Here is a 114,360-nt window from a genome sequence, read left to right as displayed (position 1 = left end):
ACCTCTACACCCGTGGCCAGCCCGATCCGGACCTGGTCATCCGCACCAGCGGCGAGCAGCGGCTGTCGGGCTTCATGCTCTGGCAGAGCGCCCACTCGGAGTACTACTTCTGCGAGGTTTTCTGGCCGGCCTTCCGCAAGGTCGATTTCCTGCGTGCCCTGCGTGATTACGCGGCACGCCACCGGCGCTACGGGAACTGACCCGAGCCCCTCCGAGCATCGGTGCGCCAGGCCCCGGAGAGGCCCGTCTCCCGGCACTGGAGCGCGTTCCGGCCCGTGAGCAGGGCCAGGTCCCCGGCAGGGGTTGTCGAGGTCACCCTGGCGGGGCGCTCCGCATATGCCATTGCATGCTTGCGCTCACCCGGGGGAATATCCCCTCATGGCTGGTGCCCTCCACAGGCTCCGGCCGCCGGGAGGCCCGATTGCAGACCACGGACCGCCGCAGGAGTTCTGCGGCGACTGGGATGTCGCGGAGGGCCGGTGCACGGCCCGCTCCGCGCGGGTCCGGACCGGTCTCTTCCCTTGCGACGCCGTCGCACCCCGACCTCTTCCGAGGGGGTTCGTCCACCCGTGGTGACAAGCAAAAAGCGCAACGAAGCCGACCGGCGCACGTATGTCATCGACACCAGCGTGCTGCTCGCAGACCCGATGGCGATGGACCGATTCGAGGAGCACGAAGTCGTGCTGCCCGTCGTCGTCGTGACCGAGTTGGAGGCAAAGCGGCATCACCCGGAACTGGGCTATTTCGCCCGGCAGGCGCTGAGGAGGCTGGATGAATACCGCGTCAAGTACGGCCGCCTGGACGCCCCCCTTCCGATCGGCGACGTGGGCGGTTCGCTCCGCGTCGAGCTGAACCATTCGGACCCGGGTGTCCTCCCCGCCGGCTTCCGGCTGGAGGACAACGACTCGCGGATCCTCGCCGTGGCGAGGAACCTCCAGGCAGAGGGGTTCGACGTCACTGTCGTCTCCAAGGATCTGCCGCTGCGCATCAAGGCGTCGTCCGTCGGGCTTCACGCGGAGGAGTACCGCGCGGAGCTCGCCATCACCGAGTCCGGCTGGACCGGCATGTCCGAGCTGACACTGCCGGGGGAGGAGATCGACGAACTCTTCGCCGCCGAGAGCGTGTTCGTGGCGGAGGCCGCCGAACTCCCCGTCCACACGGGCCTGGTGCTCCACTCGGAGAAGGGGAAGGCGCTGGGGCGGGTCACGCCGCAGGGCCGTATCAAGCTCGTACGGGGCGACCGCGAGGCGTTCGGAATCAAGGGCCGCAGCGCCGAGCAGCGCATCGCTCTGGACATGCTGCTGGACCCCGAGGTGGGCATCATCTCCATGGGAGGCCGAGCCGGTACGGGCAAGAGTGCGCTCGCGCTCTGCGCCGGGCTGGAGGCGGTGCTGGAGCGCCGTCAGCACCGGAAGGTGATGGTCTTCCGTCCGCTGTACGCGGTCGGCGGCCAGGATCTCGGCTATCTGCCGGGCACCGAGGCCGAGAAGATGAACCCGTGGGCGCAGGCCGTCTTCGACACGCTCTCCGCGGTCACGAGCCGCGAGGTGATCGAGGAGGTCGTCGAGCGGGGCATGCTCGAGGTGCTGCCGCTCACGCACATCCGCGGCCGGTCGCTGCACGACGCGTTCGTGATCGTCGACGAGGCGCAGTCGCTGGAGCGGAACGTGCTGCTGACGGTTCTCTCCCGGATCGGCGCCGGATCACGGGTCGTTCTCACCCATGACGTGGCACAGCGGGACAATCTGCGCGTGGGAAGGTACGACGGAGTCGTCGCCGTGGTGGAGAAGTTGAAGGGGCACCCCCTCTTCTCGCACATCACGCTCAGCAGGTCCGAAAGGTCGCCGATCGCGGCGCTTGTGACGGAGATGCTCGAAGAGACACACATCTGAGGGGAGTCATCCCGTTTGCCGGGTGTCAGGCGCCGGCCGTCCTCAAGGGCGGCCGGCGTCAACGCTGTTCAACGGCTTTTCCGCCCTCGTTCCCTCGTTCGGGGGACCGTTGGGCCGCGGCACTTTAGACCCTGGAACCGCCGCGCGCGCGTGTTTCCGGGCAATGTGACAGCCAAACCAGGTGTGACCTATCCCACTCAACACAGAATTGCCTCAGCCCACTCGCTTCCGGCAGGGTGTGGTTCCTGTCAGGCCCCGCATACGGCACACCGGTACCAGCAATGGTGCTGCACCACAGAGCAATACAGAACTGAAAAGCAGTCACGCCGTATGCCGCCCGAAGAACCACGCGGCCCTCCCAGCCCAAGGAGGGTCCTACGGGCCCGTATCTCCGGTGACGAGTTCCAGGAGGTCAGCGCCAGGGGCACGATCGGCGCCCGCGCGGTCATCGAGCGGGCACGTTGGAAGGAAACCGTGTGACTCGGATCTCCGTCCGGGGATTCGCAGTGGCGTCCGCCACCGCGGTCACCACCGTCGGCGCTGTCGTCGGTGTGGCCTCCGGAAGTCAGCAGGGTCAGACGACGAACGATGTCGAGGCCACCGCTGCTGACTCGACGCTCCTCGAAGACATACCGGCGGGTCAGCAGGCCCGGGTACAGACCGCTTCCCTGACGCAGCAGGCGGACACCGCCCACGCCGAGGCGAAGAAGGCCGCAGCGGAAGAAGCGCGCAAGAAGGCAGCCGAGAAGGCCGCGGCCAAGAAGGCGGCCGAGGAGAAGGCGGCCAAGGAGCGCGAGGCCGCCGAAGCGAGCCGTTCCGCCGCTCGCGCGGACGCAGGCGACTTCCCCGCGCAGTCCTCGTACACGGTTGCCGAAGTCAAGTCGATGGCCCAGAAGATCGTCGGCGGGTCCAACTTCCAGTGCTTCTCGGAGATCGTGGAGCGCGAGTCGGGCTGGAACTACCGGGCGAGCAACGCCAGTTCGGGTGCCTACGGGCTCGTGCAGGCGCTCCCGGGTTCCAAGATGGCTTCCGCCGGGGCCGACTGGCGGACCAACCCCGCCACCCAGATCAAGTGGGGCCTGAACTACATGAACGACCGGTACGGCAGCGCTTGCGGTGCCTGGGACTTCTGGCAGGCCAACAACTGGTACTGACCAGGGCGGCCGTTGCGGCCCGGCCCTGAGCCGTACAACTTCACAAGCTTCGACGCTCACCCCCGTTCCGAGCCAGGGCCGGGGGTGAGCGTTTGCCGTGACCGGGTCGTGAACATCATCGTGCCCCCGTCCCGGAAGCAACCTTTACGCCGGTAACGTCGTCACTCAACGGCAGCGGGTCATGTGCCCGGGGGCGGAGGAAGCTGGATGACGAGCAGGGTGGACAGGCTCCGGGACAGCGTGGCGCGCATGGCGGCACGCGTCGCGAAACGGCGCGAGGAGCAGCTGGCGAAGGAGCAGGCGATCACCAGGCCCGGGGGCGGGTCGGGTTCGCAGCCGGACGCTCCCTCTGCTTCAGCGCCCGCCGGACCGCCCGCCACACCCGCCGAACGCCCGACGGGCACCGGGGGCGGCAGGCCCGCGCCGGCCGCGGCGGTGCCCTGGGGGGTGCGGGTCGCGGCCGAGGCAGGGTGGCGGCTGCTGATCCTCGCGGGTGTCGTGTGGGTGCTGATACAGGTCATCAGCTCGATCAGCTTGCTCGTGCTCTCGTTCTCCGCAGGGCTGCTCGTGACCGCGCTGCTGCAGCCGACGGTCGCCCGGCTCAAGCGTCACCGCGTCGCACGCGGATTCGCCACCGCCATCACCTTCATCACCGGCTTCGTCGTGATGGGCCTGGTCGGCTGGTTCGTGGTCTGGCAGGTGACGGAGAACCTGCCGACCCTCACCGAGCGGGTGCAGGACGCCATCGAGGAGGGGAAGCGCTGGGCGATCCAGGGCCCCTTCCACGTGTCGGAGAACCAGGTCAACGATGTCGCCAAGAACCTCAGCCAGTGGCTGGGTGACAACAGCCAGGAGGTCACCTCCGCCGGGCTCGAAGGCGTCACCGTCCTGCTGGAGTTCCTCTCCGGTGCGGTGCTGACGATGTTCATCACCCTCTTCCTGCTCTACGACGGGCCCCGCATCTGGGACTGGTTCCTCAAGCTGGTGCCGCGCGGTGCACGCGAGGGCGTCGCGGGCGCCGGACCGAGGGCGTGGGTCACGCTGACCGGGTACGTACGGGGGACCGTGATAGTCGCCATGATCGACGCGATCTTCATCGGCGTCGGCATCTACATCCTCGAGGTGCCGCTGGCGGTGCCGCTCGCCGTCCTCATCTTCATCTTCGCGTTCGTGCCGATCGTCGGTGCCGTCGTCTCCGGCGCGCTGGCCGTGCTCGTCGCGCTCGTCACCAACGGGCCTTTGACGGGGCTGCTCGTACTCGGTGTGGTGCTTCTCGTGCAGCAGATCGAGAGCCACATCCTCCAGCCGTTCATCCTGGGCCGGCTGGTGCGGGTGCATCCGCTGGCCGTGGTGCTGGCGGTCACCGGCGGCAGCCTCATCGCGGGGATTCCCGGAGCGGTCGTCGCGGTGCCTCTCGTCGCGGTGCTCAACACGGTGACGAGCTATCTGCGGGCGTACTCCGAGGGGCAGGCCATGGGCGTACCGCTTCCGGCGGGACCGGCCATCGCGGGCGGTGCCGGACCTGGCGACGCCGCAGCCGCCGGCGCCGGAACGGGCAAGCCCGGCAAGGGCCATGGGGGCAGGACGGGCCGTGGCACGGGTGTCTCGACGGAGCCGGGCGCGCCCCCGACGGAGTCCGCGGACGGGCCGCCGCCTCCGGAGGACGGTCCTGGCACGGGTGAGCCGAAGGGGCCCGACGGCCCGCGGAAGTAGCGCGCGGGCCCGCCCCTGGCCCTGCCGTGCGGTAGCGGTGCGGGCCCCGGCGTGGCCGGCTGAAGTGCCCTCGTCCGGACGGCAGCTCGGGTTCGTGCCGGGTGCTGTGTCCGGAACGGGCCGGGCTCGGCGGTCCCTTGGGCGTCGGGCCGGGTCAGTAGGGCGCTTTCCGCCGCTCCATGTACCGCTTGAGGCGGTGGTGGTCCGCTGCGCTCCAGCCGTCGGGCGGTGCGACCGCGGTCCATGCCTCGACCGAGCCGGTCCCGTAGCGGTGTCCGTGCGGGGCGTCGACGTCGTAGGAGACGGCGAGGTCCACCGTCGTCTGCCAGAAGGTGACGAAGGGGAACCAGCCGACCTCCTCCGTGATGTCCGGCCCGAGCGGTTCACGCAGCCAACGCGGCCGCTCTATCGCCAGGCTCCACGACCACCACGCGATCGGGTCTGAGGCGTTCTGGAGATGGACCACCCGCGGTTCTTGCCACGGCCCTCGGGGGCGGGCCAGGTCCTTCGCCGGCCACTGCGCGAAGCGGAAGTGCCTGCCGCGCTCGTACTGCGGGCGCCACACCGGGCTGCCGGCGTCGCGGTGAGCGGTGATCTCCCTGCGGATCGGTGAGTAGCCGGGCGTGCCGGCCAGGAAGGCGCCGTCCACCTTCGAGAGCAGATCGCCCGGGCCGTCGAAGGCCGCCTCTATCCCGTACGCGCCGAGGCTCTCGCCGAAGACGAGCAGCCGGGGACGGCCGTTCACCGGCTCCTCCAGCCAGCGCTCCCGAACGGCCTTCACCAGCGCCCGGTTGGCCCGCCCGGCCTGTTCCTTGTCGACGACGAAGGAGAGCCAACTGGGCAGGAACGAGTACTGCATCGCGACGATGGCCGTGTCGCCGCCGTGCAGGTACTCCAGCGGCTCGGCGTCCGTCGAGTTGACCCAGCCCATGCCGGTCGTGCCCGCGATCGCCAGCACCTCGCGGTCGAACCCGCCCGTGCGCTCCAGTTCCGCCACGGCCAACTCGGCGCCGGCCTCGTAGGCTTCGGCCTCGTTCGCGCCCCCGCCCTCGAACGCGCGTCTGCCCACGTACACCCGCACCGGCTCCTTGGCCGTGCGGTGCGTGACCTGGCTGATCCGGCGGGCGGTGGGCGTGGAGCCGGTGAAGTTGCGGCCCTGATAACCCAGTTCACGCCAGGTGACCAGGGAGTGAGGGCTTCCCGAGACGAAGCGGGAGCCCGACTGGACGACGCCGTCCTTGGTGCCGCGGTCCGTGCTCTCCGCCACCTGAGCCACCACGTCGACGACCCCGCGGTCGAAGACCACGTCCCGCGTGCCCACGACCACCGCCGTCGCGCTGATCAGCAGTCCGGCGACGACGGCGACCGGACGCGGCACGAAGCGGCACAGGCCCCGTATCAGCGTGCGGGTGCCCAGCCGTACGGCGCGGGCCAGGAACAGCAGCAGACCGCAGAGGGTCAGCGCCATCAGGGTGATCATCATGGAGTGCCACGTCAGCGTCTCGGGGAGATCCTGCAGAGCCCTCAACTCCCGCTGCATGCGGGCGCTTTCGGACAGGGCGAGGACGGTGAGTCCGAGAGCGGCCACGTAGTACGCCTGCCAGGCGCGGGCCCGGGCGCGCTCGCTCACGAGCCGGGGGAGGCGCCGTCGGCAGGCCGGCAGAAGGGCGAGGCGTACGAGCCGGCCGAGCAGGGCGCCGATCGCATAGCCGATCGCGGCGGTGATGCCGCCGATGACGCCCTGAAGCAGCCAGGGGCGCGGCACCAGGGACGGCGTCAGGGAGAGCCAGAAGAAGACGGTGGCGAGGCACGTACCGCAAAGGTCCGGCCAGCGTCGTACGAGCCAGGCCGGGTCGGGGCGCTGCCAGTACGGGCGACGGGCCACGGCAACAAGCCGGGAGGCGACGGGGCCCAGCCCCCGGCCGAGGCGGGGCGGGGGGCCCGTGGGTTGCGGCTCGCCCTGCGGGCGGTGTTCCGGGGCCGGCTCCGGGTGGGCTTCCGGGTGCCCGGGGCCGGGCGGATGCGCCGGCTGCGGCTTCCCGCCGACGCCGGGACCGGGCCGTGCGATCGGGGCGGTGCCGGTCGCCTGCGCGGTGCTCGTGCCACTGCCCGGGCCCGCCTCCGTGCCCTCGTCCGTGCCCTGGCCCGGGGAGTCGTCCGTGTCTGTTCCCGTCCCCGTGTCGGCGACCGTGACCGCGCCCGCCCGGTCGGGACGAGGTCTCTCCTCCGTCCTGTACGCCATTGTCCGCCCCCACCCCATACCGGAACTTGGTCACCGTTACGGCTGACGCAGTGAGAGGCGAGCGGGTTGAGCGCATATCCGTCCCGAAAACGGGTTGTTCGCACGCAGGCCCGCCCGATAGGGCTGAAGTGGAAGCACGTCACGCAGCGGATCAGGGGGAGTCGCCAATGCCCGCACGCAGGTCCGGTCAGGGGGGCAGGCCGTCGGCCCGGCTCGTACTGGCGGCGGAGGCGGCACGCCTGAGGCAGCGCTCGGGAAGGTCGCTCGGGGAGCTGGCGGCCGCCACGGCGTACGGAACCGCATATCTGCGTCAGCTGGAGCGAGGCGAACTGCTCGGCACGTCCGTGGTGTTCGCGGCCCTTGACGAGGTCTACGGCTCCGGCGGGCACCTGGGCGAGCTGTGGGAGCTGGCCCGGGACGCGGTCTTCCGCGACCGGTTCAGGCGCTTCATGGAGCTGGAGCGACGGGCCACCGTGCGCCACGAGTACGCGGCGGCCACGGTGCCCGGGCTGTTCCAGACCGAGGAGTACGCGCGCGAGCAGCTCCGTACGGCGCGGCTCGGCAACGAGGAGGAGCTGGAGGAGCAGGCCGCCGCCCGGGTCGGCCGTCAGGGCCTGCTCGTCGGCGACGGTGCGCCGCGCTTCGTGGTGGTACTGGACGAGGCCGTGCTGCGGCGGCAGTTGAGGGATCCGGCCGCCTGGAGGAGGCAGCTGGAGCGACTGCTCGAGATCTCGCGCCTGCCCGTGGTCACGTTGCAGGTGCTGCCGTTCGCGTCCGGTCTGCAGCATCTGCTCGGCAGTTCGCTGACGGTGCTGTGGATGCCGGACGGCTCGACCGTGGCCTACACCGAGGGTGCCTGGTCGGGGGAGCTGGTCGAGGGCTGCGAGGACGTGGACAGGCTCCGCCTCTCCTGCGACGTGCTGCGCGACTCGGCGCTTCCGCCGGACCGCTCCGCGGCCTTCATCCGGCGGCTGATGGACGGAACGGAGGGATCGGGTCGAGCGGACGGAGCCTTCGGAACGGAAGGAGACGCATCATGACCGCACGTGCCACCGCACGACTCGCCGCACGCGGGGCCGCGCACGCGGCCGCACACACGGCCCCGCGAGCCACGGAACGCCCTTCCGCGCTCGCGCCTGGCGGCGCCGGAGGCGCGGGCTGGCAGACCTCCAGCCACAGCAACGCGGAGGGCGGCAACTGCGTCGAGGTCGCTCACGGCACCCGGGGCGGCTGCGTCGGCGTCGTTCCCGTCCGGGACAGCAAGCGCCCGCGCGGGCCCGCGCTGGTCTTCGGGCCCGGTGCCTGGTCGTCCTTCGTCGATGCGCTGAAGGGGCGCAACCGGGCCCCGGGGCCCGGGGGTTCCGTGAGCGGTCAGTAGTCGGCAATCGGACCTACTGCGCGAGCGTGCCGAGTGACTGCCATTCCTTTGACGGGGCACAGGGTTGGACCTGGTCCAAGTCGCTCGGCCGCGGTGGACGAGGCCGTGCGGGCGGGGCCTGGGCACCGAACCCGTTCACGGGAGGAAACTCCATGTCGGACCGCACGACCACCAACAACGCCGGCATCCCGGTCGAGAGCGACGAGCACTCGCTCACCGTGGGCCGGGACGGCCGGACCCTGCTCCAGGACCACTACGTGATCGAGAAGATGGCCCAGTTCAACCGGGAACGGGTTCCCGAACGTGTGGTTCACGCCAAGGGTGCCGGAGCCTGCGGGGCCTTCGAAGTCACGAACGACGTCAGCCAGTTCACCGAGGCGGACCTCTTCCAGCCGTGACGACGACTGGGGTCAGGGGGCACACAGGTCCGGCACGTCCTGGACGGCGCGGCCCGTGACCGGCTGGTGGACAACGTCTCCGGGTATCTGCTCGACGACGTCAGCAGGCCGGTGCTGGAACGCGCGCTCCAGTACTGGGCGGAACGTCGACAAGGACCTCGGCGACCGCATCTCCGCGAGCGTCGACGGGCGCTGATCCGGCGGTCCGGCCGGCCTCCGGCGGAGGACCGGCGTGCTCCGCCGGCTCCGCCGGGGAACCCGGGCGCGGCGGACCAACTCGGCGGCAAGGGCCCCGGTCTGAGGGACCATTCGCAGGTCAGGGCTCTGTTCCCGGAATCTATACACGGGATGTATACCCCTGATGTATAGTCCCCGCCATGTCCATCAGCCACACGCTGCTAGGCCTCCTGGAGGAGTCCGGTCCCCGCCACGGCTACGACCTCAAGCGGGCCTTCGACGAACGCTTCGGGCACGACCGCCCACTGCACTACGGGCAGGTCTACTCGACGATGTCGCGCCTGCTGAAGAACGGCCTCGTCGAGGTCGACGGGATCGAGCCGGGCGGCGGGCCCGAACGGAAGCGGTACGCCATCACCGACGCGGGCATCACCGACGTCGCCGAATGGCTCTCGCGCCCCGAGAAGCCGGAGCCGTACTTGCAGAGCACCCTCTACACGAAGGTCGTGCTCGCCCTTCTCACCGGGCGGGACGCCGGCGAGCAGCTGGACACCCAGCGGGCGGAGCATCTGCGCCTGATGCGCGAGCTCACCAAGCGCAAACAGGGTGGGGATCTGGCGGACCAACTCATCTGCGACCACGCGCTCTTCCACCTCGAAGCCGACTTGCGGTGGCTGGAGCTGACGGCCGCGAGGCTCGACAAGCTGGCCACGGAGGTACGGCAATGACGTCAACCACATCGACTGCGTCGGCGGGACACGGGCGGACCGCGACGTCCACGGCGACGGCCGGGGCCCAGGACGCGTCCACCGCTTCGGAGTTCCTGCTCGCCGCGAGCGGGCTGCACAAGACCTACGGCTCGACCGCCGCCCTCGACGGCGCCGACTTCTCGATCCGCTCCGGTGAGATCGTGGCCGTCATGGGCCCCTCGGGGTCCGGCAAGTCGACGCTGCTGCACTGCCTCGCCGGCATCGTCCAGGCGGACGCCGGCACGGTGACGTACCGCGGGCAGGAGCTGACCGCGATGAACGACGCGAAGCGCAGCGCCCTGCGCCGCTCCGACTTCGGCTTCGTCTTCCAATTCGGGCAGCTGGTGCCCGAGTTGACGTGCCTGGAGAACGCTTCGCTGCCGCTGCGTCTCGCGGGCTTCGGCCGCAAGGAGGCAGAGTCGCGTGCCGCGGCGTGGCTGGAGCGTCTGGAGGTCGAGGACGTACGGCGCAAGCGGCCCGGCGAGGTCTCCGGAGGCCAGGGTCAGCGGGTCGCCGTCGCGCGTGCGCTCGCGTCGGGCCCGCGCGTGCTCTTCGCGGACGAGCCGACGGGCGCGCTCGACTCGCTCAACGGCGAGCGCGTGATGGAGCTGCTGACCGAGGCCGCCCGTGAGACCAAGGCGGCGGTCGTGCTCGTCACGCACGAATCGCGGGTCGCCGCCTACTCGGACCGCGAGGTCGTCGTACGGGACGGCCGCGCCCGGAGCATGGCGGGCGCCCTGTGAGCGCGGCGGGCACGAGGGAGGAGCAGCGCGCGGACGAGCATTCCGGGGAGGCCGGACCGGCGGGACCAGCCGGACCGGCCCGGACAGGAGGAACCGGCACCGCTGCGCCAGGGCGTGGCAGCGGTGCCGCCGGTCCCCGTGAATGGGCTCGCGATCTGGCTCTGGGCGCGCGCTTCGCGACGAGCGGCGGCCGGCAGGGGTGGCTCCGTACCCTGCTGACCGCGGTGGGCGTCGCGCTCGGTGTCGCCGTGCTGCTGCTCGCGGCGGCGGTGCCGGAGATCGTCCGCGGCAACGACACCCGCAGCGAGGCGCGTTCGGGCGCGTTCAACGAGAGCAGCGAGAGCGCAGAGCGCGGCCCGTACTCGGTCCTCGGCAAGGACGCCAACAACCGCTGGAACGGCAACGAGTTGTACGGGCGGTTGCTGCAGGCCGAGGGGTCCAGTCCGGCCACTCCCCCCGGGCTGGACCACATACCGGCACCCGGTGAGATGGCCGTCTCGCCGGCGTTGAAGAGAGTGCTCGAATCCCCGGAGGGCGAGCACCTGCGGAAGCGGCTCGACGCGAAGGTCGTCGGCACCATCGGCGACGAGGGCCTGCTCGGCCCGTACGAACTCGCCTTCTACAAGGGCGTGGACGACCTGTCGGTGTCCGAAGGGGCCCAACGGGTCAACAAGTTCGGCAGCCCGCAGGACGAAGAGCCGATGGACCCCGTGCTGGTGCTGCTCGTCGTCGTGGCGTGCGCGGTGCTGGTGATGCCGGTCGCCATCTTCATCGCCACCGCCGTACGCTTCGGCGGCGAGCAGCGCGATACCAGACTCGCCGCGCTGCGGCTCGTCGGAGCCGACATCGCGAGCGCCCGCCGGATGGCGGCGGGCGAGACGCTGGTGGGGGCACTGATGGGGCTGGTGCTCGGCGGCTGGTTCTTCCTGCTGGGGCGGGCGTTCATCGGCAACGTCGAGGCGTTCCGGATCAGCGTCTTCCCGGAGGACGTCACTCCGGGCCTGTGGCTCGGGCTGCTGATCGTGGCCGGGGTGCCCGTGACGGCCGTGGCCGTCACCATCTTCGCGCTGCGCGGCGTCGCCATCGAACCGCTGGGCCTGGTGCGCAAGAGCGAGCAGCGCAAGCGGCGTCTGTGGTGGCGCCTGCTGCCCCCGGTGGGCGGCGCGGCGCTGCTGCTTCCTCTCGCCGGATCGCTGGACGGCGGCGGCGGTTCGGTCGACGAGTTCCGGATCAGCTCTGGTGTGGTGCTGCTGCTCAGCGGCATCGTCCTGCTGCTGCCGTGGCTGGTGGAGCGCATCGTGGGCCGGCTCCGCGGCGGACCGGTCTCCTGGCAGCTCGCCACCCGCAGGCTCCAGCTCAGCAGCGGCAACGCAACCCGCGCGGTCAGCGGGATCACCGTCGCCGTGGCGGGGGCGATCGCCCTCCAGTTGCTCTTCTCCGTCGTCGAGAGCTCGCAGACGAGCGACAGCGCGGCGAGCCGGGGCAAGAGCTACGTGGACATCTACGGGCCGCACACCACCCCCGCAGACACCAGGGAACTCACCGACCGGATGAGGCGCACCCCGGGCGTGGAGAAGGCACACGGCTATCTGCAGTCGTGGGTCGAGGCCAAGGGGGTCGAGGACGGCGTCGGCATCACCGTCGGCAGCTGTGAGACGCTCCGTGCGGTGGCCCGCATCGGCGAGTGCCGCGACGGTGACTCCTTCCTCGTCCGCCCCCCGAAGAGCCTCATCAAGGAGCGGGGAGGCGCGCCGCCTCCGCTGAAGCGCGGTACACCCCTGAAGCTCGACAAGGCTCCGGGCGACGGCGGCAAGAGCAGGTACGCCTGGAAGGTGCCCCGTTCGGCCCGTACGGTCCAGGGGATCGAGCTGCCGAACGGCGGAGCTGTGGACGGCCTGGTGGTCACGCCCTCGGTGCTCTCCGAGAAGCGGCTGGACACCCCCTCGTACCAGGGCGGCGTGCTCATGGAACGCAGCACCGAGGCCCTGGAGGCGCTCCGGACGACCGTCTTCCACACCGACCCGTCCTACACCCTCTGGGAGAACGCCGATCAGGACACGGTCGGGGAAGTCCGGGCCCTCAAGAACGCGGTACTGGCTGCGTCGATGGCGGTGCTGCTGCTGATCGCCGCCAGCATGGTCGTTTCGATGCTGGAGCAACTGAGGGAGCGCAAGCGGCAGTTGTCGGTCCTCGTCGCCTTCGGCACCAGGCGCTCCACGCTGGGCGCCTCGGTGTTGTGGCAGACGACGCTGACGGTGGTGCTCGGCATCGGGATGGCGGTGGTCTTCGGACTCGGCCTGGGATGGGTGCTGTTGCGGATGGTCGGCGACGCGAAGCCGGACTGGCTCGTCTTCCTGCCGTCCGCCGCCGCCGGTGCGGGGGTGATTGCGCTCGTGACGCTGATCAGCCTGCCGTTCCTGTGGCGCATGATGCGGCCGGACGGGCTGCGCACGGAGTGATCCGCCGGGCGGTCTCCGGGGCCACCCGGGGGCCGCCGTACTCCGCCGCACCCCCGGCGCACGGTTCCGGCCAGGCCCCCATGCTGGCCGGGACCGTGTTTTCGCGCTAAAGTGATATCACTTTGCTAGACAGCGAGGGCGGCACCCTGCCGCCGCTCGGCCGAACGGATACGGGGGAACCCCTATGTCAGCGCAGGACCCGGCACATAACTCACCGAAGACACCCGACGCGGAACTCGAACCACAGGACGTCCCCGAGATGCCCGACCCCGAGGTCCGCGAGGTCACCGCGCACAGCATCCCCGGCGGCCTCGCCCTCCTCCTCGGCCTGATCGGCTTCCTCCTGGGCGTCGGAGGCATAGTCCTCGGCGGCGGCCTCGCGTCGGGCGGCTCCGTCGGCCCGGGCGCGACGCTGATCGTCGTCGGCGTACTGGTGCTCATCGGCTCGGTGTTCGCCATGTGCGGCCTGAACATGGTCGCGCCCGGCGAGGCCCGCGTCGTCCAGCTCTTCGGGCGCTACACCGGCACGATCCGCACCGACGGCCTGCGCTGGGTCAACCCGCTCACCAGCCGCAGCAAGGTCTCCACGCGTGTGCGGAACCACGAGACCGCAGTCCTCAAGGTCAACGACGCCTACGGCAACCCGATCGAGCTCGCGGCGGTCGTGGTGTGGCAGGTCAAGGACACCGCTCAGGCGACCTTCGCGGTGGACGACTTCGTCGAGTTCGTCGCCACCCAGACCGAGGCCGCCGTGCGTCACATCGCCATCGAGTACCCCTACGACGCGCACGAAGAGGACGGCCTCTCCCTGCGCGGCAACGCCGAAGAGATCACGGAGAAGCTCGCCGCGGAACTGACCGTGCGGGTGGAGGCGGCAGGGGTGAGGATCGTCGAGTCCCGCTTCACGCACCTCGCCTACGCGCCGGAGATCGCCTCGGCCATGCTCCAGCGGCAGCAGGCCGGCGCGGTGGTCGCGGCACGCAAGACGATCGTCGAGGGCGCGTGCGGCATGGTCGAGGACGCCATCACGCGTATCGCGGCACAGGACTTCGTCGAGCTCGACGAGGAGCGCAGGGCCTCGATGGTCAGCAATCTGCTCGTCGTGCTCTGCGGCGACCGCTCGCCGCAGCCGGTGCTGAACACGGGGACCCTCTACCAGTGACCGACCCCCCTGAACGCGACGGGTCCGCGGAGACCGCGGAGTCCGTGCCGTCCCCGGACGGCACGGACGGCGGCCCCGCGGACGCCCCGCGCGAGAGATCCAGCAGGGTCCAACGGCAGCGCAAACAGGTGCTGTTGAGGCTCGACCCGGCCATGTACGAGGCGATCACGCGCTGGGCCGCCGACGAGTTGCGCTCCACCAACGCCCAGATCGACTATCTGCTGCGCAAGGCGCTCTCCGAGGCGCGCCGTCTGCCCCGCAACGCCCGGCCCCATCCGCGCCGGGGCCGCCCGCCGCGCGAGGAGTGAACCGCGCCACCCTGCGGCCCCCGCACGGGGCCCGGCACACCCCGAACAGCGCAGCAGGCCTCGCAGCCCCGCAGCGGCCCCGCCGATACTTCAGGTGAGAAGCGGTGTCTGCCTGTCTCCGGAGCGGAGGTGCCGTCCCGGCGGGCACCAGGCCGAGGGGAAGGCGCGGAATGGTGGCTGACAACCCCGACTGGCTGAGCGACCTGCTGGAGTCCGTGCAGGTGGCGCCGCCGGTGAGGTCCGTGGCCGTACTCGCGCGCATTCTCAAGGAACAGTTCTCCGCGGTGGACGTGGCCTTCCTGATCACCGACTTCGGAGGGAACGCGGTGGTCCGGCTGACCGGAGCCCCGGAGGAAGGCGTCACGGGTCCCCCGGAGAAGCTGCTCCTGGAGGGCACCGTCTACGGGAGGGCGATCGTCTCTCAGCAGCCCTGGGTCGGGAGCCCGGAGGAGCCCGGGGAGGGCGCGGAGGGGAAGGCAGGCCGCACGAAGGTCGTCGTGCCGGTGAGCGACAGGGGCGACTCGATCGGCCTGCTCGAGATGACTCTGCCCGCCCCTCCCGGCCACCGGACGCTGGAGCTCCTCGGAGAGGCCGCGCACGCCCTCGCCTACGTCGTGATCGTCAACAGGCGTTTCACCGACCTCTTCGAGTGGGGCCGGCGCACGACGCGGCTCTCCCTGGCATCGGAGATCCAGCACCGCCTGCTGCCCGACTCCTTCACCTGCGACGCGGGACCCTTCATCGTCGCGGGGTCGCTGGAGCCCGCGGCCCACGTCGGCGGTGACACCTTCGACTACACGCTCAACCGCACCGGCCTCTTCCTCTCGCTCACCGACGCCATGGGGCATGACGTGCGCGCCGCACAGCTCGCGTCGGTGGTCGTGGCGGCCATCCGCAACGCCCGTCGCGCAGGTCTCGGTCTCGTCGACCAGGCGGAGGCCGCCAACGCGGCGGTCGTCGAGCACGCGGTGCAGGAGCACCGGGTCGTGATGGACGAGTCGGCGCAGGTCAAACGCGCGCTCGCCGAGCACGGCGCACCGGCCATGGTCACCGGACAACTGCTTTCGGTGGACTTCGACACCGGCCGGACCGCCGTCATCAACGCCGGGCACGTGTGGCCACTGCTGCTGCGCGACGGCCGGGCCGAGGAGCTGACGCTGCTCGTCGACCTCCCCTTCGGCATCTCCCCGGAGGCCTCCTACCGGGTCCAGAGCGTCGATCTGCTTCCCGGCGACCGGCTGGTACTCATCACGGACGGCATGCTGGAGCCGGAGGGCGAGCACGCCACCTTGACGGAGCTCATCGAAGAGACAGGGTCGATGCACCCCCGGGAGGCCGTCCGTGCCTTCACGCAATCCGTGCTGGAGCGCACCGACCACGACCCGAGGGACGACGCCACGGTGCTGTGCCTGGAGTGGTCCAGGCCCGCATGGTCGGGACGCGACGTCTGACCCGTAGCTCTCGCCTGCCCGCCCGTCCTGCCCCCGGGTCTGCCGGGGCCGCTACGAAAGGACGTTGCGCAGCGCACAGGTGATCGCGGCCCGTATGGCTTCGGGCGGGGACTGGGAATGCTGCTCGGCCACCGTCACAACAGTTCCGGCCACTGTATGCAGTTCGGTGCCGGAGCTCCTCGCGACGCCGGTCAGGATGCCCGCGGCCACCTGTGCCGAGCAGTTGTGTGCCGCCATCAAGGTGCCCTGAGCCCGGCAGATCATCTCTTGGCACGCAACGTGCTGGCGCATGCGATCGACATCGTCCTCAACGTGCTCTGCACAGTTCACAGTTGCCCCACCTCTGTGCACAGGAGTAACCGGGTGGCCGGAACGCGCGCCCGATGCCGTGAAGACAATCACAGAGTGTGCCCTCATGGCCACCGTGAGAGTCCCCGGTTTGACTTCCGGGGTGCTTTCTGGCACGAGGACGGCGGGGAAGGGACACCTCGTCAGGGTTCGTCCGCCCATGGCCGACCCGGAGGCGGGAGCTGGAACTCGCTCACGGGGGAGGGGGATTCAGCCGGCTCCCGGGGCCGGGTCTCTTCGGACGCGTGCCGGCCGGCCCGCGTCCGGCCGTCAGCCGGCGTCGTCGAGGACCTCACGCAGTCTGCGTGCGAAGGCCTCGGGCTGGCCGGCGTAGCCGAACTCGCCGCCGAGGAAGCCGCCGTGGTGGCTGGGGAACACCGTCGCCTGCGTTCCGAGCAGCTGCGCCATGGCCACGGAGGTGCGTCCGGTGAAGGTGTCCCCGGTCTCCTCGCCGACCGCGATCACGATCCTCGTCGGTGCCGCGGCGAGCGCGTCGAGGTCGGGACGGTAACTGCTCACCGCCCAGGCCCGGTCGGAGAGCAGCGGGTCGTCGCGGGAGCCGTCGTCCTCCGCGGGCATCCCGAAGTCGGCGGGATCCGGGGCGGGGCGGGCGAAGTAGTCGTCGGTGAACTCGCCCGGCCACGACGTCATCGCGATGAAGGCGGCCATGCCGGCGCCCCGGCCCTTGTTCTCGTAGGCGTCGCGGAATCCGGCGCGTGCGCGCTCGGCGGCCTTCGCGTCGGGAAGCACGGGGATGAGGGGCGGCTCGTGCGCCACGAGCGTGGTCACGTCGCCGGGACGGTCCGCCACGAGGGCGAGCGCGGTCACCGCACCGCCGCTGCTCGCGAACATCTCCACGGGCCCGGCGCCGAGCGCTTCGATGACGGCGTGCACGTCGGCGGCCTGCGTCGTGGGCACGTGGTCGGTCCGGCCGTCCTTGCGGGTGCTTCTGCCCAGGCCGCGCGGGTCGTAGGTGACCACGGTGCGGTCGGGGAAGTGCGACGCCAGGGTGCTGAAGCCGGCGGCCTCCATCGGCTGACCGATCATGACCAGAGGGGGGTGTCCGCCGGCGGCCGGCAGCGGACCGTGGACGTCGTAGGCGAGGTCGACCTCGGGGGTCTCGAGTATGTGTGCATTCATGAACGGGCTGACTCCCCCGCGGCCGGAAATTCATCGGATCCGGCGCCCGGCCCGGCGTAGGCGCCCCGGCCTCGTCCCGCGAGCGTGGCCTGCCGTCCCCGGAGGATGGCGGGCCTTCGGAGCGGCGGGACCCGCGACTGTTGTGATCACTGAGTCATGTGGGACTCTGAGTGCTGGTCAACGCCCGATGTGCGATCACCGAGTTGGGCATTTCTCGCGTAAGGAGTGCACGTTGCTCACCGTAGGTGACGGGTTCCCCGGGTTCGATCCGGCGCGGCTCAGCAACCGGACGCAGGGCGAGGAGACCCCCGACCGCGCCGAGCTGACGGCAGGGGCGTGAGCGAAGCCATGGCCCTCGACGATCTGCGGTCGGCGCTCCCCGGCTACGCCAAGGACCTCGCACGCAACCTCGGCTCCGTCATGGACAGTTCGCCGCTGACGCAGCAGCAGCTGTGGGGCACCGCGCTGGCGTGCGCGATCGCTTCCCGATCCGGCATCGTGCTCCGTGCCCTGGAGCCGGAGGCCAGGGAGAAGCTGAGCCCCGGGGCGTACGAGGCTGCCAAGTCGGCCGCCGCGGTCATGGTGATGAGCAACGTCTTCCACCGCTCCCGGCATCTGCTCTCCGACCCGGAGTACGGCACGCTGCGAGCCGGTCTGCGGATGAACGTCCTGGGTGACCCGGGCGTGGAGAGGACGGACTTCGAGCTGTGGTCGCTCGCGGTCTCCGCGCTGAACGCGTGCGGGCAGTGCCTCGACTCCCACGAACAGGCGCTGCGGAGGGCGGGCGTGGACCGCGAGACCGTCCAGGAGGCGTTCAGGATCGCGGCCGTCCTGCAGGCCGTCGGCACGACGCTGGAGGCCGAGGCGCGGTTCGGGTCCCAGGAGGACTGACGCGTCAGCGGTTCGCCGCGCCCAGGTCCGGCGAGCGTGGACGGTGCCGCCGCCCCGCGCGTCCGCCGGAAGTCGCGCCTTCGCCCGCTCCTGTCGTCCGAAAGTCTCCGGCCGCCTCCGCCGTCTGCCGGGCCCGCCCGCCCGGCGCTACATTCCGGATGTGCGCCGTACCGCGGGCGACTGGATCGCCGACCTCAGCCTCTTCCTCTTCGCGGCCTGCTTCGCCGTTCTGAGCGCCGAGACGGTCCTGCTCGGCGAGCGCCTCTCGCCGGCGCTGCTCCTCGCGGACCAGACCGCCGGCGCCCTGGCGTGCGCGGCGCTCTTCCTCCGGCGCCGGTGGCCGGTCCAGCTCGCCGTCGTGCTGCTCGTGACCGGCATGTTCTCGCACTTCATCACCGGGCCGGCGATCGTCGCCGTCTTCACCGTCGCCGCCCGGCGGCCGCTCCGCACGACGGCGTGGACCGCGGCGCTGTGCTTCGTCCCCGTGCCGGCCTTCCTCGCCGGGGGACCCGATCTGGACGATCCGGCGACCGGCTCCGCGATCACCTACTTCGTGCTGATGGCCGGGACCGTCGGCTGGGGTCTGTTCGTACGGTCGCGGCGGCAGCTGGTGGAGTCGCTGCGCGAGCGGGCCGACCGCGCGCGTACGGAGGCGCGGCGCCAGGCGAGGGAAGACATCGCACGGGAGATGCACGACGTACTCGCGCACCGGCTGTCGCTGCTGAGCGTTCACGCGGGCGCTCTCGCCTTCAATCCGGGGGCGTCCGCGGAGGAGACCCGCCGGGCCGCCGGGGTGATCAGGGACACCGCCCACGAGGCGCTGGAGGACCTCCGGGAGATCATCGGTGTGCTGCGTGCCTCCACGGGGCAGGAGTCCCGTCCGCAGCCCGTGCTCACCGACCTGGTCCCGCTCGTGGAGGAGTCCCGCGAGGCGGGCATGCACGTGCGACTGGACATGGACGTCGCGGTGGAGGACGGCGGTCGCGGCGGCGGTGAGCGACGGGGCGGCGAGCGCGGAGGCGGTGAGCGACCGGACGGCGAGCGCGGCGACGGCGCCGCCGTCGCACCGGCCGCGGTGGGCCGCACGGCGTACCGCATCGTGCAGGAAGGGCTGACGAACGCCCGTAAGCACGCGCCGGGTTCACCGGTGACCGTGACGGTGACCGGCGGTCCGGGAGAGGGGCTGACCGTGCGGCTGCGCAACCCGGTCGAGGCCCAACCGGTCGAGGCCGAACCGGACGACGCCGAACGGGAGTTCGCTCACGGCGACGTGCGGCCCGCCCGGCCGGTGACGGACGTTCCCGGCGCGGGGCAGGGCCTCGTCGGCCTCGCGGAGCGGACACGGATCACGGGCGGGCAGCTCGAACACGCCCTGTCCGGCGGTGAGTTCGAGCTGCGGGCCTGGATACCGTGGGGCGCACGACGCGGCCCGCTGGAGGCCCTCATGCCGGCCCCCGGCTCCGAACCGACCTGATTCAGAGGCACTTGGTGAACGCCCCGGTGAACGCACCCTCCGCCATCCGCGTACTCGTCGTCGACGACGACCCGCTCGTACGGTCCGGGCTGCGGCTGATGTTCGGCGGCGCACCCGACATCGAGGTCGTCGCGGAGGCGGCCGACGGCAGCGAGGTGCAGCAACTGGTCGACGCCCACGCGCCGCACGTCGTGCTGATGGACATCCGCATGCCGGTGGTCGACGGGCTCGAGGCCACGGAGGCGCTGCGGCGGCGCGAAGACGCCCCGGAGGTCATCGCGTTGACGACCTTCAACACGGACGCACACGTACTGCGGGCCCTGCGCGCGGGTGCGGCGGGCTTCGTGCTGAAGGACACCGCGCCGGAGGAGATCGTCCAGGCGGTGCGGAGGGTGACGGCGGGGGAGCCCGTGCTCTCGCCGGAGGTGACACGTCAGCTCATCGCCCGGGTCTCGGGTGGCGCCACGGACCGGGACGCGCGGGCGATACGGGCACGCGAACAGCTGGCGGCGCTGGGCGAGCGGGAGCGCGAGGTCGCGGTCGCCGTCGGCCGGGGCAGGTCCAACGCCGAGATCGCGGGGGAGCTCTACATGAGCGTGCCCACGGTCAAGACGCACGTCTCCCGCATCCTGACCAAGCTGTCGCTGAACAACCGGGTGCAGATCGCACTCCTCGCGAACGACGCGAGCGGCGACCAGGGGGAGTGACTCGGCGGAGTGAAGCGGCCGCCCCCGCCCCGCGGTTGAAGGAGCGGGACGGACGGCCCGAACGCGCAGCCGGCGCCGCGGTCCGCATCTGCGGAGTACCCGCGGCGCCGGAACAGTTCACTGCACCGGTCCCCGAACTGCCCTCAGGAGACAGGCAGTTCGAACCAGACGACCTTGCCCGTCGACAGCCGGGTCGCGCCCCATCGCCGCGCGAGCCGGTTCACGAGATACAGGCCGCGGCCGCCCTCGTCCGTCGCCCGCGCCTGCCTGAGCCGCGGCAGCTGCGGCACGTCGTCGCCGACCTCGCAGCGGAGCGTGTCCGTGCGCAACAGCCGTAGCGTGATGGGGCGTTCGGCGTACCGCACGGCGTTGGTGACGACCTCGCTCACCAGCAGCTCGACCGCGTCGGACAGATCCTCCAGGCCCCAGCGCGCCAGTGCCCGCCGCGCCAGCCTGCGTGCCTGACCCGCCGTCTGCGCACGCGGGTCGAGGAACCAGTACGCGACATCGCTGGGCGCGATGCCGTCGAACCGGGCGGCGAGCAGGGCGATGTCGTCGTCCCGGTCGCCCGGGCCGAGGATGTCCAGCACCTCGTCGCACAGCGGCTCCAGCGGGGCCGAGGCGTCCGGACGCGTCAGCCGGGCCGTCGCCGTCAGCTTCTCCCGCAGGTGCTCGATGCCCGTCCACACGTCACGCTGGCGCGACTCGACCAGCCCGTCGGTGTAGAGCAGCAGCGTCGCGCCCGCAGGGGCGTCCAGCTCCACCGCCTCGAAGTCGACACCGCCCACGCCGATCGGGGCGCCCGCTGGTATACGCAGCACCTCCGCACGGCCGTCGCGGTGCAGGAGCACGGGTGGCGGATGACCCGCGTTGGCGATGATGATCCGGTGCGCGACGGGGTCGTAGACCGCGTACAGGCATGTGGCCATGCGGTCGCTGCCCAGGCGCTGGGCCTGCTCGTCGAGGTGGTGCAGCACCTCCTGCGGCGGCAGGTCGAGACCCGCGAGCGTCTGAGCGGTCGTACGGAGCTGACCCATGATCGCCGCGGACGTCATGGAGTGGCCCATCACGTCGCCGACGACGAGGGCGACCCTGCTGCCCGGCAGCGGGATCGCGTCGTACCAGTCGCCGCCGACGCGCGCCGTCTCGGCCGCCGGGAGATACCGGCTCGCGAGGTGGCACCCCGTCGGCTGCGGCAGCTCGTCGGGAAGCATCGTGCGCTGCAGCTCGTCGGCGATGTACGCCTCACGCCCGTAGAGCACCGCCTTGTCCACGCCCAGAGCGGTGTGCGTGGCGAGCTGCGCCGCGATCAGCAGATCGTCGGGCTCGAACGGGGCACGCTCCGGGCCGCGCATGAAGACGGCGGCACCGATGACTCTTCGCCGTCCTCGCAGGGGCGCGAGGATGGCGCGCTGGCCCGAGGGCACATCCGGCCCGGAGCCGAGCAGTTCGGGAAGCGCGTCGCGGGCGGCGGGCGCGTCCGCGAAGACGGGACGCACTCCCCGCAGCACCTCTGCCAGCGGACCGCCGGCGAGCACCTCGACGTATTCGGCCGCGCCCGCCGTCCCGTCCGCGACGGCGGAGGGCGAGGGTCCCACGGCGGTACCGGCACCGGTGGCGGCCTCGCCGTCCGGCTGGCTCCTGCCCTCGGCCGCCGACGCGGCGGCCACCATCGCGTGCGGATCGTCGGGGATGCGGTCGCTGCGCCGCAGCCGCAGCACCACCGGGCCCGTGGGGCGCTCGTCGCCGACGGGCAGCGGATCGCGAAGGTAGACGAGGATCGCGTCGGAGTACGCGGGCACGCTCGCCCGGCACAGCCCGAGCACGGTCTCGTCCAGGTCCATGCCGCGTGCGATGCGTCGGGTCGCGGCGCCGACGAAGCGCAGCCGGTCGCCTCCCCGGCGCTCCCGCTCGGCGGCGTCGCCGTTCCCCGCGGTCACGTCCTGGGCGGTGGTGTCGGAAGCAGCGGCCTTCGGGGCGGCCGGCGGTACTTCGGCGGCGGTCATGTCGCCGGTGGTCGGATGAGACACGGCACCGCTCTCCGCGGTAGGGGGCTGGGACGGGCCCCGGGAGGACCGCTTGGACGCGGATCCCGGCCCGCCGTTGGACGGTTCGGGGACGGCTCGGCTTGTGCCGCCCCTCCCGCCGGAGCCCCGTGAGGCTTCGGCGGTTTCCTGCTGTGACGTGTGCCCCGCGCCGGGCCTCGGACGCGAACCTGGGCGCACCTGCTCCACTTCCTCACCCCCGGAGCTTGCCCCAGGTGGCGCGCCGCCGCGAGAGCGATGTGACACACCTGACGGATCCGCCGTGCCGGCGGCGCCCGCGGATCCCTCACGCGGGTCGTGCCCACCGGCCCGGACCCCGGGCATACGGCTGGTCGCGATGCCCGCGCCACCGGCGCGGGCGGGTATCCCGGACGGCGCACCGGTGCCCGGGGTGGCCCCGGGCCGCATGTCAGGGGGCGCAGGCGAAGCCTCTCCCGTCGTGGGGGTTCCCACGGGCGGGAGCGGCGGCACTGCTGTGCCGGTCGCAGGCTCTTGGTGCTCCGTCACGCGTTCGGTTTCCATCCATCCGGGGCCGCGCGTCTCACGCGCGCAGCGCTCACTGCCTCCGCCCCCTACGGCCGCCGTCGGCACTGCAGGAAGATCTGGATCTCGGGCGGCACATCCGTGCTGGCCGGAGCGTAGGCATAGGCGTCCTCCCCGGCGATCTCGAAACCCGCCTCGCGCACGACCTGGCGCAATTCGTCCCGCAGATAGCCGGATACCCGGATCGTGTTGCCCAGGAACGGCAATGAGAAGTCATCGACATCCGCTTCCACCATCGACATGGCCATCGGTGCGCCTTCCCGCAGTTGCTGGTGCAGCATGCGCAGCGCGTAGGGAATTTCGGCCCGAGGCAGCATCAGGAGCGAGAAGAAAGCGGCGACACCGTCGAAGGGCCCGAGGTCGTCGTACCTCTCCACCTCGTAGATGTCCATGCGGCGGAAATCGCCGTCAGGCACGTTCCCCTGAGCGAGCTTCACCATGCCGGGGGAGAGGTCGATGCCCGTGACCTGGTGGCCGGCCTCGACGAGCTGGCGCGCGGTCGGAAGCCCGGTGCCGCAGCCCAGGTCCAGCACGCGGGAGCCGGCGGGCAGTTGCTCGGCGAGCCACGCTCCCGCTGCGATCTGCCCCTCCTTGTGAGGAAAGGCCTCGTCGTAGCGATCACCGATCGAGTCGAAAGCGGCGGCCTGCCCCAGCCGGTCCATCGTGTTCCAGTCGAAGTCCTTGTAGGCGCGCGCTTTCGACTTCGGGGGACGTCGTTCCCCCTCATCGTTCGGCCAGGGGGCATCCCCGTCGTTGTCGTCCGTGCTGCTCACGCTCGATCTCCTCTCAGGCCACGCGCCAAATCCCCGAGGGGGGAGGGGAGTTGCTGCAGCAGTGCGCCTACGGAGGTTGATCCTACGTTTGCAGTATGGGGGCGCAGCAAGGGGGAAAGGGAGGTCGAAGCGGGTGCGTGTCGCCCGATAGATCCGGCACATCCGTGCAAGTACGGAACAAGCCGTCCACTGCGGGGCCCGCCGGGGGCCTCTCGGGGTCCGATCGCCACCCGTGAGGGCCGGGGAGTCCGGCTGTCGGAACCACGAGGCGGGGTGTGCACCGGATTCCGGACGCCGCCCGTACGGGGACGGGGCCGGTTCACGGGTGCCGGTGCCCGTTCCGCCGGAGCCCCGGAGCGGTCGTGTCCGCCCCGGCTCCGACGGTCCCGGTGCCGTTCGTTCCGGTCCCGTTGACCCCGGTGCCGTTCGTCCCACCGTTCGTCCCGGTGCCGTTCGCTCCGGACCCGGCGGGTTCCGGCCCCGCCGGCGGTGGACGGCCGTCCCAGTCCCGCGGGAGCAGCGGCACCGGCCAGCGCGGGTCCGGACGCCAGTTCTCCCAGCCGTCGCTGAAGGGCGACGCCCACGACTCGATCTGCTCCACCACCGCGCTCCCGGCGGCACGTACCCGCTCGGCGAGGCCGTCGTCGACGAGGCCCGCGCGCCGGGCCGCCGCGAACTCGTCCTCATCCCGCCACTCCCAGCCGCGGTCGGGGTAGACGGCGATGTCCAGGAAGTGGTCCTCGGAGTCGATGCCGCCCGGCCAGCGGCGGTGGGGCTCCTCGAGGTTCACGTACCAGTTCTTGAACTGCCAGTCCCGCTCCCAGAACAGCCACACGGACCAGGGCTCGTCCGGACGGGCCAGCTTCAGCACCCCCGTACCGAACCAGCGCGAGAGCACCGTCCTGCGCGGCCTGGTGTAGCGGGTGTCCAGCGGCTCGTGGTGCACGGGAGTTCCGTCCGCCATCTCCGGCTTGACGCAGACGGTGCCCGGCGCCACCCACGCGGCGAGCAGATCGGGGGTGTCGCGGACGACGGTGACGGGACGGCAGATGTGCGGATGCCCGGTGCCGTTGGCGCGGTAGCGCCACAGGATGCGGGTGCCGGGCGCCCAGTACCCGTCGTCCTGCCGCTCGCGCTCGCGCTCGCCGTCACCGTCGGCGCCGGCGACTCCCGTCCCGTGCGCCGCCTGCGTGCCGGCCGTTCCCGCTCTTCCTGCCGCTCCGGGTGCTCCCGCCGTCTCCGCTGTCATGCGCAGATCCTAGGTTGGAGGGGCACCCGCCGCCGTGAGCCGAGGCCCGAATGCGCCACGGCCCTGCGGCCCGTCATACCGTGCATCCTGAGCACCCCTCAGGGACGGGTCATGCGGAGGACGTCGAGAGCCTCGTCCAGCTCTTCGAGGGTCAGATCGCCCCGCTCCACATGCCCCGCTTCCAGGACCGCCTGCCGGATGGTCTTGCGCTCCGCGAGCGCCTTCTTGGCCACAGCCGCGGCGTTCTCGTACCCGATGTGCCTGTTGAGCGGGGTGACCACGGACGGCGAGGACTCCGCGTACTCGCGTGCCCGCTCCACATCGGCCGTGATGCCGTCCACGGTGCGCTCGGCGAGGAGCCGGGAGACGTTGGAGAGCAGCCGCACCGACTCCAGCAGGTTCTTCGCCATCACCGGCAGCATGACGTTCAGCTCGAAGTTGCCGGACGCCCCGGCCGCCGCGATCGTCGCGTCGTTCCCCGTCACCTGCGCCGCGACCATGAGCACGGCCTCGGGGATCACCGGATTCACCTTTCCCGGCATGATCGAGGAGCCGGGCTGCAGGTCGGGGAGCGCGATCTCGGCGAGGCCGGTGCGGGGGCCGGAGGCCATCCAGCGCAGATCGTTGCAGATCTTGGTGAGGCTCACGCCGATCGTGCGCAGCTGCCCCGACGTCTCCACGAGCGCGTCCCTGGCGCCCTGTGCCTCGAAGTGGTCGCGGGCCTCGGTCACCGGCAATCCGCCGTCCGCGGCGATCCGTTCGACGACGGCGGCGGCGAAGCCGGGCGGGGTGTTGATGCCGGTGCCCACCGCCGTGCCGCCCAGGGGGAGTTCGGCGAGCCGCGGAAGGGAGGCGTGCAGCCGCTCGATGCCGTGGCGGATCTGGGCCGCGTAGCCGGCGAACTCCTGCCCCAGCGTGACGGGAGTCGCGTCCATCAGATGGGTGCGGCCCGACTTGACGACGGCCGCGAACTCCTCGGCCTTGCCCGTCAGCGACGCCTCCAGCACCTCCAGGGCGGGGATCAGGTCCCGCAGGACGGCGGCGGTGGCGGCGATGTGGATGGAGGACGGGAAGACGTCGTTCGAGGACTGGCTGGCGTTGACATGGTCGTTGGGGTGTACGGGCGCTCCGAGCCGTTCCGAGGCGAGCGTCGCCAGGACCTCGTTCATGTTCATGTTGGAGGAGGTGCCGGAGCCGGTCTGGAAGACGTCGACGGGGAACTCCTCGTCCCAGCGCCCGTCGATCACCTCTTCGGCCGCCGCACGCACCGCGTCCGCCAACTCGGGCTCCAGCACGCCGAGCTCGCCGTTGACCCGGGCGGCGGCCGCCTTGATGCGTGCGAGTGCCTCGATGTGGGCGCGCTCCAGACGCTGCCCGCTGATGGGGAAGTTCCACACCGCGCGCTGCGTCTGGGCCCGCCACTTGGCGTCCGCGGGCACCCGGACCTCGCCCATCGAGTCGCGCTCGGTCCGGTACTCCTGCCTGTCGCTCATTCGTGTGCACCTCCGTACGGCACAGCGTCCCCGCCGCGTGAGGACATTCCCGGCCCTGCCGGGTACCCAGCGACGCGGTGCACAGTTACGCGTTCCGACGGTGCGGCCCCGGGGCCTCCCGAGCGAGCTGCGGCCGGCGGCGCCGGACTTCGTCCGTCGAAGGGGCCGTACCCGTTACGAGCCCGCGCGCACCGGGATCGAGGTCACGAACGGCTGCGACGGGCCCGGGTCGGTGAAGAAGTCGTTGCCCTTGTCGTCCACGACGATGAACGCCGGGAAGTCCTCCACCTCGATGCGCCAGACCGCCTCCATGCCCAGCTCCTCGTACTCCAGGACCTCGACCTTCTTGATGCAGTCCTGAGCGAGCCGCGCGGCCGGGCCGCCGATGGAGCCCAGGTAGAAGCCGCCGTGCTCGGCGCACGCCGCCGTGACCTGCGGGCTGCGGTTGCCCTTGGCGAGCATGACCTTCGAGCCGCCCGCGGCCTGGAACTGCGCGACGTAGGCGTCCATGCGGCCCGCCGTCGTCGGCCCGAAGGAACCGGAGGGATAGCCCTCGGGGGTCTTGGCCGGGCCCGCGTAGTAGACGGGGTGGTCCTTGAGGTACTGCGGCATCTCCTCGCCCGCGTCGAGCCGTTCCTTGATCTTCGCGTGCGCGATGTCGCGGGCGACGACGAGCGTGCCGGTCAGCGACAGCCGCGTCTTGACGGGGTGCCGGGACAGCTCGGCGAGGATCTCGGGCATGGGGCGGCCGAGGTCGATCCGTACGGCGTCGTCATTCGCCGCGCCCGCACCCTCGGTCAGCTGCTCGTCCGTCGTCTCCGGGAGGAAGCGCGCCGGGTCGGTCTCGAGCTGCTCCAGGAATACGCCCTCGGCCGTGATCTTCGCCTTGGCCTGCCGGTCCGCGGAGCAGGAGACCGCGATGGCGACGGGGCAGGACGCACCGTGCCGGGGAAGCCGCACCACGCGGACGTCGTGGCAGAAGTACTTGCCGCCGAACTGCGCGCCGATGCCGATCTGCTGCGTCAGTTCGAAGACCTGCTGCTCCAGCTCCTTGTCGCGGAAGCCGTGCCCGGCGGCCGACCCCTCGGCGGGCAGCTCGTCCAGGTAGTGCGCGGAGGCGTACTTCGCGGTCTTCAGCGCGTACTCGGCGCTCGTGCCGCCCACGACGATCGCCAGGTGGTACGGCGGACAGGCCGCCGTGCCCAGCGAACGGATCTTCTCCTCCAGGAACTTCATCATGCTCGCCTCGTTGAGGACGGCCTTCGTCTCCTGGAAGAGGAAGGACTTGTTGGCGCTGCCGCCGCCCTTCGCCATGAAGAGGAACTTGTAGGCGTCGCCGTCCGTCGCGTACAGCTCGATCTGCGCGGGCAGGTTCGTGCCGGTGTTCTTCTCGTCCCACATGTTCAGCGGCGCCATCTGCGAGTAGCGCAGATTGAGCTTCGTGTAGGCGTCGTAGATGCCGCGCGAGAGGGCCTCCTCGTCGCCGCCGCCGGTCAGCACCTGCTGGCCGCGCTTGCCCATCACGATCGCCGTGCCGGTGTCCTGGCACATGGGCAGCACGCCCGCGGCGGCGATGTTCGCGTTCTTCAGCAGATCGAGTGCGACGAAGCGGTCGTTGGCGCTCGCCTCCGGGTCGTCCAGGATGCGGCGCAGCTGTGCGAGGTGCCCGGGTCGCAGGTAGTGCGAGATGTCGTGCATCGCCTCGGCGGCCAGCTTGCCGAGCGCTTCGGGCTCGACCTGCAGGAAAGTGCGCCCGTCGGCTTCGAAGGTCCGCACTCCCTCCGCGGTCACGAGGCGGTACGGAGTCGTGTCCTCGCCCAGCGGGAGCAGGTCGGTGTACGTGAAGTCCGGTCGGGACGGGCTGGCGGCCATCGTTGGGGTCTTCCTCTCGTACGGCGCGTACGGCTCTCGGCTGGGGCACCTCCCGGATCCCCGGCGGGAGCGCCGGGAGAGGACAGGAGGAGAGCGCGTCCATCAGCGTAGAGCGCCGGGACGCGGCCGTGCGGGTGAGGTCGGCCTCAGTGCTTCCGGGCGGTGGACGGAGTGCATTGATGTGTCCGCCGGTCTAGTCGCGATCTATCGCGTTTGGGTAGGCTGCTGATGTGACTGATTCTCCGCTTGAAAAGCACCGCCCGGAGACCAGGCCCGCGGTCAAGGACGCCGAGGCGGCCGGTGTTTCCGTGCGGGCCTCCGACGCCGACCGTGACCGCGTCGCCGACATCCTCCGCGAGGCGTTGGCGGAGGGCCGCCTCGACGCGGAGGAGCACTCGGAGCGCATCGACGCCGTCTACAGGGCCAAGACGCTCGGCGAACTCGAGCCCGTCGTACGGGATCTGCCCGCCGGCCGCTCCACGGAGCAGGCCGCACCCGCGTCCGCGGAGTACCGCGCGGAGGCGCCCGTGGGCGGGACCGGCGCCAAGGACAACCTGGTCGCCATCTTCAGCGGTTCCACCAGGAAGGGGCGGTTCCGGGTCCCCGCGAAGATCAACGCGTTCGCGTGCTTCGGCGGTATCGAGATCGATCTGACCGACGCCGTCTTCGAGCAGCAGCATCTGCAGATCAACGCGACGGCGATCTTCGGCGGGATCGAGATCCGCGTGCCGGAGAACGTCACGCTCCGGCAGAAGGGCGCCGGGATCTTCGGCGGCTTCGACATCCACACCGCCGAGTCCGGCGATCCGAACGCTCCGGTCGTGCTGGTGGAGGGGGCCGCGGTCTTCGGCGGCGTCGAGGCGAAGCCGAAGCGGGGGAAGCGGATCCGCGATCTCCGTGACCGGATGCGCAAGGAGCTCTGAGCACCCGCGCGGGTTACGGAGCCCTGGGGCGGGAAGGCGCCTCGGCGGAGACCCGTGGAGATCGGGCACAGAGAATGCGCCGCATTCCTACGGTATGCATACCGGTGCACACAGCGGGTAGAGCTCGGGCATCGTTTCACGTACGGCGGCAGCGCGAACTGCCGTGCGCAGCAAGTCGGGTGAAGGTGCCCCCCGTCGTCCCCTTCAGGAGTACACCGTGCTGCAACCGCCGCATCAGTCCCTTCAGGCAGCCGCCTCGGTTCCCGCGCAGCGACCGTCCGCGCGCGAGGACGAGGAGGGCCCCTGGCACTCGGAGGCGGTCTGCCGCCGGGACGAGGCGGGACTCTTCTTTGCTCCGTCGAAGGAGCCCACGGCGGCGAGGCTCTCGCGCGAGCAAGCCGCGAAGCGGGTCTGCGCCCGCTGCCCCGTGATGATCGAATGCCGTGAGCACGCCCTGGTCCTCCCCGAGCCGTACGGCGTGTGGGGAGGGCTGACCGCCGCCGAACGAAGGGTCGTTCTGGCCAGGCGCCGCAGGCGTGAGGCGGCGGCCGCGGCCGGCGAGGCAGGGCAGGTCTCCCGCATCGCCTGAGCGATGCCGAGGCCCGCGCCCGGTGAACCACCGCACCGGCCGCCTCGGCCCACTCGCACAGGTCCCATGTTCAGGACGTCCCGTGGCCGTGTCCGGTCCGGGGGCCGGAAGCGCGCCCCTTCCCAGTGGGGTCCCGTCCCCGAGGTCCGGCCACGCCACGGGACGCCCGGTTCACGCAGCGGAAACAGACTCCCGGCACAATCCCGCCGCATGAGGATCGAGCAGGTCGCCTGGGCGGACGAGGATGCCGTCGCCCTGCGCGCCAGGCAGCGGGTCGAGATCGCCGAGAGATACGGCACTCCGGACAGCGAGCCCGGTGTCGCTCCCTCCGAAGCGGACGTCGTGGTGTTCGTCGTGGCGTACGAGCACGGCGGAACCGCCGTGGGTTGCGGCGGGCTCCGCGACCTCGGAGACGGCGCCGGCGAGATCAAGCGGATGTATGTGACGCCGCCCTGGCGGGGATCGGAGTGCGCGTCGCGGCTCCTCGCGGAGCTGGAGGACATCGCCCGTGCGCGGGGCTGGAGCAGCCTCCGGCTGGAGACCGGGGACCGCCAGCCCGACGCCGTCCGCTTCTACACGCGCTCCGGATATGTGCGGATCCCCAACTTCGGCGCGTACGCCGGGGTCGCGGCCTCCCGCTGCTTCGAGCGGCAGCTCTGACGCCCCGGCCCGCGAGTGGTGACGGCCCCGCCCAGGGACTGTGACCCCGGGGCGGCGGGACCGGCCCCGGTGTTGCTAGCGCGCGCGGTCGAAGTCGACGGCGCTGTACGCCCGCAGCTTGGAGAGCTTGTGCGTCGAGTCGATCATCCGGATCGTGCCGGACTTCGAGCGCATCACCAGTGACTCCGTGAACGCACGCTCGCCCCTGTAGTGCACGCCCCGCAGCAGCTCGCCGTCGGTGATGCCGGTGGCGACGAAGAAGACGTTCTCCCCGCTGACGAGGTCCTCGGTGTGCAGTACGCGGCCGAGGTCGTGCCCCGCGTCGAGGGCGCGCTTCTTCTCCTCGTCATCCTTGGGCCACAGCATGCCCTGGATGGTTCCGCCCAGGCACTTGATCGCGCAGGCGGCGATGATGCCCTCCGGCGTGCCGCCGACGCCCAGCAGCAGGTCGACGCCGGTTCCCTCGCGCACAGCCATGATCGCGCCGGCGACGTCGCCGTCCGTGATGAACCTGATGCGGGCTCCCGCCTCCCGCAGTTCCTTGACCATGCCCTCGTGCCGGGGGCGGTCGAGGACGACCACCGTGACGTCGTCCGGGGTGCAGCCCTTCGCCTTGGCGACGCGGCGGACGTTGACGGCGGGAGGTGCCGTGATGTCCACGAACTCCGCCGCGTCCGGGCCGGTCACCAGCTTGTCCATGTAGAACACGGCGCTCGGGTCGAACATCGTGCCCCGTTCGGCCACCGCCAGTACCGACACCGCGTTGGACATGCCCTTGGCGGTGAGAGTGGTGCCGTCGACGGGGTCCACGGCGACGTCACATTCCGCGCCCGTGCCGTCACCGACCCGCTCCCCGTTGTAGAGCATCGGCGCCTCGTCCTTCTCGCCCTCGCCGATGACGACGACCCCGTTCATCGAGACCGTCGATACGAGGTGGCGCATCGCCTTCACGGCCGCCCCGTCCGCGCCGTTCTTGTCGCCGCGGCCCACCCAGCGGCCGGTGGCCATGGCACCGGCCTCGGTGACCCGTACGAGTTCGAGGGCCAGGTTGCGGTCCGGGGCCTCGGGGCTGACGTCGAGCGGGGAGGGGAGGTGCTGATGATCGGTCATCGGGGCACACCTTTCTGCTCGGCTGGGACGACTCGGCCGGGCTACTGAGGGTGCTTCGAGGGTACCCAGCATCCGTCAGAGTGAGCAGAGGGCCCCACGGATGAGCGGACGGTGCGGGGCGCCGCGTACCAGGTCGGGGACCCGCGGGCCGTGCTGTTTCCGGCATGGGCGACGATGGGGGGCGTGGCAGCACAAGCAGAGCAGCCGGAGCGGCGGCAGAGGAACCGGACGGTGCGGGGAATGGTGCCCTCACTGGGCGTGGTCCTGCTCGCGGCCTTCTTCATCTACCTCTTCGTCCCGCACGACGAGAGCCTGGACCCGGTCAAGCCCGTCGACTACAAGGTCGAGCTGGATTCCGCACGCCGGGCCGCTCCCTACCCCGTGCTGGCGCCCGAGGGGCTCCCGGAGAAGTGGCGCGCCACATCGGTGCGGTACGAGGCGGACGGCCCCGATGGCCGTGCCTGGCATCTGGGCTTCATGACGCCCGACACCCAGTACGCCGCTGTCGAGCAGAGCGACGAGAAGCGTCCGTCGAAGTACATAGAGGACGTCACGCACCGCGCGCGGAAGACGGCGAAGACGGTGCGGGTGCGCGGCGAGGAGTGGATCCGCTACGAGGGCGCGAAGTACGACGCGCTCGTGCGGGTGTCCGCGGACGGCGGCTCCAGCGGCTCCGGCGACGACTCCAAGCCGGGCAAGGGCGGAGGCGACGCCGAGGCCGGCGGTGAGAAGGCCGGCAAGGGCCGTCCGTACACCACCGTAGTCACCGGGACCGCCTCCTTCGCGCAGCTTCAGAAGATGGCAGCGGCGCTCAGCGCGGGCGAGGCCGGCGGCGCAGCCAAGGGCTGACAGCCCCCGCCGCGCCGCCCGCCGGGTGGTCGGACCGCCTCCGGCGTCCCGTTCCCCGCGGCGCCGGATCCGTCAGACCGTGGTGACGGCGTCGTCGTAGGGGAGACGCGGCAGGCGCGGCTTGTACGCCTCCTCGCCCGGCCGGCCGATGTTGATCACCAGCAGCGACTTCTGCTTGCCGTCACCGAAGAACTCCTTGTCGACGCCGTGCCGGTCGAAGCCGCTCATCGGGCCCGCGGCCAGCCCCGCGGCGCGCACGCCGAGGATGAAGTAGCCCGCCTGGAGCGTCGCGTTGAACGTTCCGGCGGCCTCGCGCTTGTCCGCCTCCGCGAAGAAGGTGTCCTTCAGCGTGGGGGCGTGCGGCAGGAGTTCGGGCAGCCGCTCGTGGAATTCGAGGTCGACGGAGAGCACGGCGGTGAGCGGAGCCGTTGACGTCTTGGGCCTGTTGCCCTCCGACATGTGCTTCACCAGGCGGCTGCGGGCTTCGGGGGAGCGGACCAGGGTGATCCGGAGCGGGCACTGGTTGAACGCCGTGGGTGCGTACTTCACCAGCTCGTAGACCGCTCGGATCTGCTCCTCGCTCACCGGCTCGTCGGAGAAGGTGTGCGCGGTGTGCGCATCGAGGAAGAGGAGATCCTGGGCGCTCGGCTCGAGGGCGAGAGTCATTTGGGGATGCCTTGCCTTTGCTTGCTGTTGTTCGAGGGGACTCGAAGGAATTCGAGAGGACGTCACAGCGAGGGCCCGCCATGGACGGACCTCCGCTTCCTTCACCGAACAATCAGGCGGCGCTCGATCTTCCGCCGCGCCGCCAACGGCTTCCCCGCCCTGCTCAGCGGCCGTCTCCGGCTACGTCCTCCTCCTCGTCGCCGTCCGCGTCGAGCGGGCCGTCCGCCCCGGCATCCGGATCCGCGTCCTCGCCCGCCTCGGCCTCCGCCTCGAGCACCGCGTCCAGACGGGCCCGGGCGCCCTCAAGCCATTCGCGGCAGATGCGGGCCAGCTCCTCGCCGCGCTCCCACAGCGCCAGCGACTCCTCAAGCGTCGCGCCGCCTGCTTCCAACTGCTGGACGACCCGCACCAGTTCGCCCCGGGCCTGCTCATAGCTGAGCGCGGAACGCACCTGCTCCTTGTCCGTCTCCACGCCCGATTCCGTCCCAGTGTCCGAGGTCATACGGCCAACCCTATGCGTCCGGTCCGACAGTGACGCCGAACTCACCTTCCGCGACCCGGGCCCGCAGTTTCTCCCCCTCCGAGGTCTGCCCGGGGGCCCTGACCACGCTGCCGTCCTCGCGTTGGAGCACCGCGTAGCCCCGCTGAAGCGTCGCCGCCGGGGAGAGCGCGACGACACGTGCGCGCGTGTGCGCGAGCTCGTCCTCCGCCCGCTCCAGGCGGTGCCCCAGCGTGCGCCTGGCGCGGGCCAGCATGAAGCCGACCTCCTCGGCGCGCTCGTCGACCATCGCGTACGGATCAGCCATCGCGGGGCGGCTCATGACGTCGGAGAGCCCCCTGCCCTCCCGGTCCAGGAAGGCGTTGATGACCCGGTACGCCCTGGCCCTCAACTCCCGTACGCGCTCGTGCTCCTCGCCCACATCGGGGACGACGTCCTTCGCCGCGTGCGTCGGGGTGCGGGAGCGCAGATCGGCGACGAGGTCGAGCAGCGGGGCGTCCGCCTCGTGCCCGATGGCCGAGACCACGGGCGTGGTGCATGCGGCGACCGTGCGCACCAGCTGCTCGTCGGAGAAGGGCAGCAGGTCCTCCATGCTGCCGCCGCCGCGGGTCACGATGATCACGTCGACGCCGGGGAGCGCGTCCAGTTCCCGCACGGCCTCGATCAGCTGCGGCACGGCCCGCACGCCCTGGACCGCGGTGTTGCGCACCTCGAAGCGGACGGCCGGCCACCGCTCCCGCGCCGTGTGCAGCACGTCCCGCTCGGCGTCGGAGGCCCGGCCGGTGACGAGGCCCACCCGCTGCGGCAGGAACGGCAACGCCTGTTTCCGCTCGGCCGCGAACAGCCCTTCTGCGGCCAGGGACTTCTTCAGCTGCTCCAGGCGTGCCAGCAGCTCGCCGATCCCCACCGGACGGATCTCGGAGGCCCTCAGCGACAGAGTGCCCGCCCGCCCGTACCAGACCGGCTTGGCATGGACGACGACCCTCGCGCCCTCGGAGACGACGTCCTTCACCCGGTCGAAGACATCGCGGAAACAGGTGACGCTGATGGAGACGTCACGCGAAGGGTCCCGCAGGGTGAGGAACGCCACGCCCGCGCCGGGCCTGGGCGAGAGCTGGATGATCTGCCCCTCGACCCACACCGCGCCGAGCCGGTCGATCCAGCCGCCGATGAGCCGGGAGATCTCACCGACCGGAACCGGCGCCTCGGGGGAGGTGATGAGAGCCATGGGAGGACCCTAACGGCCACCACCGACGCGGCCGCCCGGCCAGGAACGCCCGCCCCGCCACGCCCTTCACGCGGTGCCCGCCCGCAACGCCCTTACGATGGACGCATGTCTGCAACGCCCTCCCGGCCGTCCGCTGCCGACGCCTCCGAGACCTCCGACTCCGGATCCGGCGACCGCCGCCGCGTGCTGCTCGCCGCCCCCCGCGGCTACTGCGCCGGCGTGGACCGCGCGGTCATCGCGGTCGAGCAGGCCCTGGAGCAGTACGGCGCCCCCGTCTACGTACGTCACGAGATCGTGCACAACAAGTACGTGGTGAAAACGCTGGAGAAGAAGGGCGCGATCTTCGTCGAGGAGACCGCCGAGGTCCCCGAGGGCGAGATCGTCATCTTCTCCGCGCACGGCGTGGCCCCCGTGGTCCACGAGGAGGCCGAGCGCGGCAAGCTGGCGACGATCGACGCCACGTGCCCCCTCGTGACGAAGGTGCACAAGGAGGCCGTGCGCTACGCCAAGGAGGACTACGACATCCTCCTCATCGGGCACGAGGGCCACGAGGAGGTCATCGGCACGAGCGGCGAGGCACCCGACCACGTGACGCTGGTCGACGGACCGGAAGACGTGGAGAACGTCGAGGTGCGCGACCCGGAGAAGGTCGTGTGGCTCTCGCAGACCACGCTCTCCGTCGACGAGACGATGGAGACGGTCGACGCCCTCAAGGGCCGCTACCCGAACCTGCTCTCCCCGCCCAGCGACGACATCTGCTACGCGACGCAGAACCGCCAGACGGCCATCAAGCAGGTCGCGCAGGACTCCGACTTCGTCCTCGTCGTCGGCTCCAAGAACTCCTCCAACTCGGTGCGTCTGGTGGAGACCGCCATCGCGCACGGCGCGAAGGACGGCCGGCTGGTCGACGGTGCCGAGGAGATCGACGAGGCATGGCTGGAGGGCGTGACGACCATCGGCCTGTCCTCCGGAGCGTCCGTTCCGGACGTGCTGGTCGACGGCGTGCTGGAGTGGCTCGCGGAGCGCGGCTGGGAGGACGTGGAGATCGTCCAGCCGGTCGAGGAGCGCATGCAGTTCTCCCTGCCGAAGGAGCTGCGCCGCGATCTGCGTGCGGAGGCCGCCCGCAAGACGGGCTGACCCGGCCGGCCGCCTCGAGGGCGGGGCGGCGAGCCGGGGGCCGACCGCCGCCGTGCGGTGATCGTGCCGGGCCGCGTCAGAGGCCGCGGGCGTCCGCTGCGGCCTCGTCCTCGGCGTCCTCGGCCTCCATGAGGGCCCGTACGCGGGACTTCTGGACCATCAGCGCGATCTTCCGCATGGTGACGACGAGCACCGCGAGCAGCGTGCCCGAGTAGAGCCAGACCGCGTTGACGGCCAGCGCCGGGAAGAGGTTCGTCAGGCGCTCCGTGAGGGACTGGCTGCCCGTGCCGCCGCTGACGAAGAACAGGCCGGCGGTGAAGGCGAGCGGCACCGCCACGGGCGCGGTGATGAGGTCGGTGGGGCGTACCCATACCGCGCAGGTCAGGCTGACGACGAGGAAGGCGCCCCCGTACACGGTGGGGGAGCTGCCCAGCAGCCACCTGTCGGCAGCTCCGGCCAGCAGCATCAGCACGATGCCCAGGAGCCCGTCCCCGAGTGCGGTCAGGCGGGCGCGCGGCATCCAGGAGAACGCGTCGGTCAGCGGTGCGGGGATGAGCGGGAAGCGCAGCTGTGCCTGGTAGAGCGCGGCCGCCTCCTGGCGTACGGCGCCCGGACCTGTCCGCCTGCGCGGTTCACGGGCGGCGGCGTCCGGGACGGCTGCGGGCGCATGCGCGGGAGTGAGGGGCGGCGCGGACGAACCGGCAGCCTGCGCCGCGGCCGCCGCGGCGGCTCTCGGTTTCGCACCGCGTGGGCGGCGCTGCCTTTGCCCCTGATCCTTCGACTGCTCCTGTTCCTGACCCTGCTCCTGTTCCTGACCCCGCCCCGGCCCCTGACCGGGGTCTTTCCCACCCGTATGAGCGCTGTGCTGCTGTTCCACGGCTCCAACGTAGGCCGCGTCACCGCTGTTCACCGGGGACGGACACGCATTGGCCGTCAGTTCGAGCCCGTAGACTGGTTGACCGGCCGGACTCGGTCCGCGCGCTCCAAATGCTCTGCACGCCTCAGATCTCGCTACGGGAAGTCGCCACGTGTCGCTCACGATCGGAATCGTCGGCCTGCCGAACGTCGGCAAGTCGACCTTGTTCAACGCCCTGACCAAGAACGAGGTGCTGGCGGCCAACTATCCGTTCGCCACGATCGAGCCGAACGTCGGCGTGGTCGGCGTGCCGGACCCGCGTCTGGGCACTCTGGCCGAGCTGTTCGCGTCCGAGAAGGTCCTGCCGGCCACGGTGGACTTCGTCGACATCGCGGGCATCGTGCGCGGGGCGAGCGAGGGCGAGGGCCTGGGTAACAAGTTCCTGGCGAACATCCGCGAGTCCGACGCCATCTGCCAGGTCATCCGCGCCTTCCAGGACGACAACGTCGTCCACGTCGACGGCAAGATCTCGCCGAAGGACGACATCGAGACGATCAACACCGAGCTGATCCTCGCCGATCTGCAGACCATCGAGAAGGTGCTGCCGCGGCTGGAGAAGGAAGCCCGGGTCAAGAAGGACAAGCAGTCCGAGGTCAAGGCCGTGCAGGAGGCCAAGGACATCCTCGAACAGGGCCGCACGCTCTACTCCGCCGGTCTCGCGCAGGGCAGCGAGGCCGCGGCGCCGCTGTACGACCTGCACCTGCTGACGACGAAGCCCTTCATCTACGTCTTCAACGTCGACGAGGACGAGCTCACCGACGAGGAGTTCAAGGAGGCCCAGCGCGCGCTCGTCGCGCCCGCCGAGGCCGTCTTCCTCAACGCCAAGCTGGAGGCCGACCTGGCCGAGCTCGACGAGGACGAGGCCCTCGAGCTGCTCCAGACGGTCGGGCAGGAGGAGCCCGGCCTGGCGACGCTCGCCCACGTCGGGTTCCGCACGCTCGGGCTGCAGACCTATCTGACGGCGGGGCCGAAGGAGTCCCGCGCCTGGACGATCAAGAAGGGGGCCACGGCTCCCGAGGCCGCGGGCGTCATCCACACGGACTTCCAGCGCGGCTTCATCAAGGCGGAGATCGTCTCCTTCGACGAGCTGGTCGAGGCGGGCTCCGTCGCCGAGGCCCGCGCGAAGGGCAAGGCCCGCATGGAGGGCAAGGACTACGTGATGCGCGACGGCGACGTGGTGGAGTTCAGGTTCAATATTTAGTTGAATGTTTAAACTAAATGAATCGCTGCAAAGCTTCGGTCAAAGGGGTCCGTCTTTCCGAGGCGGGCCGTGTTCGCGGGCTTGGTGCTGGACGCTGTTCTGGATGGTCGTGTTATGGCCATCTGTAGGCACCTGTGCTCTCCTGTCCCGTGCTGACTTCTGTCCAGCGGGAGGCGGGGATGTCGGTGGTTTGCATCCGAGTACTCCCTGCTTGGATTGTTATCTCGGCACCGGTGACCCGAGCCAACAAGAATTCTCAAGGGTTAGCGTCGGGGGAACTGGTGAACCGAACAGCAGGTCCAGATAGTCGAAGGAGATGAGTGCGGCGGCACCAGAGATGGCGGCCAGCACAGTTGCCTGCAAGCCAAGCAAGAGATTGACGCTGCGCCACTGCTTGGTCAACTCGAACTGCATCTGCCCGCTGTACTTCGCGCTCTCCTTGAGCCGTTTCAGCTCGGTCTCGATCGCGTTTCGACGCATGTCCGCGGACGGGTCATGAGGGCCTGCGATGTCGACAACGGTACGGGCAAATACCGTGCAGACTAGGGGTGTTCATCGCCTGCTAATCATAGCTTGGTCTACGGTGACAGGCCCCTTGCAGATCACTCGTCCCGGAACGGCGGGATCTGACGCATGGCCAACACAGTGCCGTCTCGGCTGATCGAGACCACGCCGTCCCACTTGCGATCCCAGAATGTCCCGTGCGACTTAGTTCTCCACGCGTGAACCTGTTGCCGGTATGCGGCTACGTCGGCGTACCGCTCTTCCTCCTTCCTGGTGACGACGGCGTCGAGTATGTCCTTCGCGACACCGGAGAACGCCTGGACTCGTTCGCCGTTTAGCCGGAAGACGTGATCCGTGCCCTCAAACTTCTCGCCTAGCAAGGTGTAATGCGCGTCTTGGACGCTTCCGGACGCGGCGTGCGCGAAGCTTTGGAAGAAGTCACTGCCCTGGCGTTTGGTGAGAAGCGCGGCAGTGGATTCGCCGTCACCGGCGAAGGCGGTGAGTCCGGCGGCTCCGACCCGGGCCAGGATGCGCTGAAACCACGAGTAGTCGTCGGGGTTGACTTGGCATCCGGGCTCGGCCGTGTCGGGTTCCTTGCCCTCGGCCGGCTTGAGAATGCCGATGGCCGGGTTCCTGTTGCCGGCGGGCAGGCCGATGTCGGCAGCGGGTGTGCAGTCCGGGATGTGCAGCCAACCTCCGGGGCCGTCAGCGTGCAGAACGTGGACGGTAAGCGGGTCGCTCAAGGAGATCTCTGTACTAAACAGCAGGGCCGGCGTCTGGTTCCAGGCTCCGATGTGTACCCCGTCCACGTGGACTGCTGCGGACGCGAGTTGCTCGCATGCCTTCTGCTGGTCGCTGTGGTTGCCCTTGCAGGCGATCGGGAAGACCCGGGAGGATTCGCCTGGCTTCCAAACTTCGGCGAAGAACTGTGGACGGTACTGGTAGCCGACGGTTTGTGTTTTCTCCTTGTCCCGGCCGGTTAGTGTCCAGCCCGCGCGTAGCGCGGTGTCGGCCCGGACGATGGAGATGCTGTGATTCGGATAGCGCCTGGTGAGGATTGCCTCACTGATGGCCAGTGCAAAAGCATGACCCAACTCCTCCGACTGCAGGGCCTTGTAGTACATGGCAATGCGCTTTCCCTCCTCGGACAGTTCGAGTCGGGTTCCCGTTGTCGCGCTTAACGCTTGGCAGTACTTGAGACTGCCCCAGTGTTCTGCCAGTCCGCGTGATGCGCCGCGCTGAGACAGTGCGAGACCACGGCCGAGACGGTGGAGTATGTCCCAGAACGTCAGCTGCACTGACAGGCCGAGTTCCTGGCTGGGGAGCGGGCGCAGTCCCGGCTTGCGACGCAGTGGTACGTAGGTGTCGCCTGGCTTTGTCTTCCCCTCTTCCTGTCGCTTCTGGAACGTCTCCTGGCGCTCACGCTCCTTGTCGGCGGCAGCTTCTCCGACCTTGCCAACGAGTCCTCGTGTTGAGTGCACTGCTACGGACACGTTCTGCTTGAGCCTCTGCAGGACTTCCTCGATCTTCGGAATGGTTGTCACGCTTGCCCCTCCTCAGGTCGGATGTCCGGTCAGTAATGCCGGGTTGGCCGGTCACTCAATCGAACAGTGGTGCCAGTACGTGAGGACCCGCGAGAATGCGCCAGGCAGGGATGCGGATCACTCGCTCCACGCCGCCGAGCTTCGAGCCCAGACCGCCAGAGGGCAGCCCGATCAGCAGGTCGGCACGCTCGTGCATCAGGCGCAGGTGCCGTGCCGGAGCACGGCCGGGCGGAGCTCCAGCGTCGATCACTACAGCGGTGTTGCCCGTCGGGGCAGAGAAAAGCAGGTCGATCCGCTGCCCGCCGACCAAGGCGTCGCGTTCCACGTCGACTACGCCTTGCGAGGTGAGGAACTGCTGGACGGCGTCCGCTAGATCTCTGTGCCGTGGATCCGGCTGTGCACCAGGCTTCAATGCGGGAGTTGGGGATGCGCCGACGATTCCTTCCCGGTCCCAAAGGATCGAGCGTGATGACAGTAGATGGGGGAGGCCAGTCCGCTTCTGCCAGTAGCTGTGGCCGCCCACGGTGATCAATTGGGACTTGGCGCGGGTGATCGCGACGTTCCAGAGATTTACCTGGCTTGCTACCCAATGAGCGGTCCGCGGGGGCGTGTTGGTGGTCGCTACCGGGCTTAGAACCATCACATCGCGCTGGCCACCCTGGAAGGCATGCACAGTGCCCACGCGCACCCGGTCGCTGCCGACCATGCGCTCCAGAGCATCTTTCTGTGCGCGGAAGGGGGTAACTACACCTACCGTTGCGTCCTCCGGAAGCCGATGCAGCAGTTCCTTCACGACTTCGGCTACGGCGGTGGCTTCGGATGGGTTGTGCCATGACTTTCCACCGGGCCCGCGAGCCGATTCACTGAAAGGAACGTTCGCCCATGCCAGTACGGGAGCTGCCGTGCCGGTGCTAGTGAGGTCGACGGCGGGTATCTGTCGGCGTACATCGGTTAGGATCTCCAGCGCGCCGGAGTAGCAGTGGCCGTTGACGATGTCGGCAATTTGTGGATGGCAGCGGTAGTGCTCGTCTAGGAGTAACGCTGAGTCGCCGTTCTGCGCGGCGGCATGGTAAGAGGAGTAGATGTGGTAGGCGAGTCGTTGGTCTTCCAGCCAGGCCGCGCTCAGACCGGCTCCAACTCGCGCTTGGCGCTCTTGCTCAGGTGAGATGCCGGGGATGTGGCTCAGCTGCATCGGATCACCGATGATCAATGCCCGCCGAGCGCGGAACAGGAGTGGTAGCACGGCAGCGATCGAGCACTGGCTTGCCTCGTCGATGACGACCAGGTCGAAGAGTGCTGCGGTCGGACGTAGTTGACGCACTGCGTGCGTGGTGATGGCCCACCCTTTCAGGTGGGGCAGCAGGTTCATCTGGCTCCGCTGGGTTCCCGAGTGCTTCCGCAGTGTCTGAAGCCGTTGGTCCAGCAGCGATCGGCCGCGGCTCAACGTCTCCGCCGACGCTGCCGCGCACAACTCCGCCGATAGTTGGGCGCGTGTCGCGAGACAGTCTGCGCGAGCCTGACGTACAGCCTGCTCGTCGTAGGCGAGCTGGGGGGGTGTGAGCACACGCACTTGCCGCTCCAGATCCGCCAAGTCCGCCAGGCTGCTGAGGGTTTCGGGAACGACGGGCTGTACGCTGACCCAGGTTGGCAGCTGTGTCGCCGTCTCTGGGGTGACAGCCGAGGCGAACGCCTTCATTGCACGCTTACGGCGCCAGCGACCCCACCAGCCCTTCGCCGACACTGCCTTGCGGGCCCGTGCCTCCCAGCGGGCGAGCGCCAGATGAGCGTCCGTCGTCCACATCTGTGACAGGAGCGATAGCGGAATGCCGACCCTCTCGGCGCACTCGGCACGCTGCTCAAGCACCCAGGTCAACTGCATCTCACCATCGACCTGTCGGCCGGCCTGGTCGCGCAGTCGGGTGGTGCTAGCACGGAGGTTGCGGAGTTCTCCCGCTACCGTGGCAGAGCTGCGGTTGGGCTGGGGAGGTGGGTCCGACAGCAGGCACGCCAGCTTTTCCGCTTCCTTGCTCAAGGCATCCACGTTGCCAGTACGCATCAGCAGACCAGGAGCAAGGTCGTCACACCGCTGTGCGACGACGTCCACAGCCTGGTTGTTGGTAGACGCCACCAGAACCGATTCGTTGGCTGCCACGCACGTGGCGACCACCGCAGTGACGACCTCGCTCTTTCCTGTACCGGGCGGGCCGGTGGCCACGGTCAGGGGGTGTGTCATTGCTGAGGTGACCACCTGCTCCTGGCTCTCGTTGGCTGGTCCGGCCGCGACCACGAGAACCGGATCGGTTGCAGAGTCGGACGCAGGGCTGTCCAGGAGGGCATCCAGAGCTGTGCCGGGGATCTCGCCAGTGCGGGTAGAGATGGCCAGCAGATTTTCTACCAGTCCGTCAGTGGCGAATCGCTCCACGCCAGAGGGGGCCAGGATCACCGCAGTGTTGTGTGCTCCTTGGCGCAGCGCCTCGTTCACGGAATCCGCGTGCAGCGCGGTGGTATCGAGAGGTTCGAGCTCCGGCAAGCCGAGTTCTGTGAGCAGCTCTCGTATGGCTTTGAGCATCTGCGCGTCATTACCGTACTGCCATGTCGGCTGCCACCGAGCTAGCAACTGGGCAGCCTCGCCCTCAGAGAGTAGTTCGGTCACCACCTTGGTGTGAAGGGAAGGCACCCCACTCGGACGGAGTGCGGCGCGCCCGTTCTCATCCGGAGTCAACTCCATCTGCTGAACAAGCAAGGGTGCGATGCCTACGTCTGTGCGTTGACCACCGCCACCACGGGAAGGGAAGGTGACGGCCGGATAGCCGTACCAGTACTCGTGTCGGCCGGCGGACTCTGAGCTTTGCTGCGTCGTGCCGTTGCCCGAGATGTGGGCACCGGGCAGGCCCGCCGGAGCTGGCAGCTCAGAGCCCAGACCCGACTGAATGACCTCGGATCCTTCCGCCACGAGGAAATACTGTGAATTTCGCCCGGCCCGCCGGTCGGGCAGCATGCTCGCCGCGGACTGCGCGCTCAAGCACTGGGCGTAATAGCGAAGCAGCCGCTCCCAATCGTGGGCGTTCTCAGCGTCAGTCGCGACCTGCTCGCGAGCCTTGAGCAGGGCAGCTGAAGGCGCTGTTGGCCCACCGGGTAGGGCGGGAAGGCTGACGGGATGGGCCACCGAGCGGGCGAAGTGCAATGTGTGAGTGGCGCGGATGGTGGACTTTGTGGGGCGCTGCTCCTTGGGCACACCCTTGCGCACCATCTGCGCCGTCAAATACTCAAACAGGTCCTCAGGCGAGATCCATCCACTGTCTTTGATCCGCCCATTCCGCAACCCCTCGACGATCTCGCCAGTGAACCGCGAGGTGCCGAGCGTCGATCCCTCCGGAGCCATAGCGGAGGCGGTCTGGAGTGCGTCGGAAGCGGTGATGAAGTAGACGCCAGTGGGGCGGAGTAGAGTGCTGCGCTCCGCCTCAGCTGATTCCGCATTGCCTGCACCCTTGGCGCGCCAGCCCTGGACAACCGAGCCGCTGGCGCAACAGTCGAGCAGCACGATCTTGGATGCGGCGCGGCAGGACTGCAGCGTACGTTCGAGGAAGTCCGCCGACACCGCAGTACGAGCCAGGTCAGCGGGGTCGCTGTCGCGGGTGAGGAAGTAAAGCTGGTTGTCCGTTTCGCAGAACTCACCGTGCCCGCTGAAGTACAGCAGCGCGCTCTCGCTTGGCTGCCGCTCCTCCAGGAACGACTCGATGGAATGCAGCATTTCGGCACGCGTTGGCTCAGCGACCACATCGCAGTCGTTGTACTGGCCGATCTCCGTGCTCTCCAGGACGGCCTGCATGTAGTGCAGATCGGAACGCACGGCCGGAAGGTCGTGGTAGTCGTCGCTGTCGTATGTCGAGACGCCGGTCAACAGGGCGTACCGGTCGTTGTTGCGCACCCTCGATCAGCCTGCCGTGGGGTGGTCGTCGCGCCCCGGGACGGTATCGGGCGCGCTCCCGTTCGCCGGCAGCGAGCCGCCGGACAGGAACCGCTTGACGCGCTCCTCATCCTCGTGGGCCTCGCGGCCTGTGATCCGCATCGTGGCGCCATCGGGCCGAGCCACAATGATGGTGCGCTGCGGCGCCTTGGCTAGCCAAGTCTGAACGCAAGCTACCGCGAACGAGCCAGCACTGAGGGCCAGACCGATGGCGCCCACAACGTCGCCACCCTTATCGGTGTCCGTGGAGGGGCCAGCTGAAGGCAAGCGCAGCGAGGCAGTCGGATCAGCACCCGATATTTCGCCGAGCAGTTCGCGGGCGTCGCTGCGTGCCCGCAACGGATCATCGTCGAGCACAGAGATCAGCAGCTGCCGTTGACCTTGGCCGTCGCTGTTGTTGTTCATGAGCCCCCGCTCTGTCAGCCTGCGACATGAATGCTTCGCGAACGTACCGGAGCCTATGCATGTGGAATCGCGAACTTTCCGGATTCTTCTGGTAGTTGGCGCGAAATGGGTACCATCAACGCAGTCCTGAAGGCTGTACCAGGAGCTGCTCGGTCGGTTCGTCACGTAGGGCAGCGCAGGTCTGGACAGGGTGTTCGACTTGAGGGATGGGCAGAGCAGGCGTTGGTTCCTCGGAGTCGCTGCAGACACGTCCTTGCTGCAGGTGCCCTCGACTTGGAGGGCGATGGTCCGGACAAGGCGGAAGCTTTACTAAGTGCTGTGGCTGCCCAGGGGCTCAGGGTGGTACTCCGGCGGGGAGGTGATTGAGGGTCGCTGATCAGCGCGGCCCCGTCTGGGTGGGCGGTCCAGCACCGGAGGGGGCACGTGCACCGTTCGATGACGTGGGTTGGGAGGTACTAGACGTCTAGCAGGAGGCGTCCTGGACAACCGAACGATAGCGGCCACCTGGAAGGTACGGCCCAGAGGAGCGCGCTGGTTGCTCGGCCTGCGGATGAACGCGTCACGTTCGCTGAAAAGGGCGGAGTAGTGACGAGCGTCTTTCAGAGGTGCAAGCGAGATGCTCGGGATCGTAACTATTCCTGCCTGCGCCCAAGATGCCGCCACACGCGGACGGTGAGGTATCGGGAGCCGGGTGGCAGGCGAGGGCTGCAGCGTGAGAAGTCGTTTGCGCGGAGAATTGGCCTGGACGGTGCTGACGCTTTCGCCGCTGGCATGGAGAACGACAAGAAGGCTCCCGCCGGCGTCGATCTTGCGCGGGAAGTCTCGCCCTTGTCGGTCTGGGTTCAGCAGTGGCTTGAGCAGCGAGTCATCGGTGAGTCGACCCGCCGAAACTACGAGGGGTTTCTTCGCAACCCTCCTGCCCTGCCTGGGCAGCAAGCCCCTCGTCGGACTCGCGCGACGGGATTTTGAGAAGTTCGCCAAGGACATCCATGGGCGCGGCGCGGGGTTGGCTGCCTCCACAGTCAATGACCGCATGGTGATGGTGGCCGCCTTGCTGGAGGCGGCCGTCGTCGATAAACGTATCGCGGACAATCCTGCACGGAGCATCCGGATATCTCGGAGGGATGCGCTGTCAGTGGACGAGGACGAGATCCCGACTCCGGCCGAGGTCGATCTGATCGCAGGGCACATCGCGCCGCAGTACCGGCTCACCGTCTACCTTCAGTCCGGCACCGGCCAGCGGCCTAGCGAGGCTCTGGCCTTTTCCGCCGAGTGTCGGCGGCCCGGCTTCGTCAGGGTCCGTTGGCAGGTCAGCGCAAAGGCCCACCGCGCAGACTGCCGCACGGCCTTCGTGCCCCTCAAGAACCGTCTGGAGGGCGAGTACCGCGACGTTCCGGTTGCTCCTTTTATGGAGCAGGAGATCGACAGTCACCTGTCGAAGCGGAGGCCGGTGCCCGTGGTCTTCGCTGGGCGAGAGGGCAAGTGGAGGCGCCTTGAGGTTCGCGCCGCGCCAAGGTGGTAAGGGCACGATGCCGACCACCTCCACCTATGGCTGCCACTTCAAGAAGGCGTGTGTGTCGGCCGGCTTGGTCGACGTGGACGGCAAGGCCAAGTACACGCCTGGCAGCCTGCGGCACTTCTTCGCTTCGACGGCTCTGGCCAATGGCGTTCCGATCCACGAGGTCTCGCGGTGGCTCGGCCACCGCTCGATCAAGACCACGATCGACGTCTATGGGCACCTGCTGCCCAGTGCCTGGGACCGCTGCCGGGAGGCCCTGAAGCACGCCATGCGGCCCATACCCGTCGACGCAGCCCCTCAGCCCTGGGATGAGGCGAGCCGGAGCGCTGACACGCACGCTGCACTGGCGTGCACGAGGGGCGTCTGAGCTGCATGGTGCTGGGATTGAGCTCCCGTGCTGGGATCGTGCTGGGGTGACTTCCTTCAGAACCCCGTTTCCGCAGGTGGGAGCTCTGTACTACCGATTCCGCTTTAACGTCTAGCGGGCGCGATATCGACACGTCGCCGACCTGGCAAGCATGCGCCATCGAGGAGGCACTGGAGCAGCCCGGACCCAGCATCGTCGACGTCAGCAGGACCAGATGGAGGGCCTGCCCGAAGGGCTCACGCCGCCAAGGCCCGCTAGTTGTATTGACCGAGCGGATCCGACCGACAAGGCGATCGCCGGAAGAACTCCCTGGCGGGCCGTGGGATCGGGCACTGCCACGCCGACGGCGGTGAGGCCGGTCTCGGTGAGCCCGTCGTTGACCGCGAACCCGCGCTTGCGCACGAGTCCCAGCTCGCGGCGCAGCTGCGCGAGGTCGACCTCGTCGTCCGGCGGGCCGTACAGATGGTCCAGCTCCCCGGCGTGCACCACCACGGAGTCCCCGTCGGTCTCAGCGTGATCGAAGGCCTGATTCGGCATCAGCTCCACGCCGGAACGAGTGCACTCCGAGACCAGGATCCGCAGCAGGTCGCTGCGGTGGATGACCACATACGGCGCCCCGTAGTGCTGCTGGAACTGCTCGCCGAAGGGCGGCAGCACCGCGCCCAAGTGGCCCTCGCCGCCGACGGCTTGCGGCTTTGTGCCGCGGGGGGAGGCTCAGCGACGACGAGCCGGTCCCCTCGGGCTACGTCGCATACCGCGGTGCGTCCCCGGTGGCCGAGGCCGCCGACCAGCTGGGGCAGGACGCGCTGCGCGACGTCGTCATCCATATCGGCCCCGGCTGTCATCTGGTGCAGTACGCGCTCCGTTCCGGGGAGATCTTCGACACGGTCGCGGTGTTCCGGTCACCGGCGTTCCACCGCGGGGAGCCCGACCGGGGCGGCCCCGGCGAGCTCGACGCTGCCTTCGCCGGTGCCTGCGAGGAGGTGCAGCGGGGTCTGAAGTCGCTCTGGCGCGACCGTCGTTGGCCGATGTACGACCGTGAGCCCATACCCCGCTGGGTGGACGGCCGGCTCGCCCTGACCGGGGGCGCGGCGCACCCGATGCTCCAGTACCTCGCCAGGGCGCCTGCCAGGCCCTGGAGGACGCCCACTGCCTGGCCGCCGAGGCCGCCGGGCTCTCCTCCGGCGGCGACCCCGGCTGGCCCCGCGCCCTGAGCACATACGAGTCCCGCCGCGTCGCCCGTACGGCCGAGGTCCAGACGGCCGCCCGGGTGTGGGGCGAGACCTGGCACGTCGACGGGTTCGCGCGGTCGCTGCGCAACACGCTCTTCCGCGACCGCGACCCGGCCGACTACAGGCACATCGACCGGCTCTACGACCGCACCTGACTCCGCCCGGCGAGGGCACGTCGTATGGGCTTCGCGGGGCGCCGCACGCGCCGCGGAATGTGAACGATTCAGCCTGCGTGTGGAGGCTCTGAGCAGCTGCTCATCACATCGGGTGAAACCCTGGTCGTTGGTTGCGAGCCGCGACGGCGAGTTGCCAAGCTGTTGCCCATTGTCAACTTAACTACCTGTCGCGACTTCGCAGGCCTGGCCTTTCGAGAACGGGGAGGGCACTCGTGCCATTCGGTGAACAGCCCGCCTACCTCCGCGTCGCCGGTGATCTCCGGCAGAAGATCGTCGGCGGCGATCTGCCTCCGCACACCCGCTTGCCCTCGCAGGCCCGCATCCGCGCGGAGTACGGCGTCTCGGACACCGTCGCCCTGGAGGCCCGCAAGGTCCTGATGGCCGAGGGCCTGGTCGAGGGCCGTTCCGGCTCCGGCACGTACGTGCGGGAGCACCCCGTCCCGCGCCGCGTCGCCCGCAGCGGCTTCCGCGCACTCGGTGATTCCTCGCCTTTCCGGCAGGAGCAGGCCGACGAGGACGTGAAGGGCACCTGGGAGTCGCGCAGCGAGCAGGAGGACGCGAGCCCGCTCACGGCCGAGCGGCTGCGCATCGAGCCCGGTGAGCGCGTGATGCGGACCAGGTACCTGTTCAGGGTCGACGGCGAGCCCGTGATGCTCTCCACCTCGTGGGAGCCCCTGTCGCTGACGGGCCGCACGCCCGTGGTGCTGCCCGAGGACGGGCCGCTGGGGGGCAAGGGCGTCGTGGAGCGGATGGCCGCCATCGACGTCGTGGTGGACAACGTCGCGGAGGAGGTCGGCGCCCGCCCGGGCCTGGCCGAGGAGATGGTCGACCTGGGTGGCGTGCCGGGGCATTCGGTGCTGGTCGTGACCCGTACGTTCTTCGCCGGCGGGCGCCCCGTGGAGACGGCGGACGTGGTCGTCCCGGCCGATCGTTTCCGCGTTTCGTACCACATGCCCGTGAGGTGACCAGCGGTTGCCGCATGCGAACGTGTGGCCGAAATTGATGCCTCGTTGTACCAAGTTGAATGCGCTGAGTGAAGGCCGGGCGTAGGCTCCGGCATATGCGAAGCGTGAACGGTGACGGCGACACTGTGCTGCCCTGGCATGTCATAAGGCAGGACGGCCACGGCAACCGCTATCGCGTGGGCAGCTACGCCACCCGTACGGAAGCACAGCAGGTAGCGGACCGGCTCGGCGGTGGCGGAGGCCGCGCGAAGGGCGGCGCAGAGGGCGACGGCAGCTATCTGGTCGAGCCCGTGGGATGCGCGAGCGGCGAGTACGCCTGACTCGTCCCAAAATCGGTAGCAGGGACACCTCAGTCCCTCCTGCCCGGAAGGACCGGGCCGGCAAGCTACCCGATCAGGGACGTGGGCGGTGTGAGCACAGGACCCTCCGAGGGAGTGGCCTCGATCCTCGACACCCTCCGGGTCGGCATCGTCATGCTCGACGGCAACGGAAAGATCCTCCTCTGGAATCCCATAACGGAGGAAATCCTCGGCTGGCGGTCCGAGCAGGTCGTGGGCAGGCGCATCCAGGACTTTCTCGAGGACGGGTACGGCGAGGGCGAGCGCCTGCGGGACCAGGCCCTGCGCGAGGAGGGCCGCTGGCGCGGCACCATGCGCATCCTGCACAGTGCCGGCCACCGCGTGGCGGTCGAGGGGCGCGTCACGCTCCTCCACGACCGGCAGAACCGTCCCGTCATCCTCGCCAACATCGTCGAGACCAGCAGGATCCGCGCCGTCGAGCACGACCTGGCGGCGCTCGACGCGCTCTTCGCCTCGTCACCGCTCGGCATCGCCCTCTTCGACACCGACAGGCGGTACGTACGGGTCAACGAGGCGCTCGCCAGGCTCAACCAGGTCAGCGCCGAGGAGCACATCGGCAGGACGGTCCACGACATCCTGCCGTCCTGGATGGCCGACGAGGTCTCCGCCGTCCAGTCGAGCGTGCTGGAGACCGGAGAGCCCGTCGTCGACATCGTGCTGCGGGCCCCGGAAGGCCCCGGCTCCCGCTCCGTCTCCTACAGCAGGCTCACCACCGACGACGGCGAAGTGCTCGGCGTGAGCGGCGTGTTCATGGACGTCACCGAGCGCCACGAGGCGCTGGAGAAGATCGAGGCCGCGCGCGAGCGGCTGGCCCTCCTCGACGACGTCGGCGTGGGACTCGTGGACCGGTTCGACGTCACCGCCATCTCCCAGGCCCTCGCCTCCAGCCTCGTACCGCGCCTCGCCGACTACTCCAGCGTGATGCTCATCAGCGCGGCGGCCCACGGCGGCGACCTGCCCGACATCGAACTGCTCACCGGGAAGCCGCTGTTCCAGCTCGGCGTCGCCGCACGCGACGAGGGCCCCACGGTCAACCGGATGCTCCGCGTGGGCCAGGACGTCCCCTTCCTCGCCGACTCCTTCTTCGGCCGGACGCTGGCCAGCGGCGTGCCCCACGTCGCGTCCTCGCCCCGCGAGCTGCTCGCCGCCACCTACCCCGGCGACCCGAAGATGCAGGCCGCGCTCGACCTGAACGTCCACTCGCTGATGGCCGTGCCGCTCCGCGCCCGCGGCGTGGTGCTCGGCCTGCTCGTCGTCAGCCGCGCCGAGGGCCGCGAACCGTTCGGCAGGGACGACATAGCTTTGGCCATGGAACTGGCCGACCGCGCCGGCGTCTCGCTGGACAACGCCCGCCTCTACGCGCGTGAACGTGCCGGTGCGCTGATGCTCCAGCGGAGCCTGCTGCCCCAGAAGGTCCCGGAGCCGCCCGGCGTGACCGTGGCCTACCGCTACGTGCCCGGCAGCAGCGGCACCGAGGTCGGCGGCGACTGGTTCGACGTGATCCCGCTCGCCGGCGGCCGGGTCGCCTTCGTCGTGGGCGACGTGATGGGGCACGGGCTGCACGCGGCCGTGACGATGGGACGGCTGCGCACGGCGGTTCGCACGCTCGCCGGGCTCGACCTGTCGCCCGACGAACTGCTCCGGCGCATCAACGATTTGGCGGACGACTTCGTCCAGAGCTCGGACGACCCCCTCATCGCCACATGTGTCTACGCCGTCTACGACCCGTCCACTCGCCGGTGCAGCATCGCGAAGGCCGGCCACCCGCCCCCGCTGCTTCTCACGGAGACCCCCGAGGGCAGCTGGGAGGCCCAGGCCATCGAGCTGCCCTCGGGCGCACCGCTGGGGGTCGGCGGCGTGCCCTTCGAGCCCTGGGAACTGGAGATCGTCGAGGGCTCGGTGCTCATCCTCTACACCGACGGCCTCATCGAAGCGCGGGGCGAGGACATCACCCAGGGCATCGAGCGCCTCTGCGAACTGCTCTCCGGCGGCCCCGTCCACCGGGACCCGTACACACCCGCCACCATCGAGGACGCCTGCGACAGCGTCATCGACGACTTGGACAGCAGAACGGCGTCACAGCCCGACGACGACGTCGCCCTGCTGATGGCGAAGCTCGGCGGGCTCCCGCAGGGCAGCGCCGCGTCGTGGACCTTTCCCGCCGAGAGCTACGCGGTGCGCAGAGCACGCGAGGTGGTGCGGCGGACCCTGCGCGAGTGGGGGCTCGATGCCCTGGAGGACACCACCGTGCTGCTCGTGAGCGAGCTGGTCACCAACTCGATGCGCTACGCGCACGGCCCCATCGGGGTGCGCATGGTGCGTGGGGGTTCGCTCCTGGTGGAGGTCTCCGACCCGCTGCCCGATCCGCCCCGGGAGCGCAGCGCCCTGCCCGACGACGAAGGCGGCCGCGGCATCCGCCTCGTGGCCAGGGAGGCGCGCCGCTGGGGCACGCGGCACGGCCCGATGGGCAAGACCGTCTGGTTCGAACTCGCCCTCGCCTGAGGCGGATTGGGCGTCCCGACGGCGGGTACCGCCCTGTCCCGGCAGACGCTGCGGCACGGCCCGCACCCCTGCTCCTGCGATGCGCCCTCGTTGAAGATGGTTCGAACCGGCGCAGCCTGGTTAGGAGACAGATGTCCCTGCCGCAGGAGGCCAGGGGGGAGCGCACGGAGTGTGAGGGCCGCACGTCTGTTGTCACGAGGCACGGGAAGTACGAATTTCGTGCGGCGATCGGGAAGAGCGTGTTCCGGGTGGCGTGTGCCTGCCACACTGCTCAGAGCCGGTGCCACACTGGTCACGGGAAGGGGCGGCGTTGAGCGATATCCCTGTGGAGGCGGCAGGCAAGCCGGACGACGTTCGCCGCGCTCTCGCTCTTCTCAACGCGGCGGGCGCCCGTATCGGCAATTCTCTCGACCTGGAGACGACAGCTCGCGAGCTGCTGGACGTCGGTGTCCCGCAGTTCTGCGATCTCGCGTCCGTCGACCTGTACATGGATGTTCTCGCCGGTGACGAGCCGCGCCCCGTGGGCCCCGGTGACGGCAGCGGCGAGCTGCGCCGCGTCGGATTCGCGAGTTCTGTCTCGGAGGCGCCGCCCTCGCTCACCCGCGAGGGCCAGGTGGGTACGACCGGGGCGAGCCCCGTCACCGTCGGCGCGACCCACTGCTATCCCTTCAGCACCCCGTGCGCCCAGGCACTTCGCAGCGGGCGCGTCCAGCACATCCCGGGGCAGGACGGCACCGTGCCGGTCCAGTTCGGCGCCGTCGTGCAGTCGACGCTCGCCGTGCCGATGGTCGCCCGCGACAGGGTGCTCGGGCTCGTGCAGTTCTCCCGCGTCAAGGGCAGCGAGCCGTTCGGCGAGCGGGACGCGGCGCTCGCCGCCGAGCTGGCCTCCCGCGCCGCCGTGTGCATAGACAACGCGCGCCTGTACCGCAGGGAGCACGAGCGGGCGCTGATACTCCAGCGCAGCCTGCTGCCGCCCGGTGACCCCGAAGCCGCCGGCCTCGACATAGCCTGCCGCTATCTGCCCGGCAATCCGGCGACCGAGGTCGGCGGCGACTGGTTCGACGTCATCGAACTGCCAGGGCACCGCACCGCCGTCGTCGTCGGAGACGTGATGGGCCGCGGCCTTCGCGCCGCCGTCGCCATGGGTGAACTGCGCACCGCCGTACGGACGTTGGCGCTCACCACGGACATGGAGCCCGCCGAGGTGCTGGGCGCGCTGGACGAGATCGCCCGCGGACTCGGCGACACCCCGGGCTCGCAGCGCAACGGCACCGGCGACCTCGCGGAGGTCTACCTCGCCACGTGCATCTTCGCCGTCTACGACCCCGTCTCCCGGCGCTGCACCATAGCCAACGCCGGTCATCTGCCGCCCGTCCTCGTCGAACCGGACGAACCCGCCCTGCTGTTGGAGGTCCCCAAGGGGGTACCGCTGGGCGTGGGCGGCGAGCCGTTCGAAGAGATCGAGATGGAGCTGCCCGACGGCGCGATGATCGCGCTCTACACCGACGGCCTCGTCGAGTCGCGCGAACATCCCATCGACGAGGGGCTGGGCGCGCTGCGTGCGGCTCTCACCGACGCCACGGCATCCCTCGAGAACGTCGCCGACCAGGTGCTGACGACGCTCAACGTCCACCACGGAGAGGACGACATAGCGCTGCTCGTCGCGCGGGTCCAGGGTCTGCCGGAGGCCGCCGTCGGCGACTGGGCGCTCTCCGCCGAGCCGCGGTCCGTCGCGCGTGCCCGTGAGCTGACGCGCGAGCAGCTGTCCGAATGGCAGCTGGGTGCCCTCGCTGACACCGCCGAACTGCTGGTGAGCGAGCTGGTGACGAACGCGCTGCGGCACGGCGAGGGCGAGATACGTCTGCGGCTGCTGCTGGAACGCACGCTCGTGTGCGAGGTGTGGGACTCGGGCCTGGTGCAGCCGCGCCGCCGCCGGGCCCATGTGACGGACGAGGGAGGCCGGGGACTGCAGCTGGTCGGCCTGCTCAGCGCCGGCTGGGGCAGCAGGCGCACGCACCGCGGCAAGACCGTCTGGTTCGAACTGGCCCGCCCCGGCGAGAACTCCAAGCCCGCCGACCCCACGGAAGCGCTGCTCAGCCTCTTCTGACGGACGCCTGACGGCAGGCATCCGGGCGGAGCCCGAACACCCGCCCCGGCCCGGTCAGTTGTCGGAGAGCTTCCAGCCGTCGGCCCGGACACGGGCGTTGTCGCGCGGCCGCACGCTCATGAAGACGGGCCGCGCACCGCTGAGCACCCGGATGTCGTCCAAGTAGACGCCCCTGCCCTGCTGTTCCTTGTCCGTGACGTAGCGCCAGCGCACCGACGTGACCCCGTCGGGCAGTTCGCCCTGGGCGTTCAGCCAGCGTCGCGCGGAGAAGCCGGCGAAGTCGCCCTTGCTCTCCCAACTCCACCGTCCGGCACTCAGTTTCAGAGGCACCGGCTGCCAGGAGGCGTCGTCGTCGGGCTTTGCACTGGTGGTGGCCTCCACTGTGCACACGTCCGTGGACTGGGTGTCGTACCAGAGCCGGAAGCGCAGCGAGGCCTTCTTGTCCACGGCCTTCTCCAGCGGAACCCGCAGCGTCGCGGTGTCGGCGTCGCGCTGCCCCGAGTACCAGGCCTCACGTGCGACGGCCGGGCGCACCGGGACGGCACGCGCCAAGTGGCGCGCGGGGGCGCGCCGGTAGTCGCTGACGGTGCCCCAGTTGCGGGTGGGGTGCACGCGGTTGGCCATGAAGACCAGGAGCGTGCCGTCGATCGGGTCGGCCACCAGGCAGGGCCCGGTGTATCCGGTGTGCCCCGTCGTGACCGGCGAGGTGAGGGCGTCCATGTAGAAGCGCTGGTCGAGCTGCCAGCCCAGACCGCGAGCCGCTTCGGGACCCAGGTCGGGGTTCTCGTTGGTGATCATGGCGCGGACCCACTCCTCGCCCAGCACCCGGTGGCCGCCGTAGGTGCCGCCGTTCAGCACCATCTGCCCGAAGACGGCCATGTCGGCGGCCGTGGAGAAGATGCCCGCGTGGCCCGCGACGCCGCCCAGGTAGTACGCCTTCTCGTCGTGCACGGTGCCGCGCACGATCTCGCGCCCCGTCCACGGCATGTACTCGGTGGCGGCGACCCGCTCCAGCTTCGAGTCGGGAGGGTTGTACCCGGTGTCGCTCATGCCCAGCGGCTCGGTGATCAGCTCGGCGACGAGGGTGTCGAGGCCCTTGCCGGTGATCTCCTGCATGAGGGCGCCGGCGGTGATCAGGTTGAGGTCGGAGTAGGTGTAGCGCTCGCCCGGCTTGTCCTTCAGCGGCTCCGCGTAGACGGCGGCCATGCGCGCCTCGTGGTCCGGGTAGGGCTTCAGGTCCATGTCGGCCTTCATGCCCGAGGTGTGGTTCACCAACTGCCGTACGACGATGGGGGACTTGGCCGGGTCGCTCGCGTCGAAGGGCGGCAGATAGCGCGCGACCGGGCTGTCCAGGTCGAGCCGGCCCTTCTCGGCCAGGCTGACCAGCACGACCGAGGTGAACAGTTTCGAGATCGACGCCATGTCGAAGATCGTGTCCGTGGCCATGTCGACCCACTGGTCGCGAGGCAGCTCGACCGCCGTCCCGGTGGCCGCGTCCCAGCTCGCGTAGCGCAGCGCGTGGCCGCGTGCCGCGTGCTCGACCACCACGCCGTTCCTCGCGGCCAGCAGCACGAAGCCGGGGTGTGAGGGGTTGGGGCGGTCCGGCCCGGGGCGCATGTACTCCTCCGCGGCGGGCACGATCCGTTCGACCTCGGCACGCAGCAGGCCCGCGCGATGCGGGCTGCCCCGGCGCAGGGTGCGCGGGCGGAAGCGGAGATCGTCCGGCGTCACGGTGGGCGGCCCGTCGAGGCCCGGCCCGTACGGCGCCGGCGCCGATGCCGCGAGGGCAGGGGCGGAGCCGGGGCCCACTCCGGTGGCGAGCGCGACACTGCCAACGGTGCCGAGGAACTGCCGGCGTCTCATCGTGAATCCCCCTGCGCTCGTACGGACGTGGCGGGATCTGGCATGTCCGGGTCCACCCGCCCGCGAGGCGGTCACGGTGCGCCCGGACCTGAGAAGCCTATCCAGCCCGGGGCCGCCGGGTGCGGTTGAGCGCCGATGCCGTTGGTCCGACCAGTGGCGCTCACCGGCGCACGGCCCGGCCCGCGAAGGCCTTACGGAGTCCGGGAAACCGGCGGAAGGGACGGACCGGACACAGAGGGCGCAACGGGGGCGCGCAGTCGCACGCCCCCGTGATGCATCTCACCTTCCGTGATGCCGCTCCGGCCGGTTCAGGCCCCGTTCCGGCGGCGGATCTTGTTGCCGAGCCAGACGATCGGGTCGTACTTGCGGTCGGCGGCACGCTCCTTGAGCGGGATCAGCGCATTGTCGGTGATCTTGATGCCCTCGGGGCAGACCTCCGTGCAGCACTTGGTGATGTTGCAGTAGCCCAGCCCGTGGTCCTCCTGGGCGGTGGACTTGCGGTCCAGCCCGGACTCCTCGGCCCCGTCCAGCGGATGCATGTCCAGCTCCGCCACCCGCATCAGGAAACGAGGACCGGCGAATGCCTGCTTGTTCTCCTCGTGGTCACGCACCACGTGGCACACGTCCTGGCACAGGAAGCATTCGATGCACTTCCTGAACTCCTGCGAGCGCCCCACGTCCTCCTGCTGCATCCGGTACTCGCCCGGGCCCAGGTCGGCAGGCGGCACGAAGGACGGGATCTCGCGGGCCTTCGTGTAGTTGAACGACACGTCCGTGACGAGGTCCCGTACGACGGGGAAGGTCCGCAGCGGCGTGATCGTGATGGTCTCCGACCGCTCGAAGATCGACATCCGGGTCATGCACAGCAGCCGCGGCCGCCCGTTGATCTCCGCGCTGCACGAGCCGCACTTGCCCGCCTTGCAGTTCCAGCGGACCGCCAGGTCCGGGGTCTGGGTGGCCTGGAGCCGGTGGACGATGTCGAGTACGACCTCGCCCTCGAAGACCTCGACCTTGAAGTCCTCGAGGCCGCCGCCCTCGATGTCGCCGCGCCAGACCCGGAAGTTCGCGATGTAGCTCGTCCCGGTCGCGTCCGGGGCGCCGCCGCTGACGGCGCCGGGCGTACCGGTGCCCCCCGCGGTGCCCTCTGCGTCGTGCGCGGGAGGACGGGTGTGTGTACCCGTGCCCTCGCCCGCGTGCGTCTCGGCGCTCATTCGGCTGTCAGCTCCTCGTCCGTCAGGTACTTGATCAGCTCCTCCTTCTCGAAGAGCCCCAGCAGATCCGGCCGGATCGGCGGCATGTCGCGGCGGTGCAGATCGATGCGACCGCGATCGGCGCGCTCGGCTGCCTCGCCCGGCTGGGTCGAGGCGTCGAGTGAGACGGGCTCGTCGGCGAGAGTGCAGACGAGGTTCGAACGCCGCCACTCGCGGTCCATCTCCGGGAAGTCGTCGCGGGTGTGACCGCCGCGCGACTCCGTGCGGGTCAGCGCGGCGCGCGCCACGCACTCGCTGACCAGCAGCATGTTGCGCAGGTCGATGGCCAGGTGCCAGCCCGGGTTGAACTGCCTGTGGCCCTCGACGCCGGCGTACGTCGCCCGTACGCGCAGCTCCGCCAGCCGCTCCAGGGCCTGCGTCATCTCCTCGTCGCGGCGGATGATGCCGACGAGGTCGTTCATGGACTGCTGGAGGTGCTGGTGGAGCGAGTACGGGTTCTCGGCGGGCTCGCCCTCCGGCACCTCCGCGGCGCTGAAGGGACGCAGAGCCTCGGCGGCAGCGTGCTCGATCTGCTCCTCGCTGATCTCCGGACGCCCGTCGCCCTTGAGTGACGCGGCGTACTGCGCGGCGTGCAGACCGGCACGGCGGCCGAAGACGAGCAGGTCGGAGAGCGAGTTGCCACCGAGCCGGTTCGAGCCGTGCATCCCGCCGGCGACCTCGCCCGCCGCGTACAGGCCGGTGACGCCGACGGCCGCGGCCGTGTCCGGGTCGACGTCGACGCCGCCCATCACGTAGTGGCAGGTCGGGCCGACCTCCATGGGCTCGGCGGTGATGTCCACGTCCGCCAGCTCCTTGAACTGGTGGTGCATGGACGGCAGCCTGCGCTTGATCACCTCGGGCGACATCCGGGTCGACACGTCGAGGAAGACGCCGCCGTGCGGTGAGCCACGGCCCGCCTTGACCTCGGAGTTGATCGCGCGGGCGACCTCGTCGCGGGGGAGCAGCTCGGGAGGACGCCGGTTCTTCTCCGGGTTGTCGTACCAGCCGTCGGCCTCGTGCTCGGACTCGGCGTACTTCTCCTTGAAGACGTCCGGGATGTAGTCGAACATGAACCGCTTGCCCTCGGAGTTGCGCAGGACACCGCCGTCCCCGCGCACCGACTCGGTGACGAGGATGCCCTTCACCGACGGCGGCCAGACCATCCCTGTCGGGTGGAACTGGACGAACTCCATGTTGATCAGCGAGGCACCGGCCAGCAGCGCCAGCGCGTGCCCGTCGCCCGTGTACTCCCAGGAGTTCGACGTCACCTTGAAGGACTTGCCGATGCCGCCGGTGGCGAGCACCACGGAGGGTGCCTCGATGACGAAGAAACGGCCGGACTCCCGCTCGTAGCAGAAGACGCCCGAGACCCTCTCCCCGGAGCCGTCGGCGGCCGGGGACTTGAGGATCCGGGTGACGGTGCACTCCTGGAAGACCTTCAGCCGGGACTCGTAGTCACCGGTCTCCTTGAAGTCCTCCTGCTGCAGCGAGACGGTCTTCTGCTGGAGCGTGCGGATCAGCTCCAGGCCCGTACGGTCACCGACGTGCGCGAGCCGCGGATACTCGTGGCCGCCGAAGTTGCGCTGGGAGATGCGGCCGTCGGCCGTGCGGTCGAAGAGCGCCCCCCACGTCTCCAGCTCCCAGACCCTGTCGGGGGCCTCCTTGGCGTGCAGCTCCGCCATCCGCCAGTGGTTGAGGAACTTGCCACCGCGCATGGTGTCCCGGAAGTGCACCTCCCAGTTGTCACCCGGGTTGGCGTTGCCCATGCTGGCGGCGATGCCGCCCTCGGCCATCACCGTGTGCGCCTTGCCGAACAGGGACTTGCAGATCACTGCTGTGCGCAGCCCCTGTTCGCGTGCCTCGATCGCTGCCCGCAGACCCGCACCGCCCGCGCCGACGATGACGACATCCCACTGCTGGCGTTCGACTTGCGTCATTTGACGTGCATCCCTCTCGAAGAAGCTTGATCAGAAGAAGACCGGGTCCGTGAACGCACCGGTCGCCAGCAGGTACACGTAGAGATCGGCCAGGCCCACGCTGAGAAGCGAAGCCCACGCCAACTCCATGTGACGACTGTTGAGCTTTCCGACCAGGCCCCACATGCGGTACCGCACCGGATGCTTCGAGAAGTGCTTGAGCCGCCCGCCGACGATGTGCCGGCAGGAGTGGCACGAGATGGTGTACGCCCAGATCAGCACGATGTTGATGAGGAAGACCACGGAGCCCAGGCCCATGTGGCCCCACTCGTAGTCGGAGTTGCGGAAGGCGAGGATCGTGTCCCAGGTGAGGATGAAGGCGACACCGACCGCCGCGTAGAAGAAGTACCTGTGGATGTTCTGCAGGATGAGAGGGAAGCGCGTCTCGCCGCTGTAGCTCTTGTGCGGCTCGGCGACCGCGCAGGCCGGGGGAGAGGCCCAGAAGCCCCGGTAGTAGGCCTTGCGGTAGTAGTAGCAGGTGAGCCGGAAGCCCAGCGGGAAGATCAGGATGATCAGCGCGGGCGAGAGTGGAAACCAGTCCCCGAACAGCGCCCAGTTGGGGCCGCCCTGCATCTTCTCGCAGCTCTCGGCGAGACAGGGGGAGTAGAAGGGCGAGACGTACGGCGCGTGGTAGTAGTCGGCGTCCGCGAACGCCCGCCACGTCGAGTAGACGACGAACACGAAAAGGCCGAACGCGGTGGACGCCGGCGCGAGCCACCAGCGGTCGGTGCGCAGATGCCGCTCTCGAATGGCGGCGCGTGTACCCGTACTCACGCCGCCCGTGCCGCCGGTGGCAGGCGGAGGGATCTTGTTTCCTGTGCTGCTCGTGTTCGGTTGGGGTCGGGTGCCAGTGGCCAACGGTTTCTCCGGTAGGGGCGACTTGTCAGTTGGGGTGCCTCATGAGCTGCCGCCGACTGCCGGCCGCCGTCCACGGCCGCCGGCTCGACTCAGCCCGGGGCGCGGGGCTCACGGCGCGTGCCGGTCCTTGGCGCCCACCCCCTCGTCATCGACATCCGACCACAGGCCGTGGTCGTAGGGCTTGTCGGGGATCGTGACCATCTCGGGGTGCGCCGAGCCGGGCGGCCCGGCGGCCGGTGAGGCGGCCCGCAGCAACGCCAGGGACTCCCGCAGGTGCTCAGTGTCGCTGCGTACGCGCCTGACCTCCAGGCCGCTGCCGAGAGTGTGCTCGAGCCGGTCGACGGTCCGTGTGAGTTCGTCGAGGCAGCGCTGGGCCGCCGTCAGGTCGTCGTGCAGTGACGTGTGAGGAGACATGCCGTGCCTACCTCCGCTGGTCGTGGCGGCTGGCTTGTGTGCGTGGGCACACTTGCGTGCCCAGGTGAGATGGCGAGTGTCGCTCTTCACACTCCTCCTTGTGAAGGGCGCTGCACGGGTTTACCCCGTGCGGGGCATGATCGCCAAGCTCCTTCACCCGGACGGGTAAAGCTGGTTCCTGCCGGTCCACAAAAAGAACGTCCAGCCGGACCATGACCTCGATCAGCCGCGCGCCACCCCGAAGAGCTCCAGACACGGCTCCAGGGCGTGCAGACGAACGGGAACCGACCGGTGCCGCTCCCACGCCTCCCGCTCCAGGCGCAGCCGTCGAATGGTCCGCGCCTCTCCCCGCACGGAGACCACGTCGACGCCGTCCGGCTCGTAGCCGAGCTTCCGCGAGACGGCGAGGGAGCGCGGGTTGTCCGTCATGGCACCGGAGGTGAGGGTCCGCGCTCCGAGCCCCTCGAAGGCCAGGTGCGTGACGGCCGCCCGCATCTCCGTGCCGAGCCCCTGGTTCTGGTGAGCGAGGCCCAGCCAGGAGCCTGTCTCCGCCTCCTTGGTGACGGAGAAGTCGCGGGCGGTCATGTCCTGGCGGCCGACGACCTCGCCCCCGTGCAGCACGGCGAGGCTCAGCGTCCACTTCTCCGGCCGCCACTCGGCGACGGTGCCCAGCACGTGCTGAAAGGTGGTGCGGGCACGCCGTTCCGGGGTGCCGTCGGTCCAGGGGAAGCTGAAGGGCATGTCGTCCGGCCCGTGCACACCCGCTGCCGCCACGGCCGCCAGCTTCTCCAGTGCATCGAGACAGGGGAGGCGCAGTTCCAGCCGTGGCGTGGTGATTCTCAGCCCGTAGATGGGCCAGATGTGGGGCGTCATGGAACCGAGCCTGCCGGAGCCCTCCTGCGGCGTCGACGAAATTTCGGCGGAGCCGAAGGGACCGGGCCGCGGCGCCGTCCCCCGCGGCCGCTCCGTCCGGTGGTCATCGGTGGTCAGAGGCGCAGGCGCCAGTCCTGGCCGGTCAGGTCGTGGCCGAAGCTGTGGTGCCGCGACTCACCGACCAGCTCGAAACCGGCGCGCTGGTAGATGTGCCGCGCCGCCGCCAGCACGTCGTTGGTCCACAGAACGACCTCCCGGTACCCGGCTGCGCGCGCGAAGCCGACGCACTCGCCGACGAGCCTGTCCCCGAGCCCGTGCCCCCGCGCGGCGGGGTCGACGAGCAGCAGCCGCAGCCGGGCCGTGTCCGGGGCGCTGTCCGACACGCACATCACGCAACCGGCCCGGCGCCCGTTGAGCTCGGCGATCCACGCCGCCTCGCGCGCGGTGTCGTGCTCTGCGGCGAATTCCGCGACGATGCGCGCGACGAGCGCCTCGTACGACTCGTCCCAGCCGAACTCCGCGGCGTAGACGGACGCGTTGCGTTCGATGATCCAGCCCATGTCCCCCGGGCGGGGCGCGCGGATCCGTATCCGTGCCGCGTCAGCGTCCCGGGAGGCGCCGCCTTCCAGGATCCCGCGGGCCGTGCGCAGGCTCTGCGCCAGCAGTTCCCGTTCCGCTTCCGTCATGCCGTCCAGCAGTGACTCCACCGCGGTCTGCGAGCGCTCCTCCAGCTGCCGTGCCGCCTCCCGCCCCTCGTCGGTGAGGACGAAATTGACCCGCCGGGCGTCGAGTTCCGACGGCCCGCGGCTGACCAGGCCCCGCTCCTCGAAGCGCGTGAGCATGCGGCTCAGCTGGCCGGCGTCCACGGAGATCGCGGAGCGCAGGTCCGCGGCGTCCGTACGCGGTGCGTTGACCAGCTCGTAGAGCACGCGTGCCTCGGTGAGCGTGTACGGGGTGTGCAGGTGGCGGCTGTAGTCGAGCGCGCCGATGAGGTTCGTGTAGAAGCGGTTGAACGCCCGCATCTCCTGCACGGTGCCGGTGCCCATCGCAAACCCCTTTTCTTTGACTGAGTCAAAGATATGTCCTCGCGGGACTGCTTGTCTCTCCCTTTTCCGGCTCCCGGGTTCCTGGTCCTCTCCGGCCCGTTCCCGCGGCGTACGAAGTCCTGTGCTCCGCACGGGTGGCGTGCCACGCGACGCGGCCGAGCCTCCGAGCCACGGCACACGGCCTCGCCTTCAGTGGGCGATAGATGTGATGAAACGCCTATGCCGCCGAACGTGGTCGACGCAGGCACCCGAGCCGCGTGTACGCCCACCAGGACCCCGAGCCCCGGAGGTTCAGACATGCCAGCCGCGCAAGCTCTCGACGCAGCCACCCGGCGTTCACTCGCACTCCTCCTGGCCGGCGCGCTGATCCCTCTAGCCGGGTGCACATCCGGCGACGGTGGTGGTCCCAGCTCCGAAGGAGGCGGCAGCGGCGCCTCACGAGACGTTCCCCACCTCGACCGTGAACAGATCGCCTCGGGTGGCTCGATGCACTGGGCCATCGATTCCCTGCCGCCCACGCTCAACGCGTTCCAGCCCACTGCCGACGCGACGACCGAGCGCGTCACCGGCGCCACACTGCCCTCCGTCTTCACACTCGACTCAGCGGCCCGCCCGCAGCTCAACACCGACTACGTCGAGTCCGCCGAGATCACCACGCGCGAGCCGCGCCAGACCGTCGTCTACAAGCTCAATCCGAAGGCGAGATGGAGCAGCGGACGCTCGATCGGCGTGGCCGACTTCAAGGCCCAGTGGAAGGCGCTCAGCGGCAAGCACAAGTCGTTCCGCGCCGCCCGGAACGCGGGCTACGACCGCATCGGCAAGGTGACCAGGGGCGAGAACGCCCACGAGGTGAAGGTCGTCTTCCGCAAGTCCTACGCCGACTGGAAGTCGCTGTTCACGCCCCTCTACCCGAAGACGGTCATGGGCCGCGCCGACGACTTCAAGCACGCCGCGCGCACCTCGCTTCCGGTCTCCGCCGGCCCCTTCCGCGTCAAGAAGATCCACCGCGGCGACACCTCGGTCGCACTCGTACGGAACGGCAAGTGGTGGGGCGACGAGGCGAAGCTGAAGCGGATCATGCTGCGGGTCGTCCCCCGCAACGAGCGCAAGGAGGCACTGCGGCGAGGGGAGCTCGACCTCGCCGAGGTCGACGTGGCCACCGTGCGCAGCATCGTCCGCGCGCACAAGGGAGGGGAGGAGGACGCCAAGAGCAGGAAGCGCGAGGACCATCCGCGCAAGTCCACGGAGGAGCTGCGCAAGCAGGCCCAGCGGGACGGGCACCTGCGCCACGTCGCCCTGCGCCACGCCTTCGAACCCGCCTACACCCAGCTCGCGCTCAACGGCGCCTCGGGCCCGCTCGCGGATGAGCGGGTGCGGCGTGCCGTCGCCCGCGCCATCGACCGCGAGGGCATCGCCAAGCGCGCGCTGCGCGGCACGGGACTGCCCGTCAAGTCGCTCGGCAGCCACCTGCGGATGATCGACCAGGACGGATACGCGGACAACAGCGACGCCCTCGGGAAGCAGGACGTGGAGTCGGCCCAGTCGCTCCTGGCCGAGGCCGGCTGGAAGGACGGGGGCGCACGGTCGGGATCCACCGGCGGCGCGGACGCCAAGAAGGGCGAGCACGGCAAGAAGGACAACGACAAGAACGAGGGCCGGAAGCAGAGCGAGGACGCCAGGGACCGCAAGGGCGACGGGAACGACGAAGGCAAGAACGCCCAGCATGGCAACTCCCAGGACCGCGCCGGAGCCGCAGCACCCGCGGCGGCCCCCGTGAGCGCTCAGGACGCCGACCGGATCGCGGGGCAGCCGCTGGTGCTCTCTCCCGCCACCACCGGACAGAGCGCCTCGCTCAAGACACAGGCGGCCCTCGCACGGCTGAGCACGGCGGAGGAGAGCGGCTCCGAGAGCGAGATCCGCGAAGCCTGGGCCGCCCTGGACGAGGCCACGGATGCCCGCGCCGACGCGGCGGAACTGCGGCTGCTCTCCGACAGCGGAGCGAAGGTGCAGCGCATGAAGGCGGGCAAGCCGCTGACGCTGCGCTTCGTGCTCCCCTCGGGACCCGGCTCGGAGTCGATCAAGGACACCGGGGCCCGGATCGCCAAGGAGCTGACCCGCATCGGCGTCCGTACGCGGATGAAGCACGTCCCCGCCGAGGACTACTTCGCCAAGCACATCGCCTCGGGCGACTACGACCTGGCCATCTACTCCTGGCCCGGCACCGCCTACCCGGCGACGGACGCCCGTCCGATCTTCGCCAAGCCGGCGGCCGCGGCGGACGGTTCGCTGCTCGTCGAGCAGAACTACACGCGCGTCGGCACCAACCAGATCGACCAGCTCTTCGAGCAGGCGTCGACGGAACTCGACGACGGTGCCCGCAACGACCTCATCAAGCGTGCCGACGCCCGCATCTGGGCGGCGGCGGGTTCGGTGCCCCTCTACCAGCGGCCGCAGCTCGTGGCCGCCGGTGACAAGGTCGCCAACGCCGGTGCCTTCGGCTTCCAGACGCCGCGCTACCAGGACATCGGCTTCGAGAAGTAGCAGGCCCGGTACCGGCCACCCCGCAGAGACCTCCGCCCCCCACAGGGCGGCAGGCGTCCGCGGGGCGGCCGGGCCTTACCATGGTTGACGGAGCCGCGGCGAGACCCAGCCCGGCAGGGCGCGTGAGGAGCACCTACGCACCGTGCCCCACCCACGATCCGGGAGAAGCGTCAGTCAGCCATGCCCACGCGTCATGACATCCGCAACGTCGCCATCGTCGCCCACGTCGACCACGGGAAGACCACCCTCGTCGACGCCATGCTCAAGCAGGCAGGGGCGTTCGCAGCGCACCAGCTGGAGTCGGTCGACGACCGTGTGATGGACTCCAGCGACCTGGAGCGCGAGAAGGGCATCACGATTCTCGCGAAGAACACCGCCGTGAAGTACCACCCCAAGGGCGGCGACTCCGTCGTCATCAACATCATCGACACCCCCGGCCACGCCGACTTCGGCGGTGAGGTCGAGCGCGGCCTGTCCATGGTGGACGCTGTGGTGCTGCTCGTGGACGCCTCCGAGGGCCCGCTGCCGCAGACCCGCTTCGTGCTGCGCAAGGCGCTGGAGGCGCGCCTCCCGGTCATCCTGTGCATCAACAAGACCGACCGGTCCGACGCCCGCATCTCGGCCGTCGTCGACGACACCTACGACCTCTTCCTCGACCTGGACGCCGACGAGGAGCAGATCGAGTTCCCCATCGTCTACGCGTGCGCGCGTGACGGCGTCGCCTCCCTGACGCAGCCCGAGGACGGCACCGTCCCCGCCGACAGCGACAGCCTCGAACCGTTCTTCACCACGCTGCTGGAGACGGTCCCCGCGCCGACGTACGAGGAGGACGCGCCTCTCCAGGCCCACGTCACCAACCTCGACGCCGACAACTTCCTCGGCCGCATCGCCCTGCTGCGCGTCAAGAACGGCACGCTGAAGAAGGGCCAGACCGTCGCCTGGCTCAAGCGCGACGGCTCGGAGCAGAACGTACGCATCACCGAACTGATGATGACCGACGCGCTGACCCGCAAGCCCGCCGACGCCGCCGGGCCCGGCGACATCTGCGCGGTCGCGGGCATCCCCGACATCATGATCGGCGAGACGCTCGCCGACCCGGAGAACCCGGTCGCCCTGCCGCTCATCACCGTCGACGAACCGGCGATCTCGATGACGATCGGCACCAACACGTCCCCGCTGGTCGGCAAGGGCGGCAAGAAGCACAAGGTGACGGCGCGTCTGGTGAAGGACCGGCTCGACCGGGAACTCGTCGGCAACGTGTCGCTGCGTGTCCTGCCGACCGAGCGCCCCGACGCCTGGGAGGTGCAGGGCCGCGGTGAGCTCGCGCTGGCCATCCTCGTCGAGACGATGCGCCGCGAGGGCTTCGAGCTGACGGTGGGCAAGCCCGAGGTCGTCACGCGGCAGATCGACGGCAAGCTGCACGAGCCCGTGGAGCGCATGACGATCGACGCCCCCGAGGAGTTCATGGGCGCCATCACGCAGCTCATGGCCTCCCGCAAGGGGCGCATGGAGACGATGACCAACCACGGGTCCGGCTGGGTCCGCATGGAGTGGATCGTCCCGGCGCGCGGCCTGATCGGGTTCCGCACGGAGTTCCTGACGGAGACCAGGGGGACCGGCATCGCACACAGCATCTTCGAGGGCCACGAGCAGTGGTTCGGAGATCTGCGCACGAGGCGCAGCGGCTCGCTCGTCGCGGACAGGGCGGGCTCGGCGACGCCGTTCGCGATGATGAATCTCCAGGAGCGCGGCACGATCTTCATCGAGCCGGGCACCGAGGTCTACGAGGGCATGATCGTCGGCGAGAACTCCCGTTCCGACGACATGGACGTGAACATCACCAAGGAGAAGAAGCTCACCAACATGCGGGCTGCGGCCGCCGACACCACGGAGAACCTGGTGCCGCCGCGGAAGCTCTCCCTGGAGCAGTCGCTGGAGTTCTGCCGCGAGGACGAGTGCATCGAGGTCACTCCGGACACGGTTCGCATCCGCAAGGTGGAACTCGATCAGAAGGCGCGCGGGCGGGCGGCGGCACGCGCCAAGCGCTGACCCCCGACTCGCGCGCGGCCCCCGCGTACTGAACGCCCGTCGGGCCCGGCCCCGTCCGGCCCGGACCAGGGGCCGAATCCGTGGAACGGCGGTCCCTCGTACATCCGGTCACCCGGCCGGACGTACCAGGGGCCGCCGTTTTGCATTGCCCGAATTCCCCGTTCGATGCCCGGAAAAGGGCCGCAAGAGGACTGTGGCAGACGGGGGTTTGTGCGTGAACGGGGACGTGGCGCCGCCGGGGCAGCGAGATGAAGATGCGCGAAGGGTGTTATCTGGTCCGCAAGGCAGGACGTCGGCGGTACCGAGGAGGCACCCCATGCGTGGAGCCACGCGTGTCACGTGGGCAGTCGGCTGTGCGACGGTGGTCACCCTGGCGGCTGCGGGATGCGGCGGGGGAGGAGCCGGCGGCGGTGCCGCGGCCGGTTCGGACGCCGGCATCGTGCGCGCCTTCTGGACCGACCCCCAGAATCCGCTCGAGCCCGCCAACACCAACGAGGTGCAGGGCGGCAAGGTCCTGGAGATGACGTTCCGGGGCCTCAAGCGCTACAACCCCCGAACGGGCAAGGCGGAGAACGCCGTAGCGAAATCCATCAAGACCGACGACCAGCAGAACTTCGACATCACCCTGAAGAAGGGCTGGAAGTTCTCCGACGGCTCTCCCGTCACCGCGAAGTCCTTCGTGGATGCGTGGAATTACGGCGCGCTCGTCACCAACAAGCAGGTCAGCTCGTACTTCTTCGAGTACATCGACGGCTACGACGACCTGCACCCGGAGAACGAGAGCGCCAAGCCCAAGGCGAAGAAGATGTCCGGGCTGAAGGTGACCGGCAAGGACAGCTTCAAGGTGAAGCTCAACCAGAAGTTCTCCCAGTGGCCCGACACCCTCGGCTACGCGGCCTTCTCGCCGCTCCCCGCGAAGTTCTTCAACAACCACGCGGCCTGGCTGAAGAAACCCGTCGGGAACGGCCCGTACCAGATCGACTCCTACACCAAGGGCCAGTCCATGAGGCTCTCGGTCAACAAGAAGTACGCGGGCCCGGACAAGCCGAAGAACAAGGGCGTCGAGCTTAAGGTCTACACCGACCAGAACACCGGCTACACCGATCTCCAGGCCGGAAACCTCGACGTCTTCGACGAGCTGCCCGCGGGTCAGCTCAAGAACGCCGAGCGGGATCTCGGCGGGCGCTACATCAACCAGCCCGCCGGAATCCTCCAGACGCTCTCCTTCCCGCTCTACAGGAAGGAATGGCAGACCGAGAAGGCCAAGCAGGTCCGCGTCGGGCTGTCGATGGCGATCAACCGCAAGCAGGTGACCGAGAAGATCTACCACGGCACCCGGAAGCCGGCCGGCGACCTGACCTCTCCCGTACTGACGAAGTCGGGCGGATACGAGCCCGGCATGTGCGGCGAGGTCTGCAAGTACGACCCGAAAGAGGCGAAGAAGCTGATCGAGGACGCGGGCGGTCTGCCGGGTGGCAAGGTCACGCTCACCTCGAACGTCGACACGGGCTCGCACCGGCAGTGGATGGACGCCGTGTGCAACAGCATCAACAACACCCTCGACAAGAACGGCGCGTGCACCGTCAATCCCGTGCCGACCTTCAGCGAATTCCGCAAGGACATCGCAGGAAAGAAGCTGAAGAGCATGTTCCGCACCGGCTGGCAGATGGACTATCCGCTGATCCAGAACTTCATGCAGCCGCTGTACTACACCGACGCCTCCTCGAACGACGCCGGCTACTCCGACAAGCGCGTCGACAAGCTCATCGACGAGGCGAACGCCGCCGGTGAAAAGGCGGCCGTGAGCAAGTTCCAGAAGGCCGAGGAGATCGTGCTGAAGGACCTCCCCGCAATTCCGCTCTGGTACCAGGACGGCAACGCGGGATATTCGGACAGGGTGAGCGACGTGCGCCTCAACCCCTTCTCCGTCCCGGTCTTCACCGACATCAGAGTCAAGTGAGAGAGTGAAATACCGTGGGGCGCTACGTCATCAGACGACTGCTCCAGATGGTCCCGGTGTTCATCGGGACGACGTTCCTCATCTTCGTGATGGTGTACGCGGTCGGCGACCCGGTCAACGCGATGTTCGGGGACCGGGCCCCCGACCCCGCCACAGCCGCACAACTGCGCAGCCAGTTCCATCTCGACAAGCCGCTGTGGCTCCAGTACCTGCTCTACATGGGCGACATCTTCACCGGTGAATTCGGCAACGCGTTCAACGGACAGCCCGTCACCGAACTGATGGCCAGGGCCTTTCCCGTGACGCTGCGGCTCGCGCTAATCGCCGTTGTCATCGAGATCATCATCGGCATCGCCCTCGGCGTGGTCACGGGCCTGCGCCGCGGCCGGCCGCTCGACAGCTCGGTACTGATGCTCACGCTGGTCGTGATCTCGGTGCCGACGTTCGTCACCGGCACGCTCGCGCAGTACGTGCTCGGGGTGAAGTGGGGATGGATCGCACCGGCCGTCTCACCCGAGGCGCCGGTCGGCCAACTCCTGCTGCCGGGAGTCGTGCTGGCGCTGCTGTCGCTGGCGTACGTCACGCGGCTCACCCGGGCCTCCATCAGCGAGAACGCCAGGGCCGACTACGTACGTACCGCGCTCGCCAAGGGCCTGCCGCGGGCCCGCGTGAACGTACGTCACCTGCTGCGCAACTCGCTGATCCCCGTCGTGACCTTCCTCGGTACGGACGTCGGGAACCTCATGGCGGGCGCCCTGGTCACGGAGCGGATCTTCAACATCCAGGGGGTGGGGTTCCAGCTCTGGCAGGGCATCGTCCGGCAGAACTCGCCGACCGTCGTCGGCTTCGTGACGGTCCTCGTGATCGTCTTCCTGCTCGCGAACCTGATCGTCGACCTCCTCTACGCCGTGCTCGACCCGAGGATCCGCTATGCGTGAAATCGACGGCTCCGCAGCCGGAACGGCCGACGGGCGGGAGGTGGCGCATGGTTGAGCGTGCGCCCGAGAGCCCGTGGGCGTCAGACGAGCCCTCCGCCGCCGCCGGCGCCGCGGCCGGAGCGACCGCCGGAGCCACGTCAGGGGCGGCGGCCGGCACTGCCTCCGGTACGGCGGGCGCGACCCGCCCGCGGCCCGCCGCCCCCGGCGCCGACCCGGACGCGCCGCCCCCAGAACCGCAGGAGCCCGCGCCGGGGGAGCGGGCCCGCAGCCTGTGGTCGGACGCCTGGCACGACCTGCGGCGCAATCCCGTCTTCGTCGTCTCGGCGCTGCTGATCCTCTTCCTGGTCCTGATCTCGCTGTGGCCCGGTCTCATCGCCACCCGCAACCCGCTCTCCTGCCGGCTGGACAGATCCCTCGACCCTGCCTCGCCCGGCCACTGGTTCGGCTTCGACACCCAGGGGTGCGACGTGTACACGCGCGTCGTCTACGGGGCCCGCACGTCCGTGACCGTCGGTGTCTGCGCCACCCTGGGCGTCGCCGCCGCGGGGAGCGTCCTCGGGGGGCTCGCCGGGTTCTTCGGCGGCTGGTGGGACGCCCTGATCTCACGGCTCACCGACGTCTTCTTCGGCATCCCGATCATGCTCGGGGGCCTGGTCTTCCTCTCGATGACGGGCAGCCGTTCGGTGTGGACGGTGGTCGCCTTCATCGTGCTGCTGGGCTGGCCGCAGATCGCCCGTATCGCTCGCGGCTCGGTCATCTCGGCCAAGCAGAACGACTACGTGCTGGCCGCGCGCGCCCTCGGCGCCGGCAACGCGCGCATGCTGGGGCGGCACATCCTCCCGAACGCGGTCGCACCGGTCATCGTGACGGCGACCATCGCACTCGGCACGTACATCGCCCTGGAGGCGACCCTCAGCTACCTCGGCGTCGGTCTCCAGCCGCCCACGGTGTCCTGGGGGGCCGACATCTCCGACGCCTCGCAGGGGATGCAGTTCCGCAACGCGCCGCACATCCTGCTCTATCCCGCGGCCGCGCTGAGCCTGACCGTGCTGGCGTTCATCATGCTCGGCGACGCGGTGCGCGACGCCCTCGATCCCAAGCTGCGCTGAGGGAGGCGTACGTGACTCAGACACAGGCGGGGCACGGGACCCCGTCCGCCTCCGGCCCTCCGCAGCTGCTCCAAGTGCGCGATCTGGCCGTGGAGTTCCGCACGCGCGACGGGGTCGCCACCGCCGTCGACGGTGTCAGCTTCGGGGTGGACGCCGGGGAGACGCTGGCCGTGCTCGGAGAGTCCGGCTCCGGCAAGTCCGTGACCGCGCAGGCCGTGATGGGCATCCTCGACACCCCGCCAGGACGCGTCACGCGCGGCGAGATCCTCTTCGGGGGGCGGGACCTGCTGAAGATGTCCGCGGAGGAGCGCCGCGCAGTGCGCGGCGCCCGCATGGCGATGATCTTCCAGGACGCGCTGTCCGCCCTGAACCCCGTGCTCAGCGTCGGCCAGCAGCTCGGCGAGATGTTCCAGGTGCACCGCGGCGCATCCCGCAAGGAGGCGCGGGCGCGGGCGGTGGAGCTGATGGAGCGCGTACGCATCCCCGCCGCGCGGGCCCGGGCAGGCGACTACCCGCACCAGTTCAGCGGCGGCATGCGGCAGCGCATCATGATCGCCATGGCGCTGGCCCTGGAGCCGGAGCTGATCATCGCGGACGAACCCACGACGGCCCTCGACGTCACCGTCCAGGCACAGGTGATGGACCTGCTGGCCGATCTGCAGAGCGAGTTCCGCATGGGACTGATCCTGATCACCCACGACTTGGGCGTCGTGGCGGACACCGCCGACAGGATCGCCGTGATGTACGCGGGCCGCATCGTCGAGACCGCTCCCGTCCGTGACCTCTACCGGGCGCCCGCGCACCCGTACACCCGGGGCCTGCTGGACTCCATCCCGAGGCTCGACCAGAAGGGTCAGCAGCTCGACGCCGTGAAGGGGCTGCCGCCGAGCCTGCTGAACATCCCGCAGGGCTGCAGCTTCCATCCGCGCTGTCCCGTGGCGCGGCCCGTCTGCCACGCCGACGAGCCGCCGCTGTACGACGCCGGGCCGGGCAGGGCCAGTGCGTGCCACTTCTGGGAGGAGCTGCTCGATGACGAGTGCGACGGATGACGGTGCGGCAGGGGCCACCGCGGCGACCGCGCCCTCGGCTCTCGCGCCACCGCAGGAGCGAGGGCCCCGCGAGGCGATCCTGGAGGCGCGGGACCTGGTCAAGCACTACCCGCTCACGCAGGGCATCGTGATCAAGCGCCAGGTGGGTGCGGTCAAGGCCGTCGACGGCGTCTCCTTCGAGCTGAGGCGCGGCGAGACCCTGGGCATCGTGGGGGAGTCGGGCTGCGGCAAGTCGACGCTGGCGAAGCTCGTGACGAGCCTGGAGGCGCCGACCTCGGGAAGCGTCCGCTTCAAGGGCGAGGACGTCACGCGGCTGAGCGGCAGGGCGCTGAAGGCCCTGCGCCGCAACATCCAGATGGTCTTCCAGGACCCCTACACCTCGCTGAACCCCCGCATGACGGTCGGGGACATCGTCGGCGAACCCTTCGACATCCACCCCGAGGTGGCCCCCAAGGGCGAACGGCGGCGCAAGGTACAGGAGTTGCTCGACGTCGTCGGGCTCAACCCCGAGTACGTCAACCGCTATCCGCACCAGTTCAGCGGTGGCCAGCGGCAGCGCATAGGCATCGCCAGGGGGCTCGCCCTGCGGCCGGAGATCATCGTGGCGGACGAGCCGGTCTCCGCGCTGGACGTGTCCGTCCAGGCACAGGTGATCAACCTGATGGAGCGGCTTCAGGACGAGTTCGACCTCTCGTACATCTTCATCGCCCACGATCTGTCCGTCGTACGGCACATCTCCGACCGGGTGGGCGTGATGTATCTGGGCAAGCTCGTCGAGACCGGCACGGAGAGCGAGATCTACGAGTACCCGACCCACCCGTACACACAGGCGCTGCTGTCGGCCGTTCCCGTACCGGACCCGGAGGCGGAGGAGCGGAGGGCGCGCATCGTGCTGGACGGCGACGTGCCCTCACCCGCGGACCCGCCGTCCGGCTGCCGCTTCCGTACGCGCTGCCGCAAGGCGGACGAGAGGTGCGCGCGGGAGGAGCCGCTGCTGCGCGTCCCAGAGGGGCCCGGTCGCCCGGCGGAGGGGCCGGCGCTCCACCCCTCGGCCTGCCACTACGCGGAGGAGAAGGCCCGGATCGTGCCGGACTGAGGCTCGCGGCCGGCGGAGTCGCCGTCGCCGTCGCGGGTGGCGAGGGCCAGCAGTATCCCGAGGGCGGCGAGGATCTCGAACACGGCTGTGGCGAGCCACAGTTGATCGCGGGTGGCGAGTTCGCCGAAGCCGCTCAGGAGCCCGGACTTGGCCGCGAAGGAGAGATGGAAGAGGCCGAGGCCGAGCAGCGGGCCGCTGACCGTCATCCCCAGGGGGCGCGAGTACGGGGCGCGGGTGAGCGCCGCGAACGAGGCGCACAGCGAGATCAGGGCGAGGGCGCAGCCGTACCAGCTCTCCGGTACGGCGAGGAGCGTGGCGAGCGACCTGTCGCCGGTGAAGTGGCGGGAGTAGAGCTCCCAGCCCTGCTGGGTCGCCGAGTGGATCTCCCAGGAGATCAGCACGGCTGCCACCGCGGCCAGCAGCACACCCGCGGCCACACCTCGGGCCGGTGTGGGTCGTGCGGGCCGCTCGTCACGGCCGCTGCGGGTGCTGCCGGAGGCGGCCGGCACACCGCGACGGCCCGCAGCCGCGAGGACGATCAGTGCGGTACCGAGGACGAGCATCGCGATCGCACTGATGAGGACCTTGATGCGCAGCCCGTCGGAGACGCCGCCCTGCACCCAACTGGCGTTCAGATTCCACAGGGTGGGGACGCGCAGCAGGATCGTCAGCGCCCCCGTCGAGACGAGGATGCCTCCGGCGGCCGAGGAGACGGCGGCGGTCACCGCGCACACCGTGTAGAGGATGAGCAGCGTGGGCTCCACGAACGAGCTCGCCCATATCCCGTCCTGCGCACGGAAGATCAGGCCGGACCACATCCACCACGCGTCGGTGACGTTCGCCGCCTTCTCGAAGTCCCGGACTATCCAGGCGAGATCGAGCGCCGCCAGCGCGGCCAGCACTGAGGCGCCGGCCCAGCGTGCGCCGGGTCTCAGTTTCCTGTCCTCGCTCATGTACGGCCCCCCGCCGTGCGGTTACCCGGGTGCCGCGCGGCTCGGGTCCGCACGGTGTCGGAGCGTCGGGCAAGCCTACTGTGGCACTCCCGAGCCCCTCACGGCCGGGCCGGGGCGGCATGGCCCCGCCCCGGCCCTCCGTTACGGCACCCGCACAGGCCGTACGAAGTTCAGAGTCGCGGGTTCGTATATCGGAGCTGCGTCGACTGAGTTGCGGTCGTGTTAACGCGTTTCAAGGCTCCATATGACGATATGTCTGATAGCGCTGATCAGCGTCAAGCACGTTGTGACCTCAATCTGCAAAACCTTCGCTCAAGATGCGCCGGGGGCCCACATGCTGCAGCCGGTACCCCTTGACTGAGCAGTTATTGACTTGCAAAGTCTCCTCAACCCATGGCACGGACTGCCACTGTGCCAACGCATGGATCTATCCGCATAGATTGACGAGCGCGGGGGCGCAGACACAATGACAAGTCCATCCCAGGCCGCGATCGCCGGGTCACCGACCCCAGATCCCGACGGCGTCGGCCTGACCACCGAGCCGGCCGGCGGCCAAGAAGCCGTGAAAGACCAGCTCGTGGGCCGCTCTCCCGGCCAGCTCATGTGGATGCGCTTCAAGCGCGACCGTACGGGCGTCATCTCGGCCATCGTGGTGCTCGCGGTGTTCGCAATTGCGGCGCTCGCGCCGGTGATCTCCTGGCTCTACGGCAAGGACCCCTGGACCCGGTACGGACAGATCCGTCCCGGTCTGCTGAACGACAACGCGTACCCGATCAAGCCCAACGGCGGGATTGACGGCGAGTTCTGGTTCGGCCTCGAACCCGTCCTCGGCCGCGACGTCCTCACGCAGCTCGTCTACGGGATGCGCACATCGCTCTCGCTGGCGGTGGTCATCACCATCCTCTCCGTGCTCCTCGCCATCGTGATCGGCGTCGCGGGCGGATACATGGGCGGCAAGACGGACTACTTCCTCGGGCGCCTCACCGACCTGATGATGTCGTTCCCGAACCAGCTCTTCTTCGTCGCCTTCACGCCCGTGATCGCGGCCCTCATGGTCAACCCCCAGGACGAGATGCCCACGTGGCTCCGCGCCTGCGTGCTGATCTTCGTGATGTGGCTGCTGGGCTGGATGACGCTCGCCCGGCTGCTGCGCGGCCAGGTGCTGACCCTGCGCGAGCGGGAGTTCATCGAGGCGGCGAAGGTCGCGGGCACACCGCCCTGGCGGATCGTCCGCAAGGAGCTGCTGCCCAACGTGGTCACGCCGATCCTGGTCCAGGCCACCTACATGCTTCCGAACTTCGTCACCGCAGTCGCCGGCCTTTCCTTCCTCGGTGTGGGCATGCAGGGCTCCACGCCGGACTGGGGCCGGATGTTCGCCACGGGTGCCGAGGTCTACCAGAGCGACATCACCTACATGATCTTCCCCGGCGTCGCGATGGTGATCTTCATCGTCGCGTTCAACTTGCTCGGGGACTCGGTCAGGGACGCCTTCGACCCGAAATCGGGACGTTGAAGACCGAGCAGCGGGGGGTGCTGCCACCCCAGCACCGCATTGAGTCAGGCAGCAACTAACAATCGACAGGCAGGTGCTACCACCACCATGAGCAGATTCAGAATGCGTACGGCGCGCGTCTCCGTCGTGGGGCTCGCAGCCGGGGCGCTCCTCCTTACCGGTTGCAGCAGCGGCGGCGGAGGTGACGCCGGCGGCGTGAGCAAGGACGACGCCGCCAAGCAGCAGGTCAAGTACGACTTCGGTGACGCCGCGGCGTCGAAGGGTCCGGCTGAGCCGATCAAGGGCGCCAAGAAGGGCGGCGACCTGACCGTCTACGCGCGCGACAGCTTCGCCCACCTCGACCCCGCGCAGATGTACGTCAGCGACGAGGGCACGATGTCGACCCTCATCCACCGTCGTCTGACCACCTACAAGCGCGACAACGCCGGCAAGTACACGGTCGTCGGCGACCTCGCGACCGACAGCGGTACGGCTTCGAAGGACAAGAGGAGCTGGAAGTACACGCTGAAGGACGGCGTGAAGTGGGAGGACGGCACCCCCATCACGTCGAAGGACATCCGTCACACCTTCGAGCGGCAGTTCGCGCCGTTCGTCTCCGAAGGCCCGGTCTTCATCCAGCAGTGGCTGGCAGGCAAGAGCGGCACCGGCTACCGCAAGCTCCTGCCGGACGGCCCCTACAAGGGTGACCACCTGCCGGACAAGACCCTCGAGACGCCCAACGACAAGACGATCGTCTTCCACTTCAAGGACCCGCAGCCCGACCTGCCCTACGCGCTGGGCATGGCCGGATACGCCGCGGTCCAGGAGAAGGGCGACACGAAGGAGAAGTACGACAAGAAGCCGGTGGCTTCCGGTCCGTACAAGATCGAATCCTTCAAGTCCGGCAAGAGCATGAAGCTGGTCCGCAACACCGAGTGGGACCCGAACACGGACTCGGTCCGGCACCAGTACCCGGACTCGCACAACATCCAGTTCGGCGTCTCCTACGAGGCATCGACCAAGCGGCTCGTCTCCGACAGCGCCGAGAACAAGACCGCGGTCAGCTACAACAACCAGGTCGACGCTTCCAGCATGCAGTCGGTGCGGTCCGACCCGTCGGTCAAGAAGCGCTCGCTGTCGGGTTACCAGCCCTACGTCGGCAAGATCTCGCTCAACATGGACCGGCTGAAGGACAAGCGGGTCCGCGAGGCCATCGCGTACGCGCTGCCGGCCCAGTCGCTGCTGCAGGCCTTCGGTGGTTCCGGCGGCGGTGAGCTGGCGGGTAACTACCTGAGCCCGACGGTCGGTGGCCACACCGAGTCCGACCCCTACGGCAAGGTCAAGAACCCGCAGGGTGACGTGAAGAAGGCCAAGCGGATTCTGAAGGAGGCCGGCAAGACCGGCACGAAGATCACCTTCGCCTACCAGAACTCGCCCGAGTGGTCCGACTTCTCGATCGCGGCCAAGGACAACCTCAAGAAGGCCGGGTTCAACGTCCAGCTCAAGGACATCGTCACCGACACGTACTACGACCAGATCGGCAAGATCAAGAACAAGTACGACATGTACCACTCCTCTTGGGGTGCCGACTGGCCGAGTGCCTCCACCGTGGTTCCGCCGACTCTGGACGGCCGCCAGGTGCAGGACGGTGCGTCGAACTACTCGCACTACAACAACCCGAAGATGAACAAGGAGATGGACCGCATCTCCAAGATCAAGAACGCGGACACTGCCTCGAAGGAGTGGGCAAAGCTCGCGGACAAGATCCTCAAGGAGGACCTGCCCGACGTTCCGCTGATGTACTACAAGCAGATCCAGCTGTACGGATCGAAGGTTGGTGGCGCCGTCATGAATGACGTCCTCAGCAGCATCGACCCGACCCAGCTGTACATCAAGAAGTAACAGCGCACACGGCGCGGTTGCACGCGCCGGCCGTGGTGCCCTCCCCCTTGCTGCACCGGGGGGACCCCCAAGGGGGTCTCTCCAGGGGAGGGCGCCACGGGCCGTTCCCCCACCACTGAATCCGCTGCCCACGAGAGCTGCGTTCCGTCATGCTTCGTTTCCTCGTCCGCCGGTTCCTCGGCGCGATGGTGATCCTGCTGGTCATCAGTGCGGTCACCTTCTTCCTCTTCTACGCCGTACCGCGAGATCCGGCGATGCTTGCCTGTGGCAAGAACTGCACACCGGACGCGCTGGAGATCATCCGCAAGAACATGGGCATCGACGAGCCCATCCCGATGCAGTACTGGCACTTCATGGTCGGCATCTTCGCCGGCCGGACCTTCGCCCAGGGCGCTTGCCCGGCACCGTGCTTCGGCTACTCGTTCGCCAACTCGGAGCCGGTCTGGGACACGATCCTCGACCGCTTCCCGACCACGGTCTCGCTCTCTATCGGCGGCGCGGTCGTCTTCCTGTTCATCGGCCTCGGCGCCGGCATGATCGCCGCCTGGAAGCGCGGCACGATGGCGGACAAGTTCTTCAGCACGATCTCTCTCGTGCTCAGCTCGATGCAGATCTACTTCATCGGCCCGCTCGTCCTCGCGCTGTTCGTGTTCAACCTGGGGATCATGGACCAGCCCAAGTACGTGCCTCTCTCGGAGGACCCGGGCGCCTGGTTCATGGGCCTGCTCATCCCATGGCTCGTGATCCAGATCATCTTCACCGCGAACTACACGCGTCTGTCGCGTTCTTCGATGATCGAGCAGCTCGCCGAGGACCACGTCCGCACGGCGCGGGCCAAGGGCATGTCGGCGAGGTTCGTCTTCTTCCGATACGCCTGGCGCGGCTCGCTCATCCCCATCGTCACCATCTTCGGCGTGGACCTCGGGTCGCTCCTCGGCGGCGCGATGATCACGGAGTGGACGTTCTCGCTCCCGGGCGTCGGTCAGCTGGCGGTCGACTCCGTCCAGAACACCGACCTGCCCATGGTGATGGGCGTCATGCTCTTCTCGGCGACCTTCATCATCCTCTTCAACGTCATCGTGGACGCCGCTTACGCATTCATCGATCCGCGCGTGCGGCTGGCCTAGGAGTACCGCTGTGACCACCCTGACCCAGGAAGCGGACGTCCCGGCCCCGCGCGATGCGGGAGCGTCCGGCGCGTTCCTCTCCGTACGCGACCTCTATGTGCACTTCGACACCGAGGGCGGCACCGTCAAGGCCGTCGACGGCCTCTCCTTCGACCTGGAGCGTGGCCGCACCCTCGGGATCGTCGGCGAGTCCGGCTCCGGCAAGTCGGTGACGAACCTGTCCATCCTCGGGCTCCACAACCCGAAGAAGACCGACGTCTCGGGTGAAATCCTGCTGGACGGACAGGAGTTGACCTCCGCCCGCGAGAAGACGCTCGAGTCGCTGCGCGGCAACAAGATGGCGATGATCTTCCAGGACCCGCTGACGGCGCTCTCGCCGTACTACACGGTGGGCCGTCAGATCGCCGAGCCGTACCGCAAGCACACGGGCGCCTCCAAGCGCGACGCGCATCTGCGCGCCGTCGAGATGCTGGACAAGGTTGGCATCCCCAACGCCAAGCTGCGCGTGGACGATTACCCGCACCAGTTCAGCGGCGGCATGCGGCAGCGGGCCATGATCGCGATGGCTCTCGTGTGCAACCCGGACCTGCTCATCGCCGACGAGCCGACGACCGCGCTCGACGTGACGGTCCAGGCCCAGATCCTCGACCTGCTCAAGGACCTCCAGCAGGAGTTCGGTTCGGCGATCATCTTCATCACCCACGACCTGGGTGTGATCGCCAACGTCGCCGACGACATCCTCGTGATGTACGGCGGCCGTGCCGTGGAGCGCGGAACCGTCGCCGAGGTGCTGCGTTCACCCCGGCACCCCTACACCTGGGGCCTGCTGAGCTCCATGCCGCGCCTGTCCGGTGACGTCAACGAAGAGCTCGTCCCGATCAAGGGCACACCGCCGAGCCTGCTCGCGCCGCCGCCGGGCTGCCCGTTCCACCCCCGGTGCAACTACGTGGACGAGGTGGCCGGCGACAAGTCGTGCAGCGCCGACCGGCCCGTGCTGCCGGAAGGACGTGGCGCCGCCTGCCACCTGACGGCCGAGCAGAAGCAGACCTTCTTCATCGAGCAGATCAAACCCCGGCTGGGCTAGGGAGAATCACAGCAATGAGCGAAGAACTCACCCTGACCAAGCCGCAGGACGACGTGCCGCGCTCGGGCGAGCCCCTGATGAAGGTCGAGGGCCTGACCAAGCACTTCCCCATCATGGGCGGCTTTCCCTTCAAGCGGCAGGTGGGCGCGGTCCAGGCCGTCGACGGCATCGACCTGAGTGTGATGCCGGGCGAGAGCTTCGGTCTCGTCGGCGAGTCCGGCTGCGGCAAGTCCACGACCGGACGGCTGCTGACGCGGCTGCTGGAGCCCACGCGGGGCAAGATCAGCTACCGCGGCCGGGACATCTCGCACGCCAGCCGCAAGGAAATGGCGCCGGTACGCTCCGAGATCCAGATGATCTTCCAGGACCCGTACTCGTCGCTGAACCCGCGGCAGACGGTCGGCTCCATCATCGGCAACCCGATGGAGGTCAACGGGATCAACCCGCCCGGCGGACGCGAGAAGCGCATCCGGGAGATGCTCGAGACCGTCGGTCTCAACCCGGAGCACTACAACCGCTTCCCGCACGAGTTCTCCGGCGGACAGCGGCAGCGCATCGGCGTCGCACGCGCCCTCGCGCTGAAGCCGAAGCTGATCGTTGCGGACGAGCCGGTCTCCGCGCTGGACGTGTCCATCCAGGCGCAGGTCGTCAACCTGCTCCAGCAGGTGCAGCGCGACATGGGCATCGCCTTCGTCTTCATCGCGCACGACCTGGCGATCGTCCGGCACTTCTCGCAGCGCCTCGCGGTGATGTACCTGGGGAAGATCGTCGAGGTCGGCGACCGCGACTCGATCTACCAGCGCCCCCGCCACCCGTACACGCACGCGCTGCTGTCGGCCGTGCCGGAGGCGAAGCTGGAGGACAGCGAGGACGAGCAGCGCGAGCGCATCCGCCTCGCCGGCGACGTGCCCTCGCCCATCAACCCGCCCTCGGGCTGCCGCTTCCGTACGCGCTGCTGGAAGGCGCAGGACAAGTGCGCCACCGAGGAACCGCCGCTCGTCCAGATCACGGGCAACACGGCCGGGCATCTCACGGCGTGCCACTTCCCGGAGGAGGGCTCGACGACGGGCCGCGACGAGGAGATCGTCCTGGACGCGGCGCTCAAGGCGATGGAGTCCTAGGACACCGCCAGGGGCTGCGCCCTTCGTCCAACAGGCCTTGCGGGGCCCGCCGGGGCGCCTGCGCGACGAGTTCGCGGAGGCGCCCCGCTGTGCGCGCGCCGCTGTCCCGCTACGCCACGCTCAACGTGCGCTTGAGGAAGGCCACTTGGAGCAGCAGCAGGTTCTCCGCGATCTGCTCCTGCGGCGTCATGTGCGTGACGCCGGAGAGGGGCAGCATCTCGTGCGGGCGGCCCGCCGCGAGGAGTGCCGAGGAGAGCCGCAGCGTGTGCGCGGCGGCCACGTTGTCGTCAGCCAGCCCGTGGATCAGCATGAGCGGACGGTGCTGCGACGCGGCGCCGGAGAGCCCGTCGTCGGTGATCACCGAGGTGCGCGCGTACACGTCCGCGTCCTGGTCCGGCATGCCGCAGTAGCGCTCGGTGTAGTGCGTGTCGTACAGCCGCCAGTCGGTGACGGGCGCGCCCACGACCGCCGTGTGGAAGACGTCGGGACGGCGCAGCACGGCGAGCGCGGCGAGGTAACCGCCGTACGACCAGCCGCGGATGGCGACGCGCGTCAGGTCCAGCGGATGGTCCGCCGCGAGCGACCGCAGCGCCTCGATCTGGTCGTCGAGCGTGACGTCGGCGATGTCCCGCGAGACCGCCTTCTCCCACGCCGGTGAACGGCCGGGCGTGCCCCGCCCGTCGGCCACGATCACCGCGAAGCCCTGGTCGGCGAACCACTGCGAGGTGAGCCAGGCGTTGTGCGCCGCGACCACGCGCTGGCCGTGCGGACCGCCGTAGGGGTCCATGAGGACGGGCAGCGGGCCGTCACCGTCCCGGTGGCCCGTGGGCAGCACGAGGCCCGCGGGGATCCGGCGCTCGCCGGTGAGCAGCAGCCGCGGCGCCGTGACGAGCTGGGGCCGTTCGGCCTGCGACGGCACTACGTCCAAGGACTTGAGCGTGAACGCACCGCCGTCCCCGCCGTCCAAGCGCAGGACGGAGACCCGCGAGCCGGGACGCGAGAGCGAGGCGGTGGAGAGCACGAGGGTGTCACCGCCGCGCACGGCGGAGGCCACGTGTGGCCGCCCGCCGCTGCCCGTCACGCCTTCGGTCCCGTCGTCCGCGGCGGCTTCGCCGTCCGGGTCCGTCAGGCGCTCGACGCCACCGCACGAGCCGTCCTCGGCGAACCGCGCGAAGTGGACTCCGATGTCGCCGACCGCTCCGGGATCCCCGTCGGCCGCGGCACCCGCCGAGGCGGAGAGGAGCACCCCGTCCGCGCCGATGTCGAGCACGGACCGGACGTGCAACGAGGCGTCCGTGAAGGCGACCTGGCCCACCGTCAGCACGCGCGCCCCCGACGCGTCGTCGATGCGCACGAGCCGTCCGTCCGGCGTCCAGGCGGGAACGCCCGGGAACAGCTCCAGCCAGTCGGCGTCCTGCTCCGTGTGGAGGGTGCTGGTGGCGCCCGTGACGGTGTCGACGCCGAGGTACAACTGCGTGCGCTGGTCGCGCGACTGGACGAGCAGCAGCGGCGGCCCTCCCGGCGACCAGTGGACGCGGGCGAGGTAGGGGAAGTGCGCGCGGTCCCACTCGACGTCGAGGCCCTCGCCGCCGTCCGCGTTCACCAGACGCAGTGTGACGTCGGCGTTCGCCGTGCCCGCCGCCGGATAGGCCACCTCGGACGGCTGCTGATCCGGGTGCGCCGGGTCGGCGATGTGCCACCGCTGCACGGGGGAGTCGTCGGCTCGCGCTACGAGCAGCTGCCCGCCGTCCGGAGACCACCAGAAGCCCCTGTTGCGGTCCATCTCCTCGGCGGCGATGAATTCGGCCAGACCGTATGTGATCCGGTCGTTCTCCGGGGCGGCCAGCACGCTGTCGCCGGTGCCGTCGGTGCGGATGAGGCGCAGGGCGCCGCCCGAGACGTAGGCCACGCGCGTCCCGTCGGGGGAGGGGCGGGGGTCGACGACGGGTTCCGGTGTGTCCAGCTGCCGGCACTCGCCTGTCCGCAGATCCGTCACGAACAGACGCCCCGAGAGGGCGAAAGAGGCGCATTCGACGGCCATGTCAGTGGCATATCCGACGATTCCGGCAGAACCTTCGCGGCTGCGTTCACGGCGGGCGCGCTCCTCCGCGGAGAGCTCCTCCTCCGCGCCTCCGAGCAGGCTCGCCGGGTCGGCGGCGACGTACTCGCGCGCACCGGACGGTTCGCGTACCCAAAGGAGATTGGCCCGGTCAGTGCCCTCGCGGGAGCGGAGGAAGACGACGCGCGATCCATCGGGTGCGACGCTGAAAGCGCGCGGGGCGCCCAGGGTGAAGCGCTGGGTCCGTGCGTACTGCCGGGGGAAAGTAGTGGCCATGCGGCAGAGCGTAGAGCCTGGCGGGTGCTCCCCCACTTCGTGGGAGCGCCCCCAGCGGTGGCCGGAATCGAATATGCGCCCCTCGTCTGCACCCGTGCACCCGGCCCATGCCATCTGACGGATAGTTATGATCCATTGCGCGAGACGGGAGCCGGGTATGACGCCGGTGTCCCGCTCGTGTCATGGGCTCATGCTGTCCGGATCCGTCGCCCGACCGCGCGTACTTGGAGGTGAACCGCCGTGGCACTCTCGATTTCGGCGGTCGTGCTGCTCTTGATCATCGTCCTTCTGCTCGTCAAGAAGGCCGGGCTGAAAGCCGGGCACGCCGTCGTGTGCGTGCTGTTGGGCTTCTACCTGGCCGGCTCGTCCATCGCTCCGACGATCAACGAGCTGACGACGAATGTGGCGGGCATGCTCGGGGACATCAAGTTCTGACCTGTCCGAGGGGAGCCGTAGGGTCAGGGGCATGAGCGCAGCCCCTGACCGGCGTCTGCTCCTGGTGCACGCGCACCCGGACGACGAGTCGATCAACAACGGCGCCACCATGGCCAAGTACGCCGCCGAGGGCGTCCACGTCACGCTGGTGACCTGCACCCTGGGCGAGGAGGGCGAAGTCATCCCCGCGGAGCTGGCGCACCTCGCCCCCGAGCAGCCGGAGCCGGGGGAGCCGGCACAGGAACCGGCCGCGCCCGCGGGGGAGATCACTCCGCTCGGACGTCATCGCATGGGCGAACTCGCCGACGCCATGCGGGAGTTGGGCGTCACCGACCACCGCTTCCTCGGCGGTCCCGGCCGCTACCGTGACTCCGGGATGATGGGCCTCTCCACGAATCTGCGGCCCGAGTGCTTCTGGCAGGCCCCTCTCGACGAGGCCGCGCTGCATCTGGTCCGCGTCATCCGCGAGGTGCGCCCTCAGGTGATGGTCACCTACGACCCGGACGGCGGCTACGGCCACCCCGACCACATCAAGGCCCACCGCGTCGCGATGCGCGCCGCCGAACTGGCCCCGGACGGGGACTTCGAGCCCGGTGCCGGCGAGCCGCACCGAGTGGCGCGCGTCTACTGGAACTGCGTGCCCCGCGCGGTCGTCGAGGAGGGCTTCACGCGGCTGCGGGCCGCGTCACCGTCCCGGTACTCCGCGGTGGCGGAACCGGAGGACGTGCCGGGGCTCGTGGACGACGAGAAGTCCGTGGACGCGGTGGTCGACGGACGGGCACACGCGGCGGCGAAGGCGGCCGCCATGCGCGCGCACGCGACCCAGATCAGCGTTGCCGGCGACACCTTCGCCCTCTCCAACGGCCTGGGCCAGCCTTTGATCAGCACCGAGTACTACCGCCTTGCCCATCCGCCGGGGGAGCATTCCGGCGGCATCACACAGGACTTGTTCGCAGGAGCGGATGCATGAGCGGCGAGCGTGACGAGAACGGGCGCGGGCAGTGGGGGCGGCCGTCCGGCCGGGGACCGGGCACCGGCCCGGCAAAGCCTCCGTGGCCCGAGCGGGTCCCCGCGGCCCGTACGGCACGCATGGGCGTCTACCTGTTGCTGCTCGTGCTCGGAGTTCTGACGGCGGCCGCCGGAGCGCTGGTGCAGAGCGCCTGGTTCCCCGGCGGTCTGCTGCTCGCCCTGGCCGGCGCCGTCGGACTCTTCTGGGGCGGTGCCAAGTTGTGCCGTACGCGGGTGGGGGCCGCGGCGCCCGGTGCGGGGTGGGTTGTCACGGTATTCCTGCTGACGTCACCGCGGCCGGAGGGCGACTTCGCCTTCGGGGCGGGCATTGGTTCATATGTCTTTCTACTGGGCGGGGTGCTCGCCGCTGTGATGTGTGCCACCATCTCGCTGCCGGCACCGCCAGTGCCAGCGGACAAGTACCGCTGATGAGGCCGCTGTCCAGGGGATTGCGAGGGAGGGGGTCCCGGGGCGGCGACCCCAAGTAAGCTGGTGCGCGCCGGCGAACCGTCCTGGGACAAGCATGATGGGCGGTGAACCCAACCGGGAGTACCTGCTTTGAGTCGTGAAACTGACCGTTCGTCCTCCGGGCCACAGGGCCGTGGCGGTGCGTCGTACCCACCGGGCACCGAGCCGTACGGCCCCGGCGCCGCCGGGGAGTCCGCGGACTCGGAGGAATCATCGGCCTCGGACGCACAGCGGAAGCCCGAAGACCGCAAGACCGAGACGACGTTGACCACCCGCATCCGGATCAACATCCCCGGCTCGCGGCCGATTCCGCCTGTCGTGATGCGGACGCCGGTCAGCGAAGGCGAGTCCGGCGGCAAGGGCGAAGGTGCGGGCGGCACGGCGAGCGGCGCCGAGCAGAAGGGAGCCTCGCCGGCCGACGGCGCTCATCCCCTGCGCGCCCCCGGCGACGGTGTCCCGGGAGCCGGTCCCGGTGCGGTGGCCGGCCCGCCGGGTACCCCGCCGCCCGGCACGTCACGGTCGTCGGAGGAGACCTCGGGCGGCGGTGAGAAGCAGGAGACCAGCGACTGGTTCGCGCCGCGCAAGAGCAAGCCCGCATCCGGCAGTTCGGGTGCCGGCAACGGCGCCGCAGGTCCGGCTGCCACCGGTCCCGGCGCGGGTTCCGGCTGGCCCGGGCCCGGTGGGCCCGGTACGTCACCGGGAGCGGGCGAGTCCCCTTACGGCACCCAGGACCCGTACGGCGTCACGAACCCCTACGGCCTGGGCGACTCGTACGGGTCGAGCGATCCGTACGACACCGGCTCCTACCCCGTGCCCGGCACGGACACCCCGCCCGGAGGCACACCCACTCACGACGAGCCCGGCGTGGGCCAGGACGGGCCGACGACCGGTCCCGTGAGCGGCGACATGCCGCTGCCCCCGCGGCCCGGCCAGGGCGGTGCGCCGCCCGAGGCCGCCGCGAGTTCGACTCTCGGACTGGGCACCGGCCGCGCGCCGTTCGCGCCGGGCGGGATCGGCGAGGAGATGCTCGCGCGCGAAACCGGCAGCACCGGCGGACTGCCCGCCTACGGTGCGCCCGGCGGCGCTGGCAGGGCCGTCGCGGAGGAGGAGTCCGAGAAGGACCGCATCGCCGGCGAAACCCTCATGAGCCGGGCTCCGCGCCTGGCCGACGACGAGGTCGGCAGCAGGTCCGGCTCGCCCTTCGAGCGCGCCTCGTCCCGGGACCACGACGACGACGTCCCCTCCGGCGGCCGTTCGAAGCTGATGCTCGCAGGGGCCGGTGTCCTGGGCATCGTCGGCATCGCCTACGGGGCCGGCCTGCTCCTCGACCACGCGGACGTGCCCAACGGCACCGCCGTGCTCGGCGTCGAGATCGGCGGGATGAGCCGTCACGAGGCCGTGAACAAGCTGGACGCGGCCTTCGGCAACCGCACGACGCAGGCGTTCACCGTCGTCGCCGGGGACCAGAAGGCCAAGCTCAAGCCGAGCGTCGCGGGCATGACGCTGGACACCGAGGCGACGGTGCGCAACGCCGCCGGACGCGACTACAACCCGGTCTCCGTCATCGGCTCGCTCTTCGGCGCCGAGCGGGAGGCCGAGCCCGCGCTGGAGATCGACCAGGAGAAGATGGCGTCGGCCATCTCGCAGATCTCCAAGCAGACGGGCATCGGCGGCAGCCCCAAGGACGGGATGGTCAAGTTCGTCAGGGGCAAGGCCGTCGCCGTACCGGGCAAGACGCACAAGGGAATCGACGCCGGCGATGCCAGCCAGGAGCTGGAGAAGGCGTACCGCGCGCGTGCCGCCACCGGGAACAACAGCCCCGTCCGGCTGCCCGTGTCGACGCAGCAGCCGCAGGTCGGCAAGAAGGAAATCGCCAGGGCCATCCGGGACTTCGGCAAGCCCGCCATGTCCGGACTTGTGACGATCAAGGCCGGTGATGCCTCGATCCAGTTCAGCCCGGAGAAGTCGCTGCCGAAGTTCCTGTCGATGAAGCCGGTGAACGGCACCCTGGTCGACACCTACGACCTGCCGGTGCTGCGGACCCTGTACGGCACGACCTTCGACGGTGTGAAGATCACCCGCGGTGACGGCAGCAAGACGCCGGTCACGCCGCAGGACGTCGCCGGTGCCCTGCGTCTCGCACTCAAGGAGACGAGCCCCGCCAAGCGCGTGCAGGAGATCCCGCTGAACCCGCAGTGAGAGATCCGGGGGCGTCGCGAACTCCGGCGCCCCCGCCCCCACCGCAGGCGGCGGGTCGCCGGCACTGCTGACAACCGTCAAACGCAGCTCACGACTTGCGGCACCGCACGGCGGGCCGCCGCGAACGCGGTCGTGGTCGCACGACCACGGAAATGAGTCTCCTGCGGTGGAGTTCGCGGGCGTGAGCAGGAGCAATGGCTCGGTGCGTGCGCTCTCGGACCTCACCGTCGGTCTTCGCCCGGGTGAGACGTTCGCCCTCCTCGGACCGGGCGGACGCGATCCAGAAGACGGGCGCACGCAATCGTGGCGGGTCGCCACGCCTGGCCCCCGGCAAGGGCTGGATGTGACGCGCCCGTACCGCAAGCCCGGAGGCCACGCCCGCAGGGCGCGCGTACCGCAACTCCCGGACGTGAACGTTCAGTTGAGCCGCGCTCTGGCGGCCCGCGCCGCGCTGCGTACCGACTCCGCCTCGGACGGCTCCATCGCCTCGACCGCCGACGCGTACTCCTCCAACTCCGCCGCACCGCCGAGGAAGTCGCCGCGATCGACGAGCAGCCGTGCCCGCTCGTACCGCAGCCGCGCCGGACGGTGCGGCAGGAGCAGGGAGAGGTCGAGCGCCCACAGCTGCACGCCCGACTGTTCGGGACGTGCGGAGGCCCAGGCGCGGATGTTGTTCAGGATCCGCAGCACCGTCTCCAGCGGCCCCGCCGGAAGCAGCGTCGCGGCCGACAGCGGCCTGCGCATGCCCGTCGCGCCCGCCAGCAGCAGCTCCAGGTCGCCGGAGGAGAGCAGACGGCCGCCGTTGTACGGGTCGGCGAGGGCGTGCTCCCCGGCCGGATCGCCGAAGCCGACCACGAAGTGGCCCGGCAGACCCACCCCGTACACCGGAGCGCCGGCACGCCGCGCCACCTCCATCCAGACGACGGACAGCAGGATCGGCAGCCCGCGTCGGCGCCGCAGAACCGACTGCAGCAGGGACGACTCCAGCCGCTGGTAGTCCTCGGGAGCCCCGTGGAATCCGTGCTCCGTCCCCAGCAGCCGGCCGAGCGCGCGGGCCCATTCCTCGGGTGTACGCGAGGGGGCGTACGGCAACAGCCCGGCGAGGCGGTCGAGTTCGATCTGCGCCTCCAGGACCGACCGCTCGTGGCCGTCCGGCGGCGTGCCCTCGCCCTCGTCTCCTTCGAGGTGGCTGTCCGCGTCCCGGTCGTCCCGGCTCCGCGGACCGCGCTTGTCCTTCCCCCGGTGCGCCACCGTGTGCGCGGCGGCCGCCTCGACACCGATCAGCAGGCACAGCAGCGCCAGATCGGGGCGCTCGTCGCGTGCGGCCTCCGCGAACCGTTCGCGGTTGCTGCCGCCGTCCCCTCCGTTGCCGCCGTCGTCGCCTTCACCCCGGCCCGGGCCGGGGCCTTTGCCCGTCTCCTCGTCTGCCAATGCGGATCAGTCCTCCGGGGCGCGGCGGTAGTGGTAGGCGTGGTGGTCGGCGAAGCCCATCCCGTCGTACAGCGCGCGTGCCGCCTCGTTGTCGCGCTCCACCTGGAGATACGCGGCGGACGCGCCCTCGACGAGTGCCGCCCGCGCCAACTCGGCCATCACCGCGGTCGCCAGCCCCTGCCGCCGGTGTCCCGGAGCGACCTCTATCGCGGCGAAGCCCGCCCAGCGACCGTCGATCACACACCGGCCGATCGCTGCCGCATTGCCCGCCTCGTTCCCGTCCGCGCCGCCTGCCCGACCGGGCGCACCGTAGTCGCCCTGCACGGTCGCGAACCAGACGGACGGGCCGCCCGTCAGCACCTTCCTTGCGGCGCCCGGCATTTCACCGGCGCGGCGGTAGAGCGAGAACCGTCCGCGGGAGCGCGAGCGAGCCGCACGCGGCCGTCCGGCTCGCGGTCGGCCAGCGGCGCCAGCGCGGCCACCCGGAGCAGCGCGTACCGCTCGCCCGTCCAGCCGCGCTCCTCCAGCTCCGCGGCGAGCAGTTCGTCCGTGCGCTCGCCGCCCGTCGTGACCTGCACGCGCGGCACGAGCCGGCGCGCCTCGTACCAGCGGCGCGCCAGCGTCAGCGCCTCCGCGAGCGGCAGACCGGGATCGTCCAGCGGCAGTACGGAGTTGGCCCGCGCCGTGAATCCCTCACGCCGGCCACCGGACGCGCCGCCGGCATGCGCCGCCTCCTGCGCGCTCGCCCTGAGCGTCCAGCCGCCCAGGCGTTCGGTCTCGACGGCGGGCCATCCGCGGGCCGCCACCTCGACGAGTTCACGTACGCTCGCAGCAGGGATGCCGCGCCGCCGGGCCGGTGCGCCGGGCACGACCTTCCCGGCCACCAGCGCCGATTCGTCGATCGGCACGCTCTGTCCGCTGCGGCGGGTGATGTGGAGCACACCGTCGTTCCAGGATGTGAGAACGCCGACCGTGTCGGTGAAGGTGGCGTGCCGTCCTCCGGTCCCCGTCAAGGACCGGACAGAAACACGTTTGCCCACGTCAGACACAGTGATTCGGACCTCGAGGCGTCCGCCGGTGGTGAATTCCACTGCTCTACCTGCCCCTCCTGTTCGTCTCGGTACCAGGAACGGAGATACTAGGACGGGCATCGACGACGCCGCGCTCCCGCGCGCCCAGCGGCGGACACCCGACACCGGTCCGCCGGCCCTATTGAGGAGGAACGACAGCGTGACCTACGTCATCGCGGAGCCTTGTGTCGACCTTAAGGACAAGGCCTGCATCGAGGAGTGCCCCGTCGACTGCATCTACGAGGGCCAGCGGTCCTTGTACATCCACCCGGACGAATGCGTCGACTGCGGTGCCTGCGAACCGGTCTGCCCGGTCGAGGCGATCTTCTACGAGGACGACACTCCTGAGGAGTGGAAGGACTACTACAAGGCGAACGTGGAGTTCTTCGACGAGCTCGGTTCGCCCGGCGGGGCCAGCAAGCTCGGTCTGATCGAGCGGGATCACCCGGTCATCGCCGCGCTGCCCCCGCAGAGCCACGACGAGTGACACCGCGGCGGTCCCCGTTCCGCGGTCCGTGGTCCCGCACAGTGCGCCGGTCCCTCCGGCGGGCGTGCGGGACCGCGTGTTTCACAGCAGAAAGCGAGTCATCCCGTGGCCTCTTCCACAGGTCCGACAGGTCCGACAGGTCCCACCGGTGGGGCCGGTCTCTCCGGTTCGTCCGTCTCCGCACGCCTCCCCGTGTTCCCCTGGGACAAGCTGGAGCCCTACAAGGCGGCCGCTGCCGCGCATGACGGCGGCATCGTCGACCTCTCCGTGGGCACGCCCGTCGACCCCGTCCCAGAGCTGATCCGGCGCGCCCTGACCGACGCCGCCGACAGCCCCGGCTACCCCACCGTGTGGGGCACCGCCGAACTCCGGGACGCCATCACGGGCTGGTGCGAACGCCGCCTGGGCGCCGCGCAGTTGACGCACCGGAACGTGCTGCCTGTCGTCGGTTCCAAGGAGTTCGTCGCGTGGCTGCCCACCCAGCTCGGCCTCGGCCCGGGCGACCGCGTGGCGTATCCGCGGCTCGCCTACCCGACGTACGAGGTGGGCGCGCGCCTCGCCCGCGCCGAGCCGGTCGTCTACGACGACCCCACGGAGCTCGACCCGGACGGTCTGCGCCTGCTGTGGCTGAACTCGCCCTCCAACCCGACGGGACGGGTCCTGGACGCGGAGCAGCTGACCCGCACCGTCGCGTGGGCACGGGAGCACGGTGTGCTGCTCGTCAGTGACGAGTGCTATCTGGAGCTCGGCTGGGACACCGACCCGGTCTCGGTGCTGCACCCGGAGGTCTGCGGCGGCTCGTACGAGGGCGTCGTCGCCGTCCACTCGCTCTCCAAGCGGTCCAATCTCGCGGGATACCGGGCGGCCTTCGTGGCCGGCGACCCGGCGGTGCTGGGGGAGTTGCTGCACATCCGCAAGCACGGCGGAATGATGGTCCCCGCTCCCGTGCAGGCCGCGACGGTCGCCGCGCTCGGCGACGACGCGCATGTGGCGCAGCAGCGGGAGCGTTACGCGGCCCGCCGCGCTGCCCTGCGTACGGCGCTCGAGGGGCGCGGCTTCCGCATCGAGCACAGCGAGGCGTCCCTCTACCTCTGGGCGACGCGCGACGAGCCGTGCTGGGACACCGTCGGCGACCTGTCCAAGCTCGGAGTGCTCGTCGCGCCGGGAGACTTCTACGGCACCGCGGGCGAACGGTTCGTGCGCGTCGCGCTCACGGCGACCGATGAGCGCGTCGCGGCCGCGGTTCGCCGGTTGGAGAGCTGACCTGCAAGCGGGGTCCGGGGCGGGCCGGGCGCTTCGCACACCATGAGGAAGGGCCGCGGAGAGATCTCTCCGCGGCCCTTCCTCATGTGTTCGCGCTTGCGCGCCGGTGTCAGAGGCCGGCGACCGAGGCGGTTCCCAGACCGTTCGGCAGCACCTTCTGGCTACCGAGCAGGCCCTTGACCGGAACGGCCCTGTCAAGGGTCTGCTGAGGCTGAGCGGTGTCGGCCGCCGGCTTCTGGGCGGCGGGCAGCCTCTGGTCCTGCTGGGCCGGCTGCTGCTGGCCATTCGCAGGCTGCTGCAGACCCTTGGCGGCACCGTCGGCGGTGTCGCCCGCGAACTCCCTGGTCTGCGGAGCGACCCGGTCGGTGTCGCTGCCGGCGGCCTTGACGCCGGAGGCAGCGGCACCGTTGGCGGTGTCGACCGGGCTGCTCATCGGGGTGAGCGTGCGGGCGCCCTTCGTGGTGTTGTCGAGGGTGCTGGTGGCGCCGCTGTCCGGGAGGCTCAGCCCGCTCACATCAGCGGTCGTCGGCAGTTCGGCGGCACTAGCGGCACCGGCCGTACCAACGACAGAGGCGGCGCCCGCGGCCGTCAGCAGCACGGTCTTGGCGATCCGGCGCGTGAGAGGGAGGGACATGTTGCTCCTTTGACGGAGAGATCTACTGCTACGGAAAACGTGATGCGAGCCCGGCCGGGCAATCGCCGGGCCGGGCGCTGTGCCTATCGCCTCGGGGAGCCGGAAAGTTGCGGGCCGCCGGGGTAAAGGATTGGCAATGCGTCACATGATCGGCCGTGCCGAACCGGCCTTCCGTGCCTGCTCATCAGGGCTGCAAAAGGGGCAAACCCCGTCTGTGGCAGGGGCGTTGTGGAAATGCGTGCGCCACGTCCCCCGAACCTGCCGCGTCCACACGGCAATACGGGATTCCCCCGAAGGTGATGGGCGCGCGGTGTTTGCCCGAACGGGTGTCGCGCCGGGCCGGAGTGGAGCCGCGGCCCGGGCGCCACGGGCCGCGGGCCGTAGCGCTACTTCCCCGTCGCGAGCCGAACGCGGACGGAGCCGTCGCCGTTCGCCCCGCCGTCCGAGTCCTCCAGCGGGCGCCAGCCCTCCTCCGAACTGGACGCGTCCCAGACGCGGTTGCGGTAGGAGATCTGCTCGATGTGCATGTCCGAGGCGTTCGCCACCGCCCAGTGCGCCAGCTCCCAGCCGCGTCGGCCGGGACGGACCGGAATGGTCACCAGCGAGGAGTCGTCGTCCGCAGCGCGCAGCCCGCCGCCCGTCGCGAGGACGTCCTCGCCCGTGTCCCGGCCGTAGGTGCCGGGACCGCCGCCCTCGCCCAGGGCGGCGTCGCCGGCGGGCGGCGCCGGTGCGTCCCCCTTCTGCCCTGGCAGTACTCCCGTGCCGAACTCCCGCACGAGGCGCGCCCGCAGCTGTGTCGCGCTGCCGGCCTTGCCGTCGCCCCCGGCGGGCCCCGTGGTGCAGTTGAACGCGGCGGCCCGGCGGCCGGTCAGCGCGGCGGTCAGAAGCGACGCGTGCGTCTCGTGCTTCGCGTACGCCTGCGGGAAGCCGCTGCGCTGCACGCGCTGCGCCGCCACGGTCAGCGGCAGCCGCGAGTAGCCGGGAATCTGCACTAGATGGTCGTAGAACTTCCCCGAGGAATACACGGGATCCTGGATCTGCCGCTCGGTGCCCCATCCCTGCGACGGACGCTGCTGGAACAGGCCCAGCGAATCGCGGTCACCGTGTTCGATGTTCCGCAGCGCGGACTCCTGCATGGCCGTGGCCAGGGCTATCGTGACCGCGCGCTCCGGCAGGCCGCGCTGGGAGGCCACGGCTGTGATCGTCGCGGCGTTGGCCGCCTGCTCGGGTTTGATCTCGTAGTCCTCCGGCTTCTCGCCGGCGGTTCTGACGATGCACCGGGCCGGTCCGGTGCTGCTGGTGACGTACTGCGTCGCCACGTAACCGGCGATGACCAGCAGCACCGTGGATGCCGCTGCTATGCGAAGGCCTCTGGCGCGGGACTTCTGGGGAGAGGATTCCGAGGGGGACACGGGCACAAAGGTAGCGGCTCTGCCAAGTCCCGCCGCCCGTAGGCTGTTTTCATGCCGCACAACGGACTCGACCTGAATCAGAACGCCGCTCAGCTGACCGCTCAGCTCGTGGATTTCCCCTCGGAGAGCGGGAACGAGCGGCCTCTCGCCGACGCCGTCGAGACCGCCCTGCGCGCCCTTCCCCATCTGACCGTCGACCGGCACGGCAACAACGTGGTCGCCCGCACCCGGCTCGGACGCGGCGAACGCGTCATCCTCGCCGGTCACATCGACACGGTGCCCATCGCCGGGAACGTCCCGTCACGCCTCGACGACTCGGGCGTGCTGTGGGGCTGCGGCACGAGCGACATGAAGGCCGGCGTGGCCGTGCAGCTGCGCATCGCGGCGACCGTGCCGGAGCCCAACCGCGATCTCACCTTCGTCTTCTACGACAACGAAGAGGTCGCCGCGCACCTCAACGGTCTCGGCCACGTCGCCGACGCCCACCCCGACTGGCTGGCCGGTGACTTCGCCGTACTGCTGGAGCCCTCCAGCGGTCAGGTCGAGGGCGGCTGCCAGGGCACGCTGCGCGTCCTGCTGCGCACCACCGGCGTGCGGGCCCACTCCGCGCGCGGCTGGATGGGCGAGAACGCGATCCACGCCGCCGCTCCGATCCTGTCCCGGCTCGCCTCGTACGAGCCGCGCCGGAAGGTGATCGACGGCCTGGAGTACAGGGAGGGGCTCAACGCCGTCCGCGTCGAGGGCGGCGTCGCGGGGAACGTCATCCCCGACGCCTGCACCGTCACCGTCAACTACCGCTACGCCCCCGACATCGACGAGGAGCAGGCCCTCGCACACGTGCGGGAGGTGTTCTCCGGGTGCGGCGAGTGGGAGCTGACCGTGGACGACAGCTCGGGCGGCGCCCTGCCCGGCCTCTCCCATCCCGCGGCGAAGGCGTTCACCGACGCTGTGGGAGGGGAGCCGCAGCCCAAGTACGGATGGACGGACGTCTCACGCTTCAGCGCGCTCGGCGTCCCGGCCGTGAACTACGGCCCCGGCGACCCGAACCTGGCACACAAGCGCGACGAGCGTGTGGAGACGTCGAAGATCCTCCACTGCGAGGAACGGCTCCGCACCTGGCTCACGGCCTGAACCCGCCGTACACCCGCACGCCGGGTTCCCGCCGGGCGGAGTGACGCTCTCTGTCACGTCGGTACGGGCTCTCCGTGCGTACGCTGAATCAGAATGATCGCAGTCCGGAGGGAGCGTGGGATGACCAGCACGGAGCGGGACCGAGCACGGAAGCCGCGCGAGCAGCGTCTCGGTCCGGTGGTGCGCCGCCGCAAGCAGATGCAGGCCGAGACGACCGACCAGCGGCTGCTGGACACCACCGGACCTTCGGACTGGGTGCACCAGGACCCGTGGCGGGTGATGCGCATCCAGTCGGAGTTCGTGGAGGGCTTCGGTGCCCTCGCGGAACTCGGCCCCGCCATCAGCGTCTTCGGGTCCGCCCGTACGCCGGTCGACTCGCCGGAGTACGAAGCGGGCGTGCGGATCGGGGCCGCGCTGACCGAGGCCGGCTTCGGCGTGATCACCGGCGGCGGCCCGGGCGCGATGGAGGCCGCCAACAAGGGAGCGCTCGAGGCGGGCGGGACCTCCGTCGGACTCGGCATCGAGCTGCCCTTCGAGCAGGGCCTCAACCCCTACGTCGACATCGGCGTGAACTTCCGCTACTTCTTCGTGCGCAAGACGATGTTCGTGAAGTACGCGCAGGGTTTCGTCGTCCTGCCCGGCGGGCTCGGGACGATGGACGAGCTGTTCGAGGCGATGACCCTCGTGCAGACCAAGAAGGTCACGCGCTTCCCCATCGTTCTCTTCGGCAGCGGCTACTGGCAGGGCCTCGTGGACTGGCTGCACGGGTCGGTCGTCGCACAGGGCAAGGCGTCCGCGCGCGATGTCGAGCTCTTCCACGTCACGGACGACATCGAGGAGGCCGTCGCCGTCGTCACCAAGGAAGCCGGCTGAGGGCCGGGCGCGAAAGCTCCTGCCGGGCCCGCGGCGCCGGCTCCGCTCAGGCGAGCCCGCGCCGCGCCACGGCGGGCGGCCGGTGCCCCGCGATCGACGCGACCATCTCCAGTACCTGACGCGTCTCCGCGACCTCGTGGACACGGTAGACGCGCGCACCGAGCCAGGCCGAGATCGCGGTGGTGGCGAGGGTGCCCGTCAGCCGCCCCTGCAGGGACACATCGAGCGTCTCGCCCACGAAGTCCTTGTTGGACAGCGACACGAGCACCGGCCAGCCGCTGCGCGTCATCTCCTCCAGCCCGCGGGTGGCTTCGAGCGAGTGCCGCGTGGACTTGCCGAAGTCGTGCCCGGGGTCGATGAGGACGGCGTCCCTGGGCACTCCCAGAGCGACGGCACGCTCGGCCAGGCCCAGCGTCACGCGCAGGATGTCGGCCATCACGCCGCCCTCGCCGTCGTAGCTGACCCGGTGCGGACGCGTGCGCGGCTCGGCGCCTCCCGCGTGCGTGCACACCAGGCCGACTCCGTGCCGGGCGGCGACCTCGGCGAGCGCCGGATCGACCCCGCCCCAGGCGTCGTTGATCAGATCCGCACCGGCGGCGCACACCGCCTCGCCGACCTCGTGGCGCCAGGTGTCCACGCTGATGACGACGTCCGGATGGCGGCGGCGGACCTCGGCCACGAAGCCGACGGTGCGCCGCGCCTCCTCCTCGGCCGACACCTCCTCGCCGGGTCCGGCCTTCACGCCGCCGATGTCGATGATGTCCGCGCCCTCGGCCACTGCCTTCTCGACCCGCTCCAGCGCGGGCTCGTCGAGGAAGGTGGCACCACGGTCGTAGAAGGAGTCCGGCGTCCGGTTCACGATGGCCATGATCACCATCTCGTGCGGACCGAATTCGCGTGTCCCCAGGCGCAGCATCGCCATCCTCTCGCTCGGCACAGAGGGGAGGCATGCGCCGTTTCCCCCCGGAGTCGACCTTAACGGGCGGTGGTGGGCGCTCCGCTTCCGGACCTGTCGGTTGTGTCAGTGGGGCGTGGCACGATCAGGGACCATAGGAAGCCGTAGTCATCCGGACGTCTGCGAGAGGGCCCTCTCGCAGAAAGCTCGCGAGAGGGCCCTCTCGCGGAGAATTCCTCGGGGAGTTGGCCGTGTTCTGGTTCCTGCTGATCTCGCTTGCCGTGGTCGTCGCCGCGGTCACGCTCGCCGTGGTGGGCAGTTCCGGGGACGGTCGGGGCGGCGCCGTCACCGGCGGCCTCAGGGACGCCCCGCCCGATCAGCTCGACGAGCCGCTGCCGGCGGGCCGTCCCGTCAGCCGGCTGGACGTGGACGGGCTGCGGCTGCCGGTCACGGCGAGGGGATACCGGATGCAGCAGGTCGACGACGTGCTGGACAGGCTCGGGGCCGAGCTGGCCGAGCGCGACGCCCGCATCGCGGAGCTGGAGTCGGCGCTGGCGGGCGCCCAGGCGGCGGCGATGGGGCGCGGGGACCCGGGCGTCGGCCGGGGGCCTGGCGCCACGGGCGGCGGCGGTCCCGGCGGCAGCGGCGATTTCGGCGATTACGGTACGGGGAATTTCGTGCAGGAAGTGCAGGAGCGGCCCGATGGCCGTTGAGGGAGGCGCGCAGCCGGGCCGCGACGGGGTGCTGCGCTGCCCGTGGGGGCTGTCCGCCGACGACTACGTCGAGTACCACGACACCGAGTGGGGCCGCCCCGTCCACGGTGACGACTCCCTCTTCGAGCGGCTGTGTCTCGAGGCGTTCCAGTCCGGTCTGTCGTGGCTGACGATCCTGCGCCGCCGCGAGGGCTTCCGCGCGGCCTTCGCGGGCTTCCACATCGCGAAGGTGGCGGCCTTCACGGCGGAGGACGAGGAGCGGCTGCTCGGCGATACCGGCATCATCCGCAACCGCGCGAAGATCCGGGCTGCCGTCGCCAACGCGCAGGTCGCGGCCTCGCTCGGCGAGGGCGAACTGGATGCGCTGATCTGGTCGTTCGCCCCCGACCCGGAACGGCGCTCGGCACCGCGTACGCACGGCGAGATCCCCGCCGTCACACCGGAGTCGACAGCCCTGGCGAAGGACCTGAAGAAGCGCGGCTTCCGCTTCGTCGGCCCCACCACGGCGTACGCAATGATGCAGGCGTGCGGCCTTGTCAACGATCACCTGGCCGACTGCTGGGCGCGGGACGAGATGGGAGCCGGCGCCGGCTGACGGCCGGACGCCGGCCCCGGCGGCTCACTGCCCGGTGAAGCGCGGCTTCTCCTTCTTCACGAACGCCTCGACCGCGGCCTGGTGGTCCTTCGAGGCCCCGGCGCGCACCTGGAGTTCGGCCTCCTTCTCCAGCGTCTCGGCCAGCGAGTGCCCTGCGCCGAAGGCCAGCGACTCCTTGATGGCCGCGTATGCGCGGGTCGGCCCCTGGGCCAGCTCGCGTGCCACAGTCCCGGCCTGCTCGGCGAGTTCGCCGTCCGGCACGACCCTGTGCGCCAGGCCGAGTTCGAGCGCTTCACCGGAGCGCACGCTCCGCGGGAAGAGCAGCAGGTCGGCCGCCCGCCCGGGACCGACGAGGCGGGGCAGCGTCCAGGAGATCCCCGAGTCGGCGGTCAGCGCGATCCCGGCGAAGGAGGTGTTGAAGGCCGCGGACTCGGCGAGCAGGCGGTAGTCGGCTGCGAAGGCGAACCCGGCGCCCGCGCCCGCGGCGACCCCGTTGACGGCCACCACGACCGGCTTCGGCATCCCCGCGATGGCGAGCGTGATGGGGTTGTAATGGTCTTCGACCGTGCTGAGGGCGTTGCCCCCGCCCTCCTGCAGAGCGCCGATGTGTTCCTTCAGATCCTGGCCCACGCAGAACGCGCGTCCGTTCCCGGTGAGGAGTACGGCCCTGACGTCCTCGTCCTCGGCGGCCTTGCGGAGGGTGTCGCGCAGTGCCGATTTCAGCTCGTTGTTGAGCGCGTTCATCGCATCAGGGCGGTTGAGGGTGACCGTCGCGAGACCCTCGGTCACGTCATAGAGCACGGTGTCCGACATGGGGCAAGCATGGCTCAGATCATCGGGCGCCGACAGGGCGTCCCTCGGCGCTTCCCTGCCGCCAAAGGTTGTGGAACGGGCCCGTCGATGAGGCTTTCGGGCGGGGCATCACGAGGTGAAGCGGAGCAGTATCGCAGCTTCGTCGGCGGAATGAGTGGTTTTGGGTAAGAGCGAGTCACAAGTAGTGCGACCTCTTGTTGGTCATCGGGTCCTGCCATGCGGGATAATGGTTCTGAAGCAATGTGTTCGATGCCGGTGACACGCTCGTTGTCGGCTGCGATCAGCTGGTTTCAGGAAGGGGAACGAGCATGGCGGCCATGAAGCCGCGGACGGGTGACGGCCCGCTCGAGGTGACCAAGGAGGGGCGGGGCATCGTCATGCGCGTTCCGCTCGAAGGCGGTGGGCGACTCGTCGTCGAGCTGACCCCGGATGAGGCGACTGCGCTCGGTGAGGAGCTCAAGAAAGTCTGCGGCTGACGCCCGGCAGCGGGCGGCCCGCACGCGCGGACCGAGCGAGCCATCAGTGGGTTCTCCACTGCCCCGGAGCACGCATCGTGCTCCGGGGCAGATGTGTTCCATCCGTGGTGCACCGGCTCATGACTCGGGGGCAACGAGGTGTGCCGGCAGCCGCGGGAGCAGCGGCCCCGCGCGGTCACTGCTCGCGCTTGACCGCGCAGAGCAGTCCGTCTCCCACGGGCAGCAGCGACGGCACGAGCTCGGTGCTCTCCCGTACGGCGCCGAGCAGTTCGCGCAGCTTGCGCACCTCGGCGGGCTGGGCGCTGGAGTCGACGGTGCGGCCGTTGGCGAAGACGCCTTCGAAGCAGACGAGGCCGCCGGGCCGCAGCAGACGCAGCGCCTCGGCGAAGTACTCCAGGCACTCCGAGCGGTCCCCGTCGCAGAAGACCAGGTCGTAGCCGCGGTCGGCGAGGCGCGGCAGCACGTCGAGGGCGGAGCCCGGAATGAACCGCGCCCGGTTCCCGGCGAAGCCGGCGGCACGGAAGGCCTGCCGCGCGAACTGCTGCTGCTCGGGGTCGGTGTCCACCGTCGTGAGAACGCCGTCCTGCCGCATCCCGGCCATCAGATGGATGCCGGAGACGCCGGTCCCGGTGCCGATCTCGGCCACCGCCTTGGCACCCGCGGCAGCGGCCAGCAGACGCAGCGTGGCACCGGTGGCGGGGGACACCGCGCGCACGCCCGCCTGCTGAGCCCGCTCACGGGCCCAGCGCAGCGCCGCGTTCTCGGCGTCGTCGACGAGCTCGGCGCCGTAGGCATCGGCGAACGCCCAGCTCGACTGCCGGTTGCCGGTAATGGCCCTCTCCTGTCCCCGTCCTCCACGCAACGGTGACTGTATCCGTTGCCCCGGGAACCCGCTGATGGGACCGAGCGTTGAAATCAGTTGGAAGGTGCGAGGGGGGTGTCGTGGAATTGCGATCGACGACTGTGAAGCAGAAAGAACGGCTGAACGGTGAGCCGGTCAAAAGTGCTTATCCGGAGCTAACGGGCGAGGTGGTTATGGTTGGGATTCCACTGGACACCACCAGAGCCGACAGGGGAGGTGCGGCTGCTGTCCGGGACCGTGGAATGCTCCGGCGTTTTCGCAGGTCGGCGGACGAGCCGAAATCCGTGACAGACACCGCTGACCAGGTCCGCCCCGCCGAATCCGCGACGACGGCGACGTTCGACACCGATGCGGAGAACCAGGCGTGGACCCCTCCTTCCTGGGAGGAGATCGTCAGCACGCACAGTGCGCGCGTCTACCGCCTCGCCTACCGCCTGACCGGTAACCAGCACGACGCCGAAGATCTCACTCAGGAGGTCTTCGTCCGCGTCTTCCGTTCCCTGTCCACGTACACGCCCGGCACGTTCGAGGGCTGGCTGCACCGCATCACCACGAACCTCTTCCTCGACACGGTGCGCCGCAAGCAGCGCATCCGCTTCGACGCGCTCGCCGAGGACGCCGCAGAGCGCCTTCCCAGCCGTGAGCCGACGCCGCAGCAGCACTTCAACGACACCCACTTCGACGCCGACGTCCAGCAGGCGCTTGACACTCTGGCGCCGGAGTTCCGTGCCGCCGTGGTGCTCTGCGACATCGAGGGACTTTCGTACGAGGAGATCGCTGCCACGCTCGGCGTGAAGCTGGGCACCGTGCGCAGCCGCATCCACCGGGGGCGTTCGCAGCTGCGCAAGGCTCTGCAGCACCGTTCGCCCGAGGCACGCGCGGAGCAGCAGCGTTCCCTGAGTGCAGCCGCTCCCGCCGTAGGGAGTGGGGAGGTAGGTGCCGCGTGAGTGGCGCAGGCATGGGTGGCAGAGCTCCGCAGCCGGAGAGAGACCTCACTCCGGCCGAGCTGCATCTCGGTGACCGTCTCGCGGCGTTGATCGACGGCGAGCTCGGGCATGACGCACGCGAACGTGTGCTGTCGCACCTGGCGACCTGCGGCGGCTGCAAGGCGGAGGCCGACGCGCAGCGCCGCGTGAAGAACGTCTTCGCGGACACCGCGCCCCCGCCCCCTTCGGACGGTCTGCTGGCGCGGCTCCAGGGCTTGCCTGCCTGCGGGCCCGGCGACGGCCCGGACGACGGGCTGCCGTCGGGTTCCGGCGGCATCGGCGGAGGCAAATCCGCCGGCGGCCTCTCCGGCACGGCCGCGCAGATGACACGTGCCGAGTCCGGCGGCGCCCTGTGGGCCCTCGAGCAGCTTCGCGGCGGCCGGGGCGGCAGCGCCCTCACGCCCAGCCGCGGCTTCCGGATACACGAGATGGAGCGGCTCTCCTCGCGTGGCCGCCGCTTCGCCTTCGCGGCGGCAGGCGCGGTCTCGCTGGCGGCCCTCGCCCTCGCGGGCGGCGTGGGCTCCAGCACGGCCGGCAGTGGCCCCTCCATCGCCAAGGGCGACAGCGGCACGGCCGCTGCCAGCTCCGTACGTACGGCCTCCTCGGGCGGCAGCAGCGACCGCGAGCGCCGCCGCCGGGACGCGAGCGCGGCGCACAGCGCAGTGAGCGGCACGGTCTTGAGCGCGACCGCGACCTCCGGTGACAGCAGTGGTGCGGCACTCAAGGCGGGGCGCGGCGCGGGATTCCAGCGAGGCGCTCCCTGGGCGGCGCCCACGGCGCCGCCGGAGGAGGGTGAGCGCGTCGGCGCCGGCCCTCGTCCGCTGCTGCGCGAGGCCTACTTCTCCTCCGGGACGATGTGGCCCGCCCGGGCCTCCGGGGCGCTGGGCCCCCATGGATACGGCGCCGAGGCGTATGCGGGGCTTCCCGCGGACACGTTCCCGGGCGGCGCGATCCGCCAGGGCCGCGAGGGTGCGACCGACCCGGTCACCACGGCGGCTCCGCAGCAGCGCTGAGCGAACGGCAGCCGCACAGTCCCGTCCCGCTCGGCCGAGGTGGCCGAAAGGGCCGAAGTCCCGCTGGGAAAGGGTGAATTGCGGTTCCACGGGAATCGGCCGCACTCCCGGCTCCGTTCGTGCGGATGCCGAGGCGGGCTCCCACCGTGACCCGCACTGCGGGTACCGTGAGACAGGGCCCACCACCGCCCGCGAACGCATGAGGATGAGGGAGCTGCAAGGTGTTCTTCGACATAGGACCCCTAGAGCTGGTCGCGCTCGTCATCCTCGCGGTCCTCGTCTTCGGTCCCGAGAAACTGCCGAAGGTGATCCAGGACGTGGCCGGTTTCATCCGGAAGGTGCGCCAGTTCTCCGACAACGCCAGGGACGACATCCGCTCCGAGCTGGGGCCCGAGTTCAAGGACTTCGACTTCCAGGATCTGAATCCGAAGACCTTCGCCCGCAAGCACCTGCTCGACGGCGACGACCTGGGCCTCAAGGAGATCCGCAGCAGCCTGGACTTCCGTGACGACATGGCCGACGTCACAGACGCGGTCAACGGCACCGAGAGCGTCGGTGCGCGCGGCAGGAGCAGCGGCGGCGGAAGCCGTACGAGCCTGAGCAAGGGCGGCGCGGCCACGGACCTGGACGCCTCCGACCCGCTCAGCAAGGAGAGCCGGCGGGAGCGCCCGAAGGATGAACCGCCGCCGTTCGACGCCGACGCGACCTGAGTCTTTCGGGTCACATAGCCGGGCACTTCGCTCACCGCCCGCATCATCTGCCTCATGCGGGTCACCTGAGAGGCGCATCTCACGTCCCTGAAGAAGGGCCGTTGATTGGTCATGCCCGAAACGGCGGACGCAGGTGGCTATCCTCCCAGTGTCCGGGGTTCGCCGTCCGAGGGGGGCAGGCTGCCCGTGGCACAGGGCATTGAGGAGGCGTCGGAAGATGGAGACGACGAGTACGGTGGCCGGTGAACCCGGGCCCGCCGCACCGGAGGAAACCGGTGATGAGCGGGCTGTGGACGGGTTTCTGACGGCTTCCTTCCCGTGGTACGGCCTCGACGAGGCTTTCAGTGGACCACGCTGGCTGATGCAGGTCGGCACGACGGCGGACGGCACCGTCGAACACGGTTCGACGGGGCACGGCGAGGTGCCCTCACTCAAGGTGGAGGCCAATCCGGACAATCAGCGCTTCGCGGTCACCGTCACGGTCGCGAGCCGCCCTGTGCGGCGCAGCGCGGACGGCACCGGAGTGCTGGAGGCGACATCCGTGTCCACGGCCGCGTGGCTCGCGGGCTCGGGGCTGCTGTCCTGCACATGGCCCCAGGAGATGGAGCGCGGCCTGCGTCAGGACTGGCTCGACCAGCAGACGAGTGTGGCGTGGGAGCTCGCCGACGATCTCGGCGGTGCCGGATGGTCCACGCTGACACTGCCGGTGGACGGAGTCCCGACCGACTTCCACTACCGCGAGTCGGAGTACGGGTGGGTGCTCGCCGGTGCGGCACAGGAAGGCGTGCACATCGGTGCGTACGGGCGTGGGATGAGCGCCTACGGGCTGGGCTTCGCCGTCGTGAAGGACATCACCAGCTACCAGCAGTGACCGAAGCGCACGACATCGAACGCGTGAGGGGTGCCCCCGTCCCGGGAGCACCCCTCACGCGTGCGTCTGCCGGCCGAAACCCCGCGGCCGAGCATGGTGACGGCCGCCTGCCGCGTCGTCAGAACTTGTTGGTCGGCGTCAGACCCAGCGACATGCCCGAAAGCCCCCGCTGACGTGCGGCGATCTTCGAGGCCACCGCGCGCAGTTCCGAACCGGCGGGCGAGTCGGGGTCGCTGAGCACGACCGGCTTGCCCTCGTCGCCGCCCTCGCGCAGCCGCAGGTCGATGGGGATGGCACCCAGCACCGGCACGTCGGTGCCGGTCGTCTTGGTGAGCCCCTGGGCGACGCGCCGGCCGCCGCCGGTGCCGAAGACGTCGACCATCTCGTCGCAGTGCGGGCAGGGCATGCCCGACATGTTCTCGATGACGCCGATGATCTTCTGGTGCGTCTGCACCGCGATGGAACCGGCGCGCTCCGCGACCTCCGCGGCGGCCTGCTGCGGAGTCGTCACGACCAGGATCTCGGCGTTGGGCACGAGCTGGGCGACGGAGATGGCGATGTCGCCCGTGCCGGGCGGCAGGTCGAGCAGCAGCACGTCGAGGTCGCCCCAGAAGACGTCCGCGAGGAACTGCTGGAGTGCGCGGTGGAGCATCGGGCCCCGCCACACCACGGGGGAGTTGCCGGGCGTGAACATGCCGATCGAGATGACCTTCACCCCGTGTGCGGACGGCGGCATGATCATGTCCTCGACCTGCGTCGGCCGGCCGTCGGTGCCGAGCATCCGCGGTACGGAATGTCCGTAGATGTCCGCATCGACCACGCCGACCTTCTGGCCCTCGGCGGCGAGCGCGGCGGCCAGGTTGACGGTCACCGACGACTTGCCCACGCCGCCCTTGCCGGAGGCCACGCAGTAGACGCGGGTCAGCGAACTGGGCTGGGCGAAGGGCACTTCACGTTCGGCCTTGCCGCCTCGCAGGGAGGAGGCCAGCTCACGGCGCTGCTCGTCGCTCATCACGTCGAGCTCGACGGAGACGCGTGTGACGCCCTCGACACCCTGGACCGCCTCGGTCACGTTGGAGGTGATCGTCTCGCGCAGCGGGCAGCCGGAAACCGTCAGATAGATCCCGACGTCGACGGCGCCGTCGGCCGCGATACCGATGGACTTCACCATGCCGAGGTCGGTGATCGGCCGGTGGATCTCAGGGTCGTCGACGGTCGCGAGCGCGGCACGAACTGCGTCCTCGGTGGGAGGGGTCGCAGAGGGATCCCCCTCCCGCACGGACTCTGGGGGAGTGTCGGTAGCCATGCGCAAATGGTACGGCCGTCCCGAGGGGCACCCGAAGCCGCGGGTGTGCGCAGCGACTCGGAGCGGGAGTGATGCGGGTCACCCACCGTCCGGCGTGCCTCCGCCACGGCTGCCGGTCCTCTCGGCGGTGCGCTCCATGTGCCCCGTCTGCTCCAGGTCCTTGACCAGTTCCTGGAGTTCGGAGCGGATCCAGTCGCGGGTGGCCACCTCGCCGAGGCCCATGCGGAGCGAGGCGATCTCGCGGGTGAGGAACTCGGTGTCGGCGATGCTGCGCTCGTTCTGTTTGCGGTCCTGCTCCAGATTGACCCGGTCGCGGTCGTCCTGCCTGTTCTGCGCGAGCAGGATCAGCGGCGCCGCGTACGACGCCTGCAGCGAGAGGGCGAGGGTCAGAAAGATGAAGGGGTACTCGTCGAAGCGCAGCGGCGCCGGCAACAGCACGTTCCACGCGATCCAGACGATGACGACGAACGTCATCCAGACGATGAACCGGCCCGTGCCCAGGAAGCGCGCGATCTCCTCCGACAGCCGCCCGAAGGCGTCGGGGTCGTACTCCGGCAGCAGCCGGCGCCGCGGGGCCCGCGGCACGTCCAGCCGGCCGCGCGTGCTGCGCTCACGGTCCCGCTCGCGTTCACGGGCCTCTTCGCGTTCCCGGTCCCTCTCGCGCTCACGGAGACCCTCGCGTCCCCGGTCCCGCTCACGGTCGCGGCCGCGCGCCTTCTCGCGGTCCCGGATCCGGTCCCTGTCCCGTTCAGCCGCCATGCCGTGCGACCCCCTCCGCTCGCGGTCCACCGGCGCCGGGTAGCCGCTGTGCGGCCTCCTCACGCCAGTCGTCCGGCAGCAGATGGTCCAGGACGTCATCGACCGTGACGGCGCCCAGCAGATGGCCGCCGTCGTCGACGACGGGCGCCGCCACGATGTTGTACGTCGCGAGGTAGCTGCTCACCGCAGGCAGCGTCGTCTCCGGCGGCAGCGGACGCAGATCGGTGTCGACGATCGAGCCGACGAGCGTGAACGGCGGGTCCCGCAGCAGCCTCTGGAAGTGGACGAGCCCCAGGTACTTCCCCGTGGGGGTCTCGTCGGGCGGACGGCAGACGAAGACCTGCGCGGCCAGTGGGGCGGACAGGTCGGCGTTGCGTACCCGCGCGAGCGCCAGCGCGACGGTGTCGTCCGGCTGGAGCACGATGGGCTCCGTCGTCATCATGTTGCCGGCGGTGCCCTCCTCGTACGACAGCAACCGCCGTACGGGGGCCGCGTCCTGGGGCCGCATCAGCTGGAGCAGCCGCTCCTTGTCGTGCTCGGCGAGCTCGGAGAGGAGATCGGCGGCGTCGTCGGGGTCCATAGCCTCGAGTACGTCCGCGGCACGCTCGTCGGACAGCTCGTCGAGGAGCTCGACCTGGTCGTCGGTGGGCAGTTCCTCCAGCACGTCGGCGAGCCGGTCGTCGTCGAGTGCGGCCGCGACCTCCACCCGGCGCTTCGCCGAGAGGTGGTGGACGGTGTTGGCGATGTCCGCGGGCCGCATGCGCTCGAAGGTGGCGAGCAGCGTGGCGGCGCCCTGCTCCTTCTCCGTCACGGAGAAACCGGTGACGGCCGACCACTCGACGGTCAGCGTCTCGCCGCGCCGCCGGAGCGCGCCGCCCTTGCCGCGGCGTCCGCGCCGCACGAACACCTTGTCGATCTGCCAGTCGCGGCGTGCCGGGAGCTGCTGAATCCCGACGTCGAGGACAGTGACCTCCTCGCCGGTCTCCACCAGCACCACCTGACGGTCCAGCAGTTCCCCGAGGACCAGGGTCTCGGAGGGGCGCTGCTCGAAGCGGCGCATGTTCACCACTCCCGTGGTGATGACCTGGCCGGACTCCACACCTGTGACACGGGTCATGGGCAGGAATACCCGCCGTCTGCTGACCACTTCGACCACGAGCCCCAGCACGCTCGGCGGCCGGTCGCGCCGCGGGCCGTCGACCTCCGCCGCGGGCTGTCCGCGCAGCATCACGACGACGTCGCGCACCCGTCCCACCTGGTCGCCGTTGGGATCGAAGACGGCGACGCCCGACAGGTGCGACACGAAGACCCGGGAGGAGCCTGCGGCCATCGGTCGGGCCCTCCTCGTCCGTACGTACTCCGGTGCATACGCACCCTTTGCCGTCTTCAGCCTAGCCTGGTGCGGCCTTGTGGGACCTTGCGCGATGGTCCGGACGGCTGCCGTCCGCCCCCGGGTCCGGGCACCGGTAAGGTGCGTCTCCCCGCCCGTTCTCCAGGAGGTTGCCGACGTGGTTGGAAGCGCTTATGGGGCCTCCCTGCCGAAGGCAGGGGACACGCGAGGAAGCATCATCCTCAAGGGCACCGTCTGCGTGGGACTCACAGTGGTGCTGGCCGCATGCGGAAGCAGTGACCCCGACGCGGGCACCAACGGGGTCGGCAAGCTCTCCGCGCCCAAGATCGAGAAGAAGGCACGGGCCGCCGCCGAGAGCGCCAACTCGGTCAAGCTGTCCGGGACCGTCGTCAGCAAGGGCCAGACCTACCGTCTGAACGTGCGGCTCAAGCGTGACGGAGCCATGGGCAAGGTCTCCGTCAACGGCGGTTCGACGTTCTGGCTGCTGCGCGTCGGCAAGGAGCTGTATCTCAAGGCGGACGCGCGGTTCTGGGCGCGCCAGGAGAAGGGCGGCAAGCAGCCCTCCAAGTCCGATGTGCAGGCGGCGGGCAAGCTCGACGACAAGTACGTGAAGGTGCCGTCCGGTGACCCGGCCTACAAGCAGCTCAGCGGTTTCGCCGACATGCAGGTGCTGCTGGACGGGCTGCTGGCGCTGAGCGGCAAGCGGGACAGCGGCGAACGCGGCGAGGTGGGCGGCGTCAGCACGGTCCGGGTCCAGGGGGCCGACGGAAGCGGCGGCATCGTCGACGTCTCGCTGGACGGCACTCCGTATCCGCTGCGCATCGAGCGCGCGGGCGGTGCGGGCACGCTCGAACTCGACGACTGGAACAAGGAGTTCGACGTGCAGGCTCCCGCGAAGCAGCAAGTCGTGGACTACGGCAGGAAGATCGTCGCGAACAAGGGCTGAGCCGCCGAGCCCGGCGCCCTGTCAGGACCCGGCTTCCCCTTGTGTTACGCGCCGTGCTGGCGGCGCCTGCGGAAGAGCAGCCTGGGCAGGCCCACGGGGATGCGGCGTCGGGTCGTCGCGGGCGTAGGCAGGGGAGCCGCCGCCTGCGAATCGTCCGGCATGGCACCGGGCTTCTCCACGGGCACACCCGCGGGCTCCAGCCTCAGCACCCGGCACTCGCGCGCCCAGCGCTCGGACAGCGTGGGAAAGTCGGGCGCGTTGAGCCGCTTGCCCCTCAGCTCGCCGACGACGGTCTCCCACCGCTCGCCGTGCGGCGCCAACTCGGTGACGCGCGCAGGCCAGACGACCAGGCGGCCGCCCTTGTCCTTGCTGCGCACGCTGACCGTGGCCGTGCCGCCGTCCCTCAACCCGAGTCCGTCGAGGGGCTGTTCGAGCGGACCGCCGCCGACGATGCAGACGGCGCCGTCGTGCCACACGTGCCACAGGGCGCGCGGAGGGCCCTCCGGGCCGCGCACCCAGATGAGGCCGGACTTCTTGCTGGCCTCCTCGATAAGGGCGTGATCGAGCAGCGTCATGTGCGCAGGCTACTGGGCCGGAGCCGGAGGGGCCGGAGGTGCAGTGGCCGCCTGTCGCCTCCGGTCGTCAACGTCGTGCGTCAACTCCGTCCGGCGATGCCCCTCGTCAGAGCCACCCGTTGCGCTTGAAACCGCGATAGATGGCGACGCAGATCGTGACCGTGACGGCCATCACCGTCGGATAGCCGTATTTCCAGCCCAGTTCAGGCATGTACTTGAAGTTCATCCCGTAGATGCCGGCGATCATGGTCGGCACGGCGAAGATCGCAGCCCACGAGGTGATCTTGCGCATGTCCTCGTTCTGCGCGACGGTCGCCTGGGCGAGGTTGGCCTGGAGGATCGAGTTGAGAAGGTCGTCGAAGGCCAGCACCTGCTCGTTGACCCGGGTCAGGTGGTCGGCGACGTCGCGGAAGTACTTCTGGATCTCCGGGTCGATCACCTGCATCGGCCGCTCGCTCACCAGCTGCATCGGGCGCAGCAGCGGAGAGACGGCCCGCTTGAACTCCAGGACCTCGCGCTTGAGCTGGTAGATGCGTCCCGCGTCGCCGCCGCGCCGTCCGGTGCCCGTGGTGTTCGAGAAGACCTCGATCTCCACCTCGTCGATGTCGTCCTGGACGGCGTCGGCAACCGCGAGATAGCCGTCCACCGTCTGGTCCGCGATCGCGTGCAGCACCACGGACGGGCCCTTGGAGAGCAGTTCGGCGTCGTCCTCCATGCGGTGCCGCAGGGCCCGCAGCGAGCCCTGGCCGCCGTGGCGCACCGTGATGATGTAGTCCCGGCCTGTGAAACACATCACCTCGCCGGTCTCCACCACCTCGCTGGTCGCGGTGAGTTCGGCGTGCTCCACGTAGTGGATGGTCTTGAAGACGGTGAACACGCTGTCGTCGTAGCGCTCCAGCTTCGGGCGCTGGTGCGCCTGCACCGCGTCCTCGACGGCCAGCGGGTGCAGCCCGTACTCGGTGGCGATGCCGGAGAACTCCCTCTCCGTGGGCTCGTGCAGACCGATCCACACGAACTCGTGGCCCCCGCTGGCGCGCACGCGGCGCAGCGCCTCGTCGGGGCTCAGGTTCGCGTCGACGCGCCGTCCGTCGCGGTAGACGGCGCAGTCGACGACAGCGGTGCCGGCCGCGTCGGTGCGGGTGTTCTCGTACGGGTAAGCCGAGCGGCTGCCCTTGCGCAGTGAGGGGCGGACGGCGGCGCGCAGGTCTCGGATCATCGACATGCTGGGCTCCTTTTCGGTGCCGCACGGCCCGGCTCAGCGCTGCCCGGAATGTGGACCTACGGATGCGTCACGGTGCTTCGACGGCCGGAGGTCTGCAAAGCGGGTACCGCTCGGTGCCGGTCGCGACGGCGTTCGGTGATTCGCTGTCGGGACGGGGTGGAGCGAGCTCTGCGCTCTTCCGTCCCGCGCATCTTGCGGAACCCGTGGAGAACGGCCCCGGGAAAAAGCCTCCCCGTGAGGTTTCACCGCCGAAACGGCTGGGGAGTAGGGCGCTCAGGAGTGGGGGCGCGGGTCTGCGACGGAAGAGCAGTTGGTACTGCACGGTCGACTCGGATCCATGTCAGTCCCACCTCCTCCGGCCGGTCCCCGTCGGGGGACGATTCGCATGCCTGACCAGCAGCCAACGGTAACACCGGTCAGGCGGTGCCGTGTCCGTTCGAGCGGCCGGAGGCATCTCTTTGCCTCGTCCTTACGCGATTATGCTCGCTTCATGGCAGTCGTAGCGGAACTGGTGGAGGCACGGCTGCGTTCGGCGCTGGGCGAGCCGGACGCGCGAGCTTCGGTGACCTTTCTCGGTACCGAACGCATCGAGGTCCTGCGGTTCCTGGACGACGGCATCGTGCGTTACGCGACGCTCGGGATGTCCGCCGCCCCCATGACCGATCCCGCGGCGGTGCTCGCCGACCCGGAGAAAGGGCCACGCGCCGAACTGGTGCTGTCCGTACGGGCCGGAGCCGCGGAGACCGACAAGGTGCTGCGGCCGCTCGCCGTGCTCGCGGCCTCCCCGCAGGTCGAAGGGGTCGTCGTGGCGCCCGGTGCCTCACTGGACATCGGTGAGCCGCTGTGGCCCGGGGCCGCGTTCACCTCCGTGCTGGTGGCCGAACCGGGCGGTCTGGTCGAGGACTTGGAGCTCGACGCCCCTTTGGAGCCGGTGCGTTTCCTCCCGCTGCTGCCGATGACGCCCAACGAGGCGGCGTGGAAGCGGGCACGGGGAGCGGAGGCGCTTCAGGAGCGCTGGCTCCGGCACGGCACCGATCTGCGTGATCCGCTGCGTGAGGCCGTCCCGCTGGCGGGCTGAGCGAGGGGCCCGCGCGGCCGGAAATCGGGCGTACGGACGGCGTCCGCGCTCCTCCGGCCGTCTTGGCGAGGTGATCGTCCTTGACGCGGGGCCCACCGGGGAGCACCGTTGTTCAACATGAGGGGCGAACCCAGTTGCCCGAAGTGCGGTGGCCGGGTACGGGCGCCCGGACTCTTCGCCGACACCTGGCAGTGCGATCTGCACGGCACGGTGCACCCGTTGCAGCCCGTCGTTCCCCCCAGCGTCGAAGCTCTCGCCGTGGCCGTCGGCCGTACGAAGGTGCCCGTCTGGATGCCGTGGCCGCTGCCCGTGGGCTGGCTCTTCTCCGGCGTCGCCTGCGCGGGCGACGACCGCAGCGGCGCCCGCGCGACCGCGGTGGCCTGCTCAGGTCCCGGCCCGCTCGGAGGTCCGGGCGAACTCATCCTGGTGGCAGAGGAGTTGGGTGTCGGGCTCGGTGCGCGCTACGCGGGCATCGACGGCCCTGATCCTGGACCCGGGATGTGCGTCGACAAGCCGCCGCCCGTGAAGGTGCTCGCCGCCGGGAGGCCCACACCGCTGTGGCACGTGGGGGGCTCGGCGAGTGACAGGGCCGTGTTCGCGGGCGAGGCACGCGGGCTGTGGCTGTGGGCGATCGTGTGGCCCGAGCAGTCGGGGCTGCTGCTGTACGACGAACTCGTCCTCACGGATCTGCGCGACGCCGGCGCGGAGGTCGACCTGCTGCCGTGCGGCACGCTGTCGCCGCGCATCATCTCCTGACCCCGCACGCTTCTCCGCCTTCGCCGCCGTGGTCGTCGCCCGTGCCCGGCCCCCGGGGAGCGCCGGGGCCGCGACTATCCTGGGACTCTGCCGCCGTACGTCGCCGTCCCGCAGCTGGAGCCCTCCTCGTGCGCATCGATCTGCACACCCACTCCACCGCCTCGGACGGCACGGACACCCCGGAGGAGCTCGTCGGGGAAGCGGCTGCCGCCGGGCTCGACGTCGTCGCGCTGACGGACCACGACACCGTCTCCGGCCACGAGGCCGCCGTGCGCGCCCTGCCCCGAGGACTCACCCTCGTCACCGGTGCGGAGCTCTCGTGCCGTCTCGACGGCGTCAGCCTGCACATGCTGGCCTACCTCTTCGACCCGGCCGAGCCCGAGTTCGCCCGCGAGCGCGAGCTCGTGCGCGACGACCGCGTCCCGCGCGCCCGCAGCATGGTCGGCAAGCTGCGGGACCTCGGCGTCGACGTGACATGGGAGCGGGTGCAGGAGATCGCGGGCGACGGCGCGGTGGGCCGCCCGCACATCGCCACGGCGATGGTCGAGGCCGGCGTCGTCGCGAGCGTCTCGGACGCGTTCACAGAGGAGTGGATCGCGAACGACGGGCGGGCGTATGCGGAGAAGCACGAGCTCGATCCGTTCGACGCGCTGCGTCTGATCAAGGCGGCGGGCGGCGTCGCCGTCTTCGCGCATCCGCTCGCCGCCAAGCGCGGCCAGTGCGTACCGGAGAGCGCGATCGCGGATCTGGCCGCCGCAGGGCTGGACGGCATCGAGGCCGACCACATGGACCACGAACCGGCCACCCGGGCCCGTCTGCACGTTCTCGCCGGCGACCTCGGGCTGCTCGCCACCGGCTCCAGCGACTACCACGGCAGCCGCAAGAGCTGCGTTCTGGGCGAGTACACCACGGATCCCGGGGTCTACGAGGAGATCGTCTCCCGAGCGTCCGGCGCCGCGCCCGTCACGGGGTCCGGCGAGGACGCCGGGGCCGGCCGGGCGACCGGCTCCGTCACCGGCTGAGGCCGCAGCCGCCCCAGAACGACGCGAGCGCGCGGGCCGTCTCCTCCGGACGCTCGGCGTTCGGCGAGTGGCCCGCACCGTCCACGACGGTGCGGGCGGCGCCCAGCCGCAGGGCGGTCTCGTCCAGCAGCGGCACCGGCCAGGCGTAGTCCTCGGAGCCGGAGAGCACATGCACGGGGAGGGGCTCCGCCCGGTGGGACAGGGCGGCGGTGAGTTCGTCGATCCTGTCCGGCTCGCCGAGCAACTGCTGTGCGGTGGCGGAGAGTTGTTCCGGCACATTCGCCATCCAGCGGCGGTGGAGGAAGGCGGCCACTTCGGGGGGCGTATCCTCATCGGCCGCCTCGACGGGGTCCAGCTCGCACATCGCCAGCCAGATCTCCTCCATCTCCATCACCCCGAGCGCCCCCAGCAGCATCTTCAGACGGTGCTGCTGGGACGCGGCGACGGCGGCGGGACCACTGCTCATGAGGGTGAGGGACAGGAAGGGCGAATCGTCCTGCATGACGGCGGCTCGCGCGATGAGGCCGCCCAGCGAGTGCCCGAGCAGATGGACGCCGGGGGCTCCGTCCTCCCGGAGCGCCGCGGTGAGGGCGTGCACGTCCCGGGCGAGCTCCGGCTGCGCGTACGCGGACTCCTCGCGCGGGCCGCCCGTCTCGTACTGGCCGCGCCCGTCGGCCGCGACGACCCGGTAGCCCATGCCGGCGAGCGGGTCGAGCAGGGCGAGGAAGTCCTCCTTGCTGCCGGTGAAACCGGGCAGCAGCAACGCCGTACCGAGACGGGGTTCGCCCGCGTCGTGTACGGCGAACTCTCCGCGCACCGTGGGCAGTCGGTACGCGCGGACTGTGGGCGGCAGCCCGAGGGACGGCGGCTTGCTCATGCGAGGACGCTACCGCTACCGCCGCCGCGGGGCACCGCCGCGCACGTGCTCGCCCGTGGCCGGAGCGGCCCGCGCACACCGCGAGGCCCGGCGCCCCTCATCGGGACGGCCGGGCCTCGGCGCGATGCGTCAGCGGATCAGCTCTCGGGGCTCGCCTTCGGCTGCTGTGCGGCGCTGGTGCCGTTGCCGCCGCGGGTGCGGCGCCTGCGGCGCGGCTTGGCGCCCTCCTCGCCAGCGGCGCCCCGCTGGCCGCCGTCCGCCGTGGCGGTGGCTGTGGCGCCCGCGGACCCCTCGGCGGCGCCCCCGGAGGCCGCGCTGGCGGCGGAGCTGCGAGTGCGGCGCCTGCGGCGCGGCTTGCGCGCGCTCGTGCCGTCCTCGTCCGACCCGCCTGCCGGCGTGACGGGCGCGCCTTCGGCAGCGCCCGTCGGCGCCGCCGAGTTGTCGTCACCGAGGGGCCTGCCGTTGCGCGTACGGCGCCGCTGGCGCGGCGGGCGGGTGCGCTTCGGGCGCTCGGATTCGCCGTCCTGGCCACGGCCGCCACGGCCGCGAGCCGGACCACGTCCCGTCTCGCCCAGGTCCTCGACCTGTTCCGCCGAGAGGCCCGCACGGGTGCGCTCGCCACGCGGCAGAACGCCCTTGGTGCCCTCGGCGATGCCGAGCGCCTCGTAGAGGTGCGGAGAGGTGGAGTAGGTCTCCTCCGGGTCGGGCAGCCCGAGCTCCAGCGCCTTGTTGATCAGCTGCCAGCGCGGGATGTCGTCCCAGTCGACGAGCGTCACTGCCGTACCGGAGGCGCCGGCCCGGCCGGTGCGGCCGATCCGGTGCAGATAGGTCTTCTCGTCCTCGGGGGTCTGGTAGTTGATGACGTGCGTCACATTGTCGACGTCGATGCCCCGTGCGGCCACGTCCGTGCAGACCAGGACGTTGACCTTGCCGTTGCGGAAGGCGCGCAGCGCCTGCTCCCGCGCGCCCTGGCCCAGGTCGCCGTGTACGGAGCCGGCGGCGAAGCCGCGCCGGGTGAGCTGGTCGGCGACGTCGGCTGCCGTCCGCTTCGTGCGGCAGAAGATCATCGCGAGCTCGCAGCCCTCGGCCTGCAGTATGCGGGCCACCATCTCCTGCTTGTCCATGGAGTGGGCGCGGAAGGCGTGCTGTGTGGTGTTGGCCACAGTCTGGCCGACGTCGTCCGGCTCGGAGGCGCGGATGTGGGTGGGGCGGCTCATGTAACGGCGGGCCAGGGAGATGACCTGCCCCGGCATCGTCGCCGAGAAGAGCATGGTCTGCCGCTTCACCGGGAGCATCTGGAT

At 70.1% G+C, this 114,360-nt stretch carries 98 protein-coding genes and 3 pseudogenes (2 of these 101 cut by a window edge); 60 read left to right on the top strand and 41 right to left on the bottom strand.

Going from position 1 to position 114,360, the window contains the following annotated elements; all coding sequences use genetic code 11:
• From G4Z16_RS10765 to G4Z16_RS10750, 4 genes are all read left to right on the top strand, one after another.
• A protein-coding gene (locus tag G4Z16_RS10765) for an isoprenyl transferase (protein ID WP_197350609.1) crosses the window boundary here: on the top strand, nt 1-200 show its 3' end. 601 nt of this gene lie to the left of the window's left edge; 200 of the gene's 801 nt are visible here — the last part of the coding sequence; its start codon lies off the left edge, out of view; the stop codon is at nt 198-200.
• 369 nt (nt 201-569) lie between these two features.
• Nucleotides 570-1,892, top strand: coding sequence for an RNA 5'-3' helicase PhoH2 (gene phoH2, locus G4Z16_RS10760; RefSeq protein ID WP_197350608.1), 1,323 nt, complete (start codon nt 570-572; stop codon nt 1,890-1,892).
• A 476-nt stretch (nt 1,893-2,368) separates the two neighbouring features.
• A complete protein-coding gene (locus tag G4Z16_RS10755; RefSeq protein ID WP_197350607.1) occupies nt 2,369-3,046 on the top strand; it encodes an aggregation-promoting factor C-terminal-like domain-containing protein in 678 nt (225 codons plus the stop codon).
• Between the two features lie 207 nt (nt 3,047-3,253).
• Nucleotides 3,254-4,759, top strand: a complete 1,506-nt coding sequence (locus tag G4Z16_RS10750) for an AI-2E family transporter (protein ID WP_197350606.1) — start codon at nt 3,254-3,256, stop codon at nt 4,757-4,759.
• A gap of 154 nt (nt 4,760-4,913) precedes the next feature.
• Here G4Z16_RS10750 and G4Z16_RS10745 read toward each other — a convergent pair whose 3' ends face one another.
• Complete coding sequence (locus G4Z16_RS10745) at nt 4,914-7,001, bottom strand: alpha/beta hydrolase (protein ID WP_197350605.1); 2,088 nt, start codon at nt 6,999-7,001, stop codon at nt 4,914-4,916.
• A gap of 167 nt (nt 7,002-7,168) precedes the next feature.
• On the opposite strand from G4Z16_RS10745, the gene G4Z16_RS10740 reads away from it, so the two are divergent.
• From G4Z16_RS10740 to G4Z16_RS10700, 9 genes and pseudogenes are all read left to right on the top strand, one after another.
• Entirely contained in the window at nt 7,169-8,041 is an 873-nt protein-coding gene (locus G4Z16_RS10740; RefSeq protein ID WP_197350604.1) for a DUF5753 domain-containing protein, read from the top strand.
• Complete coding sequence (locus G4Z16_RS10735) at nt 8,038-8,379, top strand: DUF397 domain-containing protein (RefSeq protein WP_197350603.1); 342 nt, start codon at nt 8,038-8,040, stop codon at nt 8,377-8,379. Before G4Z16_RS10740 ends, G4Z16_RS10735 begins: the two co-directional genes overlap by 4 nt.
• Before the next feature lie 152 nt (nt 8,380-8,531).
• Nucleotides 8,532-8,774 (top strand): annotated as a pseudogene (locus tag G4Z16_RS10730) (catalase); the annotation flags it as partial.
• Nucleotides 8,775-9,154: 380 nt separating this feature from the next.
• Nucleotides 9,155-9,682 carry a PadR family transcriptional regulator gene (locus G4Z16_RS10725; RefSeq protein ID WP_028434075.1) on the top strand — a complete coding sequence of 176 codons (528 nt, stop codon included), beginning with the start codon at nt 9,155-9,157 and terminating at the stop codon, nt 9,680-9,682.
• Nucleotides 9,679-10,446 carry an ABC transporter ATP-binding protein gene (locus G4Z16_RS10720; protein WP_197350602.1) on the top strand — a complete coding sequence of 256 codons (768 nt, stop codon included), beginning with the start codon at nt 9,679-9,681 and terminating at the stop codon, nt 10,444-10,446. Before G4Z16_RS10725 ends, G4Z16_RS10720 begins: the two co-directional genes overlap by 4 nt.
• A gap of 224 nt (nt 10,447-10,670) precedes the next feature.
• Complete coding sequence (locus G4Z16_RS10715; protein ID WP_197350601.1) at nt 10,671-12,905, top strand: ABC transporter permease; 2,235 nt, start codon at nt 10,671-10,673, stop codon at nt 12,903-12,905.
• Between the two features lie 184 nt (nt 12,906-13,089).
• Nucleotides 13,090-14,067, top strand: coding sequence for an SPFH domain-containing protein (locus G4Z16_RS10710; protein ID WP_197350600.1), 978 nt, complete (start codon nt 13,090-13,092; stop codon nt 14,065-14,067).
• Between the two features lie 44 nt (nt 14,068-14,111).
• Nucleotides 14,112-14,375, top strand: a complete 264-nt coding sequence (locus tag G4Z16_RS10705; protein WP_425508156.1) for a type II toxin-antitoxin system antitoxin — start codon at nt 14,112-14,114, stop codon at nt 14,373-14,375.
• Nucleotides 14,376-14,545: 170 nt separating this feature from the next.
• On the top strand, nt 14,546-15,826 hold the full coding sequence (locus G4Z16_RS10700; RefSeq protein ID WP_197350599.1) for a PP2C family protein-serine/threonine phosphatase: 1,281 nt from the start codon (nt 14,546-14,548) through the stop codon (nt 15,824-15,826).
• Between the two features lie 51 nt (nt 15,827-15,877).
• Here the strand turns inward: G4Z16_RS10700 and G4Z16_RS10695 are convergent, their stop codons facing one another.
• Nucleotides 15,878-16,156, bottom strand: a complete 279-nt coding sequence (locus G4Z16_RS10695; protein ID WP_197350598.1) for an ANTAR domain-containing protein — start codon at nt 16,154-16,156, stop codon at nt 15,878-15,880.
• A 288-nt stretch (nt 16,157-16,444) separates the two neighbouring features.
• Nucleotides 16,445-17,314, bottom strand: a complete 870-nt coding sequence (locus G4Z16_RS10690) for an alpha/beta fold hydrolase (RefSeq protein WP_197350597.1) — start codon at nt 17,312-17,314, stop codon at nt 16,445-16,447.
• Nucleotides 17,315-17,662: 348 nt separating this feature from the next.
• Between G4Z16_RS10690 and ahpD the strand changes: the two genes are divergently transcribed.
• From ahpD to G4Z16_RS10675, 3 genes are all read left to right on the top strand, one after another.
• Nucleotides 17,663-18,205 (top strand): alkylhydroperoxidase, AhpD family, encoded by a 543-nt coding sequence (gene ahpD / locus G4Z16_RS10685; protein WP_197354336.1) that lies wholly within the window; start codon nt 17,663-17,665, stop codon nt 18,203-18,205.
• Nucleotides 18,206-18,365: 160 nt separating this feature from the next.
• On the top strand, nt 18,366-19,679 hold the full coding sequence (locus G4Z16_RS10680; RefSeq protein ID WP_246530785.1) for a sensor histidine kinase: 1,314 nt from the start codon (nt 18,366-18,368) through the stop codon (nt 19,677-19,679).
• 26 nt (nt 19,680-19,705) lie between these two features.
• The gene (locus G4Z16_RS10675) at nt 19,706-20,386 is read left to right on the top strand and encodes a response regulator transcription factor (RefSeq protein ID WP_197350596.1); all 681 of its coding nucleotides are present in this window, start codon (nt 19,706-19,708) and stop codon (nt 20,384-20,386) included.
• A 143-nt stretch (nt 20,387-20,529) separates the two neighbouring features.
• Here the strand turns inward: G4Z16_RS10675 and G4Z16_RS10670 are convergent, their stop codons facing one another.
• From G4Z16_RS10670 to G4Z16_RS10650, 5 genes and pseudogenes are all read right to left on the bottom strand, one after another.
• Nucleotides 20,530-22,755 carry a SpoIIE family protein phosphatase gene (locus G4Z16_RS10670; protein ID WP_246531265.1) on the bottom strand — a complete coding sequence of 742 codons (2,226 nt, stop codon included), beginning with the start codon at nt 22,753-22,755 and terminating at the stop codon, nt 20,530-20,532.
• Between the two features lie 248 nt (nt 22,756-23,003).
• Nucleotides 23,004-23,636, bottom strand: coding sequence for a class I SAM-dependent DNA methyltransferase (locus G4Z16_RS10665; RefSeq protein ID WP_197354326.1), 633 nt, complete (start codon nt 23,634-23,636; stop codon nt 23,004-23,006).
• Between the two features lie 601 nt (nt 23,637-24,237).
• A pseudogene (fomD, locus tag G4Z16_RS32440) lies at nt 24,238-24,996 on the bottom strand (cytidylyl-2-hydroxypropylphosphonate hydrolase); the annotation flags it as partial.
• Between the two features lie 98 nt (nt 24,997-25,094).
• Nucleotides 25,095-26,489, bottom strand: coding sequence for a class II fumarate hydratase (locus G4Z16_RS10655; RefSeq protein WP_197350593.1), 1,395 nt, complete (start codon nt 26,487-26,489; stop codon nt 25,095-25,097).
• Nucleotides 26,490-26,663: 174 nt separating this feature from the next.
• Nucleotides 26,664-28,361, bottom strand: a complete 1,698-nt coding sequence (locus G4Z16_RS10650) for a fumarate hydratase (protein WP_197350592.1) — start codon at nt 28,359-28,361, stop codon at nt 26,664-26,666.
• A 230-nt stretch (nt 28,362-28,591) separates the two neighbouring features.
• Between G4Z16_RS10650 and G4Z16_RS10645 the strand changes: the two genes are divergently transcribed.
• From G4Z16_RS10645 to G4Z16_RS10635, 3 genes are all read left to right on the top strand, one after another.
• On the top strand, nt 28,592-29,284 hold the full coding sequence (locus G4Z16_RS10645; RefSeq protein ID WP_197350591.1) for a DUF1707 SHOCT-like domain-containing protein: 693 nt from the start codon (nt 28,592-28,594) through the stop codon (nt 29,282-29,284).
• Nucleotides 29,285-29,501: 217 nt separating this feature from the next.
• Nucleotides 29,502-29,873: a WhiB family transcriptional regulator gene (locus G4Z16_RS10640; RefSeq protein WP_028434086.1), complete on the top strand. Its 372-nt coding sequence runs from the start codon at nt 29,502-29,504 to the stop codon at nt 29,871-29,873.
• Nucleotides 29,874-30,083: 210 nt separating this feature from the next.
• Entirely contained in the window at nt 30,084-30,533 is a 450-nt protein-coding gene (locus tag G4Z16_RS10635; protein ID WP_197350590.1) for a GNAT family N-acetyltransferase, read from the top strand.
• 75 nt (nt 30,534-30,608) lie between these two features.
• On the opposite strand, the gene glpX is transcribed toward G4Z16_RS10635, so the two are convergent.
• On the bottom strand, nt 30,609-31,643 hold the full coding sequence (glpX, locus tag G4Z16_RS10630; RefSeq protein ID WP_197350589.1) for a class II fructose-bisphosphatase: 1,035 nt from the start codon (nt 31,641-31,643) through the stop codon (nt 30,609-30,611).
• Nucleotides 31,644-31,817: 174 nt separating this feature from the next.
• Between glpX and G4Z16_RS10625 the strand changes: the two genes are divergently transcribed.
• A complete protein-coding gene (locus G4Z16_RS10625) occupies nt 31,818-32,492 on the top strand; it encodes a DUF4245 domain-containing protein (protein ID WP_197354324.1) in 675 nt (224 codons plus the stop codon).
• A 72-nt stretch (nt 32,493-32,564) separates the two neighbouring features.
• Here G4Z16_RS10625 and G4Z16_RS10620 read toward each other — a convergent pair whose 3' ends face one another.
• The 3 genes from G4Z16_RS10620 to xseA all read right to left on the bottom strand — a co-directional run bounded on the left by G4Z16_RS10620 (nt 32,565) and on the right by xseA (nt 34,885).
• Nucleotides 32,565-33,158, bottom strand: coding sequence for a malonic semialdehyde reductase (locus G4Z16_RS10620; RefSeq protein ID WP_197350588.1), 594 nt, complete (start codon nt 33,156-33,158; stop codon nt 32,565-32,567).
• 163 nt (nt 33,159-33,321) lie between these two features.
• The gene (locus G4Z16_RS10615; RefSeq protein ID WP_197350587.1) at nt 33,322-33,660 is read right to left on the bottom strand and encodes an exodeoxyribonuclease VII small subunit; all 339 of its coding nucleotides are present in this window, start codon (nt 33,658-33,660) and stop codon (nt 33,322-33,324) included.
• Nucleotides 33,661-33,670: 10 nt separating this feature from the next.
• Nucleotides 33,671-34,885 (bottom strand): exodeoxyribonuclease VII large subunit, encoded by a 1,215-nt coding sequence (gene xseA / locus G4Z16_RS10610; protein ID WP_197350586.1) that lies wholly within the window; start codon nt 34,883-34,885, stop codon nt 33,671-33,673.
• 105 nt (nt 34,886-34,990) lie between these two features.
• Here xseA and G4Z16_RS10605 point away from each other — a divergent pair, with 105 nt between their 5' ends.
• Nucleotides 34,991-36,022 (top strand): 4-hydroxy-3-methylbut-2-enyl diphosphate reductase, encoded by a 1,032-nt coding sequence (locus G4Z16_RS10605; protein WP_197350585.1) that lies wholly within the window; start codon nt 34,991-34,993, stop codon nt 36,020-36,022.
• Between the two features lie 76 nt (nt 36,023-36,098).
• Here the strand turns inward: G4Z16_RS10605 and G4Z16_RS10600 are convergent, their stop codons facing one another.
• Nucleotides 36,099-36,899, bottom strand: a complete 801-nt coding sequence (locus G4Z16_RS10600) for a DUF6542 domain-containing protein (protein WP_197350584.1) — start codon at nt 36,897-36,899, stop codon at nt 36,099-36,101.
• 151 nt (nt 36,900-37,050) lie between these two features.
• Here G4Z16_RS10600 and ychF point away from each other — a divergent pair, with 151 nt between their 5' ends.
• Nucleotides 37,051-38,139 carry a redox-regulated ATPase YchF gene (gene ychF / locus G4Z16_RS10595; RefSeq protein ID WP_197350583.1) on the top strand — a complete coding sequence of 363 codons (1,089 nt, stop codon included), beginning with the start codon at nt 37,051-37,053 and terminating at the stop codon, nt 38,137-38,139.
• Nucleotides 38,140-38,358: 219 nt separating this feature from the next.
• Here the strand turns inward: ychF and G4Z16_RS10590 are convergent, their stop codons facing one another.
• The 4 genes from G4Z16_RS10590 to G4Z16_RS10575 form a co-directional block, all read right to left on the bottom strand.
• Nucleotides 38,359-38,619, bottom strand: coding sequence for a hypothetical protein (locus G4Z16_RS10590; protein WP_197350582.1), 261 nt, complete (start codon nt 38,617-38,619; stop codon nt 38,359-38,361).
• A 122-nt stretch (nt 38,620-38,741) separates the two neighbouring features.
• The gene (locus G4Z16_RS10585) at nt 38,742-40,187 is read right to left on the bottom strand and encodes a hypothetical protein (RefSeq protein WP_246530783.1); all 1,446 of its coding nucleotides are present in this window, start codon (nt 40,185-40,187) and stop codon (nt 38,742-38,744) included.
• A gap of 55 nt (nt 40,188-40,242) precedes the next feature.
• On the bottom strand, nt 40,243-44,115 hold the full coding sequence (locus tag G4Z16_RS10580; protein WP_197350581.1) for a caspase, EACC1-associated type: 3,873 nt from the start codon (nt 44,113-44,115) through the stop codon (nt 40,243-40,245).
• Between the two features lie 6 nt (nt 44,116-44,121).
• Nucleotides 44,122-44,559 carry an effector-associated constant component EACC1 gene (locus G4Z16_RS10575; RefSeq protein WP_197350580.1) on the bottom strand — a complete coding sequence of 146 codons (438 nt, stop codon included), beginning with the start codon at nt 44,557-44,559 and terminating at the stop codon, nt 44,122-44,124.
• An 853-nt stretch (nt 44,560-45,412) separates the two neighbouring features.
• Here G4Z16_RS10575 and G4Z16_RS10570 point away from each other — a divergent pair.
• Both G4Z16_RS10570 and G4Z16_RS10565 read left to right on the top strand, forming a co-directional pair.
• A complete protein-coding gene (locus G4Z16_RS10570) occupies nt 45,413-46,081 on the top strand; it encodes a hypothetical protein (RefSeq protein ID WP_197350579.1) in 669 nt (222 codons plus the stop codon).
• Nucleotides 46,082-46,088: 7 nt separating this feature from the next.
• Entirely contained in the window at nt 46,089-46,445 is a 357-nt protein-coding gene (locus G4Z16_RS10565; RefSeq protein ID WP_246530782.1) for a tyrosine-type recombinase/integrase, read from the top strand.
• Nucleotides 46,446-46,646: 201 nt separating this feature from the next.
• Here the strand turns inward: G4Z16_RS10565 and G4Z16_RS10560 are convergent, their stop codons facing one another.
• Entirely contained in the window at nt 46,647-47,111 is a 465-nt protein-coding gene (locus G4Z16_RS10560; RefSeq protein WP_197350577.1) for an IclR family transcriptional regulator, read from the bottom strand.
• Nucleotides 47,112-47,215: 104 nt separating this feature from the next.
• Between G4Z16_RS10560 and G4Z16_RS10555 the strand changes: the two genes are divergently transcribed.
• The 5 genes from G4Z16_RS10555 to G4Z16_RS10535 all read left to right on the top strand — a co-directional run bounded on the left by G4Z16_RS10555 (nt 47,216) and on the right by G4Z16_RS10535 (nt 53,786).
• On the top strand, nt 47,216-47,659 hold the full coding sequence (locus G4Z16_RS10555) for an FAD-dependent monooxygenase (protein WP_197350576.1): 444 nt from the start codon (nt 47,216-47,218) through the stop codon (nt 47,657-47,659).
• 406 nt (nt 47,660-48,065) lie between these two features.
• Nucleotides 48,066-48,818: a GntR family transcriptional regulator gene (locus G4Z16_RS10550; protein ID WP_197350575.1), complete on the top strand. Its 753-nt coding sequence runs from the start codon at nt 48,066-48,068 to the stop codon at nt 48,816-48,818.
• Nucleotides 48,819-48,913: 95 nt separating this feature from the next.
• Nucleotides 48,914-49,138 (top strand): SPOR domain-containing protein, encoded by a 225-nt coding sequence (locus G4Z16_RS10545; protein ID WP_078510727.1) that lies wholly within the window; start codon nt 48,914-48,916, stop codon nt 49,136-49,138.
• 90 nt (nt 49,139-49,228) lie between these two features.
• The gene (locus tag G4Z16_RS10540) at nt 49,229-51,679 is read left to right on the top strand and encodes a SpoIIE family protein phosphatase (RefSeq protein ID WP_246530781.1); all 2,451 of its coding nucleotides are present in this window, start codon (nt 49,229-49,231) and stop codon (nt 51,677-51,679) included.
• A gap of 310 nt (nt 51,680-51,989) precedes the next feature.
• Nucleotides 51,990-53,786, top strand: a complete 1,797-nt coding sequence (locus G4Z16_RS10535) for a SpoIIE family protein phosphatase (RefSeq protein WP_197350573.1) — start codon at nt 51,990-51,992, stop codon at nt 53,784-53,786.
• Between the two features lie 54 nt (nt 53,787-53,840).
• Here G4Z16_RS10535 and G4Z16_RS10530 read toward each other — a convergent pair whose 3' ends face one another.
• The 7 genes from G4Z16_RS10530 to G4Z16_RS10500 all read right to left on the bottom strand — a co-directional run bounded on the left by G4Z16_RS10530 (nt 53,841) and on the right by G4Z16_RS10500 (nt 62,066).
• Nucleotides 53,841-55,649, bottom strand: coding sequence for a serine hydrolase domain-containing protein (locus tag G4Z16_RS10530; RefSeq protein ID WP_197350572.1), 1,809 nt, complete (start codon nt 55,647-55,649; stop codon nt 53,841-53,843).
• Nucleotides 55,650-55,957: 308 nt separating this feature from the next.
• Complete coding sequence (locus G4Z16_RS10525) at nt 55,958-56,860, bottom strand: succinate dehydrogenase/fumarate reductase iron-sulfur subunit (RefSeq protein WP_197350571.1); 903 nt, start codon at nt 56,858-56,860, stop codon at nt 55,958-55,960.
• Entirely contained in the window at nt 56,857-58,836 is a 1,980-nt protein-coding gene (locus tag G4Z16_RS10520; protein ID WP_197350570.1) for a fumarate reductase/succinate dehydrogenase flavoprotein subunit, read from the bottom strand. Before G4Z16_RS10520 ends, G4Z16_RS10525 begins: the two co-directional genes overlap by 4 nt.
• 30 nt (nt 58,837-58,866) lie before the next feature.
• Nucleotides 58,867-59,733 carry a hypothetical protein gene (locus G4Z16_RS10515; protein WP_425508068.1) on the bottom strand — a complete coding sequence of 289 codons (867 nt, stop codon included), beginning with the start codon at nt 59,731-59,733 and terminating at the stop codon, nt 58,867-58,869.
• 108 nt (nt 59,734-59,841) lie between these two features.
• Nucleotides 59,842-60,147: a hypothetical protein gene (locus G4Z16_RS10510; RefSeq protein WP_197350569.1), complete on the bottom strand. Its 306-nt coding sequence runs from the start codon at nt 60,145-60,147 to the stop codon at nt 59,842-59,844.
• A 222-nt stretch (nt 60,148-60,369) separates the two neighbouring features.
• Entirely contained in the window at nt 60,370-61,020 is a 651-nt protein-coding gene (locus G4Z16_RS10505) for a GNAT family N-acetyltransferase (RefSeq protein ID WP_197350568.1), read from the bottom strand.
• 113 nt (nt 61,021-61,133) lie between these two features.
• Nucleotides 61,134-62,066, bottom strand: a complete 933-nt coding sequence (locus G4Z16_RS10500) for a bifunctional helix-turn-helix transcriptional regulator/GNAT family N-acetyltransferase (protein WP_197350567.1) — start codon at nt 62,064-62,066, stop codon at nt 61,134-61,136.
• A 297-nt stretch (nt 62,067-62,363) separates the two neighbouring features.
• Between G4Z16_RS10500 and G4Z16_RS10495 the strand changes: the two genes are divergently transcribed.
• The 7 genes from G4Z16_RS10495 (at nt 62,364) to G4Z16_RS10465 (ending at nt 72,808) form a co-directional block, all read left to right on the top strand.
• Entirely contained in the window at nt 62,364-64,607 is a 2,244-nt protein-coding gene (locus G4Z16_RS10495) for an ABC transporter family substrate-binding protein (protein ID WP_197350566.1), read from the top strand.
• A gap of 180 nt (nt 64,608-64,787) precedes the next feature.
• Complete coding sequence (typA, locus tag G4Z16_RS10490; RefSeq protein ID WP_197350565.1) at nt 64,788-66,656, top strand: translational GTPase TypA; 1,869 nt, start codon at nt 64,788-64,790, stop codon at nt 66,654-66,656.
• A 316-nt stretch (nt 66,657-66,972) separates the two neighbouring features.
• Nucleotides 66,973-68,616 carry a peptide ABC transporter substrate-binding protein gene (locus G4Z16_RS10485; protein ID WP_197350564.1) on the top strand — a complete coding sequence of 548 codons (1,644 nt, stop codon included), beginning with the start codon at nt 66,973-66,975 and terminating at the stop codon, nt 68,614-68,616.
• Nucleotides 68,617-68,630: 14 nt separating this feature from the next.
• Entirely contained in the window at nt 68,631-69,554 is a 924-nt protein-coding gene (locus tag G4Z16_RS10480; protein WP_197350563.1) for an ABC transporter permease, read from the top strand.
• A 47-nt stretch (nt 69,555-69,601) separates the two neighbouring features.
• Nucleotides 69,602-70,663, top strand: coding sequence for an ABC transporter permease (locus G4Z16_RS10475; RefSeq protein ID WP_246530780.1), 1,062 nt, complete (start codon nt 69,602-69,604; stop codon nt 70,661-70,663).
• A gap of 11 nt (nt 70,664-70,674) precedes the next feature.
• Nucleotides 70,675-71,712 (top strand): ABC transporter ATP-binding protein, encoded by a 1,038-nt coding sequence (locus G4Z16_RS10470; protein ID WP_246530779.1) that lies wholly within the window; start codon nt 70,675-70,677, stop codon nt 71,710-71,712.
• Nucleotides 71,693-72,808: an ABC transporter ATP-binding protein gene (locus G4Z16_RS10465; RefSeq protein ID WP_197350562.1), complete on the top strand. Its 1,116-nt coding sequence runs from the start codon at nt 71,693-71,695 to the stop codon at nt 72,806-72,808. Before G4Z16_RS10470 ends, G4Z16_RS10465 begins: the two co-directional genes overlap by 20 nt.
• On the opposite strand, the gene G4Z16_RS10460 is transcribed toward G4Z16_RS10465, so the two are convergent.
• On the bottom strand, nt 72,772-73,761 hold the full coding sequence (locus tag G4Z16_RS10460; RefSeq protein ID WP_197350561.1) for a hypothetical protein: 990 nt from the start codon (nt 73,759-73,761) through the stop codon (nt 72,772-72,774). The genes G4Z16_RS10465 and G4Z16_RS10460 overlap by 37 nt on opposite strands.
• A gap of 466 nt (nt 73,762-74,227) precedes the next feature.
• Between G4Z16_RS10460 and G4Z16_RS10455 the strand changes: the two genes are divergently transcribed.
• The 5 genes from G4Z16_RS10455 (at nt 74,228) to G4Z16_RS10435 (ending at nt 80,487) form a co-directional block, all read left to right on the top strand.
• Nucleotides 74,228-75,274: an ABC transporter permease gene (locus tag G4Z16_RS10455; protein WP_197350560.1), complete on the top strand. Its 1,047-nt coding sequence runs from the start codon at nt 74,228-74,230 to the stop codon at nt 75,272-75,274.
• Between the two features lie 87 nt (nt 75,275-75,361).
• Nucleotides 75,362-77,155, top strand: a complete 1,794-nt coding sequence (locus G4Z16_RS10450) for an ABC transporter substrate-binding protein (protein WP_197350559.1) — start codon at nt 75,362-75,364, stop codon at nt 77,153-77,155.
• Between the two features lie 149 nt (nt 77,156-77,304).
• Nucleotides 77,305-78,282: an ABC transporter permease gene (locus tag G4Z16_RS10445; protein WP_197350558.1), complete on the top strand. Its 978-nt coding sequence runs from the start codon at nt 77,305-77,307 to the stop codon at nt 78,280-78,282.
• A gap of 10 nt (nt 78,283-78,292) precedes the next feature.
• Nucleotides 78,293-79,366: an ABC transporter ATP-binding protein gene (locus G4Z16_RS10440; RefSeq protein ID WP_197350557.1), complete on the top strand. Its 1,074-nt coding sequence runs from the start codon at nt 78,293-78,295 to the stop codon at nt 79,364-79,366.
• A gap of 14 nt (nt 79,367-79,380) precedes the next feature.
• On the top strand, nt 79,381-80,487 hold the full coding sequence (locus G4Z16_RS10435; RefSeq protein WP_197350556.1) for an ABC transporter ATP-binding protein: 1,107 nt from the start codon (nt 79,381-79,383) through the stop codon (nt 80,485-80,487).
• A 109-nt stretch (nt 80,488-80,596) separates the two neighbouring features.
• On the opposite strand, the gene G4Z16_RS10430 is transcribed toward G4Z16_RS10435, so the two are convergent.
• Nucleotides 80,597-82,822: a prolyl oligopeptidase family serine peptidase gene (locus tag G4Z16_RS10430; protein WP_197350555.1), complete on the bottom strand. Its 2,226-nt coding sequence runs from the start codon at nt 82,820-82,822 to the stop codon at nt 80,597-80,599.
• Between the two features lie 240 nt (nt 82,823-83,062).
• On the opposite strand from G4Z16_RS10430, the gene G4Z16_RS10425 reads away from it, so the two are divergent.
• From G4Z16_RS10425 to G4Z16_RS10410, 4 genes are all read left to right on the top strand, one after another.
• Nucleotides 83,063-83,257, top strand: a complete 195-nt coding sequence (locus tag G4Z16_RS10425) for a hypothetical protein (RefSeq protein ID WP_028434116.1) — start codon at nt 83,063-83,065, stop codon at nt 83,255-83,257.
• A 31-nt stretch (nt 83,258-83,288) separates the two neighbouring features.
• Nucleotides 83,289-84,227 carry an N-acetyl-1-D-myo-inositol-2-amino-2-deoxy-alpha-D-glucopyranoside deacetylase gene (mshB, locus tag G4Z16_RS10420; RefSeq protein ID WP_197350554.1) on the top strand — a complete coding sequence of 313 codons (939 nt, stop codon included), beginning with the start codon at nt 83,289-83,291 and terminating at the stop codon, nt 84,225-84,227.
• On the top strand, nt 84,224-84,694 hold the full coding sequence (locus tag G4Z16_RS10415; protein ID WP_197350553.1) for a DUF6113 family protein: 471 nt from the start codon (nt 84,224-84,226) through the stop codon (nt 84,692-84,694). Before mshB ends, G4Z16_RS10415 begins: the two co-directional genes overlap by 4 nt.
• A 129-nt stretch (nt 84,695-84,823) precedes the next feature.
• Nucleotides 84,824-86,932, top strand: coding sequence for a peptidoglycan binding domain-containing protein (locus G4Z16_RS10410; RefSeq protein WP_197350552.1), 2,109 nt, complete (start codon nt 84,824-84,826; stop codon nt 86,930-86,932).
• 417 nt (nt 86,933-87,349) lie between these two features.
• Here the strand turns inward: G4Z16_RS10410 and G4Z16_RS10405 are convergent, their stop codons facing one another.
• Both G4Z16_RS10405 and G4Z16_RS10400 read right to left on the bottom strand, forming a co-directional pair.
• The gene (locus tag G4Z16_RS10405; protein WP_281393682.1) at nt 87,350-88,363 is read right to left on the bottom strand and encodes a transglutaminase-like domain-containing protein; all 1,014 of its coding nucleotides are present in this window, start codon (nt 88,361-88,363) and stop codon (nt 87,350-87,352) included.
• A gap of 6 nt (nt 88,364-88,369) precedes the next feature.
• Nucleotides 88,370-89,454, bottom strand: a pseudogene (locus G4Z16_RS10400) (GNAT family N-acetyltransferase).
• 139 nt (nt 89,455-89,593) lie between these two features.
• On the opposite strand from G4Z16_RS10400, the gene fdxA reads away from it, so the two are divergent.
• Together fdxA and dapC are read left to right on the top strand one after the other, a co-directional pair.
• Complete coding sequence (gene fdxA, locus G4Z16_RS10395; protein ID WP_027764481.1) at nt 89,594-89,920, top strand: ferredoxin; 327 nt, start codon at nt 89,594-89,596, stop codon at nt 89,918-89,920.
• Nucleotides 89,921-90,112: 192 nt separating this feature from the next.
• A complete protein-coding gene (dapC, locus tag G4Z16_RS10390) occupies nt 90,113-91,183 on the top strand; it encodes a succinyldiaminopimelate transaminase (RefSeq protein WP_246531263.1) in 1,071 nt (356 codons plus the stop codon).
• 109 nt (nt 91,184-91,292) lie between these two features.
• Here the strand turns inward: dapC and G4Z16_RS10385 are convergent, their stop codons facing one another.
• Entirely contained in the window at nt 91,293-91,817 is a 525-nt protein-coding gene (locus G4Z16_RS10385) for an ATP-binding protein (RefSeq protein ID WP_197350550.1), read from the bottom strand.
• A gap of 386 nt (nt 91,818-92,203) precedes the next feature.
• Entirely contained in the window at nt 92,204-93,229 is a 1,026-nt protein-coding gene (locus G4Z16_RS10380) for a VldE C-terminal domain-containing protein (protein ID WP_197350549.1), read from the bottom strand.
• A gap of 51 nt (nt 93,230-93,280) precedes the next feature.
• Between G4Z16_RS10380 and dapE the strand changes: the two genes are divergently transcribed.
• Both dapE and G4Z16_RS10370 read left to right on the top strand, forming a co-directional pair.
• Nucleotides 93,281-94,360 carry a succinyl-diaminopimelate desuccinylase gene (gene dapE / locus G4Z16_RS10375; RefSeq protein ID WP_197350548.1) on the top strand — a complete coding sequence of 360 codons (1,080 nt, stop codon included), beginning with the start codon at nt 93,281-93,283 and terminating at the stop codon, nt 94,358-94,360.
• 120 nt (nt 94,361-94,480) lie between these two features.
• On the top strand, nt 94,481-95,233 hold the full coding sequence (locus tag G4Z16_RS10370; protein WP_028434122.1) for an LOG family protein: 753 nt from the start codon (nt 94,481-94,483) through the stop codon (nt 95,231-95,233).
• Nucleotides 95,234-95,279: 46 nt separating this feature from the next.
• Here G4Z16_RS10370 and folP read toward each other — a convergent pair whose 3' ends face one another.
• A complete protein-coding gene (gene folP / locus G4Z16_RS10365) occupies nt 95,280-96,149 on the bottom strand; it encodes a dihydropteroate synthase (RefSeq protein ID WP_197354316.1) in 870 nt (289 codons plus the stop codon).
• A gap of 230 nt (nt 96,150-96,379) precedes the next feature.
• Here folP and G4Z16_RS10360 point away from each other — a divergent pair, with 230 nt between their 5' ends.
• Nucleotides 96,380-96,841 (top strand): DivIVA domain-containing protein, encoded by a 462-nt coding sequence (locus G4Z16_RS10360; RefSeq protein ID WP_197350547.1) that lies wholly within the window; start codon nt 96,380-96,382, stop codon nt 96,839-96,841.
• Nucleotides 96,831-97,436 (top strand): DNA-3-methyladenine glycosylase I, encoded by a 606-nt coding sequence (locus G4Z16_RS10355; RefSeq protein WP_197350546.1) that lies wholly within the window; start codon nt 96,831-96,833, stop codon nt 97,434-97,436. The genes G4Z16_RS10360 and G4Z16_RS10355 overlap by 11 nt, the downstream gene beginning before the upstream one ends.
• 24 nt (nt 97,437-97,460) lie before the next feature.
• Here the strand turns inward: G4Z16_RS10355 and G4Z16_RS10350 are convergent, their stop codons facing one another.
• On the bottom strand, nt 97,461-98,249 hold the full coding sequence (locus G4Z16_RS10350) for an enoyl-CoA hydratase-related protein (protein ID WP_197350545.1): 789 nt from the start codon (nt 98,247-98,249) through the stop codon (nt 97,461-97,463).
• A gap of 308 nt (nt 98,250-98,557) precedes the next feature.
• On the opposite strand from G4Z16_RS10350, the gene G4Z16_RS10345 reads away from it, so the two are divergent.
• Nucleotides 98,558-98,725 carry a DUF3117 domain-containing protein gene (locus G4Z16_RS10345; RefSeq protein ID WP_016469583.1) on the top strand — a complete coding sequence of 56 codons (168 nt, stop codon included), beginning with the start codon at nt 98,558-98,560 and terminating at the stop codon, nt 98,723-98,725.
• Nucleotides 98,726-98,900: 175 nt separating this feature from the next.
• Here G4Z16_RS10345 and G4Z16_RS10340 read toward each other — a convergent pair whose 3' ends face one another.
• Complete coding sequence (locus G4Z16_RS10340; RefSeq protein WP_197350544.1) at nt 98,901-99,587, bottom strand: O-methyltransferase; 687 nt, start codon at nt 99,585-99,587, stop codon at nt 98,901-98,903.
• 173 nt (nt 99,588-99,760) lie between these two features.
• Between G4Z16_RS10340 and sigE the strand changes: the two genes are divergently transcribed.
• The 4 genes from sigE to G4Z16_RS10320 all read left to right on the top strand — a co-directional run bounded on the left by sigE (nt 99,761) and on the right by G4Z16_RS10320 (nt 103,167).
• Entirely contained in the window at nt 99,761-100,534 is a 774-nt protein-coding gene (gene sigE, locus G4Z16_RS10335) for an RNA polymerase sigma factor SigE (protein ID WP_197350543.1), read from the top strand.
• A complete protein-coding gene (locus G4Z16_RS10330) occupies nt 100,531-101,586 on the top strand; it encodes a zf-HC2 domain-containing protein (protein ID WP_425508067.1) in 1,056 nt (351 codons plus the stop codon). Before sigE ends, G4Z16_RS10330 begins: the two co-directional genes overlap by 4 nt.
• 221 nt (nt 101,587-101,807) lie before the next feature.
• Nucleotides 101,808-102,296, top strand: coding sequence for a sec-independent translocase (locus G4Z16_RS10325; RefSeq protein WP_197350542.1), 489 nt, complete (start codon nt 101,808-101,810; stop codon nt 102,294-102,296).
• A gap of 217 nt (nt 102,297-102,513) precedes the next feature.
• The gene (locus G4Z16_RS10320) at nt 102,514-103,167 is read left to right on the top strand and encodes a hypothetical protein (protein WP_028434129.1); all 654 of its coding nucleotides are present in this window, start codon (nt 102,514-102,516) and stop codon (nt 103,165-103,167) included.
• A 118-nt stretch (nt 103,168-103,285) separates the two neighbouring features.
• Here the strand turns inward: G4Z16_RS10320 and G4Z16_RS10315 are convergent, their stop codons facing one another.
• The 3 genes from G4Z16_RS10315 to G4Z16_RS10305 form a co-directional block, all read right to left on the bottom strand.
• Complete coding sequence (locus tag G4Z16_RS10315) at nt 103,286-104,473, bottom strand: Mrp/NBP35 family ATP-binding protein (RefSeq protein ID WP_197350541.1); 1,188 nt, start codon at nt 104,471-104,473, stop codon at nt 103,286-103,288.
• Between the two features lie 78 nt (nt 104,474-104,551).
• Nucleotides 104,552-105,232: a DUF1003 domain-containing protein gene (locus G4Z16_RS10310; protein ID WP_197350540.1), complete on the bottom strand. Its 681-nt coding sequence runs from the start codon at nt 105,230-105,232 to the stop codon at nt 104,552-104,554.
• Nucleotides 105,222-106,562, bottom strand: coding sequence for a magnesium transporter MgtE N-terminal domain-containing protein (locus G4Z16_RS10305; RefSeq protein ID WP_197350539.1), 1,341 nt, complete (start codon nt 106,560-106,562; stop codon nt 105,222-105,224). Before G4Z16_RS10305 ends, G4Z16_RS10310 begins: the two co-directional genes overlap by 11 nt.
• Nucleotides 106,563-106,821: 259 nt before the next feature.
• Here G4Z16_RS10305 and G4Z16_RS10300 point away from each other — a divergent pair, with 259 nt between their 5' ends.
• Nucleotides 106,822-107,529 (top strand): hypothetical protein, encoded by a 708-nt coding sequence (locus tag G4Z16_RS10300; RefSeq protein WP_246530778.1) that lies wholly within the window; start codon nt 106,822-106,824, stop codon nt 107,527-107,529.
• Between the two features lie 44 nt (nt 107,530-107,573).
• Here the strand turns inward: G4Z16_RS10300 and G4Z16_RS10295 are convergent, their stop codons facing one another.
• Both G4Z16_RS10295 and G4Z16_RS10290 read right to left on the bottom strand, forming a co-directional pair.
• Entirely contained in the window at nt 107,574-108,104 is a 531-nt protein-coding gene (locus G4Z16_RS10295) for a hypothetical protein (protein WP_197350538.1), read from the bottom strand.
• A 106-nt stretch (nt 108,105-108,210) separates the two neighbouring features.
• Nucleotides 108,211-109,326 carry a magnesium and cobalt transport protein CorA gene (locus tag G4Z16_RS10290; RefSeq protein ID WP_197350537.1) on the bottom strand — a complete coding sequence of 372 codons (1,116 nt, stop codon included), beginning with the start codon at nt 109,324-109,326 and terminating at the stop codon, nt 108,211-108,213.
• Nucleotides 109,327-109,816: 490 nt separating this feature from the next.
• Here G4Z16_RS10290 and G4Z16_RS10285 point away from each other — a divergent pair, with 490 nt between their 5' ends.
• From G4Z16_RS10285 to G4Z16_RS10275, 3 genes are all read left to right on the top strand, one after another.
• Nucleotides 109,817-110,404 (top strand): suppressor of fused domain protein, encoded by a 588-nt coding sequence (locus G4Z16_RS10285; protein ID WP_197350536.1) that lies wholly within the window; start codon nt 109,817-109,819, stop codon nt 110,402-110,404.
• A gap of 117 nt (nt 110,405-110,521) precedes the next feature.
• A complete protein-coding gene (locus G4Z16_RS10280) occupies nt 110,522-111,160 on the top strand; it encodes a DUF6758 family protein (protein ID WP_197350535.1) in 639 nt (212 codons plus the stop codon).
• A 128-nt stretch (nt 111,161-111,288) separates the two neighbouring features.
• Nucleotides 111,289-112,182, top strand: a complete 894-nt coding sequence (locus G4Z16_RS10275) for a PHP domain-containing protein (RefSeq protein WP_197350534.1) — start codon at nt 111,289-111,291, stop codon at nt 112,180-112,182.
• On the opposite strand, the gene G4Z16_RS10270 is transcribed toward G4Z16_RS10275, so the two are convergent.
• Nucleotides 112,172-113,059 carry an alpha/beta fold hydrolase gene (locus tag G4Z16_RS10270; protein WP_197350533.1) on the bottom strand — a complete coding sequence of 296 codons (888 nt, stop codon included), beginning with the start codon at nt 113,057-113,059 and terminating at the stop codon, nt 112,172-112,174. The genes G4Z16_RS10275 and G4Z16_RS10270 overlap by 11 nt on opposite strands.
• A gap of 137 nt (nt 113,060-113,196) precedes the next feature.
• Nucleotides 113,197-114,360: the 3' portion of a DEAD/DEAH box helicase gene (locus G4Z16_RS10265; protein WP_197354310.1), read on the bottom strand. 606 nt of this gene lie beyond the right edge of the window; 1,164 of the gene's 1,770 nt are visible here — the last part of the coding sequence; its start codon lies beyond the right edge, outside the window; it ends in the stop codon at nt 113,197-113,199.

It is taken from the genome of Streptomyces bathyalis, from assembly GCF_015910445.1.
GTDB classification, from domain to species: Bacteria; Actinomycetota; Actinomycetes; order Streptomycetales; family Streptomycetaceae; genus Streptomyces; species Streptomyces bathyalis.
Note: the sequence above shows the minus strand (reverse complement) of the source record. Positions and strands in the feature narration are given on the sequence as shown.

Bases quoted from the DNA above. Each gene is read 5' to 3' on its own strand.
- G4Z16_RS10750 (WP_197350606.1), top strand. From the start codon at position 3,254: ATGACGAGCAGGGTGGACAGGCTCCGGGACAGCGTGGCGCGCATGGCG.
- G4Z16_RS10745 (WP_197350605.1), bottom strand. From the start codon at position 7,001: ATGGCGTACAGGACGGAGGAGAGACCTCGTCCCGACCGGGCGGGCGCG.
- G4Z16_RS10740 (WP_197350604.1), top strand. From the start codon at position 7,169: ATGCCCGCACGCAGGTCCGGTCAGGGGGGCAGGCCGTCGGCCCGGCTC.
- G4Z16_RS10735 (WP_197350603.1), top strand. From the start codon at position 8,038: ATGACCGCACGTGCCACCGCACGACTCGCCGCACGCGGGGCCGCGCAC.
- G4Z16_RS10725 (WP_028434075.1), top strand. From the start codon at position 9,155: ATGTCCATCAGCCACACGCTGCTAGGCCTCCTGGAGGAGTCCGGTCCC.
- G4Z16_RS10720 (WP_197350602.1), top strand. From the start codon at position 9,679: ATGACGTCAACCACATCGACTGCGTCGGCGGGACACGGGCGGACCGCG.
- G4Z16_RS10710 (WP_197350600.1), top strand. From the start codon at position 13,090: ATGTCAGCGCAGGACCCGGCACATAACTCACCGAAGACACCCGACGCG.
- G4Z16_RS10700 (WP_197350599.1), top strand. From the start codon at position 14,546: ATGGTGGCTGACAACCCCGACTGGCTGAGCGACCTGCTGGAGTCCGTG.
- G4Z16_RS10690 (WP_197350597.1), bottom strand. From the start codon at position 17,314: ATGAATGCACACATACTCGAGACCCCCGAGGTCGACCTCGCCTACGAC.
- ahpD (WP_197354336.1), top strand. From the start codon at position 17,663: ATGGCCCTCGACGATCTGCGGTCGGCGCTCCCCGGCTACGCCAAGGAC.
- G4Z16_RS10670 (WP_246531265.1), bottom strand. From the start codon at position 22,755: ATGCCCGGGGTCCGGGCCGGTGGGCACGACCCGCGTGAGGGATCCGCG.
- G4Z16_RS10665 (WP_197354326.1), bottom strand. From the start codon at position 23,636: ATGGACCGGCTGGGGCAGGCCGCCGCTTTCGACTCGATCGGTGATCGC.
- G4Z16_RS10655 (WP_197350593.1), bottom strand. From the start codon at position 26,489: ATGAGCGACAGGCAGGAGTACCGGACCGAGCGCGACTCGATGGGCGAG.
- G4Z16_RS10650 (WP_197350592.1), bottom strand. From the start codon at position 28,361: ATGGCCGCCAGCCCGTCCCGACCGGACTTCACGTACACCGACCTGCTC.
- G4Z16_RS10635 (WP_197350590.1), top strand. From the start codon at position 30,084: ATGAGGATCGAGCAGGTCGCCTGGGCGGACGAGGATGCCGTCGCCCTG.
- glpX (WP_197350589.1), bottom strand. From the start codon at position 31,643: ATGACCGATCATCAGCACCTCCCCTCCCCGCTCGACGTCAGCCCCGAG.
- G4Z16_RS10625 (WP_197354324.1), top strand. From the start codon at position 31,818: ATGGGGGGCGTGGCAGCACAAGCAGAGCAGCCGGAGCGGCGGCAGAGG.
- G4Z16_RS10620 (WP_197350588.1), bottom strand. From the start codon at position 33,158: ATGACTCTCGCCCTCGAGCCGAGCGCCCAGGATCTCCTCTTCCTCGAT.
- G4Z16_RS10615 (WP_197350587.1), bottom strand. From the start codon at position 33,660: ATGACCTCGGACACTGGGACGGAATCGGGCGTGGAGACGGACAAGGAG.
- xseA (WP_197350586.1), bottom strand. From the start codon at position 34,885: ATGGCTCTCATCACCTCCCCCGAGGCGCCGGTTCCGGTCGGTGAGATC.
- G4Z16_RS10605 (WP_197350585.1), top strand. From the start codon at position 34,991: ATGTCTGCAACGCCCTCCCGGCCGTCCGCTGCCGACGCCTCCGAGACC.
- G4Z16_RS10590 (WP_197350582.1), bottom strand. From the start codon at position 38,619: ATGCGTCGAAACGCGATCGAGACCGAGCTGAAACGGCTCAAGGAGAGC.
- G4Z16_RS10575 (WP_197350580.1), bottom strand. From the start codon at position 44,559: ATGAACAACAACAGCGACGGCCAAGGTCAACGGCAGCTGCTGATCTCT.
- G4Z16_RS10565 (WP_246530782.1), top strand. From the start codon at position 46,089: ATGCCGACCACCTCCACCTATGGCTGCCACTTCAAGAAGGCGTGTGTG.
- G4Z16_RS10545 (WP_078510727.1), top strand. From the start codon at position 48,914: ATGCGAAGCGTGAACGGTGACGGCGACACTGTGCTGCCCTGGCATGTC.
- G4Z16_RS10530 (WP_197350572.1), bottom strand. From the start codon at position 55,649: ATGAGACGCCGGCAGTTCCTCGGCACCGTTGGCAGTGTCGCGCTCGCC.
- G4Z16_RS10525 (WP_197350571.1), bottom strand. From the start codon at position 56,860: ATGAGCGCCGAGACGCACGCGGGCGAGGGCACGGGTACACACACCCGT.
- G4Z16_RS10520 (WP_197350570.1), bottom strand. From the start codon at position 58,836: ATGACGCAAGTCGAACGCCAGCAGTGGGATGTCGTCATCGTCGGCGCG.
- G4Z16_RS10510 (WP_197350569.1), bottom strand. From the start codon at position 60,147: ATGTCTCCTCACACGTCACTGCACGACGACCTGACGGCGGCCCAGCGC.
- G4Z16_RS10505 (WP_197350568.1), bottom strand. From the start codon at position 61,020: ATGACGCCCCACATCTGGCCCATCTACGGGCTGAGAATCACCACGCCA.
- G4Z16_RS10500 (WP_197350567.1), bottom strand. From the start codon at position 62,066: ATGGGCACCGGCACCGTGCAGGAGATGCGGGCGTTCAACCGCTTCTAC.
- G4Z16_RS10495 (WP_197350566.1), top strand. From the start codon at position 62,364: ATGCCAGCCGCGCAAGCTCTCGACGCAGCCACCCGGCGTTCACTCGCA.
- typA (WP_197350565.1), top strand. From the start codon at position 64,788: ATGCCCACGCGTCATGACATCCGCAACGTCGCCATCGTCGCCCACGTC.
- G4Z16_RS10485 (WP_197350564.1), top strand. From the start codon at position 66,973: ATGCGTGGAGCCACGCGTGTCACGTGGGCAGTCGGCTGTGCGACGGTG.
- G4Z16_RS10475 (WP_246530780.1), top strand. From the start codon at position 69,602: ATGGTTGAGCGTGCGCCCGAGAGCCCGTGGGCGTCAGACGAGCCCTCC.
- G4Z16_RS10465 (WP_197350562.1), top strand. From the start codon at position 71,693: ATGACGAGTGCGACGGATGACGGTGCGGCAGGGGCCACCGCGGCGACC.
- G4Z16_RS10460 (WP_197350561.1), bottom strand. From the start codon at position 73,761: ATGAGCGAGGACAGGAAACTGAGACCCGGCGCACGCTGGGCCGGCGCC.
- G4Z16_RS10455 (WP_197350560.1), top strand. From the start codon at position 74,228: ATGACAAGTCCATCCCAGGCCGCGATCGCCGGGTCACCGACCCCAGAT.
- G4Z16_RS10450 (WP_197350559.1), top strand. From the start codon at position 75,362: ATGAGCAGATTCAGAATGCGTACGGCGCGCGTCTCCGTCGTGGGGCTC.
- G4Z16_RS10445 (WP_197350558.1), top strand. From the start codon at position 77,305: ATGCTTCGTTTCCTCGTCCGCCGGTTCCTCGGCGCGATGGTGATCCTG.
- G4Z16_RS10435 (WP_197350556.1), top strand. From the start codon at position 79,381: ATGAGCGAAGAACTCACCCTGACCAAGCCGCAGGACGACGTGCCGCGC.
- G4Z16_RS10430 (WP_197350555.1), bottom strand. From the start codon at position 82,822: ATGGCCACTACTTTCCCCCGGCAGTACGCACGGACCCAGCGCTTCACC.
- mshB (WP_197350554.1), top strand. From the start codon at position 83,289: ATGAGCGCAGCCCCTGACCGGCGTCTGCTCCTGGTGCACGCGCACCCG.
- G4Z16_RS10415 (WP_197350553.1), top strand. From the start codon at position 84,224: ATGAGCGGCGAGCGTGACGAGAACGGGCGCGGGCAGTGGGGGCGGCCG.
- G4Z16_RS10385 (WP_197350550.1), bottom strand. From the start codon at position 91,817: ATGTCCCTCCCTCTCACGCGCCGGATCGCCAAGACCGTGCTGCTGACG.
- dapE (WP_197350548.1), top strand. From the start codon at position 93,281: ATGCCGCACAACGGACTCGACCTGAATCAGAACGCCGCTCAGCTGACC.
- G4Z16_RS10370 (WP_028434122.1), top strand. From the start codon at position 94,481: ATGACCAGCACGGAGCGGGACCGAGCACGGAAGCCGCGCGAGCAGCGT.
- folP (WP_197354316.1), bottom strand. From the start codon at position 96,149: ATGCTGCGCCTGGGGACACGCGAATTCGGTCCGCACGAGATGGTGATC.
- G4Z16_RS10355 (WP_197350546.1), top strand. From the start codon at position 96,831: ATGGCCGTTGAGGGAGGCGCGCAGCCGGGCCGCGACGGGGTGCTGCGC.
- G4Z16_RS10350 (WP_197350545.1), bottom strand. From the start codon at position 98,249: ATGTCGGACACCGTGCTCTATGACGTGACCGAGGGTCTCGCGACGGTC.
- G4Z16_RS10345 (WP_016469583.1), top strand. From the start codon at position 98,558: ATGGCGGCCATGAAGCCGCGGACGGGTGACGGCCCGCTCGAGGTGACC.
- sigE (WP_197350543.1), top strand. From the start codon at position 99,761: ATGGTTGGGATTCCACTGGACACCACCAGAGCCGACAGGGGAGGTGCG.
- G4Z16_RS10320 (WP_028434129.1), top strand. From the start codon at position 102,514: ATGGAGACGACGAGTACGGTGGCCGGTGAACCCGGGCCCGCCGCACCG.
- G4Z16_RS10315 (WP_197350541.1), bottom strand. From the start codon at position 104,473: ATGGCTACCGACACTCCCCCAGAGTCCGTGCGGGAGGGGGATCCCTCT.
- G4Z16_RS10310 (WP_197350540.1), bottom strand. From the start codon at position 105,232: ATGGCGGCTGAACGGGACAGGGACCGGATCCGGGACCGCGAGAAGGCG.
- G4Z16_RS10305 (WP_197350539.1), bottom strand. From the start codon at position 106,562: ATGGCCGCAGGCTCCTCCCGGGTCTTCGTGTCGCACCTGTCGGGCGTC.
- G4Z16_RS10295 (WP_197350538.1), bottom strand. From the start codon at position 108,104: ATGACGCTGCTCGATCACGCCCTTATCGAGGAGGCCAGCAAGAAGTCC.
- G4Z16_RS10290 (WP_197350537.1), bottom strand. From the start codon at position 109,326: ATGTCGATGATCCGAGACCTGCGCGCCGCCGTCCGCCCCTCACTGCGC.
- G4Z16_RS10285 (WP_197350536.1), top strand. From the start codon at position 109,817: ATGGCAGTCGTAGCGGAACTGGTGGAGGCACGGCTGCGTTCGGCGCTG.
- G4Z16_RS10280 (WP_197350535.1), top strand. From the start codon at position 110,522: ATGAGGGGCGAACCCAGTTGCCCGAAGTGCGGTGGCCGGGTACGGGCG.
- G4Z16_RS10270 (WP_197350533.1), bottom strand. From the start codon at position 113,059: ATGAGCAAGCCGCCGTCCCTCGGGCTGCCGCCCACAGTCCGCGCGTAC.